Source organism: Sphingopyxis macrogoltabida (assembly GCF_001314325.1).
Classification (GTDB): Bacteria; Pseudomonadota; Alphaproteobacteria; order Sphingomonadales; family Sphingomonadaceae; genus Sphingopyxis; species Sphingopyxis macrogoltabida.
Map to the genome: position 1 here is coordinate 1,072,953 of NZ_CP009429.1, position 112,540 is coordinate 1,185,492.

Here is a 112,540-nt window from a genome sequence, read left to right on the forward strand (position 1 = left end):
CTGGCCAACCAGCAGACGTTTCTCGTGACGATCACGCGGCTGCGCGATGGCCTCACCCTGTATGTCGATAATGCGGGCAAACTCGAAGCGGCGGTCGAGCGCAACGCCGGAATGAAGCGCTCGGCGTTGGAGACGGTTGATCTGCTCCGCGATGCAGCCGCCAAAGGGCAGGCAAAAGACCGTGCGCCTGCGCCTGAACGCAAGCCTCCAGAGCTCGATCGCTCGATCGCCAAGCCCTTCGAGATCGGCATATAGTGTCGCCACTTCCACACCTCTCCGCACGCCGCTGGTTGACGATAAGTTCTTTATTTGTTCTCATGGGCGCATGCGCCGAATCTCTGACGACCTTTTTCTGACCCACCTCGAAGTCGCCCTGGCCGTTGCGCCAGAGCACACCCTCGCTCGCCTCAATGCCGATGATCCGCGTGTGCAGCGTGGTGCGCGTGTCGATCTTGCTCGCCATCTGGTGGAGCGCATGCGTGGTTTCAGGATCGAAGGCGATGCCAGTGGCCCATCCAGCGCGCAGACATGTCTGTTTCCAGGCGATCTATCGCCGATCGGATGAACGAGACGGTAGCGTCGAAGACGGCTACTGCAGCCGGGCGCCATCACGGTTTGAGGTCAGCTGGACAATCCGCTCAGCGATGGCCTGCCACGCACGAATTCCTGCCTGATCGCCCGCGAGAGCGAGAGCGCCAATCTGTTCGGCGACGTGCAACGGTGCCTTGTCGCCATGGGTTCGCAGGACATGGTTGGCACAGGCCCAGAGTTCCCAATCGCTGAGCATCAAGAAAGCTGCCCCGCAAGGCCGGCCAGGGTCGCCAGAAGTCCGTAAATCACGAAACCACCAACGAGCAGGCGTTCGATTGGAAGCTGCATTCGGCGAGGTTGGGCTGTCCCTGCCGGCCAGACCTGCTTGCAGATCAAGCCGTTGAAGCCCGCACGGTGGCCAGTGACCTCGACCTCGCGGCCGACAAGGCGTCGAGCTGACCTTGGCGCATCCAGTTCCCAGTGGCCGCCGCCTGCCTGGAGCAAGAGGCCAAGCGGCCCTTCGACGAGCTCCCCACGAAGGTGTAGGTCGGGGCTTACCGGCACGCTGGCCCTTTCCAGTAACGGTCCCATCGCAGCACCGTTCGCGTACGGATCATTGCGCAGGAGAGATCTGCGCCGGAGGGCAGGCGGCACCAGGCAGCCGTGCGGCTTCCGCCTGCAGAACCTTCCGAGCGGCACGACAGCCGCGGACCTCGAACCACAATGTGACCGGTCTGGATCGTCCCGCGCGCGCCGCCCATCAGCTGGACGAGCGTATCGCGTGCCTCAATCGCCGTGGCATCGGGGCAGGGCTGATTGGTGCGGCAGCTGCCATCCATTTCCCGGGCAGCGATGCCAGCGATGCGAATGCGGGGCCCTTCCGCACACCATACCGGGCCATCGCCATCCCAGACATGGGTTGGTGTGCAGGTGAAGGTCTGACTGGAGGCGACGATCGAGGCGGCAAGGAGGGCAAGCATAAGATGACCTCCTTAAAGCGCCCGTCCGAACCAGAGAACCCGTCCGACGATGTTGAGCGTCCGCTTTTCCAGGCCGCGCCAGCTCGGATAGGCCGGGTTGTCGCTCAGAACCGAAGCGCGCTTGCCCTGCGGTTCGAGGGCAATCCGCTTGACGCTCAGCATGTCATCCATCCGCAGGACATAGATCCCGTCTCTCAGACGCGCCTGGCCATCTGCAAGATCGACCATGACCTCGTCACCATCGTGGAGGGTAGGCTCCATCGAGTCGCCATGCACGGCGATGATCGACAGGCTCGATGCCTTGCTGGCGGTCAGCCGGCGTAGCCACTTCTCATCGAAGCCGAATTGCGCGGATTTGGATTCCATTTCGGCCAGAGCGCCGTGGCCAGCCGATGCCTCGACATTGAGAACGGGCACATGGACCAGTTCGACGACCGGACCTGAGCGACGGGCAGGGGCACCAAGCACCTTCTCGTCCACCCCGAAAAAGCGGGCGAGCACCGAGCGATCCTGCTCGTCCAGGTGTCTCGGGCTGCCGCGGCGAATGTACTGCTGGATATAGGCTGCGTTGCGCCCGAGCAGTCGCGAAACCGAGGAATAATTGCAGCCTCGTTGCTGGATCAGTTCGTCCAAGGCTCTGCGTGCGTCGTCCATGACTGCCAGTCCTATCGCGGGTGCCTAGGAAAATCGATCCTAGACTCTAGGAACCTTTCCTAGTAGGAACATAATAAGAACACAAGTGCAAAGCGAGTCTTGAATCATGGGGCTTCTGGAGCAGATCGAGGAATATCTGGCGCGAACCCGGACGTCGCCGAGCACCTTCGGTCGACACGTCGTCGCTGATCCTCGCTTTGTTCATGACCTTCGGGAAGGGCGTAAACCAAGGCGGAAAACTTGCCAAAAAGTCTCGGATTTTCTCGCAGCGTCAGAAAGAGTTAACAGGGGGTAGATAGGCCCAGCAGGCTCTTCATCGGCTTCGAATCCCATTGCATCGGCGCTGAGCATCCAGTAGGTCTACCCGTACAGAAACTGGTTTAGACTAGTTTCTTGGGGGGCGGGCATGGACAGAGAATTGGGATTGCGACGCGGAGTCGAAAGTCGCCTCGAATTCATCGAATTCAGGCTCTTCTGGGAGGGCCATGTCAACCGAAGTGACCTAGTCGAGGTTTTCGGCGTTTCGATCAACCAGGCTTCGACAGATCTGAACAGGTATCTCGGCCTGGCTGAAGCGAACATGGTCTACGACAAGAGCGCCCGGACCTATGTTCGCAGCTCATCTTTCAGTCCGGTTTTCCTCAAGCCGGATGCTGGGCAGTATCTTGCCCAGCTCAGATCGCTCTCGGATGGAGTCATCGCCGCCGACGATGGCTGGATAGGAAGCCTGCCGAGTTTTGCATGTGCGCCGACCCCCGCTCGGGGTGTTTCGCCCAAAATTCTTCGGGCGACGGTGACTGCGATCAAGCGGCACGAGGCGATCGAGGTTTTCTACCAATCCATGTCATCCCCCGAACCGGCCTGGCGGTGGATCGAACCCCATGCATTGGTGTTTGACGGGTTCCGATGGCATGCACGCGCGCATTGTCCACGCAGCGGTGCCTTCAAGGATTTTGTACTTTCTCGCATCGCCGAAACGCGCGCATCCAAGTCGACTGAAGCCGCTGGATCAGCCGATCGCGAGTGGGAGGAGCAGGTTGAGCTAAAGATTGCGCCCCATCCCGAACTGAGCGCTGGCCAGCGCAAGGCGATCGAGCTCGACTACGGCATGGAAGCTGGCGTGACGACCATCACGGTCCGGCGGGCGCTCCTCTATTACGCGCTCAAGCGGCTCGGATTAGACACGGACCCCGCCGCGCGTAGGCCCCAGGATCAGCAGATCGTGCTGCTGAATGCAGCCGAAATTCGTTCGGGGGAACGAGCGGGGGGCACGTCTGAGGCAGAGGGGGCGCAATATGCTTGAGCGATTGCGGCAGCTTACTGAAGACGCTGCAACATTGAACAGCAAGCTGATCCTTGTGGTTGCGAACGCTGGCGGTGGGAAGACAGACATCCTGTCTCGCTTTGCCGAGAGCGAAGGGGCGCCCTTGATCAATGTCGGCCGCGAATTGTCGCGTAAGCTTTTGTCAATTCCGGCGATGCAGAGAAGTGTCGAAGTTATGCCTTTACTGCGGGATTTGATCGATCAGACGGATTGTGAAAAGTGTGTGGTTCTCGATAATATCGAGATCCTTTTCGAGGAAGATCTTCACATTAGTCCGGTCGATGTTCTGAAAAAGCTTGCCCATGCTCGCCCCCTAGTGGCGGCCTGGCCAGGAAGTTTCCGGGATGGCCGACTGACCTATGCCCGGACCGGGCATCGAGAGCACTGCGAGGCGCCAATCGATGGTGCCGTCGTATTCGAGTTAAATTGAGCTTTGAGGGGAATTTCCGAGATGACCATGCGGTATGGCGATCTCATTCAGTTTGAGCCGATTGAGTCAGTTATCCAGCTTCTGGATGCCAATCGCCCGGACGAGGCAAAGAAGCTCGTTTCGACCTACGTCATTTCGGATGACATGGCTGAGCGGATCGCCATGCAGATGATCCCCCAGCTCTCGTTCGATGAGGCTGTCGACCACAAGGGCGTCCTCGTGGTCGGGAACTACGGGACCGGTAAGTCGCACCTGATGTCCGTGCTCTCGCTAGTCGCTGAAGATGCCGGATATGTATCCATGATCCGCCACCCCAAGGTGGCCGAGGCGGCCAGCGCGATCGCAGGCAAGTTCAAAGTGCACCGGATCGAGATTTCGAGCCAGATGTCGCTGCGCGATATCATCACGCAGCAGCTGGAAGCATTTCTCGAAAAGCAGGGGGTTAGCTTCTCCTTCCCTGCTGCCGACAAGGTCATCAACAACAAGGCCGCTTTCGAGGAGATGATGGCGGCCTTCGCCGAGGTCCATCCCAACCACGGCGTGCTGCTGGTGGTCGACGAGTTCCTCGAATATCTGCGATCGCGCAAGGATCACGACCTCGTTCTGGATCTTTCCTTCCTGCGCGAGATTGGCGAGGTTGCGAAACATCTGCGCTTTCGCTTCGTGGCGGGCGTCCAAGAAGCCATCTTCGATAGCAGTCGCTTTCAGCACGTCGCCGACAGTTTGCGGCGTGTGAAGGATCGCTTCACCCAGATCTTGCTGGCCCGGCAGGACGTGAGTTTCGTGGTCGCTGAGCGTCTTCTCAAGAAGACCACAGACCAGCAGGACAAAATTCGCTCCTACCTGACCCCATTTGCGAAATTCTATGGGTCCATGAATGAGCGCATGGACGAGTATGTCCGGCTCTTCCCGGTCCACCCAGACTACATCGGAACCTTTGAGCGTTTGGTCTTCACCGAGAAGCGCGGCGCCCTTGTCACGCTCCGCGATCAGATCCAGGCCATCCTGAAGGATCAGGTGCCGGAAGACCGACCGGGTCTGATCGGCTACGACAAGTTCTGGGAAACCGTGACATCCAATTCGGTTCTGCGGGCAGACCCGAACATTGGGCCCGTCCTGAAAGTCTCCGAAGTGCTTTCGGAGCGTGTCTCGAAGGCATTTACGAGGCCTGCGTACAAGCCGATGGCTTTGCGCATCATCGATGGTTTGTCAGTCCACAGGCTGACGACCGGCGGAGACATTTATGTTCCGGTCGGTCCGACGGCTGAAGAGCTTCGCGATACGCTGTGCCTGTTCCAGCCCGGTATCGAAGACATGGGGGGCGAGCCAGAAGCAGACCTCCTTTCCCTAGTGCAGACTGTGCTGAGGGAGACGCTAAAGACGGTCAACGGCCAATTCATCTCCAAGGCGGCCGATACCGAACAGTACTATCTCGATCTGAAAAAGGACGTCGACTACGATGCCCAGATCGAGAAGCGTGCGGAGGCGCTGTCAGACGATGCCCTTGATCGTGCTTACTACAGCGCGATCCGTCAGCTTATGGAACGTACTGACGACACTGCCTACGTAACCGGGCATCAGATTTGGCAATACCAGATCGAATGGCAAGAACGCCGTGTCGAACGCAGCGGGTATCTCTTCTTCGGTGCCCCAAACGATCGACCCACTGCCCAGCCTGAGCGCGATTTTTATATCTATTTCATCCAGCCTTTCGAACCTCCGCGGTTCAGGGATGACACCAAGGGGGATGAGGTCTTCTTCCGCTTGAAGGGCCTGGATGAGGCGATCAAGCGACATCTCTCCTTCTACGCTGCGGCGCAGGAGCTCGCTTCGACCGCCAGCGGCGGTGCGAAGACAGTGTACCTCGATAAGGCCAAAGACGCCCTGCGGGACATGAGCAAGTGGCTGCAGGAAAAGCAGATGGCGGCCTATGAGGTCACCTATCAGGGCAAGAGCAAGACCCTGCAGGAGTGGACCAAGGGTGTCTCGCTGCGTGACAAAGCGCGCCTGGGGCCTGACGAGCGCATCAATTTCCGTGACGTCGTGAATGTCATTGCCGGCTTGGCGCTGAACAATCAGTTTGCCGAGGTTGCGCCTGAATACCCCACCTTCTCGGCGCTGGTCACTGAAGCCAACCGCAAGCAGTTGATCGGAAATGCGCTGCGCGCCCTGGCAGGTGGAAATCGAACGAAGGATGCCGTCGTCATCCTCGACGGTCTCGAGATGCTCGACGGCGATCGCATCGATCCGACCCATTCTCGGTATGCGAAAGAGGTCCTCGCCCGGCTGAAAGCTAAGGGGCGTGGCCAGGTCCTGAACCGGTCAGAGCTCGTCAGCGGCGAAGCCGAAGTCGAGTATTTTGCACCGACCAAATTCCGCCTTGAACCCGACCTCATGGTCGCGGTGTTGGGTGGACTTGTTTACTCGGGCGACATCGTTCTGGCGGTCACGGGCGACAAGGTCGACTCTGGAAAGATCACGCTGCTCGCCGAGCGGCCGCTCGAAGAGTTGAAGCAGTTCAAGCACGTCGAGGCGCCGAAGGAGATCAACGTCGCAGTCCTCCGCTCGCTGTTCGAGATGTTGGGCTTGCCGCCCGGGCTCGCGCAGCAGGCTACGCAGGGCTCGGACGAACCAGTTAAACTGCTTCAGGAGGAGGTCGGGAAGCTGACGCGGCGCGTGCTCAGCGCCGCCACGGATATGTCTGGTCGACTGAGCTTCTGGGGGCAGTCGCTGCTGCGGGAAGAAGAGATCCGGGACTGGCGCACCAAGCTTGATGCGCTCAAAGCCTTCTCAGAGAGCCTGGCGCCTTACAATACGGTCGGTAAGCTAAAGAATCTTCGCATCGGCTCCGACGATATTGCGGCGCAGACTAAGAACCTCGAAATCCTGCAAGCTGTTGAGGGGATGCTGGAGCTGGTCGCCGAGCTCGGCACCACGGCCAGCTATCTGTCGCAGGCCGAGATGGTCCTGACCGCAGACCATGATTGGGTTCGACTGGCGCAGGATGAGCGCAAGAAAGTCCTCGAAAAGCTCGCGGCCGACCGAACTGCGCAGAACGCGGTGGAATACCGGCAGGCGCTGGCCAAGCTGAAGAAGGATTACATCACCGCCTATGTCGGGCTGCACAGCAAGGCACGCCTTGGGGTCACGGAAGAGAACACGAAGTCGGCGCTTCGCAAAGATCCGCGGCTCGTCGCAATGCGGGCTCTGGCTGGTATCTCGTTGATGCCGACCAGCCAGCTGACGAGTTTCGAGGAGAAGCTGGACAAATTGAAGAGCTGCGCATCCCTCGTGGAGTCCGAGCTGTTGGCGAGCCCTTGGTGCCCGCACTGCGGCTTCCGGCCGGCGAACGAGCAAGGCGACCTACTTCCGGCTTCAAACATCCTGAAGCAGCTCGACGACGAGCTCGACAGATTGATCGGTGGCTGGGCGCAGACCCTGCTCGACAACCTCGACGATCCGATCATCCAGGAGAACTTTGATCTCCTGATGCCTGCTGCCCGCTCCATCGTCGATGGCTTCATTTCGTCGAAGGCTCTGCCGGACCCTGTGACGCCCGATTTTGTCGCCGCCGTTCAGGAGGCGCTGTCTGGGCTGGAGAAGATCAACGTGAGCGGCGCAGACATAAGGCAAGCGCTGCTGCAAGGAGGGTCGCCGGCAACGCCAGACGATCTGCGCAAGCGCTTCGAAACCTTCCTGAATGAGCGCTGTAAGGGCAAGGACACGACCAAACTTCGCTTTGTGGTGGAGTGAAGTCCATGTCCATCCAAGCTGTCACGGACATCGATGTCTTAGCGCTCGCGGTTCGGGACCGAGAGTCTCGTCGACTGGTTGAGGAAGCGATTACCGCCTATCGCGGAGGAGCGCTCCGCTCCGCAATTATGTCGGTTTGGATCGCAGTCGTGCACGACATCTTCTCGAAGGGGCGGGAATTGGCCGGTCAGGGAGATGCGGCATCGATCGCTTTTGTTGGGAAGCTCGACAATGCGATTGAACACAAAAACATCGTGCAGATGCAAGCGCTGGAACGTGAACTACTAGATACGGCAAAAGACGATCTGCAGCTTGTTACCCCGCATGAGCACGAGACGCTGAGGAGGATCCAGGAGGATCGCCACTTGTGCGCCCACCCGGCATTCATCACGGAGGACGAGCTATTTCAGCCGTCCCCTGACCTGGTCAGATCGCATATCGTTCACGCTTTGCAGTGTCTGTTGATCCACGCGCCGCTGCAGGGAAAGAGCGCACTTAACCGCTTCAAAGCAGACGTCCTCAGCCCCTCATTCCCGTCAACCGAGGAAGGCATCAGGACCTTTGTAACGGCCAAATACCTCAACCGCTCTAAAGACGCTTTGGTGGCAAACCTGATCAAGGTTCTGCTGAAGGCGCCGTTCTTAGAAGGAGAGGAGGAACTGCTCAAGAAGAAGCGCCAGCTCGCATGGACCCTTAGCGAGGTCGCGGCAAAGAAAACGGGGATTTTCGAGGGTATAGCGCGTCCGTTCGTCGGGCAGTTTTTTGACGGGGTAGATGATGGCCGCCTTCTGAACATTTGCACTTATATCGGCGCTGAGCAGCAGCTTTGGGGCTGGCTCACCGATCCCGTTAAGCTGCGCCTTGTGCGACTAATTGAAGAATGCACGATTGAAGACCTGAAGGACCACCTGGTTTTCGACGCATTCACGATCCCTGAGTTAGCGGACACGCTGTTGGCAAAGTTCACTAGCTTTGAGGCACCCGACCGCATCAAATTATTGTCTGACAATCCCTGTCGGGAGTTTGTGCCGTTCGGCATCGACATCTACGCTACGGCGAGCAGCTATAGCGATGCAGAAAGGCTTGGGCAGACGGTCGTTATTCCCCTCGCGCCTCATTTTGGTGTGGATGACATCGGGCATTTGCTCGATGCTGTGCTTGGGAATAGCCAGATCTCTTACGCGTCGGGGACGGCGCACGTCCTCCTAGAGGTTCTCAAGCTGACATCAGCGACTCTGCCGGCATCGCGAAACCATTGGCAGCGTTTTGTCGATGAAATGACCGCCCAGCATGGCGGCAAGACTGACACGCCATACTCCTATCCCAGCATTCGCGCGAAGCTAGACGCGGCGTAAAAGGTGACTCCAAATGAATGACCTCCTTAGCCATCATACCGGCACGAACAAGAAGGACCAGGTTGAGTGCCTTGGTATTGTCTTCCCGAACGAGGATGCCCGGCGGGAGCATTTCCTGAAACTGCTGGCCGAAAAGCTGAAGGATCCGGCGTTCCGCAACCAAGAGGGCTTTCCGCAAGGAACGGATGAGGCGATCCTAGCGATGTCGGATCCGCCTTACTATACGGCGTGTCCGAACCCGTGGTTGACTGATTTCCTTGAATATTTCGGGCAAGCTTATGATCCGAAAAAGGAATATTCACGCGAGCCGATGGCTGTGGACGTTTCCGTTGGAAAAAGCGACCCCGTCTACAAGGCGCATTCGTACCACACCAAGGTTCCCCACCTGGCGATAGTTCCGTCCATCCTGCACTAGGGTTAAAACCCAATCAGCCTCTTGAAATTGCTTGTATGTATTGATTCAAAGGGCCTTCACCGCAGCGGGAGGCCCTTCACGATGTCGCGTTCTTTATTCTGGTTGTCGGACGAAGCTTGGCTGGCGATCGAGCCGTACTTGCCCCGGAACCAGCCTGGTGCGCGACGGGTCGATGACCGGCGGGTGATTTCGGGCATCCTTCATGTACTGAAATCCGGCTGCCGGTGGTGCGACTGTCCGGCAGACTATGGACCATCGACGACGGTCTACAACCGCTTCAACCGCTGGTCGCGGCGGGGGTTCTGGACGAAGTTGCTCGATGCCTTGGCAGGGGCGGGTGCGGTGACGAAGAGCACGGCGATCGATAGCACCTACATCAAAGCCCAGCGCTCGGCCTTTGGTGGAAAAGGGGGCGCCAGACGCAGGCGATCGGTCGTTCTCGCGGCGGCTGGACAACCAAGATCCATGCCCTGACCGACGTTCTCGGCCGCCCCTATGCCCTTATGCTGACGGCGGGCAATGTCAGCGATGTGAAGGCTGCACCGGCACTGCTCGAACGCGCCGGACCGATGCGCTACCTGCTCGGCGACAAGGGCTACGACGCAAACCGGCTGCGGACGTCCTTGCGCGAGAATGGCACCAGCCCCGTCATTCCGGGTCGCCGCAACCGCAAGCGAGCCATCCGATACGATCAGCACCGCTACCGTAGCCGGCACCTCATCGAAAATGCCTTCTGCCGGATCAAAGACTTCCGTCGGATCGCCACACGCTACGACAAGCTCGCCGCCAACTTCCTGTCAGCCGTCGCGCTGGTCACTACCTTGGCCTTCTGGCTCTGAATGAGTCTCAGCCCTACACCGAGCCTGGCGATGTTGTTCTCGACGGGTTTGCCGGCTCCGGCATGACCGGTGTAGCTGCGCAATGGTGTGCAGTCGCACCCGCACAGTACAAGGCCATGATCGAAAGTGAATGGAAAGCGGCAGGACTAGAGGCTCCCAAGTGGGGGGGGAGGCCGACGATCCTCTCTGACATATCTCCGGTTGCAACATTTATTGCGGACAATTACAATCACTCACTCGATATTGAGTCATTTCTAGAAGAAGCTAACCGAATATTTTCGGAGCTCGAGTCCGAGTACGGTTGGATGTACGCGGTTCATGACGGATCACGTATCGGGAAAATCGGCTTCACGGTTTGGTCTGAAGTGTTCCATTGTCCCGAGTGCGCTGGTGAAATCCTATTCCACGATCACGCACTAGATACATCGGGACGTGTCAAAGACACAATTGTCTGTCCTCATTGCGACGCCGATTTAGGAAAGCGCGAGCTGGAGCTCGCATTCGAGACCATTCTCGACCCAGGGACAAAACAGGAAAGGCAACGCCCAAAGCGACGCCCCGTTTTGGTTAGTTATACAAGCTCAAAGAAAAAATACGACCGGAAGCCGAGTGATGATGATCTGAATATCATCAAACGGGTGGCCGACATGCCGTTTCCTGTCAATGCGCCAACGAATGAGTTTCCCGACATGCAAATGACTCGGGTTGGCCGGATGCGGACGACTAAGGTTCAAAACATACATGACCTCTTCTTGCCGCGCTCACTTCAGGTTCTGTCCGGATTTTTTGCAAAGGTGCGAGAGGTCAAGGATGCGAATGTAAGAAGGGCGCTCACAATTATCGCCCAGCACCAGTTCGTAAATGCGTCGATTCTCAATCGATATCGCCCGGCATCGTCTTTTGGCAATTCACCTCTTACAGGTGTATTCTACGTTTCGTCGCTAGTAGCCGAAGCTAATGTCATTGATCTCCTGCGGGGTAGTATCAATCGAATTAAAAGAATGGAGAAGACGGCTTGGGGTAAGGGCAGGTCATGGGGGAAATCGGTATTCGTTTCAACGAATAGTGCTGCAAAAATTTGCGGCATTCCAGAAGGGTCAGTGGACTACATTTTTACTGATCCGCCTTTCGGAGAAAACATATATTACTCTGACTTGAATTATTTGACTGAGTCATGGCATGGTGTGATTACTGATCCTGACCGTGAAGCAATAGTGGATCGCGTAAAGGGGAAGGGAATTCCAGAATATCAAAGGTTGATGCAGGCATGTTTTGCGGAGTTTTATAGGGTATTGAAACCCGGTCGTTGGATGACTGTAGTATTTTCTAATAGTCGCGCGTCGGTATGGAACTCAATTCAAGTGGCGCTGCAACAGGTGGGTTTTGTTGTTGCGGAGGTCTCTACCCTTGATAAAATTCATTTGACATTTCAGCAGGCGATGTCGCCCAATGCCGTCAAGCAGGATCTGGTTATATCCGTCTACAAACCGAACGGAGGATTAGAGCAGCGATTATCGGAGAGGGGGGCTGCCCCTGAGTCTGCGTGGGATTTCGTCCAGACGCACCTGCGCCAGCTACCTGTCTCCAAGCAAAGAAATGGTTTGCTGGAAGTGGTGGTTGAGCGCGACGCTCGTCGCATTTACGATCGGATGGTCGCATGGTTCGTCCGTCACGACTTTCCGGTGCCTCTTTCAACTGAGGAATTCCTTGAAGGCCTTCGGAACCGCTTCCCCATGCGCGACGGCATGGCGTTCCTTCCGGAGCAGGTCGCAGAGTACGACCGCAAGCGTGCTCAGGCGGCGCAGGCACCCCAGATGGAGCTGTTTGTCTCTGACGAGCGCTCTGCGATCGACTGGCTAACCGACTTCCTGGGCAAGCGTCCATCTACCTATCAGGAGGTGCACCCTGAGTTTACAACCCAGCTTGGCGCAGGCTGGCGGAAGCACGAGGAAAGACCGGAGCTCTCGGCGCTGCTCGCTGACAATTTCCTCCGCTACGATGGCGACAATGACGTGCCGAGCCAGATCCACAGCTACCTCTCATCGAACTTCAAGGATTTGCGCGGTCTGGAGAAAGAAGATCCGCGCCTGAAGTCCAAGGCGAAAGACCGCTGGTACGTTCCCGATCCGAGCAAGTCGAAGGATCTGGAGAAGAAGCGCGAGCGGTCACTGCTCAAGGAGTTCGAGAACTACAAGTCCGTGTCCGGGCGTAAGTTGAAGGAGTTCCGTCTCGAAGTGCTGCGCGCGGGCTTCAAGACCGCGTGGGGGGCAAAGGACTACAAGACCATCATCGGCATCGCCCAGAAGATCCCTGAAGAGGCGCTGCAGGAGGATGAGAAGCTGCTGCTCTGGTACGATCAGGCGCTCACCCGCATGGAGGCTGATGCGTGAAGTGTGCGGGCGGTGGACATGGCATCGGCGATTGGTGCTGGCATGAACGACATGCCACACCCTGCCGTGTCGTTGATCGGGAGGAGATCTGGGGCGCAACCGCCTATCGGGTCTGGCTGCCCGGCAAGGACGCTGTCGTCCGGGCTCGCTCGACTGACCTGATGCCGCTTGAAGTCGTCCAGCCGACGGTCAATCAGATCCTGCACACCGCTGCGGCGGCGAAGCTGCTGGATGCGTTGGAGGACAACCTCCTTCTTGCGCCCATCCAGTCAAGCGTCGTGCCGCTGCCACATCAGCTCTACGCCCTTAACCGGGCCATGAGCCGAGACAGGATCCGATACCTGTTCGCGGACGAGGTCGGACTTGGTAAGACCATTGAGGCCGGCCTCGTCCTGCGTGAGTTAAAGCTTCGGGGCATGGCCCGCCGGATACTTGTCGTGGCGCCCAATGGACTGGTCAGGCAGTGGAAAGCTGAAATGCGTCTGCATTTCGGCGAACACCTCCAGTACATCGAGCCCGCTGAGCTTTCCGCGTTTCGCCAGTGGCATAGCGATGAGGAGAACCTCTGGCGGCTGCATGATCAGGTGATCTGCTCTCTGGACTCCGTGAAGCCGCTCGAAGGCCGGCGAGGGTGGAGCCTTGAACAGCTCAGCACCTACAATCGGGAGCGCTTCGAAGACCTGATTTCAGCATCGTGGGACCTGGTCATCATCGACGAAGCCCACCGCATGGGTGGCAGCACAGACCAGGTCGCGCGATATAAGCTCGGCGCTGCACTGGCGGAAGCAGCACCGTACCTACTGCTGCTGTCCGCGACCCCGCATCAGGGGAAGACCGATCAGTTCCATCGGCTGATGCAGCTGCTCGACCGGGACACCTTTCCGGACGAGAGCAGCGTCTCCAGCGAGCGGGTACGCCCCTTCGTCGTGCGCACAGAAAAGCGCGTCGCGATCGATGCCGAGGGAAAGCCGCTCTTCAAGCCGCGCATGACCCGGCTTCATCCAGTGGCATGGCAGGACCGCCATACGAGCCAACAGAAGCTCTACGAGGCCGTTACCGGCTATGTGCGTCACGGCTACAATCAGGCGATGGCCGCGAAGCAGCGGCACATCGGGTTCCTGATGATCCTGATGCAACGGCTTGTGACGTCCAGCACGGCGGCCATTCGGGCGACCCTTGAAAAACGCCAAGCCTTGCTGGATCAGCCGCAGCTTCAGCCATCCTTGTTTGAGACGGCTGACGTTGACGAGTGGGCTGAACTTGATGGCCAGACCCAGGTGGATCTCGCGATCCAGGCCAAGGGTTGGGAAATGGAGAAGGCCGAGGTCGAGACGCTGCTCGAGCTTGCCCGCGCCACGGAGGCGCAGGGAACGGACGCCAAGGCTGAGGCGCTTCTCGAGCTGATCTACAAGCTGCAGCAGGAAGAGAACGATCCTGAGTTGAAGGTGCTGGTCTTCACCGAGTTCGTCCCCACGCAGGCTATGCTTACGGAATTCCTCGAAAGTCGAGGCTTTTCGGTCGTCACCCTGAATGGGAGTATGGATCTCGAAGCGCGCAGCCGGGCTCAGCAGTCATTCTCACGAGATATCCGCATTCTGATCTCGACGGACGCTGGCGGCGAGGGCTTGAACCTCCAGTTTTGCCACGTCATCGTGAACTTCGACATGCCGTGGAATCCCATGCGGGTCGAACAGCGCATCGGTCGCGTCGACCGTATCGGGCAGCCGCACGTCGTCCGAGCGATCAACTTCGTTCTTGAGGATACCGTCGAGCATCGCGTGCGCGAGGTTCTCGAAGAAAAGCTCGCGGTCATCGCCGAGGAGTTCGGAGTAGATAAGGCGGCCGATGTGATGGATTCGGTCGAAGCAGAGCCACTTTTTGACGAGTTGTTTGTCCATGGGCTTCAGAACCCGGAAGACGTCGAGAGGGAATGCGACGCGGTCGTAGCACAGCTTCGATCGACGATCGCAGAAGGCCGGAGGAGCAACGAGCTTCTGTCCGATGGGCATCAGCTCGATCCGGACGATGCTCGCAAATGGAGAGACCATCCTGCGCAGTTTTGGCTTGAGCGGGCAATCACCACGGGGTTGTCTGCGCGGGGAGGAGAGGCGGTCAAAGAAGCTGATGTCTGGCGGGTGCGCTGGGCTGACGGAAGCGAGTCCACCAATGTCTGCTTTGATGCCAGAACGGCCGAGGAGCGGCCCGACGCCGACTGGGTGACGCTTGAATATCCTCGCGCTAGGGCACTGATCAGCGAGCTGCCGCGATGTGTTTCCGGGCAACCGCTTCCTGTCGTCCGGATTGCCGGACTTCCTGACAGCGTCCGGGGCGTATGGTCGCTGTGGGAAATCAGCTTGTCCGCAGATGTCTTTAGCAGGCGGCGCTTCCTTTCGGTCTTCGTGAATGACGAAGGGCGGACATTCCTGCCCACGGCCAAGCGGATATGGGATCTCCTCCTGACGGAACATGTCGAAAGCATCGGAGCGGTTGCAGCCGGTGACGCAAGTGGGTGCTTTGAAAGTTCAAGAGAAGCAGCGCTCGTCCAAGGCGAACGCATCTTTGCTGAGCTGATCGAAGAGCACGGGGTCCGTATCCAGGACGAGCGTGAACGGGCCAAGTACGCCTTCGATGCTCGACATCAGGCTATTGGCCGGATCGGACTACAAACAGTTCGGGATTATCGTCGCAAGCGTCTGCGCGCCGACCATGACGCCCGCATGGCGCAGCTCGATGCCGCAGAAGCTTATACGCCCGACCTCACCGCCGTTCTCATGTTACGTGTCGGCGCCCCCGAAGGGGATGGGCTATGAGTGTCTGGACTGACCGCATCTTGCGGGAGTTTCCTGCTGATCTCGCGCGTTTCTGGATCGCATGCGACCCGGACCTGGTATTGTTGGATGAGCACGTTCTGCAATCGTTGCGTGACCGCGGCTTTGAACTTGTGTCTTATGACGATCCCATGGCGTTCAGAGCCTACTATGAAGAACGCTACCGGTCCGCTTGGGATCAGGGACGAAATCCTCCAAGCGCTGCGTTGATCCTACACCTTTCGTCCAATGACAGTGACGTCCTGCCGTGGGACTACCTCAAGCAAGCGCGTACTGTTCGTCTCGGCCTCGCAGATCTGTTCGACAAGCTCAGCAGTTCAGTGCTGCGCCAGACCGGAGCGGTGTACTACGAGAAGCTGTACGATGCTCATCAAGCGCATGCGTCTCAGGTCCTGGGGGATGCAGCGACGAGCGACTTCATACTGACGCATGTCTTCAAGATCGTTCCGGTTCTCATCGACGATGAAGTCGCGCTCTGGCGTGAGGTATTCCGATTGCATCTCCGGGGCTGGAGTTTGCCAGCGGTACTAGCTGACAGGATGGCTGCGACGCTGCGATCGCGCTCAATTCTCGCGCATTTGCCGATTACGGAACTGGTTGAAGACAGAGCGTTCGCGCTGAGAACAATTCAGGCGGCATGGCTGGCATACCTGCAATCGTTTGGTGCGGCGCCAGGCGCATCTGGGACCCAAGATGAGGGCTCTGTCTCCAGTTTCGCGATTCCGTTCGACCATCCAGACATTCGCATGGTGGTCGACTCCCTGTTTTTGGATGGAAGCCTCGAACCGGTTGCATTCGAGGCCGCTTCGGCGCTCGCGCCGGCGTGGATTCAAGTCGGCATCAAGAAGGACGTCCAAGGCCAGGCTCAGTTCATTGCAGAAAGCGCCACTGCGCTTGCAGAGGACCTGCCCGGTGAAAGTGCTCACCATCGTGAATGGCTGTCGTTTGCACAGCGTATGGGGGATATCCTCTCTAAGTTTTTCGAGCTTCCAGTAGAGCTCGGGGATGATGTATCACTTCACGTCGAGCATCTTCAGCAATCAGCTGACGACAGTTTTCAGGGCTGGCTAGTTCGGCACTTTGCTGACCTACCTTCGCTCCCCGTATCAAAAGCTCCTGTCATGCTGCATCACGTTCCGCGGCACCTCAGTTATCGCCGCAACGAAAGTGGTGGTAGACAAGCTCTGCTTCTGTTCGACGGTTTGGCCATCGATCAGTGGTACAAAATTCGCGGGCGCTTGACCGCGAAGTTGCCATCCATCGAGATTGACGAAGGGGCCTGTTTTGCCTGGTTGCCAAGTCTAACCTCGGTCTCGCGTCAAACGGTCTTTTCGGGGCTCAGGCCACGCGAGTTCGCAGGAACGATAGAAAGCACAGCTGCGGAGCCGACTTTATGGGCCAAGTTTTGGCAAGATGCTGGACTTCGCCGGAATGAAATCGTCTATCTCAAAGGCGTGAAACGCCGCGAGGACCTGTCGCGGATTGCTGATGCGGTTAGTGGTCCAAGCATCAAGATCGCCGGAATCGTCGTCGATATGGTCGATGAGATCGTTCATGGCGCGATCCTGGGTAAGCGAGGCATCGCCAGTCAGATTGATGATTGGTGCGACACCGGTTTCGTGGATCAACTCATCACGCTGCTTCTCGACCAAGGCTTTGAGATTTTCCTGACATCAGATCACGGTAACGTCGATGCCAAAGGGATCGGCCGACTGAGCCAAGGGGTCCTTTCCGAAATAAAGGGGGAGCGGGTCAGGGTCTACCGAAGCGCCGACCTGGCATCCTCAGTGCCTGCCGATCTTGATGCCTTTAGGTTCGACCTGCCGGGGCTTCCGGTGGATTTTCTCCCTGTTTATCCAAAGGGGAGGGGGGCCTTCACAGGAGTGGGGGATCGCGTGGTCGCACATGGCGGAATGTCAGTTGAAGAGCTGATAGTCCCCTTCGTCCGCATTACGCAGCAGAGTTCAAGCCATGAAAAGTGATACCGCGCCCCAGATCGGCTTCGACCGGTATATCCAGTTGGACTGGGCTCGATCCGCGCTCCGTGTGCGAGCCGGCCTCGAAACTTTGGAAGAACTGACCGCCCTGATTGACGCAAGCCATACAGGCACTGCGGCTAAGAAGAAGACACGCACAGTGTTGAACCGACTTTGGTTGGAACCGAGGTCGGACATCGAGAATATGTGTGATCGTGCCGTGGCTATCTACAAATCTGACCCCAGTACCTCTGTGGCGGCACTGACTTGGGGAATGGCAATTGCGACCTATCCATTTTTCGGAGCGGTCGCCGAGATCGTTGGAAGACTGCTCCGCTTGCAGGGTGAATGCTCGTCAGCGGAAGTCCATCGCCGGATGGCGGAGGTTTATGGTGAGCGAGAGGGAACCCGTCGGATGACCAACATGGTGCTCCAATCCCAAGCAGATTGGGGCGCGATCGAGCGAATGAACAAAGGCAAAGACATCACGGCGCGGCGCGAGCCCATGGCTCTTACGCCAGACTTGGAGCTCTGGCTGGTAGAGGCGGCTTTACGCCATGCTGGCCGAGGAATGCCCATAAGCTCGGTCTCGACGACACCAGTGCTGTTCCCGTTCAGTTTCAGTGATCGCCTGGCCTATAACCTCAGCCAGGATGAACGGTTCGCTGTCCGAGTAGACAGTGCCAGCAATCGCATTGTCGCCTTGGTGTGAGTTTGAGCGATGGCGATAACGCGTACTGCAATCCAAGGGGCATTGGAAGCAGAACGAAGCTTCGTTCAGAAGGGCGGCAGGGTCGAAGTCGCCTCTGCGGATTGGGACGACGGTTACCTTGTTCTGGTCGTCCGGTCGGTCAAAGGGCAGCGCCGGGTTGTCATCGATGAAGCCTTGGAAGGCGTCAGGGCTAAATGGGGCGATGAGCTTGAAGCCGGAGGCATAATCAAGCTCGTCGACACCGATCACGATAGGATCGTGATTCAGATCGCAGCAGGCGGGATGCCATCGGTCGGAAGTCAGATCTGGCTATTCCCTGGAGATTTCCTTGGACCGCTGATCGATATGTGGGCCGGGGAAATGGGCGCGCTTGCAGCCAAACGGCTGCGCCAGACCAAAGAAGACACAGAGCCGCTACAGCCAGTTCTCCCGCTTGGAGATGCCTTTGCCGACCTTCGCGAAAGGCAAGTCATTGCGGTCCAGAACTCGGCTTATCGATGCTCGATCACAATTGGTCCGCCGGGAACTGGTAAGACCTTTACGATTGGCGCGTTGGGCGCTTACCTGCTTAAGAGATTTCCGAAGTCTCGCATACTTCTGTTGGGGCCAACGAATGTCGCTGTGGACACGGCACTGGTTTCCATCGACGATTGGCTTCGGCGCACCGACAAACCGGACATTGCTAAAAAGGCAAAGCGGATCGGTGCCAATTTTGACCCAAGAAAGTTTGTAGATCGGCCGCACTTGCTCGCACCAGGCATCGCCGAAAAGGGCGCAGAATTCCTGCTCCTCGAGGCATCTGAACCGCCCAAGAGCAAGGTCGGTGAGCATATCAGATGGAAAGACAAGTTGAGCGCCCTCCGCAAGGAGCTAGGCGCGGACATTACGACCGTCGCGTCCGAAGCCAGGCTTGTGGCGACTACCGTTTCCTCTGCGATCACGTGGCACGAAACGTAACCGGTGTTTTCAGGCCACGGCGGTCCAGGGCATGAGCTCGGCGATGCTGCTGGCGGGATGACCGTTGGCGAGCCGGCTGAGCGTCTCGGTTAGCCATTGGTGCGGATTGATGGCGTTGAGCTTGCAGCATTCGATGAGAGTGGCGATGACGGCCCAGTTGTCGCCGCCCTCGTCTGAGCCGGCGAAGAGCGCATTCTTGCGATTTAGAGCCAGCGGCCTGATTGATCGCTCGACGGCATTGTTATCGAGGTCGATGGTACGCATTCGTTGAAGGCCGCGGATCAGGCGGCTTGGCGTTGATTTTCCAGTGTTCGCCATTGCCACGGCAGGAGATCAGCCAGTTGGCTTTGCGGGATGTCGGCGATCCGGGTGAGGACGTCGGCAAGCCAGGCCTGCGGATCGATGTCGTTGAGCTTGGCTGTCGTGATCAGACTGAGCATGAATGCGGTACGCTGTCCGCCGCGATCTGAGCCGGCGAAGAGCCACGACTTTCTTCCCAAGGCTATGCCCCTCAGCGCCCGTTCGGCGGCATTGTTCGTGAGGCAGATGCGGCCGTCATCAAGGAAGGCAGTGAACGCCGGCCATGCTTTGAGCATATAATCCATAGCCTCGGCGACATCGCTGTTCTTCGAGAGCCTCGTGCGGTTCTCGCGCATCCATGCCTCCAGATCGATGACCAGCGGGGCGGTGAGTTCCTGCCGAAGGGCAAGACGATCCTGCACGGACCTCCCATTGATGGCGCGTTCGATGTCGAAAATCACATCGATGAGGCGGACGGCCTCCACAGCCAGCGGCGAGATGACCGGCGCCTTCTTGCGGCGCTTCTTGAGCTGGGTGGCGATATCGGCCAGCTCGAAGAAGTAACGGCGTGCATGGCTCCAGCATAGGGCGCGGGCCAACGGCGACGGAACGCGGTCGGTCTGAAACAGCGCGTTATACCCTGCATAAGCGTCAGCCTGGAGGATACCGGTCCAACTCCGTAAATGGGCGACAGGATGCTCACCCCGCCGATCACGGGAATAATGGAAGATCGCTGCTGGCGGCGCTGGCCCGCCGAAAGGCCGGTCGTCCCGCACATAGGTCCAGATCCTGCCCGTATCAGTCTTGGTCTTCGCCAGAACCGGTATCGTCGTGTCGTCGCCATGCAGCCGCTCAGCGGCAAGGACATGGGCTTCGATCAGCAGATAGAGCGGCATGAGCGCGGCGGTGCAGGCGCCGACCTGATCGGCGAGCGTGGAAAGGCTCAACTCTACGCCTTCCCGGGCGTAGCGATCACGCTGGCGATTGATTGGTTGATGCGCACCGAACTTCTCGAACAGGAGCATCGCCAGGAAGTTGGGGCCGAAGAGCCCGCGGGGCGTGACGTAGAACGGCGCTGGCGGCTGAGTGATCTTCTCACACTCCCGGCAGGAGAACTTCTCGCGCACAGTCTGGATCACCTTCCACTGGCGGGGCACGATCTCGAGCGTCTCGGTGATATCCTCGCCCAGCTTGCACAGCCGGTCCGACCCGCAACAAGGGCAGGCCTCAGGCGCGGCGATGACGACACGCTCGCGCGGCAGATGCTCGGGCAAGGGCTTGCGGGCGGGCCGCTTGCGTTCGAACGGCGCGACATTGCTCTTCGCTGCCGCCAGCGCGGCCAACGCCTCGTCCTCGCTGGCAGTGGTCTCGCACTCCTCGAACGTCAGCTCCATCTGGTCGATCAGGTGGCGGGTGCGTTCGGATCGCTGGCCATAAAGGGTACGGCGCATCTTCTCGTTCTGCAGTTGGAGAAGGGCGTTGCGGGCTTCCAGATCGGCGTTGATCGCCTTGATCCGGGCCACTTCAGCGGCAACAGCTTCGGCCGCAGCAAGCCGCTCGCGAAGGTTCTGGATCTCTGCTTGCGCCGCGTTCCCCATGCCCAAAGGCATAGCAGAAAAGCACCGGAATCTCTAGCTTTTTAGGCCATGCAGATCACTTATCCAGCCAATGTCGGCCGCCATGTTGCCTGTGGATTACGCCAGTCGATCGCCTCCAGCATGCAGGCCAGCTGTGAGGCGGAAATGGCAATTACCCCGTCTAAGGCCGATGGCCAGATATACTTCCCGCGCTCCAGACGCTTGGCATAGAGCGACATGCCGATGCCGTCATGCCACAGGATCTTGCACAGGTCGCCGCGGCGACCCCGAAAGACATAAAGATCCCCTGCATGGGGATCGCGCTTGAAGCTCTGCTGGATCTGCAGAGCCAGGGATCGCATGCCCTTCCTCATATCGGTATGCCCGGTCGCGATCCATATCCGGACGCCCGAGGGGACCGGGATCACCGCCGCAGCGACCGCAAGACGGCAGCAGCCAGATCTGGCGGCGTATCAGCAGCAATGCGAACCATGATGTTGCCCAGTTCCACGACAACCGCAGGCCCTGCCGGCGGCGCTGGATCAGGCTGGACCGCCACCGCCGCAAACCCCTGCGCATCACCGAACATCTGCCGCCGCCAGCGATATATCTGGCCGGGCCGTAAATCCGCCTCCCTCGCGATCTCCGCCACGTTCGCACCAGGCTGCGAAACCGCCATCACCAGCGCACGCTTCTGTTCATCAGACCAATAGCGCCGCCGCTCAACGCCCGAAATTATCGTCACCTGACCCATCGCACCGTCTCTAGTACCAGTGCAAACACCAGTGCTTGCACCGGTGCCATCTCCAAATATCAGACGATCACCGCAAGGCGGCACTCACCGAAGGCGTACGGTCGATGCGGCCATCGTCGAGGAAGCGCGTGAGGCCGTCCCAGCGGGTGAGCGTGTACCGGATCGCCTCGCCGAGCTTGCTCTTGGCGCTGACCTGGCGGTTGCGGGCCTCGAGATACTGGCGCAGGTCATCGACGATGACGCGGCTGCGGGCATCGCGAACAGCGCGGCGCTGCTCGGCTGGTGATCCTCGCACCTCTTCTTCGATGGCATAGAGCGCGGCGATGCGGCGTAGGACGTCGGTTGCGACCGGCGAGCTATCGGCCAGCTCGTAAAACTTGCGGCGCGCGTGTGCCCAGCAGAAGGCCAGGCTCACCTTTTGCTGACGACGAGCGAGCGCAACGTAGCCGCCATAGCCGTCGACCTGCAGGATGCCGGCAAAGTCGCCGAGATGAGCGTCGGGCCGCTCTGCCTTGCGATCGGCGGCATAGACATAGGCGACCATCGGCGGATCACTGCCGCCCCAAGGACGATCGTCGCGAGCGTAGGCCCAGAGCTGGCCGGTCTTGGTCCGGCCTCGCCCTGGGTCGAGCACCGGCGCGGTTGTCTCGTCGGCGAAGAGCCTTGTCGACCGCCTTAGTCGTTCCAGGATGTGGTCGCGCAAGGGGCGCAGATACCATGCCGCTCGGCCGACCCAGTCGGCGAGCGTCGAACGGTCGAGCGCAATGCCCTGCCGAGCGTAGATCTGGGCTTGCCGGTAGAGCGGCAAGTGATCGGCGTACTTGGACACCAGCACCTGGGCGATCAGCGCCTCGGTCGGAATGCCGCCCTCGACGATCCTGGCCGGCGCAGGCGCTTGCACGACTGCGCTCTCGCACGCGCGGCAGCCATAGCGTGGCCGTCGGGTGACCAGCACCCGGAATGTGGTCGGGACGACATCGAGCCGTTCGGACACATCCTCGCCGATCTGGTGGAGTGCACCGCCGCAGCAGGGACACGCCGTGTTCTCGACGTCGACCACCTGCTCGATGCGCTCGAGATGCGCCGGCAACGATCCGCGGTTGGTCTTGCGCGGTCGGTCGCCACGAGCAGGGCGGGTCTTCGCTTCGCTCTCGGCCTCGGCAATGGCACGCGCGGTCTCGACATCCTCGAGCCCCAGCTGGAGCTGATCGGGATCGAGCTGCTCGGACCGGGCGCCGAAGCGATGGCGCATGAAAGTGTCGATGATCGCCTAAAGCCGCTCGATCTCTGCTTCGGCCTCGCCCTTTGCATGCACCAGCTCGGCGGCCGCGGCCCGTTCATCGGCCAACATCCGGGACTGCTCCAGCACTAGCGCGCGGAGCGCATCCATATCCTCGGGAAGGTCGGCTTCCATGAGCATGGAGGTACTGAATCAGCGGTAGAAAGCTCCGTCAACCGGCAATCTGCGGCGCTATCGGCCGACGTCCACCATGCACGCGCCGCCAGTCGAGACCCTCGAGCAAAGCCCCGAGTTGCGCGGCCGTCAGGCGCATCACGCCGTCCTGGATGCCTGGCCACTTGAAGCCACCCTGCTCGAGCTTCTTGGCCATGAGGCACAGGCCCGTCCCATCCCACCAGACCAGCTTGATCCGGTCAGCTCGCTTCGCCCGAAAGACGTAGATCACGCCGGAAAAAGGATCGCCGCCGTACTCGGCACCCACCAGCGCCGCCAGCGCATCGGGCCCCTTGCGGAAATCGACCGGCCGTGTGGCCACCATCACGCGCGCGCCAGCGCCGGGTCCGATCATCGCGTCGCCCTGAGCGCATCGATTACGGCGGTAATCATGCCCGCATCGGCATCGTGGCCGATCTTCACCGATACGCCGTCGATCTCCAGCTCGATCGCGGCACCCTTTGCGCGGCGCTGGCGGCGGGCACGACGCGCAGGAGCGGGTTCCGGCATCGTGCTCGGCTCGATGACAGCAGGCACAAACGCCGGCGCTTCCGGCTCTGCTGAGGGCGGGACTACGCCCTCGACATCGAGCCGCTTCAGCAAATCCCGCCGCCACGCGTACACCTGCGAAGGAGCAAGCCCATGCCGGCGCGCCACGGCACTGATCCCCTCTCGCCCCGAATAGCACTCTGCGACAATCGAAGCCTTCACTTCGGGCGGCCACTCCCGTCGCTTGCCCGCGCCCGTGAACACCTCGAACCGCTGCGCGCCCCTGCTCACAGGATCATCACCCGAGACTATCATAGTAGCAGCGCACTCCCGCCCAATAAGGGCGCGCAGACTCCGCGCTACAACTCAGGCCCGCAAGGTGGGATCACGACGGCGCTTACCACGAAACCCTGCGCGCGGCAGGCCCTTGGCATTTTGTGATCTGCGACGAGGCCAGTCAGGTGATTGGACCAGCCGCCCTCATGGTCCCGGCAATGGGGCAGCAGACCATATTTGCCGGTGATCCATGTCAGCTCTCGCCGATCGTTCAAAGCACTGGGGCGGGCGAAAAGGCCCTTCTTGGGAAAACGGCATTCGATCTGTTCGCCCATGTTCCAATGACCATGCTGAACGAGCAGTCTCGAATGGCAGTTGGAATCTGCCAGGCTGTAAGCACAACATTTTATGACGGCGAACTCAAGGTATGTCGAAAGGCGCTGGCTGATCCCGAGTGGAAGAAGCAGCGCAGCCCCTTTTTCGTAGATGGACGCGAGATCCCGCGAGTTTGCTTCGATCAAGTCTCCGAGCCAGCAACGTATTCGCAAAGCTATGGTGGCTTCATTCGTTTTCAGTCGGCCAAGCTCATCGAAACCATTATCGATAATCTCGCTGGCTCGTATGTCGATGCGGAGGACATTATGGTTCTGACGCCTTTTCGAGCTCAACGAACGCTGATCCGTAATTTCCTTAGGCGACGGCATTCCGAAATTTCAGTCAGTACTGTCCACCGAGCACAAGGAAGCGAGCGGACCCTCGTGATCTTTGATCCGGTGGATGGAACATCAAATTTTTTGCAAGGCCGCGATGGCGAAAGGCTCATCAATGTGGCGATTTCTCGTGCGAAAGCACACGTAATCGTGCCCTTCGTTCGGGACGACCTCAACAACCCTGCTTTAGGATTGCTACACAAAATCGCGAGCAAATCCTTTCAGACTGCTGGCAAATTCGCCCGTCCATTCACGTTCTCGTCACTTGCAAATTGACCGCCGATCTTGTTATGTTCTCATCCGGATTCTTTCAAACATTGGAATGTAAGGCCATGGAAAATCGCAAGCCTGAAATGCCGAACCTCGATGGGGTTGATGCGGCATCGCCTTGGTCAGGCTTTGCGGAAGTTAGCGAAGCTATCCGTGACAATCGTCTGATGGAGTATCGGATCAAGAAGTCATGGGCCGACCCATGGGGGCGAAAGCTGACGATAATTGGCGTCATCGTTATTGGCGCAGTTTTCGCGTTTCTAGCTGGAGCCTCCTTCGGCCTGTGGTGACCGTTGCAGGTCACCACTCCTTCACGTCATCCGCTGCTTCTGCACTGGCACCTTGGGCTCCCTTGGTGATCGCGTCCAGGCGCCCCCTAGAGCCGGTAATCTTCTGGCGACCGGTCGCCTGAGCCCTTTGCACCTCTTCTTGGAGACCGCCGGCACCGACCCGTGGTACCGACCCGGAAGCTCCGCCACCGGTTTGTGCTCGGCCGCGCACCGATCCCGCGCCAGAGACCGCTGGACGGGATACGGGCAACCCGGGGGCGAGTACGAGGCGATCGTCGATTCCGTCGCGAAGCTGCTCGGCATAACTTTCGATGAACTTTGCCTGCAATGCCTGGCCTTCCGGACTGAGCTGGAAAGTGACGTCGTCGAACCGCGCATTGCCGTAGAAATCGCGGTTGCTTTCAATCTCGGCGAGACCCCATTCTCGGTAGGCTTGGGACAGATTGAGGCTGCCTGCAGCGCTGTTGCCCTCGAAGAAGGATGCCTGGCTTTCGAGGCGATTGGCAAGCTCCTCGGCCCGGCGAGCCTCGATTGTGAAGCTCTGCGCTTCCGTCAGAGATGCGTTCATGCCGCTCGCGGTGCTCGAGATCGACGAGCTTGATGAGGTACTGACTGAGCGAACGAACCCATCGCGGGTGCTCGACCAATTGCGGCTATCAGACATCTGGGACAGGCTCCCAAAGATCCGGGAACGGTCTTCGGACGCGATGCCGATGTCGCTGTCTGTCCATGTGCGTGTCCCGCCGCCCTTTGCTCCGATGCTTCCAGACAGCACGCCATTTGAAATTCCGGCCTTTGCCCCGGCCTCACCGCCGAGGAACCAGGCAGTAGAGATGTCATCGGCCGCTCTGCGCGACAGCCCGAATTGCCGCTGCAGACTGGTCGATGCCTGGTCGACCTCGCTGAATGCCGTCTGGATGCTGTCGGAGTTCGAGGTACCGGTCGCGCTCTCGAAGGATGCGCCTCGGCTGAACTGGTCCCTGAGCTCGCGGAACCTCGTGACAGCGCTGGTCGTCGATTCCGTGGCGACATTGGCATAGGTCTCGCTGTTGGCGCGCGCCTGCGACGCCATCGTCGAAAGGCGCGCCGTGAATTCCTGGCCCAGCGTCGGCGTGAAGGGATAGCTGGAGGTCGGGATCTGGTCGTAGCTGCCATCCGGGAAGCTCGTGGTCATCGAGCCGGTGTCGCTGAATGTCCGCATCTGCGGCGCGCCGTAGGTGAAGCTTGGGGCAATCGTGCCTTGGGCGAACTGACGTGTGAGGACACTCGAGTTTTCGAAGCTGGTATTGCCGAGCGACACGTTGCCGGTGCTCGCCTCTCGGGCCGCCTCTTCCGCCGCGTTCTGGCTCGGGTTGAGGTAGCTCGTCGCGTGGTGCGAGATCGCCATGGCGCCCTTGGCCACACCGCCTGCCAGGAACGGGACCGAGGCGATGAGGTAGCCTGCCAGCAGGCCAATGTCGCTGTTGACGTCAGCCATGCCGGTAAAGCTTGCAAGGCTGAGGCCGTCGCTGCCCGTGACCGCGCTCATGTCAGCCGCGCCTTTGTACATCAGCATCATGTGGAGGATCACGAACAGCGGTCCCCAGGCCGCCAGATAGAAGAAGCCCGTCACATAGCCCTTGAGTGCGATCGGCCCCGTCTTGGGAAGCAGGAACAGCGGGAACAGCACCGGGAAGAGGGCGTAGAACAGCACGGTCAGCACGATGTTCAGGAGCGGGACCCACTTCATCGCGTTGCTCGCGATCGAACCATAAGTCCGCTCGGTCTGGATGTCGGCGCGGGTCTGGGCGTAGACGTCGACATTGCCCGCGCCGCTGCTGCCGGACATCGAGTGCATGGCCTGGCTCATCGCATTGATCGTCAGCGTCTGCTTGAAGATCTCGGTCGCGTTGGCCGAGACCCCGGTCAGGTACTGATAGGCCACCGGCAGATCGGCAAAGAGCTTGGCCTTGGCAAGCGCGGCTGTCTGGTTAGGGTAGAGCTGACGGCCAAACACCGAGCCCATCGCATCGACCAGTCCGGCCCACTGCGCATTGAGTGTGTCGTAGGCCTCGCGGCAGGTGACAATGTTCGAGCTCACCTGGCCGGAGGTCGCATCGCGGGTCAGTAACCGTTGGGCCCGGGCCTGGCTGCCCGGGGCTATCGTCGCCCAGATATCGCCTGTCTCCGCCAGCTCCTTCATCGAGTAGCGGCCGAGCAGGACGTCGTAGAACACGCATTGCCGGAAATGCTCGTCTAGATTGGCGGCGAACTCGGGATCGGAAATCCGCAAGGACCGGGTCGCATCGTAGAGCCGCGCGCCGTAGATCATGCCGTTCTTCGAATAGTTGAGATCGCCCGGCAGGCCGAACACCACCTCGGCCGAGCCCGTGAGATAGTCGCCGACCTGGCTGGTAAAGCTCGCCATGAGTGCCAGGCCCAGTGGCACATTGCTGACATTGGCAGGCGCAAGGCTGGGGTTGAGCCGGTCGGTCACATGGACGTCGAGCCGGGGCACCATCAGGCAGGAGTAGATGAGCGTCGCGCCCAGGAACCAGTTGATCCAGGCGCGCCAGTCCTGATTGAATGCGAGGGTCAGGGCGGAAAGGCCAAGGCCCATCACCATGACCACCTGAAGCAGGCTCTTGTAGCCGCCGTTGCCGGTCCAGGCGGCGACTGCCTGGAAGACGTTGACCAGATAGTCCCCGCCGCCGACCGTAAAAATCTCGACCATGTCTATTGTACCGCCTGTATGTGGTTGCGCCGGTCAGTGGGTGAGGGCGCGGCTCTGGACGCCGCGCGACCAGTCGAGCGATGCGGCCATTCCGGGTGACATCGAGGCGGCCAGGACGTTCTCGATGAACGCCGTCTTCTCGATGATCTGCAGCACCGCATTGACCTTGAGATGCGTGTTGGCCTGCCGGTCGGCGAGTGCCTGACGCACGACATTGACCTGGTTCTGCCACATCGCGATCTTCGCTTCGTCGGCCCCGATGAAGCTCGACATCGATCGGCCGGCCTCGCTGACGATGCGGTCGAGCACGGCAAACAGCAGATCGACACTGGCGATCTCGGCCAGGGTCTCGCGGTCGTCGGTCGGCATGCCGCGGCCATAGGCCGCCTGGACGGTCAGAATCTTGTAGAGCGGGATGGAGGCGACCTGCAGCAGTTCCTTCTGCTCTTCGGTGATCGCGGTGTCGTCGCGGATTGCCTGAACCATCCCACCAATGAGCGCTGCTACGCGGGGCCGCAGGGCTTTCGATGCCGGCAGGCTCAGCGACTTGAAGCCCGGATCGAGGCACTTCTCCGTCTCGTCGCAGTCGAAGATCAGAACATTACCATTGGTGGTTCCATCGAGCAGCGAGGTGACGAGCGTCGACGAGGCTTCGCCGACGATCGGCACGAACTTGCCCGGCTCATTGTCCTTGGGCGGCACGTAGATAATCGTGCCCAGCAGCGTCATCGCATATTCGGCGAGCTCCTCGTCGAACTGGCCGCCGGGCGAGAAGAACGCCGACTTCTTGAGGATCGTCCAGGTGTAGTTTCGCGGCACACCCGGATTGACGTCGTCGTACTTGCCCGACCCCTGTGCGGTCGTGCTCGAACGCTGCCCCTTGGTGCCGCAGCCGTGCTTGGCTGCGGCATAGTCGGTGAAGATGCCTTCGGAGTTGCCGATGGCTTCGCAAACAGCCTTGTCGGCAAGGTCGCCCTTCGGCCAGATCCCGCCCACCAACCCTTGAGCCATCTCGCAGGAGTTGATGTTGAGGTTGTTCATGAGCTGAGCCTTCTGGCTGAACTCCTGCATGATCTTCGAGCACTCCGGGCAGACCGTGTCGATCGCGAGGCTGAAGGCAAAGCCGACCGCATTGTTGGCGACCGCCTTCAGCATTGCCACGATCTCGCTCGCGTTGATGAAGCTAAACGACCCAGCGAAGATGTCGATACCGCCGCACCCGGCGCGGGCGCGCGGTAACTGCAGGTTGGCGATGTTGGTCGTCTTCTGGGGAAAGCGCGTCCAGACATTGCCGAGGCTGTAATAACCGGCCGATTGTCCTTGGAACGCGGTCGGCCCGTTGACGTTGGCTGCGCCCCCGACATCGTTCAGAAACGAGTCCATTGAACTGCCGACGTCCGCCGATGCGCCGGATAGCGGGATGGTGAGGGGAAGGGTGGCTGCAAGGATCGCAGCGATGACTCTTTTCATCCTAGTAGTCACGTCCAGCTTCCTTCGATGTGAGGAGGTAAATCCGGTCCTGAAGCTCGTCGGCGCTCATGACGCCGTAGCCGATCGGAATGGGGCGGCCGGTCAGGGCGTCCCAGAGCACGACCGCTGGCGTGATTTTGGGCTCCAAGCCCATGCGGCTGCGCTGGTTGGTCTCGACCGTGTAGTTCGGGAAATGACGCGATGGACCGCCATCGGTCGAAATCGCCCGCACCGCGATGTGCCAGGTCGAGGCAACGCTCTGCACGATCGGCGACATGACCTCGCAGGCACCGCAGCTCTGGGCGAAGAAGTAGAAGAGACCGTAACGCTCGGAGAGCTCGGCCATTGCCGCGTTCCGCTCCGCGCTGCGCGCATCCTGCCACTGGCGCTTGCCAAGCGTCGAGACCGGACGCTGCAGCGTGTAGTCGAGTTCGGGATCCTGCCAGATGGCCCGCTGCCAGACGTCGCTGAAGAGCGACGCCCGGTCGAGCTGGGCGCGCTGGAACCGGATGTAGGCCGTCACATTGGCAGGCGTGGGCTCGAGGATCGCCTTGGCCTTGAGCTCCCGCAAGGTCGCCGTGATTGCGTCAAGCTGGCTCGTGGCGCTCGCCGCCGGCGCGGGTGCCTGCTGTTCCGGCGGCTTGGGCCGGTTGCAGTAGAACCAGTACCCAAGCCGGCGCTCCTCGCAGTAGAAGCTGTCCTGCTGCTCGTTCGTCTCGGCGCGTGGCGGCGCATCGGTTTGGGTGGTGGTCGTCTGCGCGGTCGCGGGCGAAAGGAAACAAGCGGCATTGGAAATCGCGCAGGCGGCAAGCAGCCGCCACGCGGCCTTACTGGCGTGCGCGGGCATAGTAGTCCTCGATCTTCTGTTGGATGTCCTGGGTGGCCTGCAGTTCGTCAGGCAAACGGGCGGCGTCGGTGAACTCGGCATAGACTTCGCTGAAGTCCATCCGACTGAGGTCGAGCTGGGCGAACTCGTCGATGGTGAAGCCCTGGCATTGTTCGGTCTTGGGCTTGCCCCAAGGCTTGTTCAGCTGCTGGCGGCCCTGCTCCTGCAGGATCCGCGAGAGCTTGGACTCGAAGCAGCAGTAGACTTTCTTCTTGGTCAGGCAGACGCCAAGGAAACTGTCCGAGCAATAGGTGCCGACATAGGAGCACAGGCCCTGCGCATCGCGCTGGTGGAGCAGCATCTCCTCGCGGCTGCAGCCCAGCGCGACGAGCAGCTGGATGCCGGGGATGAGCGGGAAGCCCTTGCCCTTGCAGCAGTTGAGCACACCGAAGACCTTGGACGAGCAGGTGTTGCGCGTGCCCTTGAACAAGGTGAGCGTGTCGGGATCGAACTCACGCCGGGCCTGCGCCATCGCATTGAGCGCGACAGCGGCATCCTTGAACTCGTCGTTGGCCTCGCGCTCGATGGTCTCGCAGGAGCCATCGATGCAGTAGACGTCGCCGTCGCAGATGAACTGGTTCGTGCTCGCGGGCTGGTCCGGGACCGGGCAATCATAGACCCGCTCCCAGGTGCGGCAGGGCTCGCCAGCGAGACAGTCTTCGCGCACCAGCTTGCAGCCCGGGGTGGCTTCAAGCGTCTGGCAGTCCTGAGCCTCGGTGAACTGTGCGCAGCTGTAACTGCGGCTCCAGGCCCAGCAGGGCTGCGTCACGGCGATGCCATCGACCATGCGGGTCACCGGATCGCTGTCGGTGCACGTCTCGGTGTCCTGCTGGCACGAACTGTCGGCTGCGAGGCCGGCGCACTGGCTTTCGTCGCGCGTGGTCGTGACGACGTTCTCGCCCGTCACCGTATAGGGCGTGGCGCCATCGACCGGCGCGGTGCAACTGACGAGATCAACCCTGAGATCGCCGGAGTTGCAGCCCCAGTAGATCCCGAAATAGGGATCGCACAGGTTGATGGGATAGGACTGCGTGACCGTGCATTGCGGCGCGGGGTAGCGGTTGCAGTTGTAGACCGAAACCGGGTCGACCCCGCTGCCGCCAACGCAATAGTAGCCGTAGACCTGACGCTGCTCGACCCGCGCGGTCAATGTCACGGGGCAGGTCCGGGTTTCTTGGGTTGCCGTGTAACCGACATTGCAGGTCGCCATGTAGCGCGCCGCAGTTCCGCTGGCCGGCGGCAAGGGCACGCAGCGCCCTTGCGTGCCGCCGATGGCCATCCCGCTCGTATAGGCGAGCGGATCATCGCTGATTACATTACTGCGCGCGATCGTCGCATCGAGATCCTGAGCGGCAAACCGGGCCCGCCGGTCCATCGAGTCCCGCATGGCCTTGTAGCCGGTGTTGGTCGTGGCCTGGCTTGCCGCTTCGCGGCTCATCCGGTCGGGATCGTCGAAATAGCCCGACTGGCTTGGCACACCGCTGAAATTGGGGATCCGACTGGCATCAGGGTTTGTCGTCGCCGCGCTTTGCGCCGAGGTCGCCTTGTCTCGCCCGAAAGCCTTGCCGTCCCCCTTGGCGGCATCGGTTGTGGTCTGGGCGTGAAGCGGCCCGGTCAGGGTGAGCAGGAGCGCACAAAGGCCGGCGACAGGGAGGGATAGCCGTTTCATGGAACCTGCCTTTCAAAACGGGCAAGGTGCTGGGCTGCGAGCAAAGCGCCAGGGCCGCCGCCGCGCGCGAAGGTCTCAAGCGCGTAGGCTGCGCTGACATTGCCGCTCATCCGGTCGTGGGGCGGGACCTGCGTCCGACAATCGAAACCATCGCAGAGGTCGAAGTCGCTGCTGGTGACGACGTAGGTCGGCACGGTCTCGATCCCGAAAGCACGGAAGAGCCGCGGGTCGATACCGACGCCGTCCAGCTGCTCGCCGGGCTTTGCGACTTTTGCCAATGCGTCCGTCAGAGCCTTGGCGCTGTTGCCAGGCAAACCGCGCAGGGCGACGATGCCGCCGGCCTTGGCCACGTCGTCGATCATCGTGCGTAGCGCTGCTGGCGGCATCGAGAGCGAAGCAAAGGCGATGAACCTCGGCGCTTCGCCTATGCCATCACTGGTCATGGTGCCGGCGTCGGCCACCATCCTGTCAAAATCGAAGGTGCTGGCCGCATCGGGCTTCGCGTTTGCGGCGGCCTCGCGAGTGTAGCGGCGGCCATGCGCCTCACCCTCGTCGGCGCTTGTTCTGGCTTCCCGTGCGAGAGCTTCGGCTCTGGCGCGAGCGTTGGCGGATAGGGTTTCGGCATCGTTGGCCCCGGCGCTGGCTCGTGCCCGGATGGCCGCCAGATCAAGGTCTGGCTCGGCTGTCTGTGCGGACGCGCCAGCCAGCGCGGCAAGGCTCGAAAGCGAGGCGACTACAAGGAGATGAGGAAGATTTTTCATAGCGCGCAGCAGTTCCGCTTGCGCCAGACCAGATAGCCCATGTCCTCGCCAATGGCGGGATAGACCTGGCCTGCCGACATGAAGGTGGTGGAGGCACCAATGGGCGCGCAGGCGTAGCGGCCCTTGGTCTGCGGATTGGGATTGGTGGCCTGGAAGCGGTACTGCTGTTTGCGCATCACCGGCATCAGGTACTTGCCGCAAAGCCCCTTGCTGCCCATCGTCCCCCAGGCGACGAGTTCGCGGTGGAGCTTGTAGGAGAAGCGGGCGAGCGCGAGCCTCGAGGCCTGGACATGTCCAATGGTCGCCGAGACATTGCCGTTGAGCGGATACATCGTACCCTGACAGCCCGCGCACCAAAACAGTTCGTCGGTCGGCAGCTTGGCCGTTGCCGCCACGCAGTCGGCCGCACAAGCCGCAAGCGCCAGCGGATTGGCGAACAGGACCGCCTCGGGGTTGATGATCGCGGTGAGTTCGCTGTCCTGCCAGAGCGGATCGATCTCGGTGATGTAGAGAATGTCGATCGAGCCGGATTCGAGGCACAGGAAATCGGCAACGATCTCCATCCAGTAGATCAGCGGATAGGCATACCAGTGGACATGCCACTGCGAATTGTACTGGGTATTGCCGCCAACCGCAGATGGCCCCGCCATCGACTTGAAGCCGATGTCGAAGCCTGGATCGAGCTTCATCCCGCCAAGATTGACGAAGCACCACGGCTTCATGCTGACATCGGCAAGCCGGACCGGTTCCCAGAACCCCATCGCAATCCCGGGCCGGAGCCCGCACAGGCACACCGGCAGAGCGGGATTGTTGGTGTCGGACCGGCTTGACGGCCAGATCTTCAGGCCCCCGATCGAGATCGGAAACAGGCAAGACCAGCAGATGTCCGTGATCGGATTGACGAACTTGCCCGTGCAGCGGCCCGGACCGGCCGCAGCCTGGGCCGGAGCGCTGGAGATGGTGCTCAGGCTGGTCAGCAGAAGTGCTCCGCAAAGCCATGACAAGAGGCGATGTTTCCTGCTCATGATGGCGCACGCTCCTTAGGGATGACCGGCTGCTCGGTGATGAGGAGCGCGCGGCCCTGCTGCTCGACGGTTGCCGGCACCGCGCGAATGCCGAAGCGCTTCACCAGCGTGCCGCCCTGGTCGAAGTAGAAGCGCCGCTGGCGGGCTTTCATGAGTTCGAGCGGCGCGCCCCGCACGAGGATGAGCTTGGCCTTTGTGCTGGCATAGCGACGGGTGGCCCAGGCGAGCTGGGCCGGGTCGTCGCCATCGAGGAAGACGAGCGGAGCCCGCAGCGGCACGGTATCCAGAGGATTGACCCGCGTGCCTGCGGCAATGATGAGCCGGCCCTTATCGTCAGCTATGTCGCGCTCGACGGTGATCGTCGGATCGAAACGCCAGCTGCGTATTGCCGAGGCGAGGGAGATGCCCGCGACAGGCTCAGGCCGGTTGACCCGGGCGATCGTGCGCCGCTTCAGCTCCTCATTGAGACGGGCGGTCTCGCCGGTCTTCTCGAGCTGCGTGAGCCTGGCATGGATTTGCTGGAGCAGGTCCGGTTCGATGACTGGCCAGACCGTGCCGTGCTGACCGTAATCGCGCGCCGATGCTTGGGATGCAATGGCGAGGCCAAGCGCAGTGGCGCATATGGGGAAGGTGAGCAGCCTCACAGGATCGGCCTCCCGACCCCGAGAATGCGTGGCCCGCAGATCCAACCGATCGCGGCATAGCGGCTGTCGAAACCATCTTTGTGTTCGCTGGTGACGAAGTAGCAGCCTTGCGGAACGCGCCCCGTCGGCCCGAGTGCCAGCGGTTCACCGAGGCGGCTTGTAAGCTTGGCCTTGGCGACAGCCTGCCCGTTGACGAAGTAGGTACGGTTTTGCTCCGTGACGATGTCGCCCGGCACACCGCTCACCCGCTTGCCGAACGGCTTCGGCTTTGCCCCGAAATGCTTGACGAGCAGGGGCGAAGCGGGCGAATCGAAAAGGATGATGTCCCCGCGGTGCACGGCCGCCCCGCGCGTCACCCAGAGGGCCCAGTAGGGCAGGCTGGGGCTCACGTTGATCATCAGCGCATGGCCCTGCGCGAAGGCGGCGAGCGAGGAGAGCGCCAGCGCTCCGGCGCCAAGCCCGCCCCAGAGCGCGAGACGGCGCGCGGGCGCAGAGCGGAACAGGCGATCAGCGGGCTGCATCGGGAATGGCTCCCATCCGGCGCACAACATCAGCGCGCACAGATTGCGTCAGGTCCGGCGTGCTGCCGGCGACCACCGCTTCGGCAACGAGGACCGTCCGGCCTTCGCGCCCGAGCTGCTGCACCGAGGCTTCCACGGCCTTGAGGTAGGCCTGGACGCGCATCCTGGTTTCTTCCGGAGGTCGGCCGGCACGCGCTTCGGCCTCGATGAAATCGCCCATGATCCGGCTCAGCTGGACCGTAACGACCTCGCGCTTCTCGACGGCGAGCAGCTTGTCGGTCGCCCAGACGCCCCACAGGACCTGACCGATCATGCCGACGCCGACAGCGACAGCGGTGAGATTGATCGATGCGAGCCGCCCGCGGATTTTCGATGTTGCCAGAATGTTCTTCACAGCTTTTCTCCCGAGAGTTCGCGGTCGAGATCACGGATGAAGCGCGGCATGCGTGCCATCACGATCAGCGTCGCGAGAGCGACAGCAACGAACTTGAATTCGCCGAGGAACGTCACGCGCCGCTCAAGCTCGGCCCCCAGGAAGCGGTCTGCGAGATTGGCGACATGGGCGAAGAAGGCATCGGGATTTCCGCCCGACAGAAGGAGGAAGAAGAGCAGCGGCAGGCCCAGCGCCATCAGATAGGACGAGCCCAGAAACAGACTACCGCGCAGCACGATGTAGCAGCCATCGGCCATGCGCGAGCGAATGGTCGGCGCTGGCTGCATGACGAACTGTTCGTCTTCGGGCGCATCCGTCCGGTCGAACGGGGTGACGAGGTGGAGAGGCATGAAGTTCGGAATCCTTTGGTGAAGAGGTGTCAGCGGTTGGTGAAGGCGATGCGCTCGATGGCATCGGCGAGCTGGTGGCCGCGCGCGATCTCGGCATCGATGGCGGCGAAGGTCTGGGGCGAACTCGAGAACAGCGTTGCCGAGTAGTCGTCGAGCACGAGCCGTCCGATCGCCTCGGTCTCCGGCCCCTTGATGAACACCTCGGAATAGTCGCTCCCGGAGCGCTTGAGGCTGCGGATCAGCGTCTCGGTGCGATCGTCCATATCGAGGCGCTTGCTCGCCTTGAAATCGGCGATCGTCTCCGGCTTCTGCTGCAGGATCAGCATCCAGTCGCTGTTCTCAAGCGCTGCCGTCGCCCCGTCGGACTTGTAGTAGTCGTTGAGCGACTGGGTGGCGGTCGCAAGCGCGCCGCCATACTTGCGGCAGGTGCGGGCATAGGTTTCGACGAATTCACCCATCGATCCGCCCTTCAGCATCGACCAGGCTTCATCGATCAGCAGGAGTTTGCGCAGCGACCGTGGGCTGCGTGTCATCGCCTGGCTGGTCATGAACATGATCGCGGAGAGCACCACGCTGCGTAGATCCTCCCGGCTCGCGAGGTCGGACATCTCGAAGACCGTGAAATCCGCATCGAGGTCGAGACTGGCCTGGCCTTCGAAGAAGGCGCCGTAGGTTCCGCCAGCCATGTAGGGGGCAAGCGCGGTCGCGATATCGGCGGCGGTGTCATGCCCGAGACTGGCCAGCATCTCGCCGACGGTGGTGACCGTGGCCGCCACGCCATGTTCCGTCCAGACGAGGTTGACCGCCCGGTCGATCAGCCCGCGCTCGGTATCGGTCAGCTTCGCGCTGTGGCGGGCCATTTGCCCGACGATCGCCTTGATCATCCCGAAGCAGTCGAGGCGATAATCCTCGTCTTCGGCGGCGCGGGTTCCGTCGATCATCGAGAAGGGGTTGAGGCAGAAGCCCGCTTTCATCGTGAACTCGACAAAGCGGCCGCCCTGCAGCTTGACCGAGTGCTCGAAGCTGCGGCCATCGTCGATCACGACCACCTGCGCGCCGGCGCCGCGCAGGGCTGCGCACATCTCCTGGAGCAGCACCGACTTGCCCGATCCCGACTTGCCGCAAATCGCGACGTTGTGATTGCCCGCTTCGTTCTCGAACGGCGACCAGAAGAACGGCTGGCCGCGCCGACCGACGAACAGCAGGTGAGGGTGGGCGCTGCCGAGATACTCGCCCTGCATGGGCGCGATATTGGCTGCAGTGGTCGACAGGACGGTCTTGAACCGCTTCAGCCGCTCCATGTCGGCACCGAGCCCGTCGGCTAGCGTCAGCGGCATCGCCGCGAGAAGCCCCTGGATCTGCAGATAACGCTCGTCGGTGAGATCCCAGCCCGCCGCCTTATAGATCGACTTGATCGCGCGTTCGTGACGGTCGCCCTGGCCCAGCGGCGAATAGGTCGTCACGCCGTAGAACACCCGCACGAGGCGGCGGCCTTCCTGGAGTTCGGCCTGAACATGTTGCCACTCGGCGGCCTGTTCGCCGATCCGGGGCAGGAACCGGGCGCTGCGGGTTCCGGCGAGGCTGGTAGTCCGCATGAACTTGAAGCCGGCCTTGGCCGATGCCGCCTCCTGGTCAGGATAGACAAGGCAGAGCATGGTGGCGGCCGGGCAGGGGAAGCGCAGCTTGTCGGTGAACAGGTCGCCGATCAGCCGTGCGCATTCCCACGGGGCCCAGCGCGACGGCATGTTGCGGACGGCAAAGTGCCGCACATCAAAAGCGTCGGGGTAGACGGTTCCAATCTCCGGCACACCGTCATTGACCTTGCCGGTGGGACGGAACCGCTCGGTCACCAGGCGCATGCGGTCTTCTGCCACGACCAGTTCAATGTCGTGGCGGATCGCCTGTGAGGCGATCGGATCGTTGGGGTTATAGGGCACCGCATCGTCCTGCGGCGCGGTGGTGGGCGAAGTCAGATCGTCGATGACGGCGATCAGCGCTTCGGGACCGACTTCGACCACGCCGAGGTTGAGCGACTTGAGCATCGCCATCAGCCCCTCGCGGGTCTGCTTGAGATCCTCATTGCTGACCGACTTGGACGTCGGCACACCGACCGAGACGATGACCTGGTGGTGACGGGCGTGGAACGGCGCGTCCGCAGAGCCGGACTCCCAGACGAGCGAATAGAGCCGCCGCGCGCGGTGACGGGCAATCGCCTCGTACACGCCGCCTTGCATGTACCGTGGCGCAAACCACGGGGCGACGATCCGGCTGATGCGGGGGCTGGCAAGATGGAGCACCTGAAGGCACGCGCCAGCTGGCAGACCCTCCGAAAAGAACTGCCCAAGGATTTCCCCTGTGCGCTCGTCGGCTCCGATCAGCGGCGTGACCGAGAGGACAAAGCCTTTCGAGCGTGCGTTGAAGTACAGCCGGGTCGCTGGATCATAGACTCGGTAGGGCAGCCAGTCGGAGAGCATGTCGACCATCAGCTGGGGACGGGCCTTCTCGGCGTGCTCGGCATCCCCCAGCAATCCGCTGAGCAACCGATCAATGACGGACTTGAGTTGCTCGGCCATCACTTGGGTTCCTTCGATTGTAAGGTGCTGGCCATCGGCTGTTCGCCGGTTCTGACTGCGGGGCGGATCGCGGCTTTCGCGGCTTCAATCGCCGCTGCGCTGGGGAACTCGGGAGCGCTTTGCCCCGCCGCAGGCCGAGGGGTCCGATCACGCAGGGGAGGCGACGTGTCGAACCCCTCGACCGCCGGTGCTTTGGCACCGGCAACGGCCTCGCGCGCCGTGGAGGGGAGGACCAGCGGCGAGGCATCCGAAGTTTCATTGAGCGAATTGGGGGCTTCTGCGGCCATGGGTTGGACGGCCCTGGTTTCGGCAGTGCCGGCAGACGAGAAGGGCGACGCAAGATCGACGGTAGCATCAGAGTGTCCGTCGGCGGCTTCGTGTGCCGACGCAGCTTGAGCGGCCTTCAGCTGCCGGCGGACCTGGCGCATCACGGATCCGCTCTTGTCCTCGCCCGCCTTGCGGCGCAGTTCGGTTGCCCAGCGCGGGTTATCGATGACCGTCCAGGCGATCGCTTCATCATGGAGCGTTCCGGCCTCATCGACATGCGCTGGAAAGACGACCCGCAGGGTCCGCTCCGCTGTACGGGTGGTGTCCGCATCCACGACGCCCGACCGGGGGCGTGTCTCGGCATGAGGCGTCGTGCCCGACGACAGATTGTTCGTCGCCTTGGCATCGATGACGTGGGCCGGTGCGCAATCGCCCTTGGGCGCCCGGCAGGTGAAGTCGCCTTCGACATTGGTGCCGAACGTGGCGCAGCCACTGGCGAAGCCGGCCAGACAGACGCAGGTGAGGAGACTTGTCGGAAACCGCATGGGTTTATCCTTTCGGAGCTGGGGTGGGGGCAGCGCGCAGGAATTCCCGGAGCACTGCGGCAGGGCGGTAGCCTTCGAGAACGGCGCCATCGGCGGGGCGCACGATCACGGGTGTGCCGCCGAAGCCGTGAGCCCGCGCGAACTCCTCATTGGCATCGAGGCCGCTCGTGTCGCAGGGTTTGGGATTGGCGAGCGCGAGGCCCGAATAGGCCATGTGGAGGGCGACTTCGGGTCGCGGCGAGCACAGCACCCGTTCCGCATCGCGGCGGCTTTCGGCCCCGAAAATCGAGATCGGCCGTTCTTCGACCCGCGCGCCGATCGCCTTCAGTTCGGTTTCAAGTTTCTTGCAGTAGCCGCAGTGGAAGTCCGAAAAGACGACGACGCGTGGACCATTGGCAGGCCCCCAGGTGATCGCGCCGTTCGGAGGAAGTTTACCGAGCGGAACATGGCGCGGTGCCGCGTTCCGGGCTGATGCCCCGGATGGGCTTGGGCCGCCTTCTGCTTGCGCTTCGGGATTGCTGCGCCGCGCAGCGCCTGCCGCCAGCAGATCCGGATTGAGGGCGAGCAGCCGCGCAGCCGTCAGATCCTGACGGGCTTCCATGTCGTAGACCCGGCCGATCACCAGATACTTCGCAGCCCGGTCGACATAGAAGAGCGTCGATTTGGATGCGACTTCGCACAAGCCCCCAAGGCCCTTGCAGTTGATCGCGTCGATCGGCGTCTTGGGCAGGCGCAGCTTGAGTGCCTCATGCACCTTCGCCGTGTCCGGAGCAGCGGCAGGGGCTGCAAGGCTTGCCACACCCCATCCGGTCGCGGCCGACAAGGCAATGATTGCTGCCACCCCGGCGGCGGGACGCAACCAGAGCCGCCGACGGTTATCCTGCTCGAGGAGATTGTTTTCGATCATTGGGAGTTCCTCACGTAGACGCCGTCGAGGAACACGATCTCAACATCGATGCCGGTCGGCATCTCGACGACGGGTTGGTACTGTTCGGCGCGCTCGATCAGGTATTTGCTGACCGTGTCGGCGGCATCGGCGGCGCCCTGGCCAAGCCCGCCACCGAGGATGTCGCCGGCGGACAGCTTTGAGCGGCTGCCATCGGGGTTGGTCGTGACACCGGAGAACACGCTGTTGGCGTTGGCGGAGAAGCCACGCCCGAACCCACCGACGATCCCGGCGAGCAATGCCTGGCTGACGAGGCTGCCTTCGCGGCTCACAACGCGACCGCGCACCCCGGACTTGCCTGCAAAGCTGATGAAGCCCTTGACGTCGCTCACCGCGACCCGGCCACCGGGCTGATCGCAGGTCATGCGAGCGAGCTTCACATAGACCTTCTCGCTGCTGAGGTCGCCGCGCGCCGCGCCGTTCACAACGCAGCCCTGGATCCGGGTGGTCAGAACCTTCCCGTTCTGCATCACGGATCTGGCAGGCCCTGTGATCCTCAGCACCACGGGCAGCGGATCGGTCTGGCTGGCGACACCCGCCGAGGCATCGACGCCGACGATCACCCGGGCCGGCGCGTAGGAATTGGGTGGCAGGTAATCAGGCGAGTCCTCGACAACGACCGGGGGCGCGTCGGGGCGGCCCACCCTGAGACCGCTGCTTGCCGCCTTGTCGGAGCTGAAGCTCATAAGCTTCACTTCGCCAGGCGAAGGGATCATGCCGCCCTGCGGATCGCCGCTTGCGGAAACAGCACTGGGCTGAGGCGAACGTCCCCGCGCGTCATAACCGCCTGCCTGCGGCCCATAGGCCGGTGGCGGTACAGCGGGTGCCGTCGTCGCTGGCTGAGCGGCAAGCCGCGTCTTCAGCTCAGCATTCTCAGCAGAGATCGCATCGATCGCAGCCTGCCCATCGACACGCATGGCCTGGTTTTCGGCCTTGAGAGCGGCAAGCTGTGCCTCAATTTCCGTCCGCGGGATGCTCCCATCCTTCAGCGCCTTTTGTTCGCGCGTGACCGCATCGAGCCGGTTGCCATAGGTCGCGACGAATTCACGTTGGGACAGATCGCGGTTGACCAGACCTGCCGTGTCGATCGTCTGCGCCGCATTGGGATCGTCGGTCTTGGCCTTGTCGTCACCGCCAAGGATGAACCAGCTTCCGCCGAGCAGCGCGAGCGCTCCCAGCGAGCCCAAAAGCAGCTTCTGACGGCGCGCAGTGCGGGCGTTGAGCCCGGAAAGTTCGGATGGCGCCGCGCTCTCGGCCTGGAGAGGGCCCGTGCCGTTCGCATTGACTGCATCAGTCATGGCCGGTCTCCGCGTTTGCGCCGACAACAAAGGCGGTTGTGCTGGCCCCGGGTTCGAGCTTTGGCTCGGCAATCGAGACGGCGAGGGTGTCGCGGGGCGCGAGATCGCGCTCGGCAAGCGTCACGGGCTTCGATCCGCGATTATGGATGCGAACAACTTTCCCGGTGAGGCTGGCGCCGCGATAATCAGCGATGAGCTGAACCTCGAGATCGCCGACCCTTGCGGGCATGGCGGTCGACTGGCGGACCTCGTAGCCAGCGACAGTGCGGTCGTTGGCCATGGCCTGGATGAGCCTTACGGCGCTTGTCTCGATCGGGGTCTGGCTCTCCCAGTCCGCCGCTTGGGTTTTCGCGATGGCGGGGTTGGTGATGAAGACCTGGGTCGCCGGAATTTGCTCAACCCGGCACGCGACCTTGTAGACGAAGCCCTTCTTCGTGGTGGCGAAGAAGCTGATTGCCCGGGCGGCGTAGGTTTCCGGCACCGACACGTAAATATCGCCGCGCACCGGCTCGTTGGTGACCGCAAAGTCGTTGTAGGGCGTGCCGGTCGAGATCTTCGAGACGCTGGCGAACTGATCGTCGATCAGCGCAAAGCGGGTCAATTCCCGCGCCGAGACGCTGCACTCAATTCCGGCGCCGTCGGCCGCTTGCTTGAACTGGTCGGCGGCATGAGCGGGGGACGTTGCTGCTATGAGCAGAGCGGCCGCGCTCAGAAGTAGACCCCGTGTATGGGCCCCTTTTAGGTAAGCCATCACTGGGCCTCCTTCGATTTGTCCTGTGGGGGTAGCTGGGCGAACCCTGCCAGCGCCAGGCGCAGGCCGCGGTAGGTCCAGCTGAAGCGGAAGCGGCGCTCGTCACTCGCAATCACCTGCGCGCCCACGAAGGTCTTGAGAGTTCCGGTCACATCCGATGTCAGAGCCTTGGGATCGACGCTCATCGACCGGATCACGAATGCCTGGGTAACGTCCGAGCCGCGCTGTTCCTCGACAATCCGCACGAGCTCAGCTTTCAGCCGCCCATAGCTTGGGGGATCCGCCAGCTTCAGGATCTCGTTCATCCAGTAATCGAGGCCCTCCGGGCTGCGATTGAGGAGAACAAGGGCGGCATCGCGAGTGACAAGCTCGAGATAGTCGGCCTCGACCCCGGCGCTGCTCACCGTGAGTTGCTTGGGAACGGTCGGCACCAGCACGACCTCGCGGTCGCGGGTGGCGGCAAGGCTCCCTGCCACGACCAGTGCGAGGCCGAGACCGGCGCTGGTGAGCGCGAACAGGTTCCGCTGGCGCAGCAGCGATTGCTGACGTTCGTGGGATATGTCGGAAAACATGAGTTTCTCCCCTCAACCGGCAAGCAGTCGGCAGTGGGAAGGCGGCGTTGCCTTGAGACCCAAAAATCCTGCAGGCAGATACCAATATGCGGCATGGGCTACCCAGGAGCTGGCGCGTCCTGCTTTTGCCTTTCGCAGTGCGAACCAGGCGCCGAAGGCGACGATGATGCCGATGAAGATATGCTGAGTGAGGATCCCCCAGGTGAAGGGGGCAAGCATTCCCGCGAACTCGTCGATGGTCCAGAAGCCGATCAGCTCCGGGTCATCGAGGCGCCGGGGAATGATGAAAGGGTCTGCCATGGCGCCGCCGCCTTCCCGTCCGACCGCTCAGATAACCGCGGTCACGACCGAGGTGACGATCGGAACACCCGTGCCGACGCCGATGCCGACGCCCACCGGAACGGCGACCTGGCCGAGCGAAAAGCGTCCGGATGCCAGACCGATCAGGCCACCGGCGAGGCTGAGGACCGTGATGATCTTGCCGCCCGAGCCTTCCAGAAAATCCGTGAATTTGGTGAGGGCAGGGGTGAAGGTCGTATCCGCGCCAGCGTAGGCGGCGCTCGCCGCAAGCGCCGCGACTGCGACCGGGATGGCAATGTTGAGGGTCTTGCCGAGACCCTTGACGCTGGCGCGCCGGGGGAGGGTGAGAGACTGCATGTGAAGCTCCGGTTGGAGGGGTGGTCACAGCGTTCTTGCGTTCGCTGTGTGTTCCACATGCATCTAGGAAATGATCGTAGGAAAGGGTTGGCATCCGATCCGCTTTGGCGACGGATGGATGCGGACACAGTTTTCAGTGCTCGTCGGTCTTCAACAGCGATGATGGCGATAATATGGGGTTTTTATGTCGAAGATCGCCGCCGCATGCGCCGTGATCCGCCGACGACTCGGGCAGAGGAACTGATTCGCCTTTAAACGAGATGTTCCATCTCTGTTCTTTTTATTTTCCTACATGGGATGTTTCGCGTTATGCCTGCGAGTCGCACCAGTGCAGAAGCTAGGAGACAACCATGTACCATCCAACTGCCGCCGCCAGACCGGCCAATGAAAGCCTGGCTCGGGTGCTCGCCCATGCGATCGATGCAGCAGGCAAGCCCCGCCACAGGATCGCCAATGAATGTGGGATGCATCGCGAGACCCTGCTTCGCGTTGCGCGTGGTGAGCGGCCCATCGGGCTCGACGAAGCAGCGCGTGTGCTTGCCGCCTGTGGAGCTCACCCGCGAGCCAGCATGATCCTCGCTCTCGCCGGTCAGGAAGATCTCGCTTGCGAGTGGATGCATGGCGAGATGGGCGAGTTTCTCGAAGAATTCTTCACCAGCCTGCCCGTCCATCTTCAGCGGACCCTTGGCCGCCGGATCGAGGATCTGAGGCCCCGCTGGGCGGGCGGCACGGCCCAGCTCGTGGCGCGAATGCTTGCCAAGCACATCGATGATTTCGCCAATCGGGACATCACGATGTCTATGCCCCGGTAAGCCTGAAAGTTCGGAGGGGACCGAACTTTACGAATGAGACCCGCAATGCCGAATTCAATACAAGATGAAACGCACGTCCCTCAACTGGCCGAAGCACTTCCGCCGGCCCGGCTTCTTAGACTGCCGGAAGTGATGGCCCGTGTCGGGCTACGTCGTTCAGCCATCTATCAGCGGATGAGCGAAGGGCGATTCCCGAGGTCGCGATCGCTGGGGCCCAAATGTGCAGTTTGGGTCGAGGCGGAAATCGAGGAGTGGATTCGTGCGGTATCGCGAGTTTAGAACTCATGACGCTGTGATCTATTCGGCTAGGATTCCTCGCGCTAAGCTGTGTCAATGGTTTACTGTTCGCCGTCGCAATGGTTGGGACGTGAACAGACAACTCGCTTTACGGCAGACGGCCACTCGTAGACCCTGAATTCCCGTTTCGATCTGCTAATAGAAGCGAACATCAAATAACGGGCACCCCATGCTCATCCATCGTCTGCGATAAGTGTTGGATTAACAATGACGCTGGTACCGATAGCGTCCGCCCGGCAGCGCTGACAATGGACAGCGTCGACAGGTCGACGCGTTCGTCGGAGAGCGGCAGGAACACCAGCGCCCCCGCGTCAATTTCGCTGATGGCGTCGAAGGCAGTCAGCCAGCCGACCCCCACGCCGCGGATGGTAAGCGATTTGATCAGGCCGATGCTGTTGGCTTCCACGATCGCCCGCGGAGAGCCGCCGACATGCCGTCCCCAGGCCGTGTCCAGGACACGGCGAAGTGAAAGACTATCGCTGGGAATGATCAGCGGATAGCTCGCACATTCGCTAAGGGAGATTTCCTGTCGGCCTGCCAGCTCGTGTGCGGGCGGGACGATGACCCCCAGCCGATAGATCATCGTGCGATCGAGCCGGATGGTGGGGTTGTCGGGCGGGTTGAAGGTAATGCCAACATCGATGTCGCCAGACAGTACATTATCGATCACGCCCTGCGCTCCGAACACCTCCATGCGGAACTGGATGGCGGGATAGCGCCGTTGAAACATCGCGATGGCCAGGGCGGTGAATTCGGTCGCGCCCTCGACCAAGCCCATGGCCACGCTGCCGCGGCGCAGCCCGACCAGATTGTCAATCTCCGAGCGGATCCGCTGCAGGTCACGGCGCCAGCGCCTGACCCCGTCGATCAGCAGTTCGCCCGCCGCCGTCATCTTCATGCCGGTGGGGGTCCGCTCGAACAGCTGGGTGCCCAGCTCTTCCTCGAGTTGGATGATCTGTCGGTCCACCGCCGATGGTGCGATGTGGAGTACGTCGGCCGCCCGCCGCAGGGCACCTCGCCGGGCGACTTCATCAAAATATAGGGCGGCTCGGCCAAGTAACATCGCAGATTCTCCAGGTGATCACATTTTGCGAACAGTGAGTGCTGTATTCTGATATGGATTAGGTCGCAGCGCAATGGCACACAGATTGGAGAGCAAAAAACGAGAGGAGAAAACAATTTGGGCGGTCAGGAGGCCGTCCTGGCACGGGGAAAGACACATGGTTTCGATGCGGCACAAAGCGCGGTTTCTGGCAGGGGCGATGATCCCGGTGTTCCTGGGGCTCAGCCAGACGGCGCATGCCGCGGAGGCGGCGGAAAGTCTGGCTACCGCGGACGCCGCGACGGTCGATGTGGGGGCAGCCGAGGCCGATGCGGGCGAGGAAATCATCGTTACCGGTGAAAAGCAGGAAACCACTCTCCAGCGCGCTCCTCTCGCCATCACAGCGATTGGTGCAGACAGGCTGGCGCAATCAAACGTAACCCAACTCATCGACATGAACGGCTTCGTGCCCGGCCTTACGGTAGCGAACAGCGGCAGTTTCGTCCGTGTGGTTTCGATCCGCGGGGTGGGTTACGAGGCATCGGACAACCTCAGCGCCCAGCCTGGCACCTCGTTCCACATCGACGGAGTCTATGTGGTCAGCCCTTATGCGCTGCAGCAGGATTTCCTCGACCTCAAGCGCGTCGAAGTGCTGCGCGGGCCGCAGGGCACGGTCTTCGGGCAAAGCGCCACCGGCGGAATCATCAACGCCATTACCGAGAAGCCCGATATGGCGAAGTTTAGTGGATCGGTGCAGCTCGAACTGGGCAACTACGATCTCGTACGCGGCACCGCCACTCTGAACGTACCGCTGACCGATACCCTCGCGATCCGCGGCACGGTCCAACGCTACTATCACAAGGGCTTTGCGGTCCAGACGGGCTTGGCGCCCAGCTACGGCCGTTACGGCCTCGACGATGCCGATCGACTCTCGACCAAGCTTTCGCTGCTGTGGGAGCCGAGCGACAGCTTCTCGGCCCAGCTTACTGCGCAGTACTTCACTGCAGACGAAAACGGCGCAGCACAGAAGCATGTGGCTGATCCCGATCCCGATCCGCGCCGGATCTCGCAGGACTATCCGAACAAGTACCAGCTCGACTTCTTCCTGGCCTATGCCGACCTGCGCTACGACTTGGGTTTCGGCACGCTGAAGTCGCTGACCTCGTACCAGAGGACCCGCAACCACAACCAGATCGACGTGGACCGGCTGAACTACGCCTCGCTCGGCGCCTATGACGTGCAGCCGTACTGGGACAACGGAGTCGATGCCTTCAGCCAGGAATTCAACCTGACATCGAATGGCAACGGGCCGCTCAGCTACATCATAGGCACCTATTTCCTCTACCAGAACCTCAAGCAGGATATCCTGGAATACAAAGGAACCGATGTTTCGCCGACCTTCAACCTCATCCTGCCGCTGACCTTCGCCAACTATCCCTACAACCTGGATTATGCGTTGAATTCCCGGCAGAAGCGCTACAGCTACGCCGCCTTCGCCCAAGGCAAGTACCAGTTCGCCGACCGGCTCAGCGCGACGATCGGCCTGCGCTTCAACCATGACAAGTTCAAGAGCAGTAACAGCACGCTGTTCGACATCTTCGGGCCGACCGTGTTCGCCGAGACCAGCGAGAGCGCGCTGACCGGCAAGGCCGAACTCGACTTTGAGCTGAGCGACCGCAACATGGTCTACGTCAGCGTGTCGCGCGGCTACAAGCCAGGCGGGGTCAGCAACAACAGCACGCCGCTGCTGGTGCCGCTGACCTACAAGTCGGAACACGTCTGGTCCTACGAACTCGGCGCCAAGAACCGCTTCGCCGATGGGCGCGTCACGCTGAACGCGGCGGCCTTCTTCTACGACTACAAGAACCTCCAGTACCAGATGGAGGATCCGGTGCCCTACCAGGGCGGCGTCTCCAACGTGCCGAAGACCCGCATCTGGGGCGCCGAGGCCGAGGCGGTGGTCCAGGTCACCGACAACCTGAAGCTCGACGGCAACGTCACATACCTCGGCGGCAAGCTGGTTGGGGACTACATCACGCTTGACCCGTCGCGCGCCCATGCCGCCACCGTCGCGGCGGCGGCACTCGGTTACGGTCCGTTCGATGCCTATACGATCAACCTGCGCGCCCAGCAGACCCGCAACACCAACGGCAACCTGCCGCCCAAGTTGCCCAAGTGGCAGGGTTCGATTGGGGCGACCCACACGCTCGAACTCGGCTCGCTGGGAACGCTCCGCTCGCGCGCCGAACTGATCTATCGTGGCAAGTTCCAGTACCGCATCTTCAACGACGGCGCGCGCGATGTGGTGCCGAGCTATACTCAGGTGAACGCCAATTTCGCGCTGACCCCGCACGACAGCAAGCTGACCATCGGCCTGACCCTGACGAACCTGTTCGACAATGCCGGGGTGGCGTCGCGCTATTCCAATCCGTTCGGCAGCTTTACGACCAGCGACATGTACATCCCGCCCCGCCAGGTCATCGCTTCGGTGAAATATGACTTCTGAGACGGCCTATCCCCATCCGGTGGATGCCGTTCCACCGGCCGGGGCGCTCGGCGCGCTGGCACTCCAGCACGTGCTGACTATGTATGCCGGGGCGATCACGGTTCCGCTGATCGTCGCTTCGGCGCTTAAGCTTCCGCCCGAGCACGCGGCCTATCTCGTCAGCGCCGATCTCTTCGCCTGCGGCCTGGTGACGCTGCTGCAGTGCCTGGGTGCAGGCCCTTTCGGGATCCGCCTGCCAATCATGATGGGCGTGACCTTCGTGGGCGTGATGCCTGCGATCGCGATCGCCGGCCAGCCCGGGCTGGGCCTGCAGGGCGTCTACGGTGCGGCGATCGCCGCCGGCCTGATCGTCATTCCGCTGGTGTCGTTCGTCGGCCGGTTACGCTCGGTACTGACCCCGACAGTGACGGGCACGGCGATGCTGCTGATCGGGCTCTCGCTGATGGGCGTGGCGATCGATTGGGCCGCCGGCGGGCAAGACGCGGTGGACTACGGATCGCCGGCCAACCTGCTGCTCGCCGGCATCACCGTGGCGACGATCCTGCTGGTCACCCGGTTTGCCGCCAGCTTCCTGCAGAACTGCGCGATCCTGATCGGGATGGCCGTAGGCTATGCCCTGGCGATCGCGCTTGGTATCGTCGATTTCGCCGCCGTGGGGACCGCGCCCGCGTTGCAACTGGTCACGCCGTTCCACTTCGGCCTGCCGATTTTCGATCTCGCCGCGATAGCTTCGATGGTCATCGTCCTGCTGATCACGCTCGTCGAATCAAGCGGCATGCTGATGATGCTGGGCGATGCCGTCGGACGGCCGGTCTCGACCCGCGACCTTTCGCGCGGACTGAGGGCCGACGGCATGGGCGCGGTGATCGGCGGTCTGTTCAACAGCTTTCCCTATACCTCCTACGCCCAAAATATCGCGCTGGTGAGCATGACCGGGGTGCGCAGCCGCTTCGTCTGCGTCGGCGCCGCTGCGATTCTGCTGGGCCTCGCGCTGTTCCCCAAGCTCTCGGCGCTGGTCGCGGCCATGCCGCCAAGCGTTCTGGGCGGTGCAGCGCTGGTGCTGTTCGGCATGGTCGCCGCCTCGGGCATCCGCTCGCTGGCCACCACCGGGCTGGACTCCTCGCGTGAGAACGTCATGATCGTCGCGGTAAGCCTGGGGGTCGGCCTGATCCCAACCATGTCGGACAGGTTCTTCGCCGAGGCGCCGGTGGTGCTGGCCCCGTTCCTGCACAGCGGCGTGCTGCTGGGGATCGTGACCGCGATCGCGCTCAACCTGCTCCTGCGTCCCAGCAAGGCGGCGGCGCGCGAACCATCCATCGACAACACCACACTTTCGACGGCGTCGCCCGTCCATACAGGAGGATAGCATGAAGTTCGCGGGCAGCGTGGTTCCCGTCATCGACCTCACCAAGGCGCGGACGGGAAGCGAAGCGGAAAAGCAGCAGGTCGCCGATGAAGTCGGCGCGGCGGCGCGCAGCATCGGGTTTCTAGTCGTCTCCGGCCACGGCGTGCCGCAGCCGGTGATCGACGCGGCGACGGAGGCTTCGCGCAGCCTGTTCGACCTGCCTGCGGCTGACAAGGCCAAGTATCGTTCGCCCGACCCGGCAATCTACCGGGGCTATTTCGGGATCGAGACCGGCAACCTCGCCAGCACGATCGGCGAGGACGGGGCTAAGCCCGATCACCGCGAATACTACAACGTTGGCCGGTTCGATCTCGACCCAGCGGACCCCTATTTCACCACGCCAACCGCGCGGCGGATCTTCCAGGAGAACATCTGGCCAGATGCCCATGTGCCCGCGTTCAAGCCGGCGATCATCGACTATTACCGCGAGATGGCCGGCCTAGCCGAACTGCTGATGGAACTATGCGCGCGCGCGCTGCACCTGCCCGCCGACTGGTTCGCCGATAAGATCGACAAGCACATCACGAACCTGGTCGTCAGCAACTATCCCGACCAGCCCGAGGAACTCGAGGTCGGTCAGCTCCGGGCTGGCGCGCACACCGACTACGGCGGGCTGACCATCCTCAAGACCGAAGACAAGCCCGGCGGGCTGGAAGTGCTGACTGCCGACGGGCGCTGGGAACCCGTGCCGATCGTGCCTGGCGCCTTCATCATCAACCTGGGCGACCTGATGGCGCAGTGGACCAACGACGAATGGGTCTCGACGATGCATCGCGTGGTCAATCCGCCGCGCGCGCAGGGGGTGGGCAGCCGCCGTCAGTCGCTCGTGTTTTTCCACCAGCCCAACTACGACGCGGTGATCGAATGCATCCCGACCTGCGCGGTTGGCCAGGCGGCGAAATACGCGCCGACCACCTCGATCGAGCATCTGGATATGAAGATGAACCAGATGAACGACACCCCCAAGTTCAAGGAGACCCAGGCCGCGTGATGTCGCGCTGCCTGCAGGAGGATCGCCCATGATCGTGTACACCCCGCCCAAACCCGCCACGACAATCCCGGTCATCGACCTGGCCCCTAGCTTTTCCGACGACCCGGCGCTCAAGCGGGCCGTGGCCTGGGAAATCCACAAGAGCGCCCGCGACACCGGGTTCTTCTACATCGCTAATCACGGCGTCGCGCAGGAGTTGATGGACGGGCAACTCGCGCTTGCGCGCGACTTCTTCAGCCTGCCGCTGGCCGAGAAGCTGGCGGTCGATGCGCGCAAGTCGGCCTGCATGCGCGGCTACGAGGTTCCCGGCATCCAGACGCTCGACGACGGCTCACCGCCCGATCTCAAGGAAGGCTTTCTGATCGGTTGCGATCTGGACGACGATCATCCCTATGTCCGCGATGGCGTGCCGAACTGCGGCGCGAACCAGTGGCCTAGCAAGCCAGACGGTTTCCGCAGGCGCTATGAAGCCTACATGGACGAGATGTTCCGCGTTGGCCGACACCTGATGGGCCTGATCGCGCTGTCGCTCGACCTGCCGGAGACCTACTTTGCCGATGGTCTGGCCGAGCCGCTCTTCAACAGCCGGCTGCTACGCTATGCGCCTCAGCCCGAAACGGCTGCGTTCAACCAGATCGGCGCAGGAGCCCATACCGACTGGGGCATGATCACGATCCTGTTGCAGGACGACGTCGGCGGGCTCGAGGTGGAAAACGCCGCGGGCGAATGGATCGCTGCCCCGGCGATTCCGGGCACGTTCGTCATCAACCTGGGTGAGATGGTCCGAGTGCTGACAAATGGGCTCTACCACGCGAACATGCACCGCGTGCTCAATAACCACAGCGGTCGCGACCGCTTCTCGGTGCCGACCTTCTTCGACCCGAACTACTTCTACGAGGTGCGCTGCGCGCCGACCTGCCTGCCGGCGGGCGGCAAGCCCGACTTCCAGGAAACCACTGTCGGCGGCCACATCGCCGAAATGTATCGCAAGACCTACGGCCTCGCCGCGTGAAGGATTAACCGATGCCAGCCCTGACCTATACCAACATCTTCACCGCCGACATCGACCGCATGGCCGAATTCTATGGGGAGTTGTTCGGCTTTGAGGAGAACCTCGTCAGCCGCACGCCGATCTTCCGCGCCTTCTTCGCCGGGGGGACCGGGCTGGGCTTCAACGCGCCCGACGCCTACGACCTGCTTGGCCTGACCCCACAGGAAACGCCGGGCGACCGCGTGTTCCAGACCTTCGACGTCGAATCCCAGGACGAAGTCCGCGCCCTGACCGACAAGGCGCGCGATCTGGGGGCGACGATTGTGAAGGAGCCGTTCACTACCTATTACGGCTGGTATCAGTCGGTGTTGCGCGATCCCGATGGCAATGCGCTGCGCATCAACTTCCGGGGGACCCCGGAATGAGCGAGACGATTTCCCTGCTGGCGGAGCGGACCGACGAACCGTCGGCCGTCGCACCGCCCCGACCGTTCGTCCGTCGGCCGCGCGACTGCACCTATGCCGAAGGCGACTGGGAAGTCCTCTCGCGGTTCTGGTTCCCGATCGCCCGCGTCAAGGATCTGGCCGACAAGCCTGTGCGATCGGTCCTGCTCGACGTGAATCTGGTGGTCTATCGGACAACTCAAGGCATCAGTGTCGCGCGCGACCTGTGCCCGCATCGCGGTGTGCCGCTGAGCATGGGGTGGGTCGAGAACGACGAACTGGTTTGCCCCTATCACGGCCTCCGTTTCGCCAACGACGGGCGCTGTGTGCGGATTCCTGCGCAGCCCAACGTCGTGCCCTCCGATCGCTTCCGGGCGACCACCCTGCCGGCGACCGAGCTCTACGGACTGGTCTGGACCTGTCTCGATCCCGACAATGCGCAAGGCGGGATTCCCGATTTTCCCGAATGGGATGATGCCCATTTCCAGGCGATCCTGTGCCCGCCGGTGGCGATGGAAGCTTCGCCGGGCCGCCAAGTCGAAGGCTTCATCGACGTCGCCCACTTCGCCTGGATACACCACGAGGCCTTCGCCGACCGCGAGAACCCTGTGGTGCCGGTCTACCAAACAAAATCGACCGACTACGGCTTCCGCAGCACATACATCAGCGGGATCAGCAACTTTCCCAAGGCGCTGCAGCACCTCGAGCCTGAAGGCTTCGTCTGGCGCCGTGTCTTCGATGTCCACCCGCCCTATACCGCTTTTCTGACAGTGGACTTTCCCGAGGGCGGCGTGCTGCGGATCATGAACATCGCTACGCCTGTCTCGGCGCGGCGGACTACGCTCTACGTGCCGCTGGTCCGCAATTTCGACATGACGGGCTCGGTTGACGATGTCTACGCCTTCAACGCTCAGATCTTCGCCGAGGATCAGGCTATCGTTGAGGCGCAGTCGCCCGAGGATCTGCCGCTTGAACTCGACGACGAGGCGCATTTCGCGGCCGACCGATCCTCGGTCGCCTATCGTAAGGCGCTGCGGGAGCTTGGCCTGACGGGCTGAAGTCTCGCCCTGCGAACGGCCCTGGCCGGCGGGAACCCCTTCCAGGGGCTTCCGCCGGCCTTTTTTGTTTCGGGGGCTTGATCAGCCACGATCCTGTACAGTCGGGGTGTCCGCAAAACGGCATCACTATGGTCTATAAAATATTCTTTTTGCGAGCGAGGATCATCGGCAGACATGGCCAGACGCCACCTATGCGAGAACTTCCCGAATGATGCACTCACTGCGCTGCTACAAGGGGATCACGACCTCGCCACATCACTTGGCCAGCCAGGCCGGCAGCGACGTGCTCAAGGATGGCGGCACCGCGGTGGAGGCCTGCGTCGCCATCGCCGCGGCCTTGGCGGCAGTCTATCCGCACATGACGGGCATCGGTGGCGATGGCTTCTGGCTGATCCACGAGCCCGACGGCAGGGTTCACGCGATCGACGCCTGCGGCGGCGCGGCGGCCAAGGCTAACCTCGGGCTCTATGCAGGAATGAGCGAAATCCCCTGGCGCGGACCGCTGTCGGCCAACACGGTCGCCGGCACGATCTCCGGCTGGAAGCGCGCTCTGGCCGACGATGCCGGCACGCTTGCGCTGGACCGGCTGTTGCGCGACGCAATCGACCTCGCGGAAGCAGGCGTCGCCGTCACCTGCGGCGGGGCCGAGCTCGCCGCGGCCAAGCACGCTGAATTGGTCGATCAGCCCGGCGCCTATGCCGCGACTTTCGCCCCCGCAGGCCGCCCGCTGCGCGAGGGCGAGTTGCTGCGCCAGCCCGCGCTGGCGAGGACGCTGCGGGCACTGGCTGAGAACGGCCTGCAGGATTTCTACGAGGGCAAGTTGGCGCGTTCGATCGCCCAGGATCTGGCGAAGCTGGGTAGTCCGGTCAGCGAAGACGATCTGGCGCATCATGCGGCGACCAAGCCCGATCCGCTGACGATCGCGGTCAAGGATGCGTGCCTGTTCAACACCGCCCCGCCGACCCAGGGACTGGCTTCTTTACTGATCCTCGCGCTGTTCGACCGGCTCGGTGTAAGCGAAGGCGAAGGCTTCGCCCACTTGCACGGCCTGATCGAAGCGACCAAGCAGGCGTTCATTGTGCGCGACCGCCATGTTGGCGATCTGGCCTACATGCCCGTCGCGCCGCAGGCTATCCTCGACGATACCGCCGGGCTCGACGCGATGACTGCGGCGATCGACCGCGAGCGGGCCCTTGCCTGGCCCCAAGATGCGGCGCTGGGCGATACGACGTGGTTCGGGGCAGCCGATGGGCGCGGCCAGGTGGTGAGCTGCATCCAGTCGACCTATTTCGAATTCGGTTCTGGCCTCGTACTACCCGAAACCGGGATTACCTGGCAGAATCGCGGCTCCAGCTTCTGCCTGGCGGACGAGGGCTGGAACGCCCTGAAACCGGGGCGCAAGCCGTTCCATACGCTCAACCCCGCGCTGGCCCGGTTCGACGATGGCCGGGTCATGGCCTATGGCACGATGGGCGGCGAAGGCCAGCCGCAGACCCAGGCAGCCGTGTTCAGCCGCTATGCCTGGTTCGGGGTGCCGCTGCAGGAGGCCATCACCCGGCCGCGCTGGCTGCTGGGCCGCACCTGGGGCGAGACGAGCACCACGCTCAAGCTCGAACGTCGCATCGACGACACCGTGCTCGCCGCGCTGCGCGACGCTGGCCACGATGTCGAAGTCCTGGGCGCCTTTACGTCGACCATGGGGCATGCCGGGGCGATTGTCCGGCATCCGGATGGTTTGCTGGAAGGCGCGACCGATCCGCGCTCGGACGGCGGGGTCGGCACGTGGTAGGCGGGATTCGTGCGGTCGAGCGCTGCGACGCGCTTGGACATGCTCCCTACAGCGACATGGCGGGCGGGCTTCACCGCGGTTACCTGACACCCGCCTATGCCGCCTCGCAGCAGTCCGTGGCCAGCTGGATGGCCGAGGCCGGGATGACGGTGCGGATCGACGTGGCGGGCAATTTGGTTGGCCGTTACGAAGGAACTGCCTCCGGTCCGGCGCTGATCATCGGCAGTCACCTCGACAGCGTGCGCGATGCCGGCCGCTATGACGGTCCGCTGGGGATTATGCTGGGGATCGAGTGCGTCGCAGCGTTGCACGCGGCGGGTAGGCGACCTTCATTTCCTATCGAGGTCTATGCCTTTGGCGACGAGGAGGGATCGCGCTTCCCCCTGGCGATGCTAGCCAGCCGGGCGGTTGCGGGCACCTTGGGCGATATTGCGCACGAGCCGGTCGATGCGCAGGGGGTAAGCTTCTTCCAGGCGCTGCGCGACTATGGCGCCAGAGCAGGCGTGCCCGTCGCGGCCAGTTTCGGCGAATACGCGGCGGCGCGTCACGAGGGTGCTTTCGCCTATTTCGAGGCCCATATCGAACAGGGGCCGGCGCTTGAGACAGCGGGGCTGCCCGTGGGAAACGTGACGGCGATTGCGGCGCAGAAGCGCTACGCGATCCAGCTAACCGGCCGTGCGGGTCATGCCGGGACGACTGCCATGGGGCTGCGCCGCGATGCGCTGGCCGCCGCTGCCGAGATGATGCTCGCGACCGAGGCGCTGGCCCTGTCCGCGGGCGGCGAGCATGTCGCCACCGTGGGAACGATCGCCGCTGCGCCCGGCGCCGCCAACGTCATCCCCGGAGTGGTCCGCTTCACGCTCGACGTGCGCGCCGCGACCGACGCGGGTTGCGCGGGTCTGGCAGCGGCGCTGCTCGACCGGTTCGATGCGATCGCCGCGCAACGCGGGATCAAACTGGCTGCCGACCTCCTGCACGAATTGCCTGCGAGCCCCTCCGATCCCGCGCTGATGGACCTGCTGGATCAGGCGATCGGGGCCGAGGGTGTGCCCATCCGCCGGCTCATGTCGGGCGCGGGGCATGATGCGATGATCCTGTCGGCGCTATGCCCCACGGCCATGCTGTTCATCCGATGCGCGGATGGGATCAGCCACAACCCTGCCGAACGCGTGGCCGTGTCCGACGTCGAAGTTGCGGCGCGAGTCATGCTGCGCTTCATCGAAAACCTGGAAGGACTCCGCAATGCATGATTTCTTTGGCGAGATTGACCCGCCGCAGCGCCTGCTGATGGGACCCGGTCCGGTCAACGCCCACCCGCGCGTGCTCCGCGCGATGTCGGCCGATCTACTTGGGCAGTTCGATCCCGAAATGACCGGCTACATGAACGAGGTCATGGCGCTCTACCGACCGATCTTCGGCACGGACAACCGCTGGACATTCCTTGTCAACGGCACGGCCCGGGCCGGGATCGAGGCAGCACTGGTCAGCTTGGTCTCGCCCGGCGACGTCGTTCTGGTCGTGAACTTCGGGCGCTTCGGTCTGCTCCTGACGGAAATTCTCGGGCGGATCGGCGCGCGGATCGAAACCGTCGAGGCCCCCTGGGGCGAGGTGGTGCCGCTGGATGCGATCGCTGCCGCTATCCAGCGCACCGCGCCGCGTCTGGTCGCGACAATCCACGGCGACACCTCGACCACGATGGCCCAGCCGCTGGGCGGCCTCGGCGCGCTGTGCCGCGATGCCGGCGCCTTGCTCTATGTCGATGCCACGGCGACGATCGGCGGGATGGAACTCTCGGTCGATGCATGGGGGGCGGACATCGTCACCGGCGGCCTGCAGAAGTGCCTGGGAGGTTCTTCCGGATCGGCGCCGATCACGATCTCGGACCGCGCCGCCGAGCACATAGGCCGCCGCCGGCATGTCGAACTCGGGCTGCGGACCGATGAGTTCAGCGACGGAGATGGTCTGGTCATCGGGTCGAACTATTTCGATCTGGGCATGATCATGGATTACTGGTCGGAAAAGCGCCTCAACCACCACACCGAGGCGACGACCATGCTCTACGGCGCGCGCGAATGCGCCCGGATCATGCTGCAGGAAGGCCTCGCCGCGCGCTATGCCCGGCACAGTGCCGCCGGGCGGGCGATGGCGGCCGGGCTCGGCGCGCTAGGCCTGACGCTGTTCGGCGACGAACGCCACCGAATGACCAGTGTCACCGCGGCGTTCATTCCCGATGAAGTCGATGGCGAGACCGTCCGCCGCCGCTTGCGTGAGGACTTCGAGATCGAGATCGGCACCGCCTTCGGTCCGCTTGCCGGCAAGGTCTGGCGCTTCGGCGCGATGGGGTACAACGCGCGCAAGCACAAGGTTCTGATTACGCTGGGCGCTTTGGAGGCCGTTCTGCGCGCCGAAGGCTTTGCCTGCCCGCCGGGCGAGGCCGTCGCCTCCGCGCTGGCCGCGTGGGACGCCGTATGACGGCGCGCGATCTGATCGGCTACGGCGAGACGCCGCCCCCCGCCTTCTGGCCGGGCGGCGCGCGGATCGCGGTGCAGTTCGTCGTGAACTACCAGGAAGGCGCGGAGAACTCCGTCCTCAACGGGGATCGCGGTTCGGAGGCGTTCCTGTCCGAGATGGTTGGCGCTGCGAGCCATCCGGCGAGGGCGATGGCGATGGAAAGCCTTTACGAATACGGCAGCCGTGCTGGATTCTGGCGGCTGCACCGCCTGTTCACCGAGCGGCGGGCGCCGGTGACCGTGTTCGGCGTAGCCGCTGCGCTCGAGATGAACCCCGCCGCAACCGAGGCCATGCTGCGCTCAGATTGGGAGATTGCGAGCCACGGCTATCGCTGGATCGACTACCAGGCCGTGCCCGAGGAGATCGAACGCGAGCACATCGCCCGCGCAGTCGAAATCCATACGCGGGTCACGGGGGAGCGGCCGCTCGGCTGGTATCAGGGCCGCACCTCGCCCAACACGGCGCGGCTGGTCGTAGAAGAGGGCGGCTTTGTCTACGACGCCGATTCCTATGCCGATGACGTGCCGTACTACGATGTGCGCCACGGTCGGCCGCAACTGATCGTGCCCTATACGCTCGACGCCAACGATATGAAGATGGTCGCGTTCAACGGCTTCACCGAGGGCGAGCAGTTATTCCGCTACCTGCGCGACACCTTTGAATGCCTGCGTGCCGAGGGCGGTCGGATGATGTCGATCGGGCTGCACGGTCGGATTGCTGGGAAGCCGGCACGCGCCGCAGCGGTCGCCCGCTTCGTCGATCACGTCCTCGCCGCCGGCGACGCATGGATCGCGCGGCGGATCGACATCGCCCGGCACTGGCTGGAGGCCCACCCCCATGACTGATGCGGCTACTGCCTTCGTCGCCCGCTACGGCGAACTGTTCGAGCATTCGCCCTGGGTGGTTGAGCGTGCGGCGCGGCGCCTGCCGCTGGCCGATCTTCACGCGGGCTTGATGGAGGTGGTGCGGGCGGCCACGACCGACGAGCAACTGGCGCTGATCCGCGCGCACCCCGAACTCGCGGGCAAGGCCGCGATCGACGGAACGCTGACTAGCGCCTCGGCCGCCGAGCAGGCCTCGGCCGGGCTCGACCGCCTGAACCCGGACGAGTTCGCGCGGTTCCACGATCTCAATCGCCGCTACACCGAGAAATTCGCCTTCCCTTTCATCATCTGCGTTCGGCTTACCAACAAGGCCGGCATCCTGGCGGCGATGGCGTCGCGGCTGGAGAACGACCGGCCGACCGAATTCGCCGCCGCCATCGCGCAGATCGGCGAGATCGTAAGGCTTAGGCTGGAGGACATGGCATGACCCTGGCGCAGCACGAAGAACGGGTGAGGCACGATCTCGAGTGCCTCGGGCTGGGTGGCCCGGCCTGGACGCGCACCGTCCCGCATGACGATGAACATGTTTACGACGTGATCGTGGTGGGCGGCGGACAGAGTGGCCTCGGCGCGGCCTTCGGTCTGCTGCGTGAGCGGGTGGGCAACATCCTGGTGCTGGACGAGAACCCGGAAGGATATGAAGGCCCATGGGCGACCTATGCTCGCATGGTCACTCTGCGGACCCCGAAGCACCTGACCTCAATTGATTACGGAATCCCCTCGCTGACCTTCCGGGCCTATTGGGAGGCGCTCCACGGGCCCGCAGGCTGGGCGGCGCTCGACAAGATCCCGCGCGGCGACTGGATGGAATACCTGCGCTGGTATCGCCGAGTGCTGAACCTGCCTGTGCGCAACGGCAGCAAGGTCGAACTGGTCGAGCCCGTCGCGCCCGGCCTTTTCCGGCTTCACCTGGCGGGGGGCGACTCGCTGCTTTCGCGCAAGGTCGTCCTCGCCACCGGGATTCAGGGCGGCGGGCGGTGGCAGACGCCGAAGATGGTCGAGTCGCTGCCGCGTACTCGCTATGCCCATACATCCGAAGCGATCGACTTTGCGGCGCTCGCGGGGCGGCGGATCGCGGTTCTTGGCGGTGGAGCCTCGGCCTTCGACAATGCGCAGCATGCGCTGTCCCTGGGCGCCGGATCGGTCGATGTCTTCGTAAGGCGCAAGGAGCTGGCCGCGGTCAATCCGATCCGCTTCATGGAACAGTCTGGCCTGATCCCCCGCTTTCCGGCGCTGGGTGACGAAATGAAGTACCGTTTCATGCGGAGCTTCTTCGACCGCAACCAGCCGCCGACCAACGACACCTTCTCCCGCGCGGCAAGCTATCCTGGCTTTCGCCTGCACTTGGGCGCGCCGTGGCTTGGCGTGACAGAGACTGCCGACGGGGTACGGGTCACCACCCCGCAGGGTGAGGAGACCTTCGATTTCCTGATCCTGTCGACCGGGTTGGTCACCGATCCGGCCTTGCGGCCCGAGCTGGCCCTGGTTGCCGACCGCATCCTGCGCTGGGCAGACCGCCTGGCTGGCGAGGCGGAGGAGCGCAGCCCGGTGCTCGACGCGCATCCCTATCTCGGTGCGGGTTTCGAACTGCTCGGGCGGACCGCGGAAGACGAGCGGGTGCTTCACGGTCTGTTCGCATTCAACTATTCGGGCCTGATCAACTTCGGCCTCTCGGCCTCCGCGATCTCGGGCCTCAAGCATGCTTTGCCTCGCCTCGCGGCCGGCGTTGCGGACCAGCTGTTTCTCGACGATCAGGACAGGATCGTCGCCGACTATCTGGCCTATGACGAACCCGAATTCGTCGCCGGCCAGGAACCCTGGAAGCACGTCGCGTGAGCCTGTCCACCCATGTCTTGGACACCGCTCACGGGCGTCCCGCCGCCGGTCTCGCGCTGACGCTTGTCGCGGGGAAACAAACCTTGTTCAGCGGCACGACGGACGCCGATGGCCGGTGCCCGGCCTTGCGCGACCTCGCATTGGATGCCGGAACCTATCGCTTGAGCTTCGCGGTAGCCGACTACTTCCGCAGGCAGGGGATTGCGTTGCCCGATCCGCCGTTCCTCGACGTCGTCTCGATCGATTTCGGGATAGACGGACATGCACACTACCACGTGCCGCTGCTGGTTTCGCCATTTTCCTATTCGACCTATCGGGGAAGCTGAGGCCACCAGGCCAGGCCGATCCTCACAGCCCTTACTGACGGAGAATACCGATGAAGACCCGCGCCGCAGTCGCCTTTGAAGCGAAAAAGCCCTTAGAGATCGTCGAACTCGATCTGGAAGGCCCCAAGGCGGGCGAGGTGCTGGTCGAGATTATGGCGACCGGCATCTGCCATACCGACGCCTATACGCTCGACGGTTTCGACAGCGAGGGAATCTTCCCGAGCATCTTGGGCCACGAAGGCGCGGGGATCGTGCGCGAGGTTGGCACCGGTGTCACCTCGGTGAAGCCGGGCGATCACGTGATACCGCTCTACACCCCGGAATGCCGCCAGTGTAAGTCGTGCCTGTCGGGCAAGACCAACCTCTGCACCGCAATCCGCGCGACCCAGGGCCAGGGACTGATGCCCGACGGCACAACCCGATTCAGCTACAAGGGCCAGCCAGTATATCACTACATGGGTTGCTCGACCTTCTCGAACTTCACCGTCCTGCCCGAGATCGCGGTAGCCAAGATCCGCGTGGACGCGCCATTCGACAAGAGTTGCTACGTTGGCTGCGGGGTAACCACGGGCGTCGGCGCGGTGATCAACACGGCCAAGGTGACACCGGGCAGCAACGTGATCGTCTTCGGCCTGGGGGGCATTGGCCTCAACGTGCTGCAGGGCGCACGGCTGGTCGGCGCGGACAGGATCATCGGCGTGGACATCAACCCCGAGCGCGAGGAATGGGGTCGCCGCTTCGGCATGACCCAGTTCTACAACCCCAAGGGCAAGACCACGGCGGAAGTTGTCGCCGATCTGGTCGCGCTGACCGACGGCGGGGCCGACTACACATTCGACTGCACCGGCAACACCGAGGTCATGCGCCAGGCCCTGGAAGCCTGCCACCGCGGCTGGGGCGTATCGACCGTGATCGGCGTGGCCGAGGCGGGCAAAGAGATCTCGACGCGGCCGTTCCAGCTGGTCACCGGCCGGGTCTGGCAGGGCAGCGCCTTCGGCGGGGCCAAGGGGCGCACCGATGTGCCCAAGATCGTCGACTGGTACATGAACGGCAAGATCGAGATCGATCCGATGATCACCCATGTCCTGACGCTGGAGGAAATCAACAAGGGCTTCGATCTGATGCACGCGGGCGAATCGATTCGCTCCGTCGTGGTTTTCTGAGGGCGGTCCCATGCAAGAGCGCCAAGAATACAGCGCGGCAGGCGGCATCGCGCGCGCCAAACTGGCCAGCGGCACCATCGACGAGATGGCCCGGCGCCTGCGCGCCCATACCCGTGACTGCGTGACAGAGACCTACGGGATTAGCCTCAACACCTGGCAGAAGCTGCGCAAGGGCGAGCCGGTCCGCGCCTCGGTGGTCGAACGCCTGGCCGAGCGGCTCCAGGCCGAGGGCATCGCCAATCCGGAGACGATCCTTGTCTGAACAGGCGGTCCTCGAGCAACCCCAGGTCGAGCGTGTCTCGGCCCACCGCAGTCACGGTGGAACCCAGGGCGTCTATCGCCACAGCTCGGTCGCGACCGGCACCGACATGACCTTCTCGGTTTTCGTGCCGGACTTCACGCCGGGCGCGAAGCTGCCGGTCGTCTATTATCTGTCCGGGCTGACCTGTACCCACGCCAACGTTACCGAGAAGGGCGGGTTCCGCCGCGCCTGCGCCGAACTCGGGCTGATCCTGGTCGCTCCCGACACCAGTCCGCGCGGGGAAGGTGTTCCCGACGATCCCGCGGCGGCCTATGACTTTGGGCTGGGCGCAGGGTTCTACGTCGATGCGACCGAGGCGCCCTATGCCGCGAACTATCGCATGTGGACCTACGTCACCGAGGAACTGCCCGCCCTGATCGCGGCGAACTTCCCCGTCGACATGATGCGGCAGTCGATCATGGGCCATTCGATGGGCGGACACGGCGCGCTGACCATCGGGCTTAGCTTTCCTCAGCGGTTCAAGGCGATATCCGCCTTCTCGCCGATCGTGGCACCTAGCCTGGTGCCCTGGGGGCATAAGGCTTTCAGCGGCTATTTCGGCACCGACGCCAGCGCTTGGCGACGACACGATGCTGTCGCCCTGATCGAGGATGGGGCGCGGGTGCCCGGATTGCTCGTCGATCAGGGGGCGGCGGACGAATTCCTTGAGACGCAGCTGCGTCCTGATCTGCTGGCCGCGGCGTGCGATTCCGCCGGCATCGATCTGGAGCTGAACCTGCGCGCCGGATACGATCACAGCTATTATTTTATCTCGACCTTTATGGCTGCCCACCTGCGCTGGCACGCCGAGCGGCTGAACCGACCGTCGGCGGGCCAGGCATGACGCGCCCAGAGCCCGCTGTGCCGAACCAAGCCGCCGAGATCCTGCGCGCCTACTACGATGCGTTCAATCGTCAAGACACGGCAGGCATGCTCGCTTTGCTGGACGATGCGGTGGTGCACGAGCCAAGCCAGGGCATCCCGCGCGAAGGCATCGCCCGGTTTCGCGAGTTTCTCGAACACATGAACCGGTCGTACCGGGAGACCGTGATCGACCCGGTGATCATGACATCTCCGGACGGCTCGCGGGCTGCGGCGGAGTTCATGCTTGAGGGGCAATACCTGGTCACCGACGAAGGCCTTCCGCCCGCGAACCGCCAGGCCTATCGCCTGCGCGTCGGCGCCTTCTTCGAACTTCGGGATAACTGGATCACTCGGGTCAGCAACCATTACAACATGGCGGACTGGATCCGTCAGGTCGAGGCTGCCTGAGCGATGGATGCCCTGGCGGAACGGCGGGCATTACGGGGCGAAGTGGTCGTCGAGGCCGCAGCGCGCGATCTCGAGACCCTGCAGGTCCTGGCCGCGCTGCGGATGGCAGTGTTTCGCGACTGGCCCTATCTCTACAACGGCAATCCAGTGGACGAGGCGGCCTATCTCGCCGAGTTCCTGAGCGATCCCGCCGCGGTGATGATCGTCGCGCGGCACGATGGCCGGGCGGTCGGCGCGGCGACCGCGTCGCGGCTTGCGCGGCAGCCCGCTGCGCTGTCCGAGCCGCTCGTCCGCGCGGGCTTTGCGGCGGACGACACGTTCTATTTCGGCGAGTCCGTTTTGCTCGGGGACTATCGTGGGCGCGGCATCGGCCACGCCTTCTTCGACCTGCGCGAGGCGGCGGCCCGCGCTGCCGGGGCGACTGCCTGCACCTTCTGCGCGGTCGTGCGCGGCGAACGCCACCCGCTGCGGCCCGAGAACGCGCGCGACTTGGCGTCGTTCTGGCGCAAGCGCGGCTATGCGTCGCTGGACGGCGTGACCACGGCGATGGACTGGAAGGACCGCGACAGGCCGATCAGCACCTTCCACCAAATGCAATTCTGGGCGCGGCGGCTGTGATGGCGGAAGGGATCACCCAGGACCGGATCAGGATCGCCGCCGCGCAATATCCGATCGAACTACTCCCCAGTTTTGAGGCCTGGGAGGCCAAGCTGGCGCGCTGGGTCGAGGAGGCAGTGGTAAGGGGAGCGGATTGCCTGGTCTTTCCCGAATATGCGGCGATGGAACTGGCCGGGACCGATCCCGCCGCCGCCGGCGATCTCGCGGCGTCGCTCGAACTCGTCATCGCGCTGGGCGAAGCATACGATGCCGCCTGCCGGGCGCTCGCGGTGAAGCACGGGATCGTGCTGCTAGGTGGAAGCCGGCCGTTCCGGCGCGACGACGGGATCGTCGTCAACCGGGCCAGGCTGCATACCCCGGACGGCGGCGGTGGCTACCAGGACAAGATCGTCATGACGCGGTTCGAACGCGAACTGTGGGGCGTCAGCGGCGGCGATACGATCCAGGTGATCGATACACCGGCAGGGTTGGTGGGGATCGCGATCTGCTTCGATGTCGAGTTCCCGCTCATCGCCCGTGCCCAGGCCGAAGCGGGAGCGCGGCTGATCCTGGCGCCGTCGGCAACCGACACGATGCAGGGCTTCTGGCGGGTCCGCATCGGGGCGCAGGCCCGCGCGCTGGAGAACCAGTGCTTCGTGGTCCAGGCCTCGACAGTGGGGCTGGCGGACTGGCTCCCCGCGCTGGACGAGAACCAAGGTGCGGCCGGGGTCTTCTGCCCGCCCGACGGCAACACTCCCCACGACGGCGTCGTTGCCAGCGGCGAGCCTTCGCAGCCTGGCTGGACCTACGCCGATATCGACCTCGGCGAAGTGGCGGCGTGGCGTTCGCGTGGGAGCGTGCTCAACTTCGCGCAGTGGCCCGAGCAGGCGGTTGCGGTGCCGCCGCGCCATGCCGCTGCGCCCGTGGGGCAGGTTTTCGTCGCGCTCGCCCAATCCGATGCGCGCCTGGCCGACGAAGTGGCGGCGCGGATCGGCATCACCTTGCCGGAGCCCTGCGTGCCGGGCGTCGCGGCGAACGCGCGGCTGCTGCAGGTCCATACAGATACGTTGAGGGGCCCTGTCCGATGATCGGCAAGTTTGCGGGAATGGGCGTTCTGGAGACCGCCGCGGCGGTCGCGGCGCGGCGTGTGTCGGCGATCGCCCTGGCCGAGGCGGCGCTTGCCCGGATCGAAGCGCTGAACCCGCGGATCAACGCGGTCACCCGCACGCTGCGCGATCGTGCGCTACGCGAGGCGGCGGCGGTCGATGCGAGGCTGGCGGCGCGGGAAGATCCCGGTCCGCTTGCGGGCGTGCCCTATGGGGTGAAGGATCTGTTCGATGTCGCCGGACTGGCGACGACGGCGGGGGCAGGGCGGCTGGCCGAGGCCGAGCCCGCAGGGGAAGACTCTGCGGCCATCGCACGACTGAGCGCAGCCGGGGCCGTGCTCGTGGCGACGCTCAACATGGACGAATTCGCTTATGGCTTTGTCACCGACAATGCGCGGTGGGGCCAGACCCGCAACCCGCACGATCCCAGCCGGTTCGCCGGCGGTTCGTCGGGCGGGTCGGCGGCGGCGGTGGCGGCGGGCCTCGTCCCATTCGCGCTGGGTTCCGACACCAATGGTTCGATCCGCATCCCGGCCAGCCTTTGCGGGATCTACGGCAACAAGCCGACCCACGGCTCACTGCCGATGGCCGGGGTCTATCCTTTCGTCCACACGCTCGATGACATCGGCGCCTTCGCCCGCTCGGCGGCCGATCTCGGTGCGGTCGACGCGGTGCTGCGAGGAGGTGCGCGCACGCCCGGCAGGCCGCTGGGTCGGCCCGCGCTGCTCGACGGGTGGTTCCAGGCCGACCTGGCCCCAGGCATGACCGCTGCGCTGGCCGCCCTGTCGGCGGGCCTTGGCGGCCTGCCGATGGTCGAACTGCCCGGGGTCGCGCGCGCGCGATCGGCGGCATTTCTGATCACTGCCTACGAGGGCGGGACCTTGCACCTCGCCGCATTGGCCGAAGACGCCCTGTCCTACGATCCCGCCACCCGTGACCGGCTGTTGGCTGGCGCGGCGCTGCCGGAGGAGCTGTACCGTGATGCGCTGGCCTTTCGAACCGTGTTCGGCGCGGCAATCCAGGCGGCGTTTCGCAACCACGACGTCCTGATCGCCCCGGCCACCTACGGCCCGGCGCCGCGTATTGCAGATCCCTTCATCACGATCGCGGGCAAGCCCCAACCGGCCCGCGCCAACCTGGGGCTCTACACCCAGCCGATCAGCTTCCTCGGTCTGCCGGTCGTGACCGCGCCGCTGGCCGTCGACGGCTTGCCGATGGGCGTCCAGCTCATTGCTTCCAAGGGACGCGACGCGGAACTGCTTGCCTATGCCGCCATGCTCGAAGCGCAGGGCCTGACGCGGAGCCACCCCATTCTCCTGGAGACAGCCGCATGACCATCGACGATCCTCTCGTGCTAGCCGAGGTGCAAGCGCAGTTCGATGCGTACGAACGCGCGCTCATGGCTGACGACCTGCCCGCGCTCGACGCCCTGTTTCACGATGGCGCTAGCACGGTGCGCTACGGGGTGGGCGAAGTGCTATACGGAATCGACGAGATCCGGGCGTTTCGCATGGGCCGCGGCGGCTCGCCGCAGCGTCGGCTGGGGCGCGTCGCGATCTCCGCCTTCGGGCCGGACCATGCACTGACCCACGCGGAGTTCTTTCGCGCCGACAGCGAGCGTCGCGGCCGCCAGACCCAGGTCTGGGTGCGGTTTCCGGAGGGATGGAAGATAGTATCTGCGCACGTATCGCTCGAAGGAAGTACATCATGAAGGCGCTGCTCGCCCGTCTCAACATCGATACCTATATCCTCCTGTTGTTGGGGATGGTCGCGCTGGCATCGGTGTTGCCGGTGCGGGGCGGGGCGTCGGTAGTCGCCGGGCTCCTCGCCGATGCCGGCATCGTGGTGCTCTTTTTCATGCACGGTGCCCGGCTGTCGCGGCAAGCGGTGCTGGACGGCGCGCGCCACTGGCGGCTCCATGCCGCGGTCGCGGCCATGACATACGTGGTGTTTCCGGTCCTTGGCCTGGCGGTCGGTTTGTTGCCGTTCCTCGATAGCTCAGTGGCGATGGGCATCCTGTTCCTGACGCTGCTGCCTTCAACGGTGCAATCGTCGATCGCCTTCACCGCGATGGCACGGGGCAATGTCGCGGCTGCGGTTTGCAGTGCGTCGTTCTCCAACCTGGCGGGCATCTTCATCACCCCCATTCTGGTGGCGGTTCTGATCACAGGCAAGCAGGGCGAGTCTTCGACCGAGGCGGTCGCGACGATCGCGTTCCAGTTGCTCCTGCCCTTCGTTGCTGGACACTTGCTGCGCCCGGTGATCGGAGCCTGGATCGCGCGCCAGAAGCAGCTGATGATGATGGTGGACCGCGGTTCGATCCTGTTGGTCGTCTACACCGCCTTCAGCGCGGCCGTTGTCCAGGGGTTGTGGAGCAGGATCTCGTCGGTCGACCTTGCGACCATCCTCGCTGTCTCTGCGGTCCTCCTCGCTCTGGTCTTGTCGCTGACCGCAGTGCTCGGCCGCTGGCTGGGTTTCAGCCGCGAAGACAGGATCGTCCTGCAGTTCTGCGGCTCGAAGAAAAGCTTGGCCTCGGGCGTGCCGATGGCAGGCGTGCTGTTTGCGACGCCGCAAGTCGGCGCGGTGATCCTGCCGTTGATGTTCTTCCACCAGTTGCAACTGATGGTCTGTGCCGTCCTAGCGCGCCGTTATGGTGTCGAAGCCGACCGCGTAAAGGCAGATGCCGCTGGTGTCGGAGTCGAAGCCTTCCGCGGTCAGGCGGTCTGAGCGCCGCCTGCCAGCTCAGTCATCGCAGTGGAGCAGAGTTCGATCAGGGCATGGGCCGCGATCGGCGGATTACGCTGCGAGCGCACATAGATGCCGAGATCGGCCGGCAGCGCGGCGGGCTTCGAGATCGGGATGTGGACCAGTTCGCCCTTCGCGATCTCCTTCTCGATGCCGATCCGGGTCTGGAACGAAATGCCCAATCCGCGCAACGTCAACTGTTTGGCCAGCTCGACCGAACTTGTCTCAACCGCCCCGGTCGGCAACTTGCCCAGGACCCGGTGCAATTGCTGGCGGATCGAGAGGTCGGACTTCGGCAGGATTAGCTGGTGCGACAGGCAGGTGGCGAGCGACAGCGTGGGCTGCTTGGCGAGCGGATGATCCGGCCGCATTGTCGCGCCCAGATGGAAGCGCGAGAGCGCCATCTGTGTGAGATCGGCGGTCCGATCCATCCCGAAGGCGATGCCCAGGTCGACATCTCCGTTGATCACGGCCTCGGGGATCAGCGATGAACCCAAGACGCTTACCCCCACGGTGATGCGCGGGTGGAGTTCGCGCAGCCGCGTCAAAACCTTCGGCAGAAGATCGGAGGTGAGCGCTTCGACCGTGGCGATCTCGACATGGCCAGAGCGCAGTCCCCGCATGGCCTCCAACTCGGAACGAATTCGTTCGGCGTCCTGGAGCACTTCGATCGCGTGGCGGGCGAAGGCCGCGCCCGCATGGGTCAGCTTGAGCCCGCCGGGCAGACGATCGAACAGGGGAGTATCAAGCTCCGCCTCGAGCTTCAGCAGCTGCCGGTTCACCGCTGATGAGGCGACGTTGAGCCGCCGCGCCGCCTCCCGGATCGACCCGGCACGCCTGATAGCATCGAAATAGACGATCATCGGGGCGTGGAAGCGGTGGGCGCGGTTCGACATGGCCAAATGTTCCGCGATGTGGCGGCTAAGGTCAACGTCCTAATTCCGGCATCATGCGTATCGAGAAATTGCGCTATTTGCGGACGCCTGCCCGGCCCATGATGCACGAAACACAGCGGAGTTTATGCTATGAGCTTGGCATCGTATTTGCCGTCAAGCACCCCTCGAACTTCTGTTCCGGTGGTGGATATAGGTGGATTGCGTTCTCCCGACCCCGCGGCGTGGGGGCCGGTCGTGTCCGCGATCCGTGACGCCTGCCTCGACAAGGGCTTCTTTTACTGCGTCGGCCACGGTGTAGATCCAGTGACGATCGAGCGGCTGTTCAGCGTCAGCCGGGCCTTTTTCGCGCTGTCCGAAGCAGAAAAGCGCAAGGTTTCGCTAATGCGGTCCAAAGCGAACCGCGGATATGAAGCACTGGGCGCCCAGACGCTGGAGCCAGGCACACCGCCCGACCGAAAGGAAGGGTACTACATCGGGTTGGACGTCGCAGCGGACAGCGATCTGGCTGAGCGTTTCTTCAACACCGGACCGAATGTCTGGCCCGAGGCGATGCCTGAGTTTCGTTTGGCGATCTCGGACTATTTCGACCGGTTGTGCGCGCTGGCGAGCTTGATACTAGAGGGACTGGCGCTCTCGCTCGATCTCGAACGGCGCTTCTTCGAGGCCTTCGAGCAGCAGCCCATCGCGACGCTGCGGCTACTCCATTATCCGCCCCAGCCTGCCAACCCGTGTCCCGGCGAAAAGGGGTGCGGCGCCCACACCGATTTCGGGGGAATTACTATCTTATTGCAGGACGACATCGGCGGTCTACAGGTCTGGGATCGCGATGCCGAGCAATGGCTGGACGCGGCGCCGATGCCGGGGGCCTTCGTTATCAATCTCGGCGACATGATGAGCCGATGGACGAACGACCGCTATCACTCGACTGTCCACCGCGTCGTCAACACGTCCGGGCAGGAGCGCTATTCGGCCCCGTTCTTCTTTTCGGGGAATCCCGAACATCTGATAGAGTGCATCCCTTCTTGCCTGAGCGGAGACGAAGGCCCCAAGTATGCAGCGATCACGGTCGATGCGCATATGCGCGAACGCTATGCGTTAGCGTCCGCGCTCGTGGTGTAATTTCCGGTGTAGGCGATGGTGTATTCCGGGGTGGGGCATGCCCCACCCCGGAATGCGGCGTCGCTGGTGGCCACCGGGTTCATCGTTATGGTGGAGTTTGCACACTTCAACCGTGACGAAGAGGAGTTCCCGATGACCGAGGACAGATTACTGATCGAAGAGCTTGCTGCGAAGGGCGGCCAACCGGATTTTTTGCGCACCATCGCCGAGAACGTGCTGCAGCTGATCATGGAGGCCGACGTTGATGGCCTGATCGGCGCGGGTCGCCACGAACGCAGCAGCGAGCGCGCGACCTGGCGCAACGGCTATCGCGACCGTTCGCTGGATACCCGGGTAGGCACGCTGAACCTGAAAATCCCCAAGCTGCGTGCTGGGTCCTACTTTCCGGGCTTCCTTGAGCCCCGCAAGATGGTCGAGAAAGCGCTGGTTGCGGTGATCCAGGAAGCGTGGATCGGCGGGGTCAGCACCCGGCGGGTCGATGAACTCGTCCAGGCCATGGGCATGACCGGCATCTCCAAGTCCACCGTCTCCAAGCTTTGCAAGGACATTGACGAGCGCGTCCATGCCTTTCTGAAACGCCCGCTCACCGGCGAATGGCCGTATCTCTGGCTCGATGCCACCTATCTCAAGGTACGCGAAGGCGGGCGGATCATCAGCGTTGCCGCAATAATCGCCATGGCCGTCAACACCGAGGGCCGGCGCGAGATCGTCGGCCTGCATATCGGCCCCTCGGAAGCGGAGGTCTTCTGGTCCGACTTCCTGAAGGACCTTGTTCGGCGCGGTCTTACCGGCGTGAAGCTGGTCATCTCCGATGCTCACGAGGGCCTCAAGGGCGCGATCACCCGCGTCATGGGCGCCACCTGGCAGCGCTGCCGGGTGCACTTCATGCGCAATGCCCTGTCCTATGTGCCCAAGGGCCAGAACACTGTCGTCGCCGCCGCGATCCGCCAGGTCTTCCTGCAGCCCGATCAGAAAAGCGCAACGCAGGTCTGGCGACAGGTCGCCGACCAGTTGCGCACCCGTTGGCCCAAGCTCGGCGCCTGCATGGACGAGGCCGAAACCGACGTGCTCGCCTACACCGGCTTTCCCACCCAGCACCGCACGAAGTTACACTCAACCAATCCGCTCGAGCGGCTCAACAAGGAGGTCAAGCGCCGCGCCGACGTCGTCGGAATCTTCCCGAACGAAGACAGCATCATCCGCCTCGTCGGGGCTGTGCTGATGGAGCAGAACGACGAGTGGCAGCTCCAGCACCGATACATGCAGATCGAAGGCATGGCCGAACTCAACCAACCCATGATCGAGGAGGAAAATCAGCCCCTACACATCACCGCCAAAGCCGCCTGACGATGGCCCACGGCCACAGCCGAAATTACACCACCTTGACGGACGCGACCCGCTATGCCGCCACTTATGGATAGGTATGGCCAAGTGATTGCGAAGCAGGGTGCCGGATTTCTGCGAAGAGTGCCTGTCGCGCTGGCATCTATTGAAAAGACCGAGGTAGCGAAAATGAGGATACGAAATCACCTTGTCGCATCGCCCGCGCGTTCCGCCGCAAAGATCCCTTCTTGGGGGTATTGGAGGGGGTATTCTTAGCGCGTTTTTTTCCGTTATATGTCTGAAAAACAAGTACATATTGGAAGGCGTTGGTTCCCTCCTCCACTACCATCCGCACGCTTCCAAAGAAATCCATATACCATCGCGTTCGATAGACAACGGCGAGGCGTGCGCCGCATCAAGACGTGCGAAATTTTGCCTGCTACCTAGAAAGCTACCTAGCGCGCGAAGCCAACCAAAAGCCACCCTCTGAGAAGTGACTTAAACTCTTGATATACTGTGAGGAAATGGTGGACGCACTAGGGCTCGAACCTAGGACCCGCTGATTAAGAGTCAGCTGCTCTACCAACTGAGCTATGCGTCCACGTGCCGGTTTTCGGCTTGCTTGGCAGCGTCGAGAGAGCCTCTTTGCTGCTAAGCGAGCGGCCCGCTATCATGGCGTTGCGGGGATGGCAATGGGCTGATTGAAGTTTTTTGTCAGTGGAAGCGGCGGGTGCCGGTTTTGCTGTCGTTTTCGATCGCGAGAATGATGCCGACGCACGCCATGATCGTCAGCATCGACGAGCCGCCATAGGAGAAGAGGGGCAGGGGAATGCCGACCACCGGCGCCATGCCCATCACCATCGACAGGTTGATCGCGATGTAGAAGAAGATCGTCATCGTGAGTCCCGCCGCGACGAGCTGGCCAAAGCGCGTCCGTGCCCGGAGCGCCACGCGCGTCGACCAGCGGAGCAGCAGGAAGAAGGCGAACAGCAGCCCGATGCCGCCGATCAGACCCCATTCCTCGGCCATCGTCGCGAAGATGAAGTCGGTGTGGCCTTCGGGGAGATAATCGAGGTGGCTCTGCGATCCGTTGAGAAAGCCCTTGCCGCCGATGCCGCCCGAGCCGATCGCGATCTTCGACTGGCTGATATGATAGCCGGCGCCCAAGGGGTCGCTTTCGGGGTCGAGGAAGATCAGCACGCGCTTTTGCTGATAGTCGTGCAGCATCGAGAACAGCACTGGCAAGGCAGCAGCGCCGGCGATGGCGGCGCCGCCGAACCACCAGAAGGGCAGGCCGGCGACGAACATCACGATGATGCCGCTCGCGCAGATGGCGAGCGCGGTTCCAAGGTCGGGCTGGAGCATGACGAGCGCGGCGGGCAGCCCGATGACGATCAGCGCGGGCCAGAGCGCCGTCCAGTTCCGCGTTTCGCCGGGCGGGAGCTGCGCGTAGAAGCGCGCGAGCGCCAGCACGATCGCCACCTTCATCAGCTCGGACGGCTGCAGGTTCATGAAGCCGAGGTTGAGCCATCGCTGGCTGCCGCCGCCGACGAAGCCGAGCAGTTCGACCGCGACGAGCAATATCAGGACCCCGATATAGCCGAGATAGGCGAAATCCTCAAAAATACGCAGGGGAAAGCGGCCGATGATCAGCGCGACGCCGAGGAAAACGAGGAAGCGCACGCCTTGCTGCAACGCCCATGGCGAGAAGTTACCGCCCGCCGCCGAATAGAGCACGAGCAGCCCGAAGCCGGTGATCGCGGACAACAGCGCGATCAGCTTCCACGGGATGCGCTGGATCGCTGGCGGAACCGGGATCATGCCGGCGGCTCCGGATCGGGGCCGCGCGAGGCGCCCGCTTTCCATGCCGCGTAATCGCGGTCCATGCGTTCCTTGATCGTGCCGCCCCAGCCGGCCTCGAAGCCTTCGAGCGCTTCCATGGCCTTTTCGCGGTCGAACAGAAAGGTCATGAAATCCTTGGCGACCGGCGCCGCGGCGCGGCTGCCGCCCATGCCGTGCTCGATGACGACGGCCGTGGCGTAGCGCGGGTTGTCCACCGGCGCGAAGCCGATGAACAGGCCGTGGTCGCGGAACTTCCACGTCCCGCTCTTGCCGTTGCCGGTGCCGAGCCCGCGGACCTGCGCGGTACCCGTCTTGCCCGCCATGGTGATGCCGTCGAGCGGCAGGCGGCTGCGCACCGCGGTGCCGGCGCCGTTGACGACAAGATCCATGCCGTGGCGCGCGGTGGCGAGCGCTTCGGCCGAGAAGGGCAAGGGCTCATTCTTGAATTCGCGGTTGATCAGGCGCGGATACAGCCGGCGTCCCGATGCGATCCGTGCCGCCATCACGGCGAGCTGGAGCGGATTGACGCTGACATAGCCCTGACCGATCACCGCATTCAGCGAATCCGATGCCGACCAGGCCTGCTTGTATTTCTTCATCTTCCACGCGCTGTCGGGGATCGTGCCGTAACGCTGGTTGCTGCCCGCGAGCTGAAATTCCTCGCCGAGCCCCATCAGGCGCGCGGTCGGTGCGATCGCGTCATAGCCGAGCCGGTGGGCGAGCCAGTAGAAATAGCTGTTGCAGCTTTTCATGATCGCCGACGGCATGTCGAGGCTGCCGTGGACGCCGAGGCAGCGGAAGAAGCGGCTGCCGAGGCGATAACCGCCGATGCAGGTGTGGCGCTCGCTGGGGTCGACGCCATGTTCGATGGCGGCGATCGCCGCCATCGGCTTCAGCGTCGATCCCGGGGGATAAAGGCCGCGCGTCGCCTTGTTGATCAGCGGCTGATGGTCGTCGGCGCGCAGCCAGCTATATTCGCTATTGCTGATCCCGTCCGAAAAGCTGTTCGGGTCGAAGCTCGGCATCGAACAAAAGGCGAGGATGTCGCCGTTCTGGCAATCGATGACGATCGCGGCACCCGATTCGCGTCCCATGCGCCGTGCGACATATTCCTGCAGGTCGGCGTCGATCGTCAGGTGGACGGTCTTGCCCTGCGTGTCGGGCGTCGTATCCAGTTCGCGCACCACCTTGCCGCGCGCGGTGACCTCGACGCGCTTCGCACCGGGTTTGCCGCGCAGCATCGGCTGGAAATATTTCTCGAGCCCGTCCTTGCCCGTGCGGAAGCCCGGAGTGATGTAGAGCGGGTCCCTGACCTTCTCATATTCCTCGGCGGTCGGCGCGCCGACATAGCCGATCAGGTGCCCGACTGCGGCGCCGGTCGGATAGTTGCGCGCGAAGCCGCGCTGCGGCGCAATGCCGGGCAGCTCGGGCAGGCGGACGAGGATCGACGAATATTCGGCCTCGGTCATGTCTTCGGCGACCGCGACGGGCTGGAAACCCGATGCGGCCTTCAGATCGCGCTCGATCCGCTCCATTGCATCGCCGTCGAGCCGGAGCAGCGTCTTCAATTGGCCGAGTACCAGATCCTTGTTGTGAAGCCGGTCGGGGATAATGTCGACGCGCAGCGACACACGGTTGTTGGCCAGCGCCTTGCCATGCCGGTCGACGATCCAGCCCCGGCGCGGCGGCACGAGCGTCAGGTTGACGCGATTGCTTTCCGATTCAAGCACATAGCGGTCGTTGTCGATGACCGAAATATAGGCCATGCGCGCCGCGAGCGCGACGCCGACCGCCGCTTGCGCGCCGCCGACGACCAGCGCCCGCCGCGTGAAGGTAATACCTCGCCACGCCTCGGTGATCGGCGGGCTCTTGCGCTGGTTCTTGCGGCGAAACATCGTCGTGGGTTTATCTGCGTTTCAGGCGGAAATTGTCAAACTTGCCGGTGAGGCGAAGGAAGAGCGGGACGAGCAGTGCCGATATGACGATCTGGGGCACGACGAGCCCGAGGACATGGCCCGGCGCCGCGTGGGGATGCGCGATCAGCGCAGCGAGCGACTGGATGATCGCGATCAGCAATGCAGCGATCGCCCAGTCGTGGAAGAAACCGCGCCAATAGATGCGCTGCGACGAATAATGGATCGCGATGCTCGCGAGCGTCCACAGCCCGACCGCGGTGCCAATCGGTGCGCCGCTGAACAGATCGTCCCACAGGCCGAGCGGCAGCCCGACCCACACCGGCCACATTTCGGTGCGCAGGAGCTGCCAGCAGAGAAAGAAGAGCAGGCCGAGCGGTGGGAGTACCGGCGAATTGGCGATCAGCGGCAGCATCAACGGCAGCGCCGAGGCGACCATTACCGTCGCGACCGGCACGATCCGCATCCGCCACAGCGATGCCGGTTCGCCGAGGCGAGGGCCTTTCTGGTTCATGGCGCCGCGGCAGGCGGCGGTGCCGGTGCGGCCTGCGCCTCGATATTGTCGGGCGTGTAGGGGCGCAGCACCGCGACCGCATCGACCTTGCCGGGGTCGGCGAGCGGGCGCGCCAGCGCGCCGTCGTCCTGCCGGCGCACGACGATCGCGACGGGGATATTCGGCGGATAGAGGCCGCCGGTGCCCGAGGTGACGAGGATGTCGCCCGGCTTGAACGGGTTGTTGGCGATGTTGAGCGTCCGCACATCGAGGTCGCCGTTGCCGCGGCCGGTGGCGAGCGCGGGCAGGCCGTCGCTGGCGCGGCGGACGGGTACGACATTGTCGACGTCGGTGAGCAGCAGCACCTGCGAGACCGAAGGGCCTGCGCTGAGCACCCGGCCGATCAGCCCGTCGGCCCCGCGCACCGGCTGTCCAGCGGCGACGCCGAGGTTGCGGCCGATGCTGAGCAGCGCGAGGCGCTTGCTGCTCGTCGAGGTCGAAGTGAGCAGATAGCCGTGCGCGAGCGCCGCCTTGTCGGTCTGCTGCAATTGCAACAGGCCCTTGAGCTGGCGGTTCTCTTCCTGCAGCGAACTCGTCGCGACCAGCTTGCGGCGCGTTTCGGCGAGTTCCTTGCGCAGCCGCCGGTTCTGCGAGCCTGCCGCGACATAGGCGCCGACGCTGTCGTCGATCCCCGAAATCGAGCCCGTCACCGATCGCGTCACGCGCGCGATGGGCGCGGTGACTTCCTGGCTCGCCACGCGTAGCGCGGCGAAGCCGACGGGATCAACAACCGAAAGGATCGCGAGCAACAGTCCCGCCACCGCCCCGGTCACCGCGATGACATAGGCAGCGAACAGGCTGTACTGGGCCTTTCGGGATTGCCCCGGACGTCGATGTGCCGGGCGAGCCATGGTTCAGCTTTGTCCGATCAGGCTTGCTGGAGCACGCCGCGGAAGGCGGGATCTTCCATCGCGCGGCCGGTGCCGATCGCGACGCAGGTCAGCGGATCCTCGGCGACGGTGACGGGCAGGCCGGTCGCGTCGCGCAGCAATTCGTCGAGCTCGCTGATCAGCGCGCCGCCGCCGGTCAGGACGATGCCTTGGTCGACGATATCGGCCGCCAGTTCGGGCGCGGTGTTTTCGAGCGCGATGCGAACGCCCTCGACGATCGTGCCGATCGGTTCGGACAGCGCTTCGGCGATCTGCGCCTGGTTGATCGAGATTTCCTTGGGAACGCCGTTGACGAGATCGCGCCCCTTGATGTGAATCGTCATGCCGACGCCGTCGGCGGGGATGCGGGCGATGCCGAAATCCTTCTTGATCCGCTCGGCCGTCGCTTCGCCGATCAAAAGGTTGTGGTGGCGGCGGACGTAGGAGACGATCGCTTCGTCCATCTTGTCGCCGCCGGCGCGGACCGAAGTGGTGTAGGCGAGGCCGCGGAGCGAGAGCACCGCGACTTCGGTGGTGCCGCCGCCGATGTCGACGACCATCGAGCCGATCGGTTCGGTCACCGGCATGTCGGCGCCGATCGCGGCGGCCATCGGCTCCTCGATCAGCCACACTTCGCTGGCACCGGCGTTCGACGCGGCGTCGCGGATGGCGCGGCGTTCGACGCTGGTCGAGCCCGAGGGGACGCAGATCACGATTTCGGGGCTGCGGAACGCGTTCGGCTTGCCGCCGTGCACCTTGGTTATGAAGTGCTTGATCATCTGTTCGGCGACGTCGATGTCGGCGATGACGCCGTCGCGCAGCGGGCGGATCGCCTCGATGCTGTCGGGGGTCTTGCCCATCATCAGCTTCGCGTCGTCGCCGACCGCCTTCACCCGCTTGATCCCGTTCAGCGTCTCGACCGCGACGACCGAAGGTTCGTTCAGCACGATACCTTTGCCACGCACGTACACGACGGTGTTCGCGGTGCCGAGGTCGATCGCCATGTCTTGGGAGTTGAATTTAAGCCAGCGAGAAAAGAAGGACATCAATACTGCTTCCTGCCATCGAAGCCGCGCCCCGAACGGAGTGCGCCCCTGTCGTGATTTTTACCCGCGCGCCCGGCCGGCGACAGCAGCAATCAGGGGAAGATTCCGGCTCGTCCACAGGGGCTGGCTGGACAAAATGATCGGGGCTGTGCGGGTGGGTCGCGATTTGCGTCCGACTGCGCTACGAGAGCGTTTATGTCAATACGCCGCCTGCCGGAAAAGCTAGTAAATCGGATCGCAGCCGGTGAAGTGGTCGAAAGACCCGCCGCGGCGCTCAAGGAACTGGTTGAAAACGCCATCGACGCCGGCGCGACTCGCATTTCGGTGCGAATCGCCGAGGGCGGAATATTACGCCTTGAAGTCGAGGATGACGGGTGCGGCATGACCGCCGCCGACATGGCGCTGGCGCTCGAACGCCATGCGACGTCGAAGCTGCCCGACGATGCGATCGAGGATGTCACGACATTGGGCTTTCGCGGCGAGGCGTTGCCGTCGATCGCCAGCGTCGCGCGGCTGACGCTCGAAAGCCGCGTCGTCGGCGGCGACGGTTGGAAGCGCATCGTCGACAATGGCGCGGTGGTGGCCGAGGGGCCGGCCGCGCTGGGCAAGGGCACGCGCGTCCTCGTCGAGGACCTGTTCGCCCGCGTTCCGGCACGGCGCAAGTTCCTGCGCAGCGGACGGAGCGAATATGCGGCGTGCCTCGATGTCATCCGGCGGCTGGCGATGGCGCGGCCTGATGTGGGCTTCACCGTCGAGCACGACGGGCGCCGCGTGCTGGACGTGCAGAGCGGGCAGGACCGGCTGGCGCGCGTCGCGGCGCTGACCCAGCGCGAACTGGCGGCGAACAGCATCGGCGTCGATTTGGATCGCGGCGAGGTCCATCTCGGCGGGGTGATCAGCCTGCCGACCTACAATCGCGGCATCGCCGATCACCAATATCTGTTCGTCAACGGCCGGCCGGTGAAGGACCGGCTGCTCGTCGGGGCGCTGCGCGGCGCCTATGCCGACCTGCTCGCGCGCGACCGCCATCCCGTCGTCGCATTGTTCCTCGACGTGCCGACGAGCGAGGTCGACGTGAACGTCCACCCCGCCAAGACCGAAGTGCGCTTTCGCGATCCCCAGCTCATCCGCGGGATGATCGTCGGCGGGCTTCGCCGCGCGCTCGACGAGCATGGCTTTCGCAGTGTCCAGCGGCCCGCCGAAGCGGCGGCGGCAGTCTGGCAGCAGGAGCCGGTGGCGCCGGCCCCGACATTGTTCGCGGCGCACCTGCCGCATCCGCACGCGCCCGCGACGCATCTGTTCGGTGCCGACGGCGACACCGCGACCATGGCGTTGTTGCGCGACCGGGTCGTCGATTTTGCGCCGCCGCCGGGCGCGCTATCGCCAGAAGCCCTGCCAATGGGGCGCGCCGAAGCTGCAACCGCGCCGGCGCCGCAGGCCGCCGAGCATCCGCTCGGCATCGCGCGCGGCCAGATCGCGCGCACCTATATCGTCGCCGAGGCGGAGGACGGGCTCGTTATCGTCGACCAGCATGCGGCGCACGAACGGCTGGTGCTCGAGCAATTGCGCCGCGGAATGAGCGGACAGCGCGTGCCCTCGCAGGGGCTGCTGCTGCCCGAGGTCGTCGAACTCGACGAACCGGCGTGCGACCGGGTCGAGGCGGCGACGGCCGAACTCGCTGCGCTGGGCGTCGAGGTTGAACGCTTCGGCCCCGCGGCCGTCATGGTCCGCGCAACCCCGGCGATGCTCGGCGCGGTCGATTGCCAGAAGCTGGTCACCGACATTGCCGACGATCTCGCGGGCTATGACGCGGCGCTTGGCCTCAATGAAAAGCTCGAACTCGTCGCCGCCACGATGGCGTGCCACGGATCGGTGCGCGCCGGCCGCACGCTCAACGTCGCCGAGATGAATGCGCTGCTCCGCCAGATGGAAATCACCCCGCATTCGGGCCAGTGCAACCATGGCCGTCCGACTTGGGTAAAGCTGGCGATGGACGATGTGGAGAAGCTGTTCGGGCGCAAGTAAAGGCCCCGCGCATCGGCGCAACCACGGTATTGCGCGCCTTAACCTCGATCGTTAGTAAGCTCAGCGTCGCCGGGAGCGAGCGGACCCCCTCGCTCGTAACCTTCCCGACCAAAGGAGAAAAAAGTCGATGAAATCCCCTCTTGCGGCGCCGCTGTGCGCCTTGCTTCTGCTTGCCGGCTGTTCGGGCGAACCCCAGTCCGAAGCGAAGACTCCCCCCGCCAAGACCGAAACCGCCGAGAAGAAGCTGCCCGACACCGGCGGCGATACGCCGATCGAGCTGAAGGCGATCGGCAAGGGCGAGCTGCTCGCGCTCAAGGGTGAACTCGGTTGCAGCTTCACCGTCAAGGGACAGGATGGCGCGGCGCTGGTCGCCAAGGCCGACGTCGGCGCCGACGCCCTGACCGAAGGTGCGGTGAAGATCGGCGATCGCGTTCAGCGCGTTGCGGGCTCGGGCGGTTTCGGCGCGCTCGAAAAGGGCATGGAATTGTCCGGCCCCGGCCTGAAGCTGGCCATCGAGCGGACGTCGGAAACCTCGAAGAAGACCGGCAACGAGCAGACCGTCTACCCGGCCAAGCTGGTCGCCAGCCGCACCTACGGCGGCGAGCAGAGCTTCGACGGCGAGTGGGCCTGCGGCGCCTGACGCCGCCGGATCACGCCGGGGTCACGCCATCGTGATCCCGGCGAGGCCATTCTCGACCACTGCCGTCGCGCGCTTCGACAGCGTGTTGACCGGGGTCGTCACCTTGTCGACGACCATGAAGTGCGTCTGCCAGGCCGCGCGGCCGACCTCGCAGACCATATAGCCGCGCTGGTCGTTGGCGAATTTGAGTTCGGGGTTGAGCGCGAGCCATTCGTCGCTGCCCTTGCGCTTGTCGCTGCCGTCGCCGCCGCTCGAAATCGAGGTGCCGACGAATTCGCCGCCGACGACCCGGTCCCTGTGGATCAGGTCACCGCAGAAATTCTGATGCTCGTCGCCGGTCAGCACGACGACATTCTTTAGCCCGCCCATGCGCGCCAGCATCCGCTCGCGCGGCGCTTCGTAACCCGCCCAGCTATCGAGGTTCAGGATTTTCGCGGGTTCGGCCGGATCGCGGCGGCGGTCGAGCGACATCATCGTCACCTGCTGCGCCAGCGCATTCCACGTCGCGCCGCCCGCGCCGAGGTTGCGGTTCAGCCAGTCTTCCTGTGCCTTGCCGAGCACCGCGGCATTTTTGTCATAGACGCCGGGGCAGGCGGGTTTGAACCCGTCGTCGCACGGCTGGTCGCTGCGATATTGCCGCGTGTCGAGCAGTTGCATCGCCATCAGGTCGCCGTAACGAAGCTCGCGGTTCAGCGCGACCATGCCGCCGCGCGGCAACAGCGCGCGGCGCACCGGCATATGTTCGTACCACGCCTGCATCGCCGCCTGCTTCTTCAGCATGAAGACGTCGGGCGGCGGTGCGTCGGGATCGTTGGTGTCGAGGCCGAGCTTCCAGTTGTCGATGTCCGAAACCCAGTCGTTGCGGATTTCATGATCGTCGAAACTCGACAGGAAGGCATGGGTGCAGCGCGCCGCCTGCAGGTCCATGTCGCCGAGCTGCTGCGCATAGGCGAGCCGGTAGTCGCCGAGGTCGACGAGATTACGGAACGCATGCGTGCGCACCGGACGGCTCGGCAGGCCGTCGCTGAACAGATAGTCCTGGCTATATTCGTAGATGAAGTCGCCATAATGATAGACGAAGGCGAGATCTTCGCGCGCAAGGTGGCGATAGGCGCCGAAAAATCCGCTTTCGAAATGCTGGCAACCGCAGACGCCGAACTTCAGCGCCTCGACGGGTGCGCCGACACGCGGCAGGGTACGCGCACGGCCGCGCAGGCTGCGTTCGCCGCCGGCGGTGAAGCGGTAATAATAGGGCCTGTCGGGCTGCAGTCCGGCGACCTCGACATGGACGCTGTGACCGAGTTCGGGCCGCGCCAGTTCGGTGCCCTTCGCGACGATCTCGCGAAAGCCGCTATCGTTCGCAACCTCCCAGTCGACGGGCACCGGCGCGAGCGGCATGCCGCCGTGCGGCGCCATCGGTTCGGGCGCGAGGCGGGTCCAGATGACGAAACCGTCGCTCACCGGATCGCCCGCCGCGACGCCGAGGCTGAACGGGAACTCGCGGAACAGGCCGCCCTCGGCACGGAGGATCGCGGGAGCGGCAAGCCCCGCGAGCGTCGCAGAGGCAAGGAAGTGGCGGCGGCTGACCATGGCGGCTCCGTGGAGATGCGAATCGATGGCTTTCGCTAGACGAGCCGAAAGTTACATCAATGCGTCGTCAGAACCAGAAACGAATGCCCGCAACAAACGCCGGGCGCGATACGTTGTCGCCTGCCGCGCGCGCCAGCCGCGCCGTCTTGCCGAGCTTGCGCTCCCACGCGAAGCCGACATAGGGTGCGAATTCGCGGGCGATTTCGTAGCGCAGCCGGACGCCGAGCTCGACGTTCGAAAAGCCGCCGCCGATGCCGCGCTCGGCGACATCCTGAAACGCCGCCTCGACTTCGGCCATCGGTTGCACGATCAGCCGCTGGGTGATGCGCTGGTCATAGCTGCCCTCAAGGCGCGCGGTGACGTCGCCCTTGTCGGACAGGAACAGCGCGCCTTCGACGTCGAACCAATAGGGTGCGAGGCCTTCGAAGCCGAGCACGGCGTGCGTCGGCGACGGGCCCGGGCCGAAATCCTGCCGCACCCCGGCCTGCACATCGAAATAGGGCCCGACCGCATGGCTCCACAGCGCCTGAACCTCGGCGTCTTCCAGCCGGCCGCCGAAATCGCCTTCGCCTTCGGATTTGATCGCCAGCTTGTCGATATCGCCGCCGAAGCGCGCTTCGGCATCCCAGACATAGCTGTCGCCGCCCTTGCCGATGCGCGCTTCGGCCATGTCGACCATGACCTGCGAAATCGTGCTGCCGCCATGTTCGGCATAAAGCCGCGCGCGCGCGGCCGCCATGGCGTCGGCGCCGAAGATTGCATCTGCGGCGCCGACGCGCGGCGCGGGCGGGGGAGGGGCGTTACCCGCGCCGGGGGTGGGGGGTGTTTCGGGGAGCGTGCAATGACCCATCGCAGCATGTTCCGCGGTGCAGGCGGGCGGGGGCGGCGCAGGCTCCGGCATCGTACAATGCCCCATCGCCGCATGTTCGGGCGTGCAGGAAGGCGTTGGCGGCGGGGGCGGTGGCGGCGGCGCCTTGGGCTCGGGCAGGGTGCAATGCCCCATCGCGGCGTGCTCGGGCGAACAGGCGGGCGCGGCAGGTTCGGGCGCCGGCATCTCGTGATGCTGGTGCTGCGCGGCAAGGAGGAGCAGGGCGAGCAGGCTCATGCCGCTTCCCCCGCCGGCCGGACCGTCACCACCTGCATCATCCCGGCGTGCATGTGGTAGAGCAGGTGACAGTGGAATGCCCAGTCGCCCGGCGCATCGGCGGTGAGGTCGAACGTCACCTTGCCGCCCGGCTGGACGTTGACGGTATGTTTGCGCGGCGCATGGTCGCCCTTGCCGGTCACCAGTTCGAAGAAATGACCGTGCAGGTGGATGGGATGCGTCATCATCGTGTCGTTGACCAATGTCACGCGGACGCGTTCGCCCTCGGTAAAGGGGATCGGCGCCTTGACCTCGTTCATCTTCACCCCGTCGAACGCCCACATATAGCGCTCCATATTGCCGGTGAGGTGAATCTGCAGCTGCCGCGACGGCGTGCGCGTGTCGGGATTGCGGTCGAGCGCGACGAGGTCGCGATAGGTGAGCACGTCGGGTTCGCCGTCCAGGCCCTGTCCGGGATCGCCGGTGCGGTCGACGGGCATCGGCGAGATGCTCTGCACGGTCGGGGTGTCCTTGACCGCGGGGGCAAGGCTCATATCGCGCATGCTGTGCTTCATGGTTTCCCCGCCATGGCCCATCGCGCCATGATCCATGCCGCCCATCCCCATGTCCTGCATCGTCGCGAGCGGGCGCTGGCGCAGCGGCGGAACCGGCGCAGTCATCCCGGCGCGCGGTGCCAAGGTCGCGCGCGCCATGCCCGAGCGGTCGGAGCTTTCGGCGATCAGCGAATACGCCCCGTCGCCCGGCGTGACGACGACGTCATAGGTTTCGGCGACCGCGATCTGGAACTCGCCGACCTCGACCGGCCGTACATTGAGCCCGTCGGCCTGCACGACCTCCATCTTCAGCCCCGGGATACGGACGTTGAAGGTCGTCATCGCCGAGGCGTTGATGATCCGCAGCCGCACGCGCTCGCCGGGCCGGAACAGTCCGGTCCAGTTGTCATCGGGGCCGAGGCCGTTGACCAGATAGGTGTAGGCGGCGCCGGTGACATCGCTGATGTCGGTCGGGTCCATCCGCATCGCACCCCACGCCATGCGGTCCTTCAGCGGCTGGTCCTTGCCCGCGAGCAGCCCGGCCAGCGTCTGCTTTTGATGGTTGAAATAACCGCCCATCTGCTTGAGCTTCTTGAAGATGACGTGCGGATGAAGCGGGCTGTGATCCGACAGGACGATTACATGCTCGCGGTCGTAAGCGACCGGGTCGGTACCTGCGGGATCGATGACCAGCGGGCCGTAATGGCCCATCTGTTCCTGCAACCCCGAATGGCTGTGGTACCAATAGGTGCCCGACTGTTTGACCGGGAATTCGTAAGTGAAGGTCGCGCCCGGTGCGATGCCGGGGAAGCTGATGCCGGGGACGCCGTCCATGTGAAAGGGCAGGATCAGCCCGTGCCAGTGGATCGAGCTGTCTTCATCGGGCAGCGCGTTGGTGACGTGGATGCGCGCATCCGTGCCTTCCTTCAGCCGCACGAGCGGGCCGGGAATCGTGCCGTTGATCCCGATCGCATGGCTCGTCTTGCCGTCGACGGTCAGCATGCGGTGCGCGATCTTGAGGTGGATGTCGCTGCCGCCGACGGTCGGGAGGCCCGACGATATCGGCTGCGCCCAGGCGGGAAGCCACGGCACGAGCGCCGCGGCGCCGCCCGCGGCGAGGAGCGACCGCCGGTCGATAACCACGCTCACATCATCCTCCCGAGCATCCACAGCGCCATCGCGATCATCATCACATTCTCGGTCAGCGACACGAAACCCAGCGGCACCTTGCTGCTGCCGCCGACGCACGCGCATTTGATGTCGCGCTTGTCGATATAGACCGCCTTGAACACCGATACGGCGCCGATGCCGCCGATGAACAGCGCGACCGGGATCGACAGCCAGGGCAGCGCATGCGCGGTCATCAGCACGCCGGCAAGACCTTCGGCAAAGGGATAGATGCTCGCATAGGGCACCCAGCGCCGCGCGAGCAGGTCGTAATTGAGGAACATCGTTGCGAACCTGTCGACGTCCTGCAGCTTGAGCAGCGCGAGCACGACCATGCTGAACGAGATAAACCATTCGGCGGCGCGGATGGTCAGGACATGTCCCTCGACCGCGAAGCTCGCGGCGGACGCCATCAGTGCGGTCATCGCGAACAATGCGATCACGGGCGTGTAGCTGGTGGCGTCGGGGTCGGCGACCTTCAGCCCGAAATGGCGGCGCAAATCGTCGTGGCCGCCGATGCGCGCCCCGTCGATGAAGGTCTGCGGCGTCGTCCTGACGCCATGCTCGGCCTTGAACGCGTCGGTCTCTTCGCGGGTGGTCAGCCAGCGGTCGTCGACCGCGAAACCGCCGCTTTCGAGGAGGTGTTTCGACTTCAAGCCATAGGGGCAGATATGGCCGGGCATGACCATGCGATAGAGTGTTGCCTGTTTCGTCATCCACCCCATATAGCTTCCGTACCATGGTACGGAGTCAAGCGATGCAATTTACGATCGGCAAATTGGCGCAGGCCGGCGATGTCGGCGTCGAGACCGTCCGCTATTACCAGCGCCGCGGCCTGCTCGACACGCCGGCGCGCAGCGGCGGCGACGGCTGGGGCGGCGGGGTTCGCCGTTATGGCGACGACGACCTGCGCCGCCTGAAATTCATTCGCGCGGCGCAGGCGTCGGGATTCACGCTCGACGAGATTTCCGAACTGCTGGCGCTCGAAGCGAGCGACGATCGCGCCCGCGTGCGCAGCCTCGCGCGCCAGCGGATCGACGCGCTCGACGCCAAGATCGCCCAGATGACCGAAACCCGCGCCGCGCTCGCGCGCCTCGCCGACCAATGTGCGGCGAGCGAGAAGGGGCCGTGCCCGATCCTGGCGGCGTTCGAGCCGTGATATTTGGGCATCCGAAGGGACGGTTCCGGCCGGTAGTTGCCATTCCTTACTTCGTCATCCCCGCGAAAGCGGGGACCCAGGGCGTGCGTCAGCTTACCCCACACTGGGTCCCCGCTTTCGCGGGGATGACGAAGATTGGAGATGGCTGCTCTCCATCCCCAAAGCCGTCGCTGCGCTCCTCGCAATGACGAATTTATCAACTATGCAGGAAGTGCATCACGTCGCCGTCGTGGACGACATAGGCCTTGCCCTCGGCGCGTAGCTTGCCCGCCTCACGTGCCCGCGCTTCGCCGCCCAGCGTGACATAATCGTCATAGGCGATCGTCTCGGCGCGGATGAAGCCCTTCTGGAAATCGCTGTGGATTTCGCCCGCCGCCTCGGGCGCGGTGGCGCCGGTGTGGACGGTCCACGCGCGCGCTTCCTGCGGGCCGACGGTGAAGAAGGTGATCAGGTGGAGCAGTTCGTAGCCGGCGCGGATGACGCGGGCGAGACCGGTTTCGCTGAGCCCCATTTCGGAAAGGAATTCCATCCGGTCGGCCATGTCCATCGTCACCAGCTCGCTTTCGATCGCGGCTGAAACGACGACGGCCTGCGCACCCTCGCTTGCCGCCTTGGCGAACACCTTCTCCGAAAAGGCGTTGCCGTTCGCGGCGCTGCCCTCGTCGACGTTGCAGACATAGAGGACGGGCTTCGAGGTCAGCAGTTGCGCGGTGCGCAGGACGCGGGCTTCCTCGACATCCTTCGGTTCGACGAGCCGCGCGGGCTTGCCCTCGCGGAGCAGGTCGAGCGCCTGACCGAGCACCGAGGCGGCGATCTTCGCTTCCTTGTCGCCCTGCGCCGCCTTTTTGGCGAAGGCGGGAACGCGCTTCTCGAGGCTTTCGAGGTCGGCGAGCAACAGCTCGGTCTCGACCGTCTCGGCGTCGGCGACCGGGTCGACCTTGTTCTCGACATGCTGGATGTCGTCATCCTCGAAACAGCGCAGCACATGGACGATCGCATCGACCTCGCGGATGTTGCCGAGGAACTGGTTGCCGAGCCCTTCGCCCTTCGACGCGCCGCGGACGAGCCCGGCGATGTCGACAAAGGCAAGCTGCGTCGCGATGATCTTCTTGCTGCTCGCGATCGCCGCCAGTTTTTCGAGGCGCGCGTCGGGCACTGCGACATTGCCGATATTCGGTTCGATCGTGCAGAAAGGATAGTTGGCAGCCTGCGCCGCCGCCGTTTCGGTCAGCGCGTTGAACAGGGTGGACTTGCCGACATTGGGCAGCCCGACGATCCCGCATTTGAAACCCATAAAAACTCCGTAGATCGGCAAGAGGCCGGTGTTGCAGCGCCCCTAGCGCCAAGTGCGCCCCGGCGCCAGCCTTCCGCGCTCAATATGGTTGTGGCGCGTTCAGCCTCGCGCCTTTATCGCCATAGCATGATCAGATCGTCCCGATGGATCGCCGCGGCGCTGCTGCTGGCGCTCGGCGCGGCCGGCGCCGCGGCCGCACCCAGCCGTTTCGAGGACGACGTGCTCGCCGAACTCAACTATTTTCGCGAGGATCCCGCGGGCTATGCCGACGTCCTGCGCAGCTATCGCCCGCGCTTCGACGGCAAGATATTGATCGCTGAAGAAGGCGGCGAGATCGACATCATGACCAACGAAGGTGTGGCGGCGGTCGACGAGGCGATCCGCGACCTTCGCCACCAGAAGCCCTTGCCGCGGCTCGCGCAGAGCGACCTGCTCGCGCGCGCTGCTGCCAGCCATGTCGCCGACCAGTCGCGGTCGGGCGCGGTCGGCCATTATACAAAGGGGCGCGGTCCGGGCGAACGGATGAAGGCGCTCGGCGGCGGGCCCTATGTCAACGAGGTGATCACCTATGGCCACCACAGTCCCGAAGGCGTGATCCAGCAATTGCTGATCGACGACGGGGTACCCGATCGCGGCCATCGCCACAGCCTGCTCCGGCCGACGCATCGTTATGCCGGCATCGCGTGCGGCCGGCACCCGGTGCACCGGACGATGTGCGTGACCCTGATGTCGCAGACGCTTGACGGATCGGCCCCGCCGCCGCCGAAAAGGCCTGCGGCGAAAGCCGAATAAGCGAAGGATGGGGCCGGCCTCGCGATGCGAAGCCGGCCCCGGTCCGGTCAGTTGCCGACCGGCTGGCTGTCGGTGCGCCGCACCACGACGGTCGATGAGCGCGGCTCTTCGCCCGCGATCGGCCAGTCGCCCGTCGGATGCTGGATGTTCACGAAGAAGGTCGTGAGATCGGGGGTATAGGCGAGGCCGGTGATCTCGCAGCCGACGGGGCCGACGAGGAAGCGCTTCGACTTCTTCGTCGTCTGGTCGACATAGAACATGGCATTGTGGCCGAACGCCTGATCGATCGTCGTGCCCGCGACGCCCGAATTGCCCGGGACGCTATGGTCGGTCTGCACCCACAGGCGGCCCTGCGGGTCGATCCGCAGCCCGTCGGGGCTGGAGAAGGTGTCGCCGTCGATATTGCCGACGAGGTTGCTGCCCCCCGATGCCAGCGCCGGATCGCCGGCCAGCAGGAAGATTTCCCAGCTGAACTTCGTCGCCAGCGGCGAATCGCCTTCCTCGCGGAACTTGACGATATGGCCGTGGAGGTTGGTCACGCGCGGATTGGCGGCGTCGGTGACCTTGCGGCCGCTGTTGTTGGTCAGCGTCACGAACACGGCCTTGTTGTCGGGAGCGACGGTCAGCCATTCGGGGCGGTCCATCACGGTGCCCCCGGCGACGCGCGCTGCCGCCTGGCAGTTGATCAGCACGTCGGCCTGGTTGTTGAAATCGACCGTCACCGGCGTCGGCGGCGTCGTGTTCTGGCTGACGTTGCCGGGGTCCGACGCGCCTGCGACCAGGCCGTTCTCACCGACGACAAGCGCGCGCCATTCGCCCGATCCGTCGGCGTTGAAGCGCGCGACATAGAGCGTACCATAGTCGAGCAGATCGGTGTTCGCCGCCCGGTTTGCGTCGCTGTACGCACGTTCGGGGATGAATTTATAGATGCAGCCCGGCGTCGTATCGTCGCCCATATAGAAAGCGACGCGGCGGTCGCTGTTCGCCATGAAGGCGACATTCTCGTGGTTGAAGCGGCCCATCGCGGTGCGCTTCGTCGGCTGCGCCAGTTCGCGCAGCGGATCGATCTCGACCACCCAGCCATAATTGGTCGCGGGCTGCGTCGGATCGAAATAATTGTTCATCGTCTCTTCGCACGTCAGATAGGTGTTCCACGGCGTGCGGCCGCTCGAACAGTTGTTGAGCATGCCCTTGATCGTGCCCGACAGCAGGCCCGCGGCGGGGCCGCCGGCGCGATAGCTGCTGTTGCCGGTGTAACGCTTGTTGTAGGTCGATCCCGCCTTGACGGCCCATTTGCCGTCGCTGCCCTTCGCCACTTCGACGACGCCGATGCCGACCGCCGACAATGCGAGCGCCTTTTGCTCGGGCGTCGCGGTGGCGGCGTCATAGGCATCCGCCATCAGGATGTTGAAGTCGGGATATTCGTAATTCATCGCCAGCAGGCCGCCGACATTGGGATCGACGCCCGAAAGCGCGAAATATTCCATCCCGTCGTGGTTGCCGCCGGCCCATTTTTCGGCAACCGCCGGGGTCGGGTAGCTGCCCGCATAGGCGGTGCCGCTCTCGATCGAATCGCCGGCTTTCAGGAGGACGTCGACGCTGTAACCCTCGGGCACGGTGACGGTGTCGTTCTGGTTCGCCGCGACCGACGCGAAGCTGACCGTATAGCTCGGCGGCGGGGTGGGGGTCGGCGTCGGTGTCGGGGTGGGCGTCGGCGGGACCGTGACCGGCGGTTCGCTGCCATCGCTGTCGCAGCCCGCCAGCACGGCGGCGGGAATCACCGACAGGCCAAACAGGCCCTGGCGGAGGATCGAACGGCGCGACGGATTTTCGGCGACGATCGCCTCGAGGCTGCCGCTGCTGCCGAGATCGGCGGTTTCGCGGCGATAAGGCGCGCGCGCCTCGTCGGTAAGATGTGACATGCAGATCCCCTGTTTTCGGTGGGCCCCGGGGCCTGACTGGTCCCGGTGGAGCCCCCCGATTGCAGAGGCAGGTGTCAGGAGCATTGCTCCGGCATGTCGGGACGATGCGACTTCAGTGACGATCCTGTGACAGGAGCCGCTCCGCTCAGTCGTGCACCGCCTTGATCAGCGGTCCCAGCGGCGATCCGCCGAGCCAGGCAAGCTGAACCTCCGACGCGACCTTGTTGATCGCTTCCTGCGGCTTGGCACCGGGATGCACCGCGCGGCGGAGCGGGCGCGTGCCGGCCGGCATCGCCATGATCTCGGCGATCGCGCGCGGCACATCGGAGGGATCGGCGCTGCGCCCGCTGCCGTCTTCCTCGCCCATGCCCTTGGTGAAAGGCTCATAGGCGGCGAGCAGCGCGGCATCGCTGCGGCCTTTCAGCGCCCCGGTATAGACGTTCCGGTTCTGCCACACGCGCGTCGGATAGCCGCCGGGCTGGATGATCGTCACCTCGATGCCGTGCGGAACGAGTTCATAGGCAAGCTGCTCGGACAGCGCCTCGACCGCGAATTTGGTCGCGGAATAATGACCGCCGCCGGGCACGATGACCCGCCCGAGCTGCGACGAGATGTTGAAGATCTGGCCGCTTTTCGCCGCCCGCATCTGCGGCAGGAGCGCGCGAAGCATGCGCTGGATACCGAGGACGTTGGTGTCGAAGATCAGCTTCGTCGCCTCCATATCCTGCACCTCGACGGGGCCGGTGATGCCGATCCCGGCATTGTTGATCAGCGTGTCGATGCGCCCGCCGGCGAGGTCGAGCGCCTTCGCGGTGCCCGCGGCGACCGATGCGTCGTCGGTCACGTCGATCTCGACGATGTGCAGGTCCAGACCGTCTTTGGCAGCCTCGGCCGCCAGCGTCTCGGCCTCCGGACGCGGGATGCCGCGCATCGTCGCGATCACCCTGGCGCCCGCCCGCGCATAGAGCAGCGCACCGACGCGGCCGAAACCGCTCGATGCACCGGTGATCAGCACGGTGCGTCCTTTCAGCGACGGCGCATCGGGGACGGCGGCATGAAGGAGGGCGGGGGCGGCGGCGGTGAGGGCGGCGGCGCCGGCGATCAGCTCGCGGCGGCTGGGGCGGGAAGGCTCGGTCATGACGGGTTCCTTTCGGGCCTATCATGCCTCACTTTCGCGAGCGCTCCAAATCGCCTCAGGCCAGCCAGCGCGCGAAGACGTGCACCTGCTGCCGCTCCCAGCCAAGATGCTCGTACAGGCCCGCCGCGGGATTGCCCTCGCGCAGCATCAGTTCGACCTTCGGGCAACCGCGCTGGCGCAGCCAGTCACACGCGGCATCGAGCAACTGCCGCGCCATGCCGCAACCCTGCCGGTCGGGCGCGACGCCGAGATAATAGATCCAGCCGCGATGCCCGTCGAAACCGGTCATCGCCGTGCCGACGATCCGGCGGTCCTCTTCGGCGACGATCACCGTCGCCGCGTCATGACCCAGCGCACGCCGGAAATCGGCGACGGGGTCGTTCCACGGGCGCGTGAGCCCGCACGCTTCCCAGACCGCCACCACCGCGTCGCAATCGCCCGGCGTCGCGGCGCGGATGCCGATCATCCCTGCAGCCGCAACGCAAGATCGCTGGCGAAGCGCACATCGTCGCCGTCGGCAAGCCATTTTGCCTCGGCGGCGATCGCGCCGAGCAGGTCGATCAGCGGTTCCGTCTCACTCTTGTGATAATTGCCGAGGACGTGGCCGGTGACGCGGTCCTTGTGCCCCGGATGGCCGATGCCGATGCGCACCCGGCGGAAATCCTCGCCGATATGCTGGATCATGCTGCGGATGCCATTATGGCCCGCCGCGCCGCCGCCGCGCTTCACCTTGACCTGCATCGGCACAAGGTCGAGCTCGTCGTAAAAGACCGTCACGTCCTGCGGCGTCAATTTATAGAAATCGAGCGCGGCGCGCACGCTGCGGCCGCTTTCGTTCATGAAGGTAGCGGGTTTGAGCAGCAGGATGCGCTGCGATCCGATGCGGCCTTCCTGGACCCAGCCCTGGAATTTCTTCGCGGGCGCCGGGAAGTCGTAGAAATCGGCGATGACATCGGCGGCCATGAAGCCGACATTGTGACGGTGCATCGCATATTGGGGCCCGGGATTGCCGAGGCCGACCCAGAGCTGCATGGTGGTGCCTTTCCCGGGTCTGGTGGAAACGCCCCTCCCGCGCGGGGAGGGGCGATCCTGAAAAGCTTAGGCTTCTTCGCCGCCTTCGGCCGCTTCGCCTTCGCCGTCATCCTTCGTCGTGTCGCCGTCGCTCGACTTGAGCGCCGACGGGGCGACGATGGTGGCGATGGTGAAGTCGCGGTCGGTGATCGCGCTCGCCACGCCCGTGGGCAGGGTGACGTTGCTGATGTGGATCGAATCGCCGACGTCGAAGCCCGTGACGTCGATCGCGATCTCGTCGGGGATCTTGTCGGCGTCGCAGACGAGTTCCAGCTCGTGGCGAACGATGTTCAGCACGCCGCCGCGCTTCAGGCCCGGCGAGGCTTCTTCGTTCTGGAACGAGACGGGCACCGCAACCTGGACCGTGGCGTCCTTCGCGATGCGCAGGAAGTCGGCGTGGATCGGGCGATCCTTGACCGGGTGGAAAGCGACGTCCTTGGGCAGGGTACGGATGGTCTTGCCGCCCACGTCGATCATCACGACCGAGTTCATGAAGTGACCCGTCATCAGCTGCTTCATCAGCAGCTTTTCTTCGACGTGGATCATCAGGGGTTCTTCCTTGCCGCCATAGACAACGGCGGGGACGCGGCCATTACGACGCAGGTCACGCGAGGCTCCCTTGCCTCCGCGTTCGCGCGTCTCGGCCGTCAGCGTCAGCTGATCGCTCATCATATTTCTCCGAGAAACAGTTACACAGTTCCGCCACGCCTCCAGGGATGACCATGACGGAAGCCGGGGCGCTTAGCGGGGAAGCGGCGGAAATGCAAGCGGCACGCGGCCTATTGCACGCGCTTCACTTCCAGCCCCTCGGCGCCGAGCATCGCGGGAACGCCGTCGGTGCCGACCAGATGGCCGGCGCCGACCGCCATCAACACCGTGCCGGGGCGGTCCAGCCGCTTTTTCACCCACGCGCTCCAGCGCCGGTTGCGGTCGGTCAGGATCGCCTGGCGCGCCGCGGGGACCGCATCGACATCCTCGTTGATCACCTTTTCGAGCGCCGCGAGATCGCCGCGCGCCCATGATGCGGTCAGCGCCCGGACGTCCTCGACGGCCTTGTCCGTCCCCTTGACGGCGCGGGTGAGCAGCGTCCGCTGCGTTTGCGGGTCGAGCGTTTCGAACAGGTTCAGTTGCCCGTGCGCCGTTTCGAGGCCGCCGATCGGCTTGCCCGCCGCTGCGAATTGCGCGGTGAGACGCGATTCGACTCCGCGCGATGGATCGAATTCGGCATTCTGCGTCACGCGCTGGCCCATCAGGACCATGACTGCCCAGTCGTCGAGCGTATCGCCGCCGAAATCGCCGCCCGTCGCCTCGAGTGCGCGATATCGCGCCAGCGCTTCCGGTGACAGCCGCTTGTCCATCGGCAGCGGCGCGGATCGAGGCGCCAGCGTCCGGAACACTTCCCCGGCCGCCGACAGTTCCTGCGGCGACAGCTCGAGCACCAGTTCGTCGGCCGCATCGGCGACGTCGGCGATCTTGCCGGCGTCCCACTTGGTTCCGGCGGGCAGGGCGTGCATCGTGCCGAGCATATAGATGCGCGTATCGTCATCCTCGACCAGCCACATCGCGGGCCGGGCGGGCGTTTCGGGTACAGCGGCGCCGCAACCGGCGAGCAGCCACGGCAAGAGGACCGCCGCGAGGCGGCGGCCCCAAGGCCGGAAAGGAAGCGTGTCGGGCCTCAATATTCGATCCGCTCGGCGGTCAGTCCGCGTTCCTTCAGAAAATCCTGCACGCTATGCTCGCCTGCGAGATGGCCCGCGCCGACGGCGACGAAGACGGTGCCGGGTTGGTCCATTCGCGCCTTGAGCTGGTCGGCCCAGCGCTGATTACGGTCGAACAGCAACACCTTGGCAAGTTCGGGGGTCGCGGCCATGCTTTCGTTCATCGCGACCGCCAGCGCCTCGGTGTCGCCCTTGCCCCACAGCACCACCGTCTTGTCGAGCGTCGGGCCGAGCTTGTCGATGTCCTTGACCACCGAATTGAGGAAAGCGAGTTGCTGCTTTTCGGGCAGGCCGTCGAAAAAGCCGAGCTGCTGATCGACCGTCTCGAGCCCCGACACCGGCTTGGCTGCAGCCTTCGCAGCGGCCGTGAGCTGTTTTTCGGCACCTTGTTCGGGATCGTAACCTAGCTGGGCGAGCGGCGCGATCGACAGCGTCATCGCGGCGAACCACGGCTCGAACCTGTCGAACTGCGCCACCGGGATGCCGAGGCCGGTCATCGCCGCCTGATAGGCCTTGAGCTCGGCGGGGCTGAGGCGCGACGAGATCGTTTTGCCGCTCTGGTCGAGCGCGAGCGGGATCATCTTTTGCGCCATCTCCGCCGGGTCTTCGGGCAGCACGATTTCGAGCATCAACTGGTCGGACCTGTCGAAGGCGCGCTTTACCGCGTCGTCGAACCAGCCGAGGCCCGGCTTCAGCACATGGACGGTGCCGAAGAGATAGATGGTCGTGTCTTCGTCCTTCACGACCCACAGCGCGGGGTCGACGTCGGTCACTGCCGCCGAGGATTCGGCAGCGCGCGCCACATTGTGCCCGGGCGCCAGCGCGCATTGCGCGAAGGGGATGACGGCGCAGGAGATCGCGAGCGTCTTCAGCCATTTCTTCATGGGGAATTGCCTTTCATTTTCGGCCGTTATGGCCGGGGCCGTGCGGGCAGGGAAGGTGTAATATTCAGCGGAACTTGAGCCAGAAATAGACCGCGGCATTGACCAGCAGCGCGGCGAGAAACAGCAGCATCGCATCGACCGGCGGCACCAGCCCGGCGCGGTGCAGCACCCACCATGCGGGGGCCGGAATGATGAAGGCGTAATAGCCGGCGAGTCCCGCGCGCCAATAGGCCTGCCGCTCGTGATCGTCGATCGACCGTTCGTAGAGCGGGATCAGGACCGCCAGGCCGCCCGCCCACAAGAGCGCCAGCGCGATGGCGATCGCTGGCGACAAGGCGCCGTTGCCGAACAGCGGATCGCCGGGATTGCTTGTCCCGCTGCGATCGAGGATCCCCGACAACACGCCGATCGTCGCGGCGACGGCGAGGCAGGTCCAGTAGAGCCGCTTGCGTTTCGACCAACCTTCCCAGAATTTGCCGACCCGCCGCAGGTAAAGGGCCATCGCGGCTATCCCGGCGAGCAGGGCCAGTCCGGCGCCGACGGCGGCCGGCGGCGCGCTCTCGCCGGCTTCGCGCATCGCGTCGAGATATCCGGCCGCGAGGCCCATCAGGAATATCGTGACGAACACGATGACGACCGGCCAGATCAGGCTGGGGCGTTTGCGCTTTCCGGCGGGATCAGATGTCATGGCTGCTTCCTTCGGAACCATCGTCGAAAATCTCCTCGATCGGCATCGCGAACAGTCGTGCCAGCTTGAAAGCAAGCGGCAACGACGGGTCATATTTCCCTGTTTCGATTGCGTTTACTGCCTGCCGCGAGACGTCGAGCCGGTCGGCGAGTTCGGCCTGGCTCCAGTTCCGCATCGCGCGCAGCACTTTCAGCTTGTTGTTCATTCGGCGCCTCGCCAGCCTTCGCGTCGGGTTTGTTCCGGCATGGGCAAAATCCGGCGGAGTGCAACGGAAAGTTTCGCCAAGAGACTGGAGCGCTGCCGTGTAATGCGGCGCTCCAGCTCAGGTCGCCGGCCGTTACCGGGGAGTACCGGCCGGAGCGAAAGTGCGAAACCTGCCATGCCGGCGATCAGCGCGCGGCGAGCCGGATGCCGCGGTCGGCCTCGGCAACCGCCCGTTCGGCCTGCGCTCTGGCGCCGTTGGTCGCGGCCGCGATGCATTCGGTGCGTAGCGCGAGTTCGGCCGTGCCGCGCAGATCGCTGCGGCAGAGGCGGCGCGCGGCGCTTACGATCCGCGCTTCGAGCGTTTGCCGGTCGCTTGCCAGAGCGAGGTCCAGATCGCCGATATGGACATATTCGCTCGCGCTGTAGCTGGCGGGAGTTGCGACTGCGGGAGCGCCCAAGGCGAGCGAAATTGCGAGGATCGCGGCGCGGGTAATCATGAGATCATTTCCTTTTCTGTCACGTTGGTCGCGTTCACCTGTCTTTGTGTCAGGTTTCCATGACTATATGTCGTGATTCGCTGACTATGTCAACAACACCTGACAAAAAGCCGTGCAACCGTGACATGGCTGGGCGTTTTCGAGGTGAACGGCAACGTCACGCGCCTTGACCCTGCGGCCCTGCTGCGCCAAGGGCGGCGGCAATTGTTGCACCTGCGAAAGAGCGGATTCGTGGCCGACCAGGCGGAAAAGAAATCCCTGAGCTTCCAGGACATGATCCTGACCCTGCACGCCTATTGGGCGGCGCGTGGCTGCGCGATATTGCAGCCCTATGACATGCGCGTCGGGGCGGGGACGTTTCACCCCGCGACGACCTTGCGCAGCCTTGGCCCCGAGCCGTGGAACGTCGCCTATGTCCAGCCGAGCCGCCGCCCGACCGACGGCCGCTATGGCGAAAACCCCAACCGGCTCCAGCATTATTACCAGTATCAGGTCATCCTGAAGCCGTCGCCCGCCGACCTGCAGGAGCAATATCTGGGCTCGCTCGCCGCGATCGGCATCGACCCGCTGCTGCACGACATCCGCTTCGTCGAGGACGACTGGGAATCGCCGACCCTCGGCGCATGGGGGCTGGGCTGGGAAGTCTGGTGCGACGGCATGGAAGTTACCCAGTTCACCTATTTCCAGCAGATGGGCGGCTTCGACTGCAAGCCCGTTGCGGGCGAGCTCACTTACGGCCTCGAACGCCTCGCCATGTATATCCAGAATGTCGACAATGTTTACGACCTGCGCTTCTCCGACGCGGTCGGCGACGTCGCGGCGGTGAGCTATGGCGACGTGTTCCTTGAGAATGAGCGCCAGTTCTCGAAATGGAATTTCGAGGTCGCCGACACCGACATCTTGTTCGCGGGGTTCAAGGCCGCCGAGGAAGAGTGCAAGCGCGCGATCGCGGCAAACGTCCCGCTCGCCGCCTATGATCAGGCGATCGAGGCGAGCCACCTGTTCAACCTGCTGCAGGCGCGCGGCGTGATCAGCGTGCAGGAACGCGCCAATTACATGGCGCGCGTCCGCGACCTCGCGAAGGGAAGCTGCAAGGCGTGGATCGACAGCCAGTCCGAACGCTGGACCGCCAAATATCCGGGGTGGACGCTGTGACCGACTTTCTTCTCGAATTGCGCAGCGAGGAAATCCCGGCGCGGATGCAGGCCGGCGCGCGCGCCGAACTTGAGAAATTGTTCCGCGCGCAGCTCGGCGCCGCGGGCCTCGAAGCGGGCGAACTCACCATCTGGTCGACGCCGCGCCGCCTGGCGCTGATCGCGCGCGACCTTCCGCAAGCGACCGCCGCGGTCAGCGAAGAGCTCAAGGGCCCGCGCAGCAGTGCGCCGCCGCAGGCGCTCGAGGGTTTCCTGCGCAAGACCGGGCTGACGCAGGATCAGCTCGAGGACCGCGACGGCGTGTATTTCGCGGTGATCGACAAGCCCGGCCGCGCGACGGCCGAGGTGCTCGCCGAGGCGATCCCGGCGATTATCCGCAGCTTTTCCTGGCCGAAGTCGATGCGCTGGGGCAAGCAAAGCGCGAGCAGCGAAAGCCTGCGCTGGGTCCGCCCGCTGCCGGGCATCGTCGCAATCTTCGGCGAAGATCTGGTTGCGTGTGAAGTTAGCGGGATTTCCGCGGGCTTCGCGACGCGCGGCCACCGCTTCCATTGCCCGGGCGAGATCACCATCGGCTCGGCGGCCGACTATGCCGACAAGCTCCGCGCCTGCCACGTCATCGTCGACCATGAAGAACGCCAGAACATCGTCCGTGACGGCGCCGCCAAGGCTGCGGCCGACGCCGGGCTGACGCTCGTCGAGGACGAGGGGCTGGTGATCGAGAACGCCGGGCTCACCGAATGGCCGGTGCCCTTGCTCGGCCGCTTCGACGAAGCGTTCCTCGAAGTGCCGCCCGAGGTCATCCAGCTCACCGCGCGTGTGAACCAGAAATATTTCGTCGTGAACGGCGCGGACGGAAAGCTCGCGAACGGCTTCGTCTGCACCGCGAACATCGATGCGGTCGACGGCGGCGCGGAGATCGTCGCGGGCAACCGCAAGGTGCTGGCGGCGCGCCTGTCCGACGCGCGCTTTTTCTGGGAACAGGACCAGAAGAAGACGCTCGCGCAGCATGCCGAAAAGCTCGCGAACATCACCTTCCACGAAAAGCTCGGCACCGTCGCCGACAAGGTCGAGCGCGTCGCAAAGCTCGCCGAATGGCTGGCGAGCGAAGGCATCGTCCCGAACTGCGACCCTGCGCTCGCGCGGCAGGCGGCCGAACTGGCGAAAGCCGACCTCGTCACCGAAATGGTCGGCGAGTTCCCTGAATTGCAGGGCTTGATGGGCGGCTATTACGCCCGCGCCGAAGGCCTGCCCGATGCGGTAGCCGACGCGATCCGCGACCATTACAAACCGGTCGGGCAGGGCGATGACGTGCCGACGGCGCCGGTGACGGTGGCTGTGGCGCTGGCGGATAAGCTGGATACGTTATGCGTGTTCTTCTTTATCGGCGAAAAGCCAACGGGCTCGAAAGATCCGTTCGCCCTCCGGCGCGCGGTTTTGGGCATCATTTCGCTGATCGTCAAAAACAGTCTTCGTACCGATTTGTTTGACCTTGTTCAGATGCCTTATGGTCATTTGCTTGACGCGATAAAGCGGCGTCTTGAAAGCTCGATCGAGCAGCTGGAAGAACAGTACAAGATTTGGAACTCAGCTGAATGGGTGACTTTCAAAGACGGAACCACCTACGCCCGGATTGCCCCTCATTCTGCCCCGTCGGAAAATGAAGAATACTGGCCGTCTTCAGACCAAGCTCAACACATAGATTTCGTCGATAGGCGAGAATATGTTTACGGCTTGCTCGACTTCTTCGCTGACCGCCTCAAAGTCCAACAACGCGAAGCCGGTGTCCGTCACGACCTGATCGACGCGGTGTTCGCGCTCGGCGGCGAGGATGACCTTGTCCGCCTGCTCGCGCGCGTGAAGGCTTTGCAGTTTTTCATGGCGACTGAGGACGGCACTAACTTGCTCGCGGGTTACAAGCGCGCGGCGAATATCCTGAAGCAGGCGGATATTACCGTCGCCCCCGCGAAGGCGGGGGCCGCTGGCGGTAGTGCACCCCACACAACGGCCCCCGCCTTCGCGGGGGCGACGGATGTGGATAACGCCCTTCTCGCCGCCCTCGACACCGCCGAACCCGCGGCCTCCGCCGCGATCGCTGAAGAACGCTTCACCGACGCCATGGCCGCGCTTGCCAGCCTGCGCGCGCCGATCGACGCCTTTTTCGAGGGCGTGATGGTCAACGATCCCGACGAGGCGGTGCGTGCGTATCGCCTCGGCCTGCTCGCGCGATTTACCGGCGCGGTGCATGGCGTCGCGGATTTCTCGAAGATCGAGGGCTGACGCGGCCGTTATGTGCCGCAGCTTATAACGAACGAAGTAATTCTGAATCGACCAATTGGCTTTGCATACCTACCCAGCCGCAACCTCCTCCCCGGGGCAGCAGGAGCATGACATGACGAAGATGGTGCATTTGTTCGGCGGTCCGGCCACGACAGCCGAACGCTCGAAGGAATTGCTCGGCGGCAAGGGATCGAACCTTGCCGAAATGGCCTCGATCGGCCTCCCGGTTCCGCCGGGCTTTACGATCACCACCGACGTCTGCACCGCTTATTATGCCAATGGCGAACAATTCCCGGCCGGGCTGGTCGAGGATGTCGCCGCCGGCATCGCGCATATCGAGGGCATTACCGGCAAGAAATTCGGCGACGCCGCCGATCCGCTGCTCGTCTCGGTCCGTTCGGGCGCGCGCGTGTCGATGCCCGGCATGATGGACACCGTCCTCAACCTCGGGCTCAACGACCGCACCGTCGTCGGCCTCTCCGAAGCGTCGGGCGACCCGCGCTTTGCATGGGACAGCTATCGCCGCTTCGTCCAGATGTACGCCGACGTCGTCATGGGGCTCGACCATGCCGAGTTCGAGGAGGCGCTGGAAGTCGCCAAGGAAGACAAGGGCTTCTACCTCGACACGGAGATGTCGGCCGAAGACTGGCAGGCGCTGGTCAAGGAATATCAGGCGATCGTCGAACGCGAAACCGGCGCACCCTTCCCGCAGGAACCCAACGACCAGCTTTGGGGCGCTGTCGGCGCCGTCTTCGCGAGCTGGGAAAGCGACCGCGCCAAAGTCTATCGCCGCCTCAACAGCATCCCCGGCGAATGGGGCACTGCGGTCAATGTGCAGGCGATGGTGTTCGGCAACATGGGCGACACCTCGGCGACCGGCGTGGCATTCACGCGTGACCCCGCGACCGGCGAGCGCGCCTGGTACGGCGAATGGCTGATCAATGCGCAGGGCGAGGACGTCGTCGCGGGCATCCGCACGCCGCAATATCTGACCAGGATCGCGCGCGAAAAGGCAGGCGCCAAGCCGCTGTCGATGGAAGAGGCGATGCCCGAGACCTTCACGGAGCTCGGCCGCGTCTTCGACACGCTCGAAACCCACTACCGCGACATGCAGGACATCGAGTTCACCGTCGAACGCGGGACCTTGTGGATGCTCCAGACGCGCTCGGGCAAGCGTACCGCCAAGGCGGCGCTGAAGATTGCGGTCGACATGGCGGCGGAAGGTCTGATCACCGAGGAAGAGGCTGTCGGCCGCGTCGATCCGGGCGCTCTCGACCAGCTTCTCCACCCAACGCTCGATCCCAAGGCTCCGCGCGACGTGCTGACCAAGGGGCTCCCGGCGAGCCCCGGCGCCGCATCGGGCAAGATCATGTTCGACGCCGACAGCGCCGAAAAGGCGGCCGGCATGGGCGAGGCGGTGATCCTCGTCCGCGTCGAAACCAGCCCCGAGGACATCCACGGCATGCACGCCGCCAAGGGCATCCTGACCGCGCGCGGCGGGATGACCAGCCACGCCGCGGTCGTCGCGCGCGGCATGGGCCGCCCTTGCGTCTCGGGTGCCGGTGGGCTCAGCATCGACGGCAATGCCCGCGTGCTGCGGGTCGCCGGACGCGAATTGCGCGAAGGCGACATCCTGACGCTCGATGGTTCGACTGGCGAAGTGATGGCTGGCGAGGTTCCGACCCTGCTCCCCGAGCTCGTCGGCGATTTCGGCACGCTGATGGAATGGGCCGACAAGGTGCGCCGGATGAAGGTGCGTACCAACGCTGAAACCCCGGCCGATGCACAGGTCGCACGCGATTTCGGTGCCGAGGGCATCGGTCTCTGCCGCACCGAGCATATGTTCTTCGACGCGGCGCGGATCACCGCGGTGCGCGAGATGATTCTCGCCGAAAACGAGGACGGCCGCCGCGCGGCGCTCGCCAAGCTGCTCCCCGAACAGCGCGGCGACTTTGCTGCGATCTTCGGCGTGATGGCCGGCCTGCCGGTCACCATCCGCCTGCTCGACCCGCCGCTCCACGAATTCCTGCCGACGCGCGAGGAGGATTTCGCCGTCGTGGCAGAGGCCGCGGGGGTCGGGATCGAGGCGCTGAAGGCGCGCGCCAACGAGCTGCACGAGTTCAACCCGATGCTTGGCCATCGCGGCTGCCGTCTCGGCGTCACCTACCCCGAAATCTACGAGATGCAGGCACGCGCTATCTTCGAGGCGGCGTGCGACGTCGCCGCCGAAACCGGCGCCGCGCCGATCCCCGAGGTGATGATCCCCTTGGTGGCGACGCGCCGCGAGTTCGACCTGATGAAGGCGGTCGTCGACGCGCAGGCCAAGGCGGTCTTCGCCGAAAAGGGCCGCGAGATAGCCTATCTGGTCGGCACGATGATCGAACTGCCGCGCGCCGCGCTGATGGCGGGCGAGATCGCCGAGACGGCGGAGTTCTTCAGCTTCGGCACGAACGATCTCACGCAGACGACGATCGGCATCAGCCGCGACGACGCGGGGCGCTTCCTGACGCAATATGTCGACAAGGGCATTTTCCTGACCGACCCGTTCGTCAGCCTCGACGTCGAGGGCGTGGGTCAGCTGATCGAGATTGCCGCCGACCGCGGCCGCGCCACGCGGCCGGACGTCAAGCTCGGCATCTGCGGCGAGCATGGCGGCGACGCGCCGAGCATCCATTTCTGCGAAAAGACCGGCCTCGACTATGTCAGCGCCTCGCCTTACCGTGTGCCCATCGCGCGTCTGGCGGCAGCACAGGCGGCGCTGAAGGCAAAATAACATCGTCACCCCGGCGAAGGCCGGGGTCTCGCCGCAGCGTTCCGACGCCATGCCGAGATCCCGGCCTTCGCCGGGATGACGAATTGGGTGGGGACACGCGTCATGAAGAGCTGGCACCGCTATGCGATCACTCTGGTGGGCGGATTGGCGGTGGGGCTCGGCGCAGCGTGGGCGCTGACCAGCGGCGGGCTCGGCGACGGCGGAATCCGCAACGGCCCGTGGACGACCTCGCTCGGTTACGGGACCAAGGCGACGGACCCGCTGACGCGCGCGATGGTCGCGCGCTCGGGCCTGCTCGCGCTGCCCGCGAAGGAAACCGTCTACTGGATGGCAAAGGCCGATGCGGCGGGCGCGCCGCTCGACGGCAATTGCCGCTACAGCCTGTCGGGAACGCCGCTCGACGCGCGCTGGTGGAGCGTTACTGTCTATGACGACAGGGGCTATCTGGTGGATAACCCGGCGCGCATCTGGTCGGTCAACGGCGCGAATGTCGCGCTCGACGCAAAGGGCGAGTGGCGCGTCACGATTTCGCCCGACAAGCCCGCCGGCACCGCCTGGCTGCCCGGGATCAAGGGCCGGCCATTTCAGTTGACCTTGCGCATGTACAATCCCGGCAAGGCGTTCCGGGCCGATCCCGAAAAGGCGGTGCTGCCGCGGCTCGTGAAGGAGGGCTGCTGAGATGCGCGGCTGGCTCGGCCCGATCCTGTTCGGCCTGATCGCCGCCGCTGCGACTGCATGGGCGGCGGTGCTCTACGTCCCCTATGGACTGATGAACGTCGCGATGGAGCGGCTGGGGCAGGGGGGCGTCAACACGATGTCCTATGGCAATCTCGCGACTCCCGAGCGCCAGCCGGTGGTGCGGCCCAGTCCCGACCTCGCCTATTCGAGCTGTCCCTATGACCTGTCGGCGGGGCCGGTGGCGATCGACGTGGCCCCGGTGGCGGGACGGTATAGTTCGCTCAGCGTCTTCGACGCGGCGACCGACGTGATCTTCGTCCGCAACGATGTCGAGGCGGGGGGCAAACCCTATCGAATCATCGTTGCGCGAGCGGGGCAGGCGGTGCCCGCGGGGGCAGAGGTCGTGCGCACCGGCCACGACCGCGGCATCGCGCTGATCCGCCTGCTGCTCAAGGATCCCGAAGAAATCGGTGGGCTCGACGCGGCGCGGCGCGAGTCGTCGTGCGCCACGGTCACAAATAAGAAATAGGGGGTTGCGCCCCCGCGCATCGGGTCTTAAAGGCGCCTCTCCACGCACCCGTAGCTCAGCTGGATAGAGCATCAGACTACGAATCTGAGGGTCGGACGTTCGAATCGTTCCGGGTGCGCCATTTCGGTTCAAAGGCACGAACGCCTAGCACCGCCGCCTCTACGCCAGAGGCGGCGGTTAGGGTTCGGAGCAGCTCACTGCGTTGACCGCGGATGCGGACCTCCGTCTTGCTCACCACTTCCACCCGCTGCGCGACCGCCCGCACCTGATCGCGAGCGAATGTCCCGTCGCCGTTGCGCAGCTTCTTGCGCAGGGCGGCCGCGAAGGCGCGCAGGGTCTCCGGCGTGATCGCCGGGCCGATCTTGACGATATGCGTAAGGGCGCGCCCCGCATCGCCCTTCGCGTGGTCGCGCGTCGCCGTCAGCTCGGCGATGCGATCCTTGAGCGACGAATCGCTTACGTCGATGACGCCGTTCTCGATCGCGTCGTAGAGGCGTTTGAGCTTCGCTTCCGCCTCGGTCGCACGCCGCTCAAGGTCGGCGACATGCTGGCGGCGCTGGTTCACCCACTCGTCGCGCCGTTCGAGGATCTGATCCATCAGCACTTCGAGCCGCGCCGGGTCGAGTAGGCGATCTTGTAGATGATCGACTACGGCCTCATTGAGCCGGTCCATCGGCACGGTGATGCCGGGACAGCCGGTCGCACCCTGCCGCGCCTTCGTCGAGCAGGTGTAGTATCGATACTCACGGCCGACGCTGCTGGTGCCTGTCCGCAGCGTCATCGCGCCGCCACAGCACGCGCAGAAGCAGATGCCTGTGAGTAGCGTCGGGCCACCCACCGCCATTGGCGCCATCATCTTCGGGCTGCGCGCCTTGAGCGAGCGCTGAACCGCCTCGAACTCCGCCTCCGAGACGATTGGCGGCACCTCCATGACGGCGTGCTCGCTTTCCGGCTTGGGCGTTTTCGTCTTGTGGTCGCGGGTGTTAAAGCGGTGCTGGCCGATATAGGTTGTGCGCGTGAGCACTTGATGCACCGCGCCCAAGCCCCAGCGTCCGCCGTCGCGGGTGCGAATGTTGTTCTCGTTGAGCCAGGTGGCAATTGACTTGAGGCCCATCGCTCCTCGGTTATCGACGCCGTTCAGCGCCATCCGGTAGATGCGCCGCACCGTCTCGGCCTGGATGGGGTCGATCTCCAGCTTCTTCTTGATCTTCGCGCCGCGCTCCCCGGCCGCGACCACACGATAGCCGATCGGAGCACGCGCGCCGTTCCAGAACCCTTGCCGGGCGTTCTCCTTCATCGCGCGAAGGGTGTGCTTCCCATTCTCCTTCGACTGATACTCGTCGAACAGCGTCATGATCTGGCGCATCATCACGCTCATCGGATCGTCGCCCAGGTCTTGCGTGATTGAGATCAACCGCACGCCGTTCTTCGCCAGCTTGCGGACGTAGAACTCGAACTGGAACTGGTCGCGGAAGAACCGCGAGAAACTATGGACGAGGATGACGGTGAACGTCGAAGGCTTGACCATCGCCGCGTCGATCATCGCCTGGAACGAAGGTCGCCGATCGTCGGTGGCGGTGTTGCCGGGTTCGACGAACTCGGCCGCGACTTCCCAACCGCGCGACAGGCAATAGCCTTCGATCTGGCGGCGCTGGTCGGGAATCGACAGATCACTCTCGGCCTGCCGGCCTGTCGAAACGCGCAGATACAGCGCAGCGCGAGCGGTCGCCGTGACCGGCGCCTCCTCCATCTTGACGGCGGCGGTGGTCATGGCCTGATGCTCCTCACTTCACGGCAGCGGCCCGAACAGCTTATCCAGCTCGTGCCGCATGTGGCCTTCGATCGCGCGTAGCTCGCTGTCGCCGATCGGGACTTGCTCGGGCCAATCATCGGTGACGACGATCGGCCCGTCATCATCGCATGACCGGCGCGATGCCCGGCGCGGTGTGACGCGACTGATATAGTCGTGCAGGTCATCCGGGCACTCGGCCCATCGACGAGGCGTGCGACGGCGGAGCTTGCGAGGAAGGGCCATCCGCTTACGCTGCGTTGCGGCGGCACCGTCTGCAATGATCCTTTGGCGGCGTAGCGCACGAAGGGGTCTGCGGCGGTGGATTTCATGGTCCATTCCTCCGTCACATTCCCTCCCAAACCTTGCGCAGTGTGCCAGTGCTCGGGACACCTACTTCGTACCAGTCCTGCCGATAGATGGCGCGCAGCTCCTCTCGAAAAACACGGCCGGGCGTCAGCACTACGTCGCCACCGGGTTCTTTCGTTGTGGCGTTCACGACTATGGCATTCAGCGCCGGCAAGTCGTTCATCAGGCAGTAGTGGCCGACAATTCCAAGCTGGCGGGACAACATGTGTCCAGCACGTGTGTCGGCGTAGCCCATTCGCAGCGCCAGCTCGCCATATGTGATCGTGCAAGCATTTTGCCGAGGCAGGTCATTCCGGCCACTGACATATCCCGAGAGGATCAGCCAAATGCGCTGCGCTTGGACAGGCAGTCGATCGCCCGATTTATAGCGTCGAATGGCAGGAACACCCGTAGGGAGAACGATTGCACTCATTGACACATCGTGTGCAGGAATGCACATGGGGTGTCAACAGGGACGTCGAACGTGGCGTGCTGATTCTCACTGAAGGGCAGTTCGATGGCTTGGGACACGGGTTTGGATAAAGGCAGCGTAGCCTATGGGATCGCGGCAGCGCCCGAACCGCGTGTGCGCGTCATAGCCGGTCCGGGCACCGGCAAATCCTTTGCCATGAAGCGACGCGTCGCGAAGCTGCTCGAATCCGGCATTGCGCCGAAAGAAGTTCTCGCGGTCACATTCACGCGTGTAGCTGCCGAAGACCTGCATCGCGAACTTCAAAAGCTAGGCACGCCGGGATGCGAGGAGCTGGAAGGCCAGACCCTGCATAGCTTGGCGATGCGCATCCTGTCTCGTAAGCACGTTTTGGAAGCAGTCGGTCGCTTCCCTCGTCCACTGAATACCTTTGAGACCAAGGCAATGATCTGCGACCTCGCTGGCGACAACGGCGGTAAACGCAAGGTCAAGAAGCTGATTCAGGGCTACACCGCCGCTTGGGCGCAAAGTCAGGGCGACGAGCCGGGCTTCGCAAAGGACGGTGCCGAGAAAAAGTTGCAAGCCGATCTGCTCGACTGGCTCGACTTCCATCAGGGCATGTTGATCGGCGAGCTTATCCCGTACTTGGTGCGCTACCTTAAGGATAATCCGGCGGCGGCAGAGCACAACGAGTTCAAGCATCTTCTCGTCGACGAGTTTCAGGATCTGAACAAGGCGGAACAGACGGCGATTGCCTACCTCGGCGCTGCCGCCGAAGTCTGCATCGTCGGCGACGATGACCAGTCGATCTACAGCTTCAAGAACGCACACCCAGACGGCATTCGGGAGTGGAAGGGTATCCATCCGGGCTGCGCCGATTTGAAGATGGTCGACTGCCATCGCTGCCCGACGACGGTCGTCGAGATGGCGAATGCGTTGATTGCCGTGAATAAGAACCGAACTCCTCGGGCGCTGAACGCGCTTGCCGTGAAGGGGCCGGGCGAGGTCGCGATTGTGCAAGTCCCCTACCTCCACAACGAGGCGGAGTGGATCAAAAGTAAGATCGAGGGCTTGCTCAGCGCTGGCGTCCACCCGAGCGAGATAATCATTCTCGTGCAGCGCGCCGTCGCAGGCAAGCCGATCCTTCAGGCGCTACGCGTTGCCGAAATACCGGCGAAGTCATACTACGAGGAAAGTCAGCTCGACTCGGAGACCGCGCAGATGCGGTTCGCATTGTTCAAGTTGTTCCTGAACAACGAGGACCGCGTCGCGCTCCGCTATCTGCTGGGCTCCGACGTCGACGACTTCCGTTGCAAGTCATACGCACGCGTTCGCAAGCACTGCGAGAACTCGGGCGACAGTCCTTGGCAAGCAATGAACAAGTTAGTCGACGATGCGCTGACCCTTGCCCACACGAAGCCGTTGGTGGCCCGCTTCCAGCTCCTCACCGAGGCGCTGGGAGAGTTGGAAGCGGTCAAGGGCGACGTTCAGTCGTTCATCGACCAGTTGTTGCCGGACGGGGATGACGAACTCGCTGAACTTCGGGCGCTCGCCCTAGTCCAGATGGAGGGGGCCGAGACGCCCGCCGATCTGCTCACCGGCATGATGCAGGAGATCACCCAGCCCGACATTCCGCCCACGGTGGAGGAGGTCCGGCTGATGAGCCTCCACAAGAGCAAGGGACTGAGCTCGCCCTATGTGTTCGTCGCCGGATGCGTCGAGGGCATCCTGCCCCCGGCCTTCGATCCCGAGTGGTCGAAGGACGAGAAGGACGCCGCGCTCGAAGAGGCGCGGCGGCTGTTCTATGTGGGCATCACGCGCGTGAAGGCGGACCCGGAGAACGGGCGGCCGGGGAGCCTCTTCATCAGCTACCCACAGCAAATGACCATCAAGGATGCTTACGGAGCGAATGTGGCCTTCAAGACGCAGTCGGGGCCGATGGCGAACCTCTTGCCGAGCCGGTTCTTGAACGAGCTCGGCCCGACCGCGCCCAAAGCCGTCGCCGGATAGGCCGGTGGCGACCCGAGACGAGCTGTATGCCAAGTTCGGAATCACCGCCGAGGCGGCGCAGTTGTTCGAAACCGAACTCGGCACTCTTCTGCTGTGCGCGCGGGGTCTGGAGAGCGGCTGGCACGTCGTCCCCGATCGCGAGAGGGGGTGGGACTTGTTGCGCGACATCGACAGGAGCACGTTGGGCGGGCTGCTGTCGAAGCTCAAGCGGCACGTCGAGCTTGACGATGACCTATCGGCCCGGTTCGCCTCGGCCTTGAGCGCGCGTAACCGGCTGAATCACGGCTTTTACGAGCGCCACGACTTCAAGATTCAGACCGACGAGGGACGCGACAAGATGATGGCCGAACTCGAAGCGCTCCATGATGAGCTGTTCGGGGCTTGGCGGTTAGCGAGCGCGATGACGTCGCTCGCCACGGAGGTTATCAAGCGCGAGGGGGCCATAACCAAGTGAGGTTCCACCTGGGTTTCGCATCCGTCGCTGTCTAGTGCCAGCCTCGCATTGCCTTAGTGAACGACGGCTCATCGAAAATTCCGGGCCTTCACAATCGGCCGCTCTGCCAAGTAGTCGATGTGCAGATCGGGAATGAAGATGTCCCGCGCCCGCACCGCACGGGGCGCTTGATCGCGCGGGTCGGAACGCGGAGCGCCGTGGTGGAACTCGTCGCCGCGCCCGTGCGGCAGCGGAAAGGCCGCGTCACGCTCGCCCAAGCTGGCGAGCTGGGGCGAGAGATCGACCAGCTTGGCGGCGACGATGTGGACCACCTCACCTTCGCGCTGGACGCGGCCGTGAACGCCCAGCATCGTCCCGCCCAGCACGATGGCGCGCTGCGCCTCGAATACCGATGTCCAGATCACGAGATTGGCGACCGCCGTCTCATCCTCGATCGTGATGAACATGACGCCCTTGGCGCTGCCGGGCCGCTGGCGCACCAGCACCAGCCCCGCCGTCCGCACCGGCCGACCGTCGCGCAGGGCGGCAGCGTCGGCGCAGGTCACAAATGACTGCCGCGCCAGATCGTCTCGCAGGAACGACACGGGATGCTGGCGCAGCGTCAGACCTACATGCCCGTAATCCTCGACCACTTCGCGGCCGCCGGTCATCGTCTTGAGCCGGATCGCTTCTTCGCTCACTTCGGGCACCGGCCGCCCGTCGTCGCCGGCGCTGGCCGCGAACAGCGGCAGCGGTTCGTCGTGCAACGCCTTGATCGCCCATAGCGCCTCTCGACGGCTGAGGCCGAGCGACGGCAGGAAGGCGTCGGCTTTGGCGAGCCGTTCCAACGCCGCGACCGAGACGCCCGACCGGCGCCAAAGATCGTCCACGTCGGCAAACTCGCGCTCGCCACGCGCGGTCACGATCGACGCGGCGTCGGCGTTGGCGAGCTGACGCACCATTCGCAGGCCGAGCCGCACGGCGAACCGGCCGTCCGTGCTCGACGGTTCAAGCGCGCAGTCCCAACGCGAGGCGTTCACATCGACGGGAAGGACATTGATTCCATGCTCGCGCGCGTCGCGGACGATTTGCGCGGGCGCGTAGAAGCCCATCGGCTGCGCGTTGAGCAGCGCACAGCAGAAGACATCGGGATGCCAGCATTTCAGCCACGAACTGGCATAGGCGATCAGCGCGAACGACGCCGCGTGGCTTTCGGGAAACCCGTAGCTGCCGAAGCCTTCGAGCTGGCTGAACGTGCGGGCGGCGAACTCCTCGGTATAGCCCCGCGCCACCATGCCGCTCACCAGCTTCTCGCCGAACTTCGAGATGCCGCCCGTAAACTTGAACGTCGCCATCGCGCGGCGAAGCTGATCGGCTTCGCTGGCGGTGAAGCCGGCGCACACCATCGCCACCTTCATCGCCTGTTCCTGAAACAGCGGCACGCCAAGCGTCTTCGACAGGACACGCTCCAACTCGGGCGTCGGATACTCGACCCGTTCCAGCCCTTCGCGACGCCGCAGATAGGGATGAACCATGTCGCCCTGGATTGGGCCGGGCCGGACGATCGCCACCTCGATGACGAGATCGTAGAAGGTGCGCGGCTTGATCCGCGGCAGCATGTTCATCTGCGCGCGGCTTTCGATTTGAAAAACGCCGAGCGTGTCGGCGCGCCGGATCATCGCATAGGTGCGCGGGTCTTCGGGCAGGATGGTGGCGAGATCGAGATCGACGCCCTTATGCTCGCGCAAAAGGTCGAACCCGCGCCTCATGCACGACAACATGCCGAGCGCCAGCACATCGACCTTCATCATCTTCAAGGCGTCGATATCGTCCTTGTCCCATTCGACAATCTGGCGATCGTCCATCGCGGCGGGCTCGATCGGGACCAATTCGTCCAGCCGGTCCTCGGTCAGCACAAACCCGCCGGGATGCTGCGACAGGTGACGCGGCGCACCCATAAGTTGCCGCGCCAGGTCGAGCGTTCGGCGCAAGCGCCAGTCGCCGAGATTGAGATTGAGCGCCTCGGCGTGCTTGTCCTCCACGCCGTCCTCGGACCAGCCCCAGACTTGGCTCGACAGCAGCTTTATCATGTCCTCGGGCAAGCCGAGCGCCTTACCAACATCGCGGATCGCGCCCTTGGTGCGGTAGCGGATGACGGTCGAGCAGAGCGCGGCCCGGTGCCGGCCATAGGTCTCATAGACCCACTGGATCACCTCCTCGCGCCGTTCGTGCTCGAAATCCACGTCGATGTCGGGCGGCTCGCGCCGCTCCTGGCTGACGAACCGCTCGAACAACAGGTCATTGCGGCCGGGGTCGATCGACGTGATGCCGAGCACATAGCAGACCGCCGAATTGGCGGCCGACCCGCGCCCTTGGCAGAGAATGCCCCTCGACCGCGCGAACCGGACGATCGCGTTCACGGTGAGGAAATAGGGCGCATAGTCGAGCGACTCGATCAGCCCCAGCTCGTGCCGCAACGTCGCCTGCACGTCGTCGGGAACGCCCTCGGGATAGCGTTCGGCCGCGCCCTCCGCCGTTAGCTTCGCCAAAGTCGCCTGCGCGGTCAGGCCCGCTTCGACCACTTCATGCGGATATTGATAGGCCAGCTCGCCCAGGTCGAACCGGCAGCGGGCGGCGAGATCGACGCTGCGCGCGACCGCCTCCGGCCAGAGCCACAGCAGCCGCGCCATCTCGTCGGGCGGCTTAAGGTAGCGGTCGGCATGGCGTTCCAGCCGATCGCCGGCCTCGTCGATCACGCACCGCTCGCGAATGCACGTCACGACATCCTGCAACACGCGCCGATCGGGAGCGTGGAACAGCACGTCGTTGGTGGCGACGGGCGCAACACCGAAGCGCACCGCCATATTGGCGAGATCATGCAGCCGCAGATGATCGCGCGGCCTACGGTGGAGCGTCAACGCGCAATAGGCGCGGTCGCCGAACGCGGCGGCGAGGCGCTGGAGCCGGCGCGCGGTGTTCGGGGTCGCCCTGTCGGCGACCAGCACCGCGATCATGCCTTCGCCCCAGGCTTCGACATCCTCCCAATGCAGCTTGCACGCCGCCTTGCCGGCCCGCGACTTGCCGAGGCTCAGCAGTCGGCAAAGCCGGGCATAAGCGACGCGGTCGGTTGGATAGACGAGCAGATGCGTCGTGTCGGCGAGCACCAGCCGACAGCCGACGACCAGCCTAACGCCGGTCGTCTTGGACGCTTCGTGCGCCCTGACTATGCCGGCGAGCGAGTTGCGGTCGGTGATCGCCAGCGCCTCCATGCCGAGCATAGCGGCCTGGGCGAACAGCTCCTCCGCAGATGACGCGCCGCGCAGGAACGAGAAGTGCGACGCGCATTGGAGTTCGACATAGCCGGCCATCAGCCGAAGATCCCGTGCAGGAACCATGCAAGGCTGCCGGTGCCGGAGTCTTCGCCGTCGCCCGACCGGAACAGCCAGAACCGTTCGCCGGCTTCATCCTCGACCATGAAATAGTCGCGCACCGCCGACAGCTCGCCTTCGCGCGTCCACCACTCGCCAAAGATGCGCTCCGGCCCATCGGCGCAGATCACGCGCCGCCGCTGGCCGCGCCAAGTGAACGCGACAGGCGGTCGGTCGGGCAGCAGCGCCATCGCCTCGACCCGTTCCGGCGGGCTGAACAGCCGCGACGGACGCGGCCACGCCGCCGGCCAGGTCGTGCCGCCCGGCGGCGCCAGCGGTGCCAACCGTCGAAGGCCACGCTCCGGCACGGCGCTCGCGATCGGCGTGACGCGGTAGAGCACCCCGTCGCCGACGCGATTGGCGAGCGTGTCGATCAGCTCGGAAATGTCAGCAACCGGCGCGTCGACGAGGCTGGACGCGCCGCAGCGATAGTCGAGTGGCTCCGCCACCGGCGCGGCGAGGCTCATCGCCTCGATCCCGAAGCCCGGAGCGACCGTCTCGATCCGATCGCAGAGCAGCCGGGTCAGCCGCTTCACGTCGCGCACCGGCTTGGCGGTGCCGACCCGCACCGCCTCGATTCGATTATCGACCCGATGGAACAGCAGATCGAGCTTGCGCGCGCCTAGCGCCTTGGCTTCGAGAGCCTCGCACAGCGCCTCGACCAGCTTGCCGGTATAGCGCGCGAGCGTCTCGGGCGCGCCGATCGGCTCGGCGAACTTGCGCTCGACGCGGATCAGTTCGGGCGCGACGAGCAGCTCGAACGGTTCTTCGACCCGGCCGAACGCCTGGTCGAGACGCCGGCCCGGCTCGGGGCCGAAGCGCAACGCGAGCGAGGCCCGCGGCGCGGCGGCCAATTCGCCGATGGTGTCGAAACCCAGCCGCCGCAGCCCGTCCACCGTCTCCGCGCTCAGCCGAAGCGTGGCGACAGGCAGCGGTGCGAGCAGCCCCGGCAGCCCGTCCTTCGCTTCCGCGGTCGGATCGGCGATCGTGCGCGCCATCGCGTGCGCCGCGCCGTAGGTGGGTGCGACGGCCGCTCGCGCCGCGACGCCGATCGCAGCCAGCCGCTCGATCATGCCGATTAGCATCGGCCGTTCGCCGCCGCACAGATGCGCCGCGCCGGCGATGTCGATCATCAGCCCGTCGGGAGGATCGGCGGCAACGATGGGCGCATAGCGGCGCAGCGCCCACAGCGCGAGCTGGTCGAGCGCCGCCGTGTCCGCGACCGGATCGGCGTCGAGCATGGTCAGGCCGACCACCAGCGCCTGCGCCTGCGTCGCGGCCATG

Annotated in this window: 106 protein-coding genes, 2 tRNA genes and 4 pseudogenes (2 of these 112 only partly in view); 54 read left to right on the top strand and 58 right to left on the bottom strand. The window is 63.9% G+C overall.

Going from position 1 to position 112,540, the window contains the following annotated elements:
* Window positions 1-255 carry the end of a MobF family relaxase gene (mobF, locus tag LH19_RS05220; RefSeq protein ID WP_054725445.1) on the top strand. 2,670 nt of this gene lie to the left of the window's left edge, so 255 of the gene's 2,925 nt are visible here — the last part of the coding sequence; the start codon falls outside the window, past its left edge; it ends in the stop codon at window positions 253-255.
* A gap of 334 nt (window positions 256-589) precedes the next feature.
* On the opposite strand, the gene LH19_RS05225 is transcribed toward mobF, so the two are convergent.
* The 4 genes from LH19_RS05225 to LH19_RS05235 are packed head-to-tail and all read right to left on the bottom strand — an operon-like array spanning window position 590 to window position 2,165.
* The gene (locus LH19_RS05225) at window positions 590-787 is read right to left on the bottom strand and encodes a DUF6961 family protein (RefSeq protein WP_054725448.1); all 198 of its coding nucleotides are present in this window, start codon (window positions 785-787) and stop codon (window positions 590-592) included.
* Window positions 787-1,122, bottom strand: coding sequence for a DUF5818 domain-containing protein (locus LH19_RS29365; RefSeq protein WP_054725451.1), 336 nt, complete (start codon window positions 1,120-1,122; stop codon window positions 787-789). Before LH19_RS29365 ends, LH19_RS05225 begins: the two co-directional genes overlap by 1 nt.
* Window positions 1,086-1,511 carry a thermonuclease family protein gene (locus tag LH19_RS27765; protein ID WP_082395429.1) on the bottom strand — a complete coding sequence of 142 codons (426 nt, stop codon included), beginning with the start codon at window positions 1,509-1,511 and terminating at the stop codon, window positions 1,086-1,088. Before LH19_RS27765 ends, LH19_RS29365 begins: the two co-directional genes overlap by 37 nt.
* Window positions 1,512-1,523: 12 nt before the next feature.
* Window positions 1,524-2,165 (bottom strand): S24 family peptidase, encoded by a 642-nt coding sequence (locus LH19_RS05235; RefSeq protein WP_031286149.1) that lies wholly within the window; start codon window positions 2,163-2,165, stop codon window positions 1,524-1,526.
* Between the two features lie 406 nt (window positions 2,166-2,571).
* Here LH19_RS05235 and LH19_RS05240 point away from each other — a divergent pair, with 406 nt between their 5' ends.
* The 5 genes from LH19_RS05240 to LH19_RS05255 are packed head-to-tail and all read left to right on the top strand — an operon-like array spanning window position 2,572 to window position 9,442.
* Window positions 2,572-3,468: a WYL domain-containing protein gene (locus tag LH19_RS05240; RefSeq protein ID WP_054725453.1), complete on the top strand. Its 897-nt coding sequence runs from the start codon at window positions 2,572-2,574 to the stop codon at window positions 3,466-3,468.
* Window positions 3,461-3,919: a BREX-3 system P-loop-containing protein BrxF gene (gene brxF / locus LH19_RS28415; protein WP_158514397.1), complete on the top strand. Its 459-nt coding sequence runs from the start codon at window positions 3,461-3,463 to the stop codon at window positions 3,917-3,919. Before LH19_RS05240 ends, brxF begins: the two co-directional genes overlap by 8 nt.
* A 21-nt stretch (window positions 3,920-3,940) precedes the next feature.
* Window positions 3,941-7,672, top strand: a complete 3,732-nt coding sequence (locus LH19_RS05245; RefSeq protein WP_201258420.1) for a DUF6079 family protein — start codon at window positions 3,941-3,943, stop codon at window positions 7,670-7,672.
* A gap of 5 nt (window positions 7,673-7,677) precedes the next feature.
* Complete coding sequence (locus LH19_RS05250) at window positions 7,678-9,027, top strand: hypothetical protein (protein WP_145923363.1); 1,350 nt, start codon at window positions 7,678-7,680, stop codon at window positions 9,025-9,027.
* Between the two features lie 13 nt (window positions 9,028-9,040).
* Window positions 9,041-9,442, top strand: coding sequence for a hypothetical protein (locus tag LH19_RS05255; protein WP_054725459.1), 402 nt, complete (start codon window positions 9,041-9,043; stop codon window positions 9,440-9,442).
* A 56-nt stretch (window positions 9,443-9,498) separates the two neighbouring features.
* Here the strand turns inward: LH19_RS05255 and LH19_RS29370 are convergent, their stop codons facing one another.
* Entirely contained in the window at window positions 9,499-9,639 is a 141-nt protein-coding gene (locus tag LH19_RS29370; RefSeq protein ID WP_234716212.1) for a hypothetical protein, read from the bottom strand.
* Here LH19_RS29370 and LH19_RS27775 point away from each other — a divergent pair.
* The 6 genes from LH19_RS27775 (at window position 9,581) to LH19_RS05285 (ending at window position 19,144) form a co-directional block, all read left to right on the top strand.
* A protein-coding gene (locus LH19_RS27775) for an IS5 family transposase (RefSeq protein ID WP_234716168.1) occupies window positions 9,581-10,281 on the top strand; the annotation gives its coding sequence in 2 pieces (ribosomal slippage) (window positions 9,581-9,857 and window positions 9,857-10,281; 702 coding nt in all). The genes LH19_RS29370 and LH19_RS27775 overlap by 59 nt on opposite strands.
* 62 nt (window positions 10,282-10,343) lie before the next feature.
* Complete coding sequence (locus LH19_RS27780) at window positions 10,344-12,671, top strand: DNA methylase (RefSeq protein ID WP_205626792.1); 2,328 nt, start codon at window positions 10,344-10,346, stop codon at window positions 12,669-12,671.
* Complete coding sequence (locus tag LH19_RS05270) at window positions 12,668-15,481, top strand: DEAD/DEAH box helicase (protein WP_054725464.1); 2,814 nt, start codon at window positions 12,668-12,670, stop codon at window positions 15,479-15,481. Before LH19_RS27780 ends, LH19_RS05270 begins: the two co-directional genes overlap by 4 nt.
* Window positions 15,478-17,481 (top strand): BREX-3 system phosphatase PglZ, encoded by a 2,004-nt coding sequence (pglZ, locus tag LH19_RS05275; protein WP_054725467.1) that lies wholly within the window; start codon window positions 15,478-15,480, stop codon window positions 17,479-17,481. The genes LH19_RS05270 and pglZ overlap by 4 nt, the downstream gene beginning before the upstream one ends.
* Window positions 17,471-18,187: a hypothetical protein gene (locus LH19_RS05280; protein ID WP_054725470.1), complete on the top strand. Its 717-nt coding sequence runs from the start codon at window positions 17,471-17,473 to the stop codon at window positions 18,185-18,187. Before pglZ ends, LH19_RS05280 begins: the two co-directional genes overlap by 11 nt.
* 9 nt (window positions 18,188-18,196) lie before the next feature.
* Entirely contained in the window at window positions 18,197-19,144 is a 948-nt protein-coding gene (locus LH19_RS05285; protein WP_054725474.1) for an AAA domain-containing protein, read from the top strand.
* Between the two features lie 9 nt (window positions 19,145-19,153).
* On the opposite strand, the pseudogene LH19_RS05290 reads toward LH19_RS05285, so the two are convergent.
* The 8 genes and pseudogenes from LH19_RS05290 to tnpA form a co-directional block, all read right to left on the bottom strand.
* Window positions 19,154-19,399: pseudogene (locus LH19_RS05290) on the bottom strand (transposase domain-containing protein); the annotation flags it as partial.
* A gap of 26 nt (window positions 19,400-19,425) precedes the next feature.
* On the bottom strand, window positions 19,426-21,042 hold the full coding sequence (gene tnpC / locus LH19_RS05295) for an IS66 family transposase (RefSeq protein WP_054725480.1): 1,617 nt from the start codon (window positions 21,040-21,042) through the stop codon (window positions 19,426-19,428).
* Between the two features lie 59 nt (window positions 21,043-21,101).
* Window positions 21,102-21,449: an IS66 family insertion sequence element accessory protein TnpB gene (gene tnpB, locus LH19_RS05300; protein WP_054725483.1), complete on the bottom strand. Its 348-nt coding sequence runs from the start codon at window positions 21,447-21,449 to the stop codon at window positions 21,102-21,104.
* Window positions 21,446-21,775 carry a transposase gene (locus LH19_RS05305; RefSeq protein ID WP_054725486.1) on the bottom strand — a complete coding sequence of 110 codons (330 nt, stop codon included), beginning with the start codon at window positions 21,773-21,775 and terminating at the stop codon, window positions 21,446-21,448. The genes tnpB (LH19_RS05300) and LH19_RS05305 overlap by 4 nt, the downstream gene beginning before the upstream one ends.
* Before the next feature lie 100 nt (window positions 21,776-21,875).
* A pseudogene (tnpC, locus tag LH19_RS05310) lies at window positions 21,876-23,042 on the bottom strand (IS66 family transposase); the annotation flags it as partial.
* Between the two features lie 3 nt (window positions 23,043-23,045).
* Complete coding sequence (locus LH19_RS29810; protein WP_407696700.1) at window positions 23,046-23,195, bottom strand: hypothetical protein; 150 nt, start codon at window positions 23,193-23,195, stop codon at window positions 23,046-23,048.
* Between the two features lie 31 nt (window positions 23,196-23,226).
* The gene (gene tnpB / locus LH19_RS05315; RefSeq protein WP_054725489.1) at window positions 23,227-23,583 is read right to left on the bottom strand and encodes an IS66 family insertion sequence element accessory protein TnpB; all 357 of its coding nucleotides are present in this window, start codon (window positions 23,581-23,583) and stop codon (window positions 23,227-23,229) included.
* Entirely contained in the window at window positions 23,580-24,032 is a 453-nt protein-coding gene (tnpA, locus tag LH19_RS29615; protein ID WP_054725492.1) for an IS66-like element accessory protein TnpA, read from the bottom strand. Before tnpA ends, tnpB (LH19_RS05315) begins: the two co-directional genes overlap by 4 nt.
* Before the next feature lie 92 nt (window positions 24,033-24,124).
* On the opposite strand from tnpA, the pseudogene LH19_RS29815 reads away from it, so the two are divergent.
* From LH19_RS29815 to LH19_RS05330, 3 genes and pseudogenes are all read left to right on the top strand, one after another.
* Window positions 24,125-24,259, top strand: a pseudogene (locus tag LH19_RS29815) (hypothetical protein); the annotation flags it as partial.
* A gap of 81 nt (window positions 24,260-24,340) precedes the next feature.
* A complete protein-coding gene (locus LH19_RS05325) occupies window positions 24,341-24,979 on the top strand; it encodes a C-terminal helicase domain-containing protein (RefSeq protein WP_337251479.1) in 639 nt (212 codons plus the stop codon).
* 56 nt (window positions 24,980-25,035) lie between these two features.
* On the top strand, window positions 25,036-25,263 hold the full coding sequence (locus LH19_RS05330) for a hypothetical protein (RefSeq protein ID WP_054733046.1): 228 nt from the start codon (window positions 25,036-25,038) through the stop codon (window positions 25,261-25,263).
* Between the two features lie 10 nt (window positions 25,264-25,273).
* Here the strand turns inward: LH19_RS05330 and LH19_RS05335 are convergent, their stop codons facing one another.
* From LH19_RS05335 to LH19_RS05420, 18 genes are read right to left on the bottom strand one after another with little or no spacing between them, the layout of a single operon-like run.
* Window positions 25,274-27,976: a conjugal transfer protein TraG N-terminal domain-containing protein gene (locus tag LH19_RS05335; RefSeq protein ID WP_054725498.1), complete on the bottom strand. Its 2,703-nt coding sequence runs from the start codon at window positions 27,974-27,976 to the stop codon at window positions 25,274-25,276.
* Between the two features lie 33 nt (window positions 27,977-28,009).
* A complete protein-coding gene (locus LH19_RS05340; protein ID WP_054725502.1) occupies window positions 28,010-29,446 on the bottom strand; it encodes a conjugal transfer protein TraH in 1,437 nt (478 codons plus the stop codon).
* 1 nt (window position 29,447) lies between these two features.
* A complete protein-coding gene (locus LH19_RS05345) occupies window positions 29,448-30,293 on the bottom strand; it encodes a conjugal transfer protein TraF (protein WP_054725518.1) in 846 nt (281 codons plus the stop codon).
* Window positions 30,274-32,001, bottom strand: coding sequence for a conjugal transfer protein TraN (locus tag LH19_RS05350; protein WP_054725520.1), 1,728 nt, complete (start codon window positions 31,999-32,001; stop codon window positions 30,274-30,276). Before LH19_RS05350 ends, LH19_RS05345 begins: the two co-directional genes overlap by 20 nt.
* The gene (trbC, locus tag LH19_RS05355; RefSeq protein WP_054725523.1) at window positions 31,998-32,762 is read right to left on the bottom strand and encodes a type-F conjugative transfer system pilin assembly protein TrbC; all 765 of its coding nucleotides are present in this window, start codon (window positions 32,760-32,762) and stop codon (window positions 31,998-32,000) included. Before trbC ends, LH19_RS05350 begins: the two co-directional genes overlap by 4 nt.
* Window positions 32,759-33,787 carry a conjugal transfer pilus assembly protein TraU gene (traU, locus tag LH19_RS05360; protein ID WP_054725526.1) on the bottom strand — a complete coding sequence of 343 codons (1,029 nt, stop codon included), beginning with the start codon at window positions 33,785-33,787 and terminating at the stop codon, window positions 32,759-32,761. Before traU ends, trbC begins: the two co-directional genes overlap by 4 nt.
* A complete protein-coding gene (gene traW / locus LH19_RS05365; protein WP_407696701.1) occupies window positions 33,784-34,431 on the bottom strand; it encodes a type-F conjugative transfer system protein TraW in 648 nt (215 codons plus the stop codon). The genes traU and traW overlap by 4 nt, the downstream gene beginning before the upstream one ends.
* Complete coding sequence (locus LH19_RS05370; RefSeq protein WP_054725530.1) at window positions 34,428-34,952, bottom strand: S26 family signal peptidase; 525 nt, start codon at window positions 34,950-34,952, stop codon at window positions 34,428-34,430. The genes traW and LH19_RS05370 overlap by 4 nt, the downstream gene beginning before the upstream one ends.
* Window positions 34,939-35,346 (bottom strand): type-F conjugative transfer system protein TrbI, encoded by a 408-nt coding sequence (locus tag LH19_RS05375; protein ID WP_054725533.1) that lies wholly within the window; start codon window positions 35,344-35,346, stop codon window positions 34,939-34,941. The genes LH19_RS05370 and LH19_RS05375 overlap by 14 nt, the downstream gene beginning before the upstream one ends.
* A complete protein-coding gene (locus LH19_RS05380; RefSeq protein ID WP_054725535.1) occupies window positions 35,343-35,735 on the bottom strand; it encodes a hypothetical protein in 393 nt (130 codons plus the stop codon). Before LH19_RS05380 ends, LH19_RS05375 begins: the two co-directional genes overlap by 4 nt.
* Before the next feature lie 29 nt (window positions 35,736-35,764).
* Complete coding sequence (gene traC / locus LH19_RS05385; protein WP_054725538.1) at window positions 35,765-38,308, bottom strand: type IV secretion system protein TraC; 2,544 nt, start codon at window positions 38,306-38,308, stop codon at window positions 35,765-35,767.
* The gene (locus LH19_RS05390) at window positions 38,308-39,120 is read right to left on the bottom strand and encodes a conjugal transfer protein TraV (protein ID WP_054725541.1); all 813 of its coding nucleotides are present in this window, start codon (window positions 39,118-39,120) and stop codon (window positions 38,308-38,310) included. The genes traC and LH19_RS05390 overlap by 1 nt, the downstream gene beginning before the upstream one ends.
* 4 nt (window positions 39,121-39,124) lie before the next feature.
* Window positions 39,125-40,027, bottom strand: a complete 903-nt coding sequence (locus LH19_RS05395) for a DsbC family protein (RefSeq protein ID WP_054725544.1) — start codon at window positions 40,025-40,027, stop codon at window positions 39,125-39,127.
* Window positions 40,024-41,364 carry a TraB/VirB10 family protein gene (locus LH19_RS05400; protein WP_054725547.1) on the bottom strand — a complete coding sequence of 447 codons (1,341 nt, stop codon included), beginning with the start codon at window positions 41,362-41,364 and terminating at the stop codon, window positions 40,024-40,026. Before LH19_RS05400 ends, LH19_RS05395 begins: the two co-directional genes overlap by 4 nt.
* A complete protein-coding gene (locus LH19_RS05405; protein ID WP_054725550.1) occupies window positions 41,357-42,115 on the bottom strand; it encodes a type-F conjugative transfer system secretin TraK in 759 nt (252 codons plus the stop codon). Before LH19_RS05405 ends, LH19_RS05400 begins: the two co-directional genes overlap by 8 nt.
* Window positions 42,115-42,687, bottom strand: coding sequence for a type IV conjugative transfer system protein TraE (locus LH19_RS05410; RefSeq protein ID WP_054725553.1), 573 nt, complete (start codon window positions 42,685-42,687; stop codon window positions 42,115-42,117). Before LH19_RS05410 ends, LH19_RS05405 begins: the two co-directional genes overlap by 1 nt.
* A 12-nt stretch (window positions 42,688-42,699) precedes the next feature.
* A complete protein-coding gene (traL, locus tag LH19_RS05415; protein WP_036527642.1) occupies window positions 42,700-42,987 on the bottom strand; it encodes a type IV conjugative transfer system protein TraL in 288 nt (95 codons plus the stop codon).
* A gap of 27 nt (window positions 42,988-43,014) precedes the next feature.
* Window positions 43,015-43,344: a hypothetical protein gene (locus LH19_RS05420; protein ID WP_054725555.1), complete on the bottom strand. Its 330-nt coding sequence runs from the start codon at window positions 43,342-43,344 to the stop codon at window positions 43,015-43,017.
* A gap of 350 nt (window positions 43,345-43,694) precedes the next feature.
* On the opposite strand from LH19_RS05420, the gene LH19_RS05425 reads away from it, so the two are divergent.
* Both LH19_RS05425 and LH19_RS27785 read left to right on the top strand, forming a co-directional pair.
* Window positions 43,695-44,156 (top strand): hypothetical protein, encoded by a 462-nt coding sequence (locus LH19_RS05425; RefSeq protein ID WP_054725559.1) that lies wholly within the window; start codon window positions 43,695-43,697, stop codon window positions 44,154-44,156.
* Window positions 44,157-44,201: 45 nt separating this feature from the next.
* Entirely contained in the window at window positions 44,202-44,435 is a 234-nt protein-coding gene (locus LH19_RS27785) for an AlpA family phage regulatory protein (RefSeq protein ID WP_082395431.1), read from the top strand.
* A 169-nt stretch (window positions 44,436-44,604) separates the two neighbouring features.
* Here the strand turns inward: LH19_RS27785 and LH19_RS05430 are convergent, their stop codons facing one another.
* On the bottom strand, window positions 44,605-45,516 hold the full coding sequence (locus LH19_RS05430) for a LysR family transcriptional regulator (protein ID WP_054725563.1): 912 nt from the start codon (window positions 45,514-45,516) through the stop codon (window positions 44,605-44,607).
* A gap of 157 nt (window positions 45,517-45,673) precedes the next feature.
* Here LH19_RS05430 and LH19_RS05435 point away from each other — a divergent pair, with 157 nt between their 5' ends.
* The 22 genes from LH19_RS05435 to LH19_RS05540 all read left to right on the top strand — a co-directional run bounded on the left by LH19_RS05435 (window position 45,674) and on the right by LH19_RS05540 (window position 67,401).
* Window positions 45,674-48,001: a TonB-dependent receptor gene (locus tag LH19_RS05435; RefSeq protein ID WP_145923364.1), complete on the top strand. Its 2,328-nt coding sequence runs from the start codon at window positions 45,674-45,676 to the stop codon at window positions 47,999-48,001.
* A complete protein-coding gene (locus tag LH19_RS05440; RefSeq protein ID WP_054725569.1) occupies window positions 47,991-49,367 on the top strand; it encodes a nucleobase:cation symporter-2 family protein in 1,377 nt (458 codons plus the stop codon). Before LH19_RS05435 ends, LH19_RS05440 begins: the two co-directional genes overlap by 11 nt.
* Before the next feature lies 1 nt (window position 49,368).
* Window positions 49,369-50,397 (top strand): isopenicillin N synthase family dioxygenase, encoded by a 1,029-nt coding sequence (locus LH19_RS05445; protein ID WP_054725572.1) that lies wholly within the window; start codon window positions 49,369-49,371, stop codon window positions 50,395-50,397.
* 28 nt (window positions 50,398-50,425) lie between these two features.
* The gene (locus LH19_RS05450) at window positions 50,426-51,409 is read left to right on the top strand and encodes an isopenicillin N synthase family dioxygenase (protein ID WP_054725574.1); all 984 of its coding nucleotides are present in this window, start codon (window positions 50,426-50,428) and stop codon (window positions 51,407-51,409) included.
* 11 nt (window positions 51,410-51,420) lie between these two features.
* Complete coding sequence (locus tag LH19_RS05455; protein ID WP_054725580.1) at window positions 51,421-51,813, top strand: VOC family protein; 393 nt, start codon at window positions 51,421-51,423, stop codon at window positions 51,811-51,813.
* Window positions 51,810-52,889, top strand: a complete 1,080-nt coding sequence (locus tag LH19_RS05460; RefSeq protein ID WP_054725583.1) for a Rieske 2Fe-2S domain-containing protein — start codon at window positions 51,810-51,812, stop codon at window positions 52,887-52,889. Before LH19_RS05455 ends, LH19_RS05460 begins: the two co-directional genes overlap by 4 nt.
* A 208-nt stretch (window positions 52,890-53,097) precedes the next feature.
* On the top strand, window positions 53,098-54,678 hold the full coding sequence (locus LH19_RS05465; protein ID WP_054725586.1) for a gamma-glutamyltransferase family protein: 1,581 nt from the start codon (window positions 53,098-53,100) through the stop codon (window positions 54,676-54,678).
* Window positions 54,672-55,928 (top strand): allantoate amidohydrolase, encoded by a 1,257-nt coding sequence (locus LH19_RS05470; protein ID WP_054725589.1) that lies wholly within the window; start codon window positions 54,672-54,674, stop codon window positions 55,926-55,928. Before LH19_RS05465 ends, LH19_RS05470 begins: the two co-directional genes overlap by 7 nt.
* Window positions 55,921-57,150 carry a pyridoxal-phosphate-dependent aminotransferase family protein gene (locus LH19_RS05475; protein ID WP_054725592.1) on the top strand — a complete coding sequence of 410 codons (1,230 nt, stop codon included), beginning with the start codon at window positions 55,921-55,923 and terminating at the stop codon, window positions 57,148-57,150. The genes LH19_RS05470 and LH19_RS05475 overlap by 8 nt, the downstream gene beginning before the upstream one ends.
* Entirely contained in the window at window positions 57,147-58,034 is an 888-nt protein-coding gene (gene puuE, locus LH19_RS05480; RefSeq protein ID WP_054725596.1) for an allantoinase PuuE, read from the top strand. Before LH19_RS05475 ends, puuE begins: the two co-directional genes overlap by 4 nt.
* A complete protein-coding gene (uraD, locus tag LH19_RS05485; protein ID WP_054725600.1) occupies window positions 58,027-58,500 on the top strand; it encodes a 2-oxo-4-hydroxy-4-carboxy-5-ureidoimidazoline decarboxylase in 474 nt (157 codons plus the stop codon). The genes puuE and uraD overlap by 8 nt, the downstream gene beginning before the upstream one ends.
* A complete protein-coding gene (locus LH19_RS05490; RefSeq protein ID WP_054725603.1) occupies window positions 58,497-59,909 on the top strand; it encodes an FAD/NAD(P)-binding protein in 1,413 nt (470 codons plus the stop codon). Before uraD ends, LH19_RS05490 begins: the two co-directional genes overlap by 4 nt.
* Window positions 59,906-60,235 (top strand): hydroxyisourate hydrolase, encoded by a 330-nt coding sequence (gene uraH, locus LH19_RS05495; protein ID WP_054725606.1) that lies wholly within the window; start codon window positions 59,906-59,908, stop codon window positions 60,233-60,235. The genes LH19_RS05490 and uraH overlap by 4 nt, the downstream gene beginning before the upstream one ends.
* 50 nt (window positions 60,236-60,285) lie before the next feature.
* Complete coding sequence (locus LH19_RS05500; RefSeq protein WP_054725608.1) at window positions 60,286-61,398, top strand: S-(hydroxymethyl)glutathione dehydrogenase/class III alcohol dehydrogenase; 1,113 nt, start codon at window positions 60,286-60,288, stop codon at window positions 61,396-61,398.
* A gap of 10 nt (window positions 61,399-61,408) precedes the next feature.
* Window positions 61,409-61,660, top strand: coding sequence for a hypothetical protein (locus tag LH19_RS05505; protein ID WP_145923365.1), 252 nt, complete (start codon window positions 61,409-61,411; stop codon window positions 61,658-61,660).
* Complete coding sequence (fghA, locus tag LH19_RS05510; RefSeq protein WP_054725612.1) at window positions 61,653-62,543, top strand: S-formylglutathione hydrolase; 891 nt, start codon at window positions 61,653-61,655, stop codon at window positions 62,541-62,543. The genes LH19_RS05505 and fghA overlap by 8 nt, the downstream gene beginning before the upstream one ends.
* Window positions 62,540-62,971, top strand: a complete 432-nt coding sequence (locus LH19_RS05515; RefSeq protein WP_054725615.1) for a ketosteroid isomerase-related protein — start codon at window positions 62,540-62,542, stop codon at window positions 62,969-62,971. Before fghA ends, LH19_RS05515 begins: the two co-directional genes overlap by 4 nt.
* A 3-nt stretch (window positions 62,972-62,974) precedes the next feature.
* A complete protein-coding gene (locus LH19_RS05520; RefSeq protein ID WP_054725619.1) occupies window positions 62,975-63,589 on the top strand; it encodes a GNAT family N-acetyltransferase in 615 nt (204 codons plus the stop codon).
* Entirely contained in the window at window positions 63,589-64,656 is a 1,068-nt protein-coding gene (locus LH19_RS05525; RefSeq protein WP_082395434.1) for a carbon-nitrogen hydrolase family protein, read from the top strand. The genes LH19_RS05520 and LH19_RS05525 overlap by 1 nt, the downstream gene beginning before the upstream one ends.
* Complete coding sequence (locus tag LH19_RS05530) at window positions 64,653-66,008, top strand: AtzE family amidohydrolase (RefSeq protein ID WP_082395435.1); 1,356 nt, start codon at window positions 64,653-64,655, stop codon at window positions 66,006-66,008. The genes LH19_RS05525 and LH19_RS05530 overlap by 4 nt, the downstream gene beginning before the upstream one ends.
* Window positions 66,005-66,385, top strand: a complete 381-nt coding sequence (gene hpxZ / locus LH19_RS05535; RefSeq protein WP_054725622.1) for an oxalurate catabolism protein HpxZ — start codon at window positions 66,005-66,007, stop codon at window positions 66,383-66,385. The genes LH19_RS05530 and hpxZ overlap by 4 nt, the downstream gene beginning before the upstream one ends.
* Window positions 66,382-67,401 (top strand): bile acid:sodium symporter family protein, encoded by a 1,020-nt coding sequence (locus tag LH19_RS05540; RefSeq protein ID WP_201258422.1) that lies wholly within the window; start codon window positions 66,382-66,384, stop codon window positions 67,399-67,401. The genes hpxZ and LH19_RS05540 overlap by 4 nt, the downstream gene beginning before the upstream one ends.
* Here LH19_RS05540 and LH19_RS05545 read toward each other — a convergent pair.
* The gene (locus LH19_RS05545) at window positions 67,389-68,315 is read right to left on the bottom strand and encodes a LysR family transcriptional regulator (protein WP_054725625.1); all 927 of its coding nucleotides are present in this window, start codon (window positions 68,313-68,315) and stop codon (window positions 67,389-67,391) included. The two genes, LH19_RS05540 and LH19_RS05545, sit on opposite strands and share 13 nt — an antisense overlap.
* A gap of 129 nt (window positions 68,316-68,444) precedes the next feature.
* Between LH19_RS05545 and LH19_RS05550 the strand changes: the two genes are divergently transcribed.
* Entirely contained in the window at window positions 68,445-69,434 is a 990-nt protein-coding gene (locus tag LH19_RS05550; RefSeq protein ID WP_054725628.1) for an isopenicillin N synthase family dioxygenase, read from the top strand.
* 132 nt (window positions 69,435-69,566) lie between these two features.
* Window positions 69,567-70,781 carry an IS256-like element ISSpma2 family transposase gene (locus tag LH19_RS05555; protein ID WP_006954973.1) on the top strand — a complete coding sequence of 405 codons (1,215 nt, stop codon included), beginning with the start codon at window positions 69,567-69,569 and terminating at the stop codon, window positions 70,779-70,781.
* Window positions 70,782-71,282: 501 nt separating this feature from the next.
* Here LH19_RS05555 and LH19_RS05560 read toward each other — a convergent pair.
* From LH19_RS05560 to LH19_RS05585, 6 genes are all read right to left on the bottom strand, one after another.
* Window positions 71,283-71,358 (bottom strand) — tRNA-Lys (locus LH19_RS05560).
* Between the two features lie 113 nt (window positions 71,359-71,471).
* Window positions 71,472-72,578, bottom strand: coding sequence for a rod shape-determining protein RodA (rodA, locus tag LH19_RS05565; RefSeq protein WP_054733058.1), 1,107 nt, complete (start codon window positions 72,576-72,578; stop codon window positions 71,472-71,474).
* Complete coding sequence (gene mrdA, locus LH19_RS05570; protein WP_054725631.1) at window positions 72,575-74,494, bottom strand: penicillin-binding protein 2; 1,920 nt, start codon at window positions 74,492-74,494, stop codon at window positions 72,575-72,577. Before mrdA ends, rodA begins: the two co-directional genes overlap by 4 nt.
* A gap of 10 nt (window positions 74,495-74,504) precedes the next feature.
* A complete protein-coding gene (locus tag LH19_RS05575; RefSeq protein ID WP_054587383.1) occupies window positions 74,505-75,026 on the bottom strand; it encodes a hypothetical protein in 522 nt (173 codons plus the stop codon).
* Complete coding sequence (mreC, locus tag LH19_RS05580; RefSeq protein WP_054725635.1) at window positions 75,023-75,916, bottom strand: rod shape-determining protein MreC; 894 nt, start codon at window positions 75,914-75,916, stop codon at window positions 75,023-75,025. The genes LH19_RS05575 and mreC overlap by 4 nt, the downstream gene beginning before the upstream one ends.
* Before the next feature lie 17 nt (window positions 75,917-75,933).
* Entirely contained in the window at window positions 75,934-76,980 is a 1,047-nt protein-coding gene (locus tag LH19_RS05585; RefSeq protein WP_054725639.1) for a rod shape-determining protein, read from the bottom strand.
* A gap of 195 nt (window positions 76,981-77,175) precedes the next feature.
* Here LH19_RS05585 and mutL point away from each other — a divergent pair, with 195 nt between their 5' ends.
* Together mutL and LH19_RS05595 are read left to right on the top strand one after the other, a co-directional pair.
* On the top strand, window positions 77,176-79,005 hold the full coding sequence (gene mutL, locus LH19_RS05590) for a DNA mismatch repair endonuclease MutL (RefSeq protein ID WP_054725642.1): 1,830 nt from the start codon (window positions 77,176-77,178) through the stop codon (window positions 79,003-79,005).
* A 127-nt stretch (window positions 79,006-79,132) separates the two neighbouring features.
* Window positions 79,133-79,645, top strand: a complete 513-nt coding sequence (locus LH19_RS05595) for a hypothetical protein (RefSeq protein WP_145923453.1) — start codon at window positions 79,133-79,135, stop codon at window positions 79,643-79,645.
* Window positions 79,646-79,666: 21 nt separating this feature from the next.
* Here the strand turns inward: LH19_RS05595 and LH19_RS05600 are convergent, their stop codons facing one another.
* The 4 genes from LH19_RS05600 to LH19_RS05615 form a co-directional block, all read right to left on the bottom strand.
* Window positions 79,667-81,235, bottom strand: a complete 1,569-nt coding sequence (locus LH19_RS05600; RefSeq protein WP_054725649.1) for an alkaline phosphatase D family protein — start codon at window positions 81,233-81,235, stop codon at window positions 79,667-79,669.
* Between the two features lie 67 nt (window positions 81,236-81,302).
* On the bottom strand, window positions 81,303-82,340 hold the full coding sequence (locus LH19_RS05605) for a copper resistance protein B (RefSeq protein WP_234716092.1): 1,038 nt from the start codon (window positions 82,338-82,340) through the stop codon (window positions 81,303-81,305).
* Complete coding sequence (locus LH19_RS05610) at window positions 82,337-84,022, bottom strand: copper resistance system multicopper oxidase (RefSeq protein ID WP_054725652.1); 1,686 nt, start codon at window positions 84,020-84,022, stop codon at window positions 82,337-82,339. The genes LH19_RS05605 and LH19_RS05610 overlap by 4 nt, the downstream gene beginning before the upstream one ends.
* Window positions 84,019-84,756 carry a MauE/DoxX family redox-associated membrane protein gene (locus LH19_RS05615; RefSeq protein WP_201258346.1) on the bottom strand — a complete coding sequence of 246 codons (738 nt, stop codon included), beginning with the start codon at window positions 84,754-84,756 and terminating at the stop codon, window positions 84,019-84,021. Before LH19_RS05615 ends, LH19_RS05610 begins: the two co-directional genes overlap by 4 nt.
* Window positions 84,757-84,797: 41 nt before the next feature.
* Between LH19_RS05615 and LH19_RS05620 the strand changes: the two genes are divergently transcribed.
* Entirely contained in the window at window positions 84,798-85,199 is a 402-nt protein-coding gene (locus tag LH19_RS05620) for a MerR family transcriptional regulator (RefSeq protein WP_054725660.1), read from the top strand.
* A 196-nt stretch (window positions 85,200-85,395) separates the two neighbouring features.
* On the opposite strand, the gene ychF is transcribed toward LH19_RS05620, so the two are convergent.
* Window positions 85,396-86,493: a redox-regulated ATPase YchF gene (gene ychF / locus LH19_RS05625; RefSeq protein WP_054725661.1), complete on the bottom strand. Its 1,098-nt coding sequence runs from the start codon at window positions 86,491-86,493 to the stop codon at window positions 85,396-85,398.
* A 126-nt stretch (window positions 86,494-86,619) separates the two neighbouring features.
* Between ychF and LH19_RS05630 the strand changes: the two genes are divergently transcribed.
* Complete coding sequence (locus LH19_RS05630; protein ID WP_054725664.1) at window positions 86,620-87,285, top strand: CAP domain-containing protein; 666 nt, start codon at window positions 86,620-86,622, stop codon at window positions 87,283-87,285.
* Between the two features lie 47 nt (window positions 87,286-87,332).
* Here LH19_RS05630 and LH19_RS05635 read toward each other — a convergent pair whose 3' ends face one another.
* The 10 genes from LH19_RS05635 to LH19_RS05680 form a co-directional block, all read right to left on the bottom strand.
* Entirely contained in the window at window positions 87,333-89,207 is a 1,875-nt protein-coding gene (locus LH19_RS05635) for a PhoX family protein (protein WP_054725668.1), read from the bottom strand.
* A 145-nt stretch (window positions 89,208-89,352) separates the two neighbouring features.
* Window positions 89,353-90,345 (bottom strand): SDR family oxidoreductase, encoded by a 993-nt coding sequence (locus LH19_RS05640; protein WP_054725671.1) that lies wholly within the window; start codon window positions 90,343-90,345, stop codon window positions 89,353-89,355.
* Window positions 90,346-90,400: 55 nt separating this feature from the next.
* Window positions 90,401-90,811, bottom strand: a complete 411-nt coding sequence (locus LH19_RS05645) for a GNAT family acetyltransferase (RefSeq protein WP_054725674.1) — start codon at window positions 90,809-90,811, stop codon at window positions 90,401-90,403.
* Window positions 90,808-91,377, bottom strand: coding sequence for an aminoacyl-tRNA hydrolase (pth, locus tag LH19_RS05650; RefSeq protein WP_054725677.1), 570 nt, complete (start codon window positions 91,375-91,377; stop codon window positions 90,808-90,810). The genes LH19_RS05645 and pth overlap by 4 nt, the downstream gene beginning before the upstream one ends.
* A gap of 66 nt (window positions 91,378-91,443) precedes the next feature.
* On the bottom strand, window positions 91,444-92,085 hold the full coding sequence (locus LH19_RS05655; protein ID WP_054725680.1) for a 50S ribosomal protein L25/general stress protein Ctc: 642 nt from the start codon (window positions 92,083-92,085) through the stop codon (window positions 91,444-91,446).
* A gap of 110 nt (window positions 92,086-92,195) precedes the next feature.
* On the bottom strand, window positions 92,196-93,095 hold the full coding sequence (locus LH19_RS05660; RefSeq protein WP_054725683.1) for a TraB/GumN family protein: 900 nt from the start codon (window positions 93,093-93,095) through the stop codon (window positions 92,196-92,198).
* Window positions 93,092-94,018: a TraB/GumN family protein gene (locus LH19_RS05665; RefSeq protein ID WP_054725686.1), complete on the bottom strand. Its 927-nt coding sequence runs from the start codon at window positions 94,016-94,018 to the stop codon at window positions 93,092-93,094. The genes LH19_RS05660 and LH19_RS05665 overlap by 4 nt, the downstream gene beginning before the upstream one ends.
* A gap of 64 nt (window positions 94,019-94,082) precedes the next feature.
* On the bottom strand, window positions 94,083-94,706 hold the full coding sequence (locus tag LH19_RS05670; RefSeq protein ID WP_234716093.1) for a hypothetical protein: 624 nt from the start codon (window positions 94,704-94,706) through the stop codon (window positions 94,083-94,085).
* Window positions 94,696-94,911, bottom strand: coding sequence for a helix-turn-helix transcriptional regulator (locus tag LH19_RS05675; protein WP_054725688.1), 216 nt, complete (start codon window positions 94,909-94,911; stop codon window positions 94,696-94,698). The genes LH19_RS05670 and LH19_RS05675 overlap by 11 nt, the downstream gene beginning before the upstream one ends.
* A gap of 184 nt (window positions 94,912-95,095) precedes the next feature.
* Window positions 95,096-95,407, bottom strand: coding sequence for a UrcA family protein (locus LH19_RS05680; RefSeq protein ID WP_054725693.1), 312 nt, complete (start codon window positions 95,405-95,407; stop codon window positions 95,096-95,098).
* 273 nt (window positions 95,408-95,680) lie between these two features.
* Here LH19_RS05680 and LH19_RS05685 point away from each other — a divergent pair, with 273 nt between their 5' ends.
* The 7 genes from LH19_RS05685 to LH19_RS29385 all read left to right on the top strand — a co-directional run bounded on the left by LH19_RS05685 (window position 95,681) and on the right by LH19_RS29385 (window position 103,446).
* Window positions 95,681-96,562, top strand: a complete 882-nt coding sequence (locus LH19_RS05685; protein ID WP_054733067.1) for a glycine--tRNA ligase subunit alpha — start codon at window positions 95,681-95,683, stop codon at window positions 96,560-96,562.
* A complete protein-coding gene (glyS, locus tag LH19_RS05690; protein ID WP_054733069.1) occupies window positions 96,559-98,838 on the top strand; it encodes a glycine--tRNA ligase subunit beta in 2,280 nt (759 codons plus the stop codon). The genes LH19_RS05685 and glyS overlap by 4 nt, the downstream gene beginning before the upstream one ends.
* A gap of 112 nt (window positions 98,839-98,950) precedes the next feature.
* Window positions 98,951-101,611, top strand: coding sequence for a pyruvate, phosphate dikinase (gene ppdK / locus LH19_RS05695; RefSeq protein ID WP_054725696.1), 2,661 nt, complete (start codon window positions 98,951-98,953; stop codon window positions 101,609-101,611).
* Window positions 101,612-101,713: 102 nt separating this feature from the next.
* Window positions 101,714-102,289: a DUF1214 domain-containing protein gene (locus LH19_RS05700; RefSeq protein WP_054725699.1), complete on the top strand. Its 576-nt coding sequence runs from the start codon at window positions 101,714-101,716 to the stop codon at window positions 102,287-102,289.
* Between the two features lies 1 nt (window position 102,290).
* The gene (locus LH19_RS05705) at window positions 102,291-102,818 is read left to right on the top strand and encodes a DUF1254 domain-containing protein (protein ID WP_054725704.1); all 528 of its coding nucleotides are present in this window, start codon (window positions 102,291-102,293) and stop codon (window positions 102,816-102,818) included.
* Between the two features lie 44 nt (window positions 102,819-102,862).
* Window positions 102,863-102,939 (top strand) — tRNA-Arg (locus LH19_RS05710).
* 81 nt (window positions 102,940-103,020) lie between these two features.
* Window positions 103,021-103,446: a hypothetical protein gene (locus LH19_RS29385; protein ID WP_054725707.1), complete on the top strand. Its 426-nt coding sequence runs from the start codon at window positions 103,021-103,023 to the stop codon at window positions 103,444-103,446.
* A gap of 18 nt (window positions 103,447-103,464) precedes the next feature.
* Here LH19_RS29385 and LH19_RS29390 read toward each other — a convergent pair.
* Together LH19_RS29390 and LH19_RS28420 are read right to left on the bottom strand one after the other, a co-directional pair.
* Window positions 103,465-104,589: pseudogene (locus LH19_RS29390) on the bottom strand (recombinase family protein); the annotation flags it as partial.
* A 364-nt stretch (window positions 104,590-104,953) separates the two neighbouring features.
* Window positions 104,954-105,388, bottom strand: coding sequence for a hypothetical protein (locus tag LH19_RS28420; RefSeq protein WP_145923451.1), 435 nt, complete (start codon window positions 105,386-105,388; stop codon window positions 104,954-104,956).
* Between the two features lie 84 nt (window positions 105,389-105,472).
* Here LH19_RS28420 and LH19_RS05730 point away from each other — a divergent pair, with 84 nt between their 5' ends.
* Together LH19_RS05730 and LH19_RS05735 are read left to right on the top strand one after the other, a co-directional pair.
* Window positions 105,473-107,395: an ATP-dependent helicase gene (locus LH19_RS05730; RefSeq protein WP_082395438.1), complete on the top strand. Its 1,923-nt coding sequence runs from the start codon at window positions 105,473-105,475 to the stop codon at window positions 107,393-107,395.
* A 4-nt stretch (window positions 107,396-107,399) separates the two neighbouring features.
* Window positions 107,400-107,849 (top strand): hypothetical protein, encoded by a 450-nt coding sequence (locus LH19_RS05735; protein ID WP_054725719.1) that lies wholly within the window; start codon window positions 107,400-107,402, stop codon window positions 107,847-107,849.
* Between the two features lie 68 nt (window positions 107,850-107,917).
* Here the strand turns inward: LH19_RS05735 and LH19_RS05740 are convergent, their stop codons facing one another.
* Both LH19_RS05740 and LH19_RS05745 read right to left on the bottom strand, forming a co-directional pair.
* Entirely contained in the window at window positions 107,918-111,223 is a 3,306-nt protein-coding gene (locus LH19_RS05740) for an error-prone DNA polymerase (protein ID WP_234716094.1), read from the bottom strand.
* On the bottom strand, window positions 111,196-112,540 hold the 3' portion of the coding sequence (locus tag LH19_RS05745) for a Y-family DNA polymerase (protein ID WP_054725725.1). It continues 176 nt past the right edge of the window; 1,345 of the gene's 1,521 nt are visible here — the last part of the coding sequence; the start codon falls outside the window, past its right edge; it ends in the stop codon at window positions 111,196-111,198. The genes LH19_RS05740 and LH19_RS05745 overlap by 28 nt, the downstream gene beginning before the upstream one ends.

What these genes read in the sequence shown, in the direction of transcription:
- LH19_RS05250 (WP_145923363.1), top strand. Translation starts at nt 7,678, where the DNA reads ATGTCCATCCAAGCTGTCACGGACATCGATGTCTTAGCGCTCGCGGTT.
- LH19_RS05460 (WP_054725583.1), top strand. Translation starts at nt 51,810, where the DNA reads ATGAGCGAGACGATTTCCCTGCTGGCGGAGCGGACCGACGAACCGTCG.
- LH19_RS05395 (WP_054725544.1), bottom strand. Translation starts at nt 40,027, where the DNA reads ATGATCGAAAACAATCTCCTCGAGCAGGATAACCGTCGGCGGCTCTGG.
- pth (WP_054725677.1), bottom strand. Translation starts at nt 91,377, where the DNA reads ATGCAGCTCTGGGTCGGCCTCGGCAATCCCGGGCCCCAATATGCGATG.
- LH19_RS05700 (WP_054725699.1), top strand. Translation starts at nt 101,714, where the DNA reads ATGAAGAGCTGGCACCGCTATGCGATCACTCTGGTGGGCGGATTGGCG.
- LH19_RS05540 (WP_201258422.1), top strand. Translation starts at nt 66,382, where the DNA reads ATGAAGGCGCTGCTCGCCCGTCTCAACATCGATACCTATATCCTCCTG.
- LH19_RS28420 (WP_145923451.1), bottom strand. Translation starts at nt 105,388, where the DNA reads ATGAGTGCAATCGTTCTCCCTACGGGTGTTCCTGCCATTCGACGCTAT.
- LH19_RS05545 (WP_054725625.1), bottom strand. Translation starts at nt 68,315, where the DNA reads ATGTCGAACCGCGCCCACCGCTTCCACGCCCCGATGATCGTCTATTTC.
- LH19_RS05505 (WP_145923365.1), top strand. Translation starts at nt 61,409, where the DNA reads ATGCAAGAGCGCCAAGAATACAGCGCGGCAGGCGGCATCGCGCGCGCC.
- LH19_RS05435 (WP_145923364.1), top strand. Translation starts at nt 45,674, where the DNA reads ATGGTTTCGATGCGGCACAAAGCGCGGTTTCTGGCAGGGGCGATGATC.
- LH19_RS29365 (WP_054725451.1), bottom strand. Translation starts at nt 1,122, where the DNA reads ATGGGACCGTTACTGGAAAGGGCCAGCGTGCCGGTAAGCCCCGACCTA.
- LH19_RS05655 (WP_054725680.1), bottom strand. Translation starts at nt 92,085, where the DNA reads ATGAGCGATCAGCTGACGCTGACGGCCGAGACGCGCGAACGCGGAGGC.
- LH19_RS05585 (WP_054725639.1), bottom strand. Translation starts at nt 76,980, where the DNA reads ATGTCCTTCTTTTCTCGCTGGCTTAAATTCAACTCCCAAGACATGGCG.
- LH19_RS05335 (WP_054725498.1), bottom strand. Translation starts at nt 27,976, where the DNA reads ATGGTCGAGATTTTTACGGTCGGCGGCGGGGACTATCTGGTCAACGTC.
- LH19_RS05425 (WP_054725559.1), top strand. Translation starts at nt 43,695, where the DNA reads ATGTACCATCCAACTGCCGCCGCCAGACCGGCCAATGAAAGCCTGGCT.
- LH19_RS05280 (WP_054725470.1), top strand. Translation starts at nt 17,471, where the DNA reads ATGAAAAGTGATACCGCGCCCCAGATCGGCTTCGACCGGTATATCCAG.
- LH19_RS29810 (WP_407696700.1), bottom strand. Translation starts at nt 23,195, where the DNA reads ATGCTCATGGAAGCCGACCTTCCCGAGGATATGGATGCGCTCCGCGCG.
- LH19_RS05645 (WP_054725674.1), bottom strand. Translation starts at nt 90,811, where the DNA reads ATGATCGGCATCCGCGCCGCGACGCCGGGCGATTGCGACGCGGTGGTG.
- mrdA (WP_054725631.1), bottom strand. Translation starts at nt 74,494, where the DNA reads ATGTTTCGCCGCAAGAACCAGCGCAAGAGCCCGCCGATCACCGAGGCG.
- LH19_RS05705 (WP_054725704.1), top strand. Translation starts at nt 102,291, where the DNA reads ATGCGCGGCTGGCTCGGCCCGATCCTGTTCGGCCTGATCGCCGCCGCT.
- LH19_RS05340 (WP_054725502.1), bottom strand. Translation starts at nt 29,446, where the DNA reads ATGAAAAGAGTCATCGCTGCGATCCTTGCAGCCACCCTTCCCCTCACC.
- LH19_RS05685 (WP_054733067.1), top strand. Translation starts at nt 95,681, where the DNA reads ATGATCCTGACCCTGCACGCCTATTGGGCGGCGCGTGGCTGCGCGATA.
- ppdK (WP_054725696.1), top strand. Translation starts at nt 98,951, where the DNA reads ATGACGAAGATGGTGCATTTGTTCGGCGGTCCGGCCACGACAGCCGAA.
- LH19_RS05680 (WP_054725693.1), bottom strand. Translation starts at nt 95,407, where the DNA reads ATGATTACCCGCGCCGCGATCCTCGCAATTTCGCTCGCCTTGGGCGCT.
- LH19_RS05730 (WP_082395438.1), top strand. Translation starts at nt 105,473, where the DNA reads ATGGCTTGGGACACGGGTTTGGATAAAGGCAGCGTAGCCTATGGGATC.
- LH19_RS05330 (WP_054733046.1), top strand. Translation starts at nt 25,036, where the DNA reads ATGGAAAATCGCAAGCCTGAAATGCCGAACCTCGATGGGGTTGATGCG.
- ychF (WP_054725661.1), bottom strand. Translation starts at nt 86,493, where the DNA reads ATGGGTTTCAAATGCGGGATCGTCGGGCTGCCCAATGTCGGCAAGTCC.
- LH19_RS05420 (WP_054725555.1), bottom strand. Translation starts at nt 43,344, where the DNA reads ATGCAGTCTCTCACCCTCCCCCGGCGCGCCAGCGTCAAGGGTCTCGGC.
- LH19_RS05555 (WP_006954973.1), top strand. Translation starts at nt 69,567, where the DNA reads ATGACCGAGGACAGATTACTGATCGAAGAGCTTGCTGCGAAGGGCGGC.
- LH19_RS05515 (WP_054725615.1), top strand. Translation starts at nt 62,540, where the DNA reads ATGACGCGCCCAGAGCCCGCTGTGCCGAACCAAGCCGCCGAGATCCTG.
- LH19_RS05465 (WP_054725586.1), top strand. Translation starts at nt 53,098, where the DNA reads ATGATGCACTCACTGCGCTGCTACAAGGGGATCACGACCTCGCCACAT.
- LH19_RS29370 (WP_234716212.1), bottom strand. Translation starts at nt 9,639, where the DNA reads ATGCCCGAAATCACCCGCCGGTCATCGACCCGTCGCGCACCAGGCTGG.
- mutL (WP_054725642.1), top strand. Translation starts at nt 77,176, where the DNA reads ATGTCAATACGCCGCCTGCCGGAAAAGCTAGTAAATCGGATCGCAGCC.
- LH19_RS05635 (WP_054725668.1), bottom strand. Translation starts at nt 89,207, where the DNA reads ATGTCACATCTTACCGACGAGGCGCGCGCGCCTTATCGCCGCGAAACC.
- LH19_RS05605 (WP_234716092.1), bottom strand. Translation starts at nt 82,340, where the DNA reads ATGAGCCTGCTCGCCCTGCTCCTCCTTGCCGCGCAGCACCAGCATCAC.
- LH19_RS05350 (WP_054725520.1), bottom strand. Translation starts at nt 32,001, where the DNA reads ATGAAACGGCTATCCCTCCCTGTCGCCGGCCTTTGTGCGCTCCTGCTC.
- LH19_RS05410 (WP_054725553.1), bottom strand. Translation starts at nt 42,687, where the DNA reads ATGTTTTCCGACATATCCCACGAACGTCAGCAATCGCTGCTGCGCCAG.
- LH19_RS05450 (WP_054725574.1), top strand. Translation starts at nt 50,426, where the DNA reads ATGATCGTGTACACCCCGCCCAAACCCGCCACGACAATCCCGGTCATC.
- LH19_RS05380 (WP_054725535.1), bottom strand. Translation starts at nt 35,735, where the DNA reads ATGCCTCTCCACCTCGTCACCCCGTTCGACCGGACGGATGCGCCCGAA.
- LH19_RS05500 (WP_054725608.1), top strand. Translation starts at nt 60,286, where the DNA reads ATGAAGACCCGCGCCGCAGTCGCCTTTGAAGCGAAAAAGCCCTTAGAG.
- traC (WP_054725538.1), bottom strand. Translation starts at nt 38,308, where the DNA reads ATGGCCGAGCAACTCAAGTCCGTCATTGATCGGTTGCTCAGCGGATTG.
- LH19_RS05255 (WP_054725459.1), top strand. Translation starts at nt 9,041, where the DNA reads ATGAATGACCTCCTTAGCCATCATACCGGCACGAACAAGAAGGACCAG.
- LH19_RS05345 (WP_054725518.1), bottom strand. Translation starts at nt 30,293, where the DNA reads ATGCCCGCGCACGCCAGTAAGGCCGCGTGGCGGCTGCTTGCCGCCTGC.
- LH19_RS05595 (WP_145923453.1), top strand. Translation starts at nt 79,133, where the DNA reads ATGAAATCCCCTCTTGCGGCGCCGCTGTGCGCCTTGCTTCTGCTTGCC.
- tnpC (WP_054725480.1), bottom strand. Translation starts at nt 21,042, where the DNA reads ATGGGGAACGCGGCGCAAGCAGAGATCCAGAACCTTCGCGAGCGGCTT.
- LH19_RS05475 (WP_054725592.1), top strand. Translation starts at nt 55,921, where the DNA reads ATGCATGATTTCTTTGGCGAGATTGACCCGCCGCAGCGCCTGCTGATG.
- LH19_RS05620 (WP_054725660.1), top strand. Translation starts at nt 84,798, where the DNA reads ATGCAATTTACGATCGGCAAATTGGCGCAGGCCGGCGATGTCGGCGTC.
- LH19_RS05390 (WP_054725541.1), bottom strand. Translation starts at nt 39,120, where the DNA reads ATGCGGTTTCCGACAAGTCTCCTCACCTGCGTCTGTCTGGCCGGCTTC.
- LH19_RS05550 (WP_054725628.1), top strand. Translation starts at nt 68,445, where the DNA reads ATGAGCTTGGCATCGTATTTGCCGTCAAGCACCCCTCGAACTTCTGTT.
- LH19_RS27780 (WP_205626792.1), top strand. Translation starts at nt 10,344, where the DNA reads ATGACCGGTGTAGCTGCGCAATGGTGTGCAGTCGCACCCGCACAGTAC.
- rodA (WP_054733058.1), bottom strand. Translation starts at nt 72,578, where the DNA reads ATGATCCCGGTTCCGCCAGCGATCCAGCGCATCCCGTGGAAGCTGATC.
- LH19_RS05600 (WP_054725649.1), bottom strand. Translation starts at nt 81,235, where the DNA reads ATGGTCAGCCGCCGCCACTTCCTTGCCTCTGCGACGCTCGCGGGGCTT.
- LH19_RS05400 (WP_054725547.1), bottom strand. Translation starts at nt 41,364, where the DNA reads ATGACTGATGCAGTCAATGCGAACGGCACGGGCCCTCTCCAGGCCGAG.
- tnpA (WP_054725492.1), bottom strand. Translation starts at nt 24,032, where the DNA reads ATGATAGTCTCGGGTGATGATCCTGTGAGCAGGGGCGCGCAGCGGTTC.
- pglZ (WP_054725467.1), top strand. Translation starts at nt 15,478, where the DNA reads ATGAGTGTCTGGACTGACCGCATCTTGCGGGAGTTTCCTGCTGATCTC.
- LH19_RS05615 (WP_201258346.1), bottom strand. Translation starts at nt 84,756, where the DNA reads ATGACGAAACAGGCAACACTCTATCGCATGGTCATGCCCGGCCATATC.
- LH19_RS05240 (WP_054725453.1), top strand. Translation starts at nt 2,572, where the DNA reads ATGGACAGAGAATTGGGATTGCGACGCGGAGTCGAAAGTCGCCTCGAA.
- LH19_RS05455 (WP_054725580.1), top strand. Translation starts at nt 51,421, where the DNA reads ATGCCAGCCCTGACCTATACCAACATCTTCACCGCCGACATCGACCGC.
- hpxZ (WP_054725622.1), top strand. Translation starts at nt 66,005, where the DNA reads ATGACCATCGACGATCCTCTCGTGCTAGCCGAGGTGCAAGCGCAGTTC.
- mreC (WP_054725635.1), bottom strand. Translation starts at nt 75,916, where the DNA reads ATGGCTCGCCCGGCACATCGACGTCCGGGGCAATCCCGAAAGGCCCAG.
- LH19_RS05525 (WP_082395434.1), top strand. Translation starts at nt 63,589, where the DNA reads ATGGCGGAAGGGATCACCCAGGACCGGATCAGGATCGCCGCCGCGCAA.
- traL (WP_036527642.1), bottom strand. Translation starts at nt 42,987, where the DNA reads ATGGCAGACCCTTTCATCATTCCCCGGCGCCTCGATGACCCGGAGCTG.
- tnpB (WP_054725489.1), bottom strand. Translation starts at nt 23,583, where the DNA reads ATGATCGGACCCGGCGCTGGCGCGCGCGTGATGGTGGCCACACGGCCG.
- trbC (WP_054725523.1), bottom strand. Translation starts at nt 32,762, where the DNA reads ATGAAAAATCTTCCTCATCTCCTTGTAGTCGCCTCGCTTTCGAGCCTT.
- uraD (WP_054725600.1), top strand. Translation starts at nt 58,027, where the DNA reads ATGACTGATGCGGCTACTGCCTTCGTCGCCCGCTACGGCGAACTGTTC.
- LH19_RS05225 (WP_054725448.1), bottom strand. Translation starts at nt 787, where the DNA reads ATGCTCAGCGATTGGGAACTCTGGGCCTGTGCCAACCATGTCCTGCGA.
- LH19_RS05640 (WP_054725671.1), bottom strand. Translation starts at nt 90,345, where the DNA reads ATGACCGAGCCTTCCCGCCCCAGCCGCCGCGAGCTGATCGCCGGCGCC.
- puuE (WP_054725596.1), top strand. Translation starts at nt 57,147, where the DNA reads ATGACGGCGCGCGATCTGATCGGCTACGGCGAGACGCCGCCCCCCGCC.
- LH19_RS05430 (WP_054725563.1), bottom strand. Translation starts at nt 45,516, where the DNA reads ATGTTACTTGGCCGAGCCGCCCTATATTTTGATGAAGTCGCCCGGCGA.
- LH19_RS27765 (WP_082395429.1), bottom strand. Translation starts at nt 1,511, where the DNA reads ATGCTTGCCCTCCTTGCCGCCTCGATCGTCGCCTCCAGTCAGACCTTC.
- LH19_RS05245 (WP_201258420.1), top strand. Translation starts at nt 3,941, where the DNA reads ATGACCATGCGGTATGGCGATCTCATTCAGTTTGAGCCGATTGAGTCA.
- LH19_RS05445 (WP_054725572.1), top strand. Translation starts at nt 49,369, where the DNA reads ATGAAGTTCGCGGGCAGCGTGGTTCCCGTCATCGACCTCACCAAGGCG.
- LH19_RS05370 (WP_054725530.1), bottom strand. Translation starts at nt 34,952, where the DNA reads ATGCAGCCCGCTGATCGCCTGTTCCGCTCTGCGCCCGCGCGCCGTCTC.
- LH19_RS05305 (WP_054725486.1), bottom strand. Translation starts at nt 21,775, where the DNA reads ATGGGTCAGGTGACGATAATTTCGGGCGTTGAGCGGCGGCGCTATTGG.
- LH19_RS05440 (WP_054725569.1), top strand. Translation starts at nt 47,991, where the DNA reads ATGACTTCTGAGACGGCCTATCCCCATCCGGTGGATGCCGTTCCACCG.
- brxF (WP_158514397.1), top strand. Translation starts at nt 3,461, where the DNA reads ATGCTTGAGCGATTGCGGCAGCTTACTGAAGACGCTGCAACATTGAAC.
- LH19_RS05490 (WP_054725603.1), top strand. Translation starts at nt 58,497, where the DNA reads ATGACCCTGGCGCAGCACGAAGAACGGGTGAGGCACGATCTCGAGTGC.
- traU (WP_054725526.1), bottom strand. Translation starts at nt 33,787, where the DNA reads ATGAGCAGGAAACATCGCCTCTTGTCATGGCTTTGCGGAGCACTTCTG.
- LH19_RS05740 (WP_234716094.1), bottom strand. Translation starts at nt 111,223, where the DNA reads ATGGTTCCTGCACGGGATCTTCGGCTGATGGCCGGCTATGTCGAACTC.
- LH19_RS05630 (WP_054725664.1), top strand. Translation starts at nt 86,620, where the DNA reads ATGATCAGATCGTCCCGATGGATCGCCGCGGCGCTGCTGCTGGCGCTC.
- LH19_RS05665 (WP_054725686.1), bottom strand. Translation starts at nt 94,018, where the DNA reads ATGAAGAAATGGCTGAAGACGCTCGCGATCTCCTGCGCCGTCATCCCC.
- LH19_RS05405 (WP_054725550.1), bottom strand. Translation starts at nt 42,115, where the DNA reads ATGGCTTACCTAAAAGGGGCCCATACACGGGGTCTACTTCTGAGCGCG.
- LH19_RS05575 (WP_054587383.1), bottom strand. Translation starts at nt 75,026, where the DNA reads ATGAACCAGAAAGGCCCTCGCCTCGGCGAACCGGCATCGCTGTGGCGG.
- LH19_RS05520 (WP_054725619.1), top strand. Translation starts at nt 62,975, where the DNA reads ATGGATGCCCTGGCGGAACGGCGGGCATTACGGGGCGAAGTGGTCGTC.
- LH19_RS05530 (WP_082395435.1), top strand. Translation starts at nt 64,653, where the DNA reads ATGATCGGCAAGTTTGCGGGAATGGGCGTTCTGGAGACCGCCGCGGCG.
- LH19_RS05670 (WP_234716093.1), bottom strand. Translation starts at nt 94,706, where the DNA reads ATGACATCTGATCCCGCCGGAAAGCGCAAACGCCCCAGCCTGATCTGG.
- LH19_RS05285 (WP_054725474.1), top strand. Translation starts at nt 18,197, where the DNA reads ATGGCGATAACGCGTACTGCAATCCAAGGGGCATTGGAAGCAGAACGA.
- LH19_RS27785 (WP_082395431.1), top strand. Translation starts at nt 44,202, where the DNA reads ATGCCGAATTCAATACAAGATGAAACGCACGTCCCTCAACTGGCCGAA.
- LH19_RS05675 (WP_054725688.1), bottom strand. Translation starts at nt 94,911, where the DNA reads ATGAACAACAAGCTGAAAGTGCTGCGCGCGATGCGGAACTGGAGCCAG.
- LH19_RS05235 (WP_031286149.1), bottom strand. Translation starts at nt 2,165, where the DNA reads ATGGACGACGCACGCAGAGCCTTGGACGAACTGATCCAGCAACGAGGC.
- LH19_RS05325 (WP_337251479.1), top strand. Translation starts at nt 24,341, where the DNA reads ATGCTGAACGAGCAGTCTCGAATGGCAGTTGGAATCTGCCAGGCTGTA.